General features: G+C 28.2%; 118 protein-coding genes (1 of these 118 running past the window's edge). 11 read left to right on the top strand and 107 right to left on the bottom strand.

Translation table 11 applies throughout. From position 1 onward, the window contains the following. Positions 1–41 precede the first annotated feature (41 nt). The 8 genes from Q0W06_RS02965 to eno all read right to left on the bottom strand — a co-directional run bounded on the left by Q0W06_RS02965 (position 42) and on the right by eno (position 4,527). Positions 42–284 (bottom strand): hypothetical protein, encoded by a 243-nt coding sequence (locus Q0W06_RS02965; RefSeq protein WP_297631201.1) that lies wholly within the window; start codon positions 282–284, stop codon positions 42–44. 25 nt (positions 285–309) lie between these two features. Continuing rightward, on the bottom strand, positions 310–750 hold the full coding sequence (locus tag Q0W06_RS02970) for a GNAT family N-acetyltransferase (RefSeq protein ID WP_297631204.1): 441 nt from the start codon (positions 748–750) through the stop codon (positions 310–312). A 19-nt stretch (positions 751–769) separates the two neighbouring features. Next, positions 770–1,099, bottom strand: a complete 330-nt coding sequence (locus Q0W06_RS02975) for a hypothetical protein (protein ID WP_297631206.1) — start codon at positions 1,097–1,099, stop codon at positions 770–772. Positions 1,100–1,265: 166 nt separating this feature from the next. After that, a complete protein-coding gene (locus tag Q0W06_RS02980; RefSeq protein ID WP_297631208.1) occupies positions 1,266–1,712 on the bottom strand; it encodes a GNAT family N-acetyltransferase in 447 nt (148 codons plus the stop codon). A gap of 115 nt (positions 1,713–1,827) precedes the next feature. Then, positions 1,828–2,025: a DUF378 domain-containing protein gene (locus tag Q0W06_RS02985; protein WP_297631210.1), complete on the bottom strand. Its 198-nt coding sequence runs from the start codon at positions 2,023–2,025 to the stop codon at positions 1,828–1,830. Positions 2,026–2,088: 63 nt separating this feature from the next. Further along, positions 2,089–2,457, bottom strand: coding sequence for a hypothetical protein (locus tag Q0W06_RS02990; RefSeq protein ID WP_297631213.1), 369 nt, complete (start codon positions 2,455–2,457; stop codon positions 2,089–2,091). Between the two features lie 44 nt (positions 2,458–2,501). Beyond that, positions 2,502–3,053, bottom strand: coding sequence for a phosphatase PAP2 family protein (locus tag Q0W06_RS02995; protein WP_297631216.1), 552 nt, complete (start codon positions 3,051–3,053; stop codon positions 2,502–2,504). A 181-nt stretch (positions 3,054–3,234) separates the two neighbouring features. After that, positions 3,235–4,527, bottom strand: a complete 1,293-nt coding sequence (gene eno / locus Q0W06_RS03000; RefSeq protein WP_297631219.1) for a phosphopyruvate hydratase — start codon at positions 4,525–4,527, stop codon at positions 3,235–3,237. Positions 4,528–4,765: 238 nt separating this feature from the next. On the opposite strand from eno, the gene Q0W06_RS03005 reads away from it, so the two are divergent. Together Q0W06_RS03005 and Q0W06_RS03010 are read left to right on the top strand one after the other, a co-directional pair. Then, positions 4,766–5,230, top strand: a complete 465-nt coding sequence (locus tag Q0W06_RS03005) for a hypothetical protein (RefSeq protein WP_297631222.1) — start codon at positions 4,766–4,768, stop codon at positions 5,228–5,230. Between the two features lie 38 nt (positions 5,231–5,268). Further along, the gene (locus Q0W06_RS03010; protein WP_297631225.1) at positions 5,269–5,490 is read left to right on the top strand and encodes a hypothetical protein; all 222 of its coding nucleotides are present in this window, start codon (positions 5,269–5,271) and stop codon (positions 5,488–5,490) included. A 48-nt stretch (positions 5,491–5,538) separates the two neighbouring features. On the opposite strand, the gene Q0W06_RS03015 is transcribed toward Q0W06_RS03010, so the two are convergent. The 15 genes from Q0W06_RS03015 to Q0W06_RS03085 all read right to left on the bottom strand — a co-directional run bounded on the left by Q0W06_RS03015 (position 5,539) and on the right by Q0W06_RS03085 (position 19,384). Then, positions 5,539–5,865: a hypothetical protein gene (locus Q0W06_RS03015; RefSeq protein ID WP_297631228.1), complete on the bottom strand. Its 327-nt coding sequence runs from the start codon at positions 5,863–5,865 to the stop codon at positions 5,539–5,541. A 441-nt stretch (positions 5,866–6,306) separates the two neighbouring features. Beyond that, complete coding sequence (locus Q0W06_RS03020) at positions 6,307–7,143, bottom strand: penicillin-binding transpeptidase domain-containing protein (RefSeq protein ID WP_297631231.1); 837 nt, start codon at positions 7,141–7,143, stop codon at positions 6,307–6,309. A 110-nt stretch (positions 7,144–7,253) separates the two neighbouring features. Continuing rightward, positions 7,254–7,871 (bottom strand): DUF3267 domain-containing protein, encoded by a 618-nt coding sequence (locus tag Q0W06_RS03025; protein WP_297631233.1) that lies wholly within the window; start codon positions 7,869–7,871, stop codon positions 7,254–7,256. 110 nt (positions 7,872–7,981) lie between these two features. Continuing rightward, the gene (locus Q0W06_RS03030; RefSeq protein ID WP_297631235.1) at positions 7,982–9,199 is read right to left on the bottom strand and encodes a hypothetical protein; all 1,218 of its coding nucleotides are present in this window, start codon (positions 9,197–9,199) and stop codon (positions 7,982–7,984) included. 162 nt (positions 9,200–9,361) lie between these two features. Further along, a complete protein-coding gene (locus Q0W06_RS03035; protein WP_297631237.1) occupies positions 9,362–9,934 on the bottom strand; it encodes a 4Fe-4S binding protein in 573 nt (190 codons plus the stop codon). Between the two features lie 10 nt (positions 9,935–9,944). After that, positions 9,945–10,142, bottom strand: coding sequence for a 4Fe-4S binding protein (locus Q0W06_RS03040; RefSeq protein WP_297631239.1), 198 nt, complete (start codon positions 10,140–10,142; stop codon positions 9,945–9,947). A 141-nt stretch (positions 10,143–10,283) separates the two neighbouring features. Beyond that, positions 10,284–10,934 (bottom strand): Crp/Fnr family transcriptional regulator, encoded by a 651-nt coding sequence (locus tag Q0W06_RS03045; RefSeq protein ID WP_297631241.1) that lies wholly within the window; start codon positions 10,932–10,934, stop codon positions 10,284–10,286. 278 nt (positions 10,935–11,212) lie between these two features. Beyond that, positions 11,213–12,250, bottom strand: a complete 1,038-nt coding sequence (locus Q0W06_RS03050) for a M42 family metallopeptidase (RefSeq protein WP_297631242.1) — start codon at positions 12,248–12,250, stop codon at positions 11,213–11,215. A 17-nt stretch (positions 12,251–12,267) separates the two neighbouring features. Next, complete coding sequence (locus Q0W06_RS03055; protein ID WP_297631244.1) at positions 12,268–13,317, bottom strand: M42 family peptidase; 1,050 nt, start codon at positions 13,315–13,317, stop codon at positions 12,268–12,270. 98 nt (positions 13,318–13,415) lie between these two features. Then, positions 13,416–13,943 carry a GrdB-related putative oxidoreductase gene (locus tag Q0W06_RS03060; RefSeq protein WP_297631246.1) on the bottom strand — a complete coding sequence of 176 codons (528 nt, stop codon included), beginning with the start codon at positions 13,941–13,943 and terminating at the stop codon, positions 13,416–13,418. Between the two features lie 15 nt (positions 13,944–13,958). Then, entirely contained in the window at positions 13,959–15,305 is a 1,347-nt protein-coding gene (locus tag Q0W06_RS03065; protein WP_297631248.1) for a PTS sugar transporter subunit IIC, read from the bottom strand. 356 nt (positions 15,306–15,661) lie between these two features. Then, on the bottom strand, positions 15,662–17,071 hold the full coding sequence (locus Q0W06_RS03070) for a hypothetical protein (RefSeq protein WP_297631249.1): 1,410 nt from the start codon (positions 17,069–17,071) through the stop codon (positions 15,662–15,664). Positions 17,072–17,307: 236 nt separating this feature from the next. Next, positions 17,308–17,619 (bottom strand): metalloregulator ArsR/SmtB family transcription factor, encoded by a 312-nt coding sequence (locus tag Q0W06_RS03075; RefSeq protein ID WP_297631251.1) that lies wholly within the window; start codon positions 17,617–17,619, stop codon positions 17,308–17,310. A gap of 3 nt (positions 17,620–17,622) precedes the next feature. Further along, the gene (locus Q0W06_RS03080; RefSeq protein WP_297631253.1) at positions 17,623–18,957 is read right to left on the bottom strand and encodes an MATE family efflux transporter; all 1,335 of its coding nucleotides are present in this window, start codon (positions 18,955–18,957) and stop codon (positions 17,623–17,625) included. Position 18,958: 1 nt separating this feature from the next. Beyond that, complete coding sequence (locus Q0W06_RS03085; protein WP_297631256.1) at positions 18,959–19,384, bottom strand: arsenate reductase ArsC; 426 nt, start codon at positions 19,382–19,384, stop codon at positions 18,959–18,961. Positions 19,385–19,870: 486 nt separating this feature from the next. On the opposite strand from Q0W06_RS03085, the gene Q0W06_RS03090 reads away from it, so the two are divergent. Both Q0W06_RS03090 and Q0W06_RS03095 read left to right on the top strand, forming a co-directional pair. Beyond that, positions 19,871–21,166, top strand: a complete 1,296-nt coding sequence (locus Q0W06_RS03090) for an MFS transporter (RefSeq protein ID WP_297631259.1) — start codon at positions 19,871–19,873, stop codon at positions 21,164–21,166. A gap of 95 nt (positions 21,167–21,261) precedes the next feature. Beyond that, positions 21,262–21,951, top strand: coding sequence for an MgtC/SapB family protein (locus Q0W06_RS03095; protein ID WP_297631262.1), 690 nt, complete (start codon positions 21,262–21,264; stop codon positions 21,949–21,951). Positions 21,952–22,065: 114 nt separating this feature from the next. On the opposite strand, the gene Q0W06_RS03100 is transcribed toward Q0W06_RS03095, so the two are convergent. The 5 genes from Q0W06_RS03100 to Q0W06_RS03120 form a co-directional block, all read right to left on the bottom strand. Next, the gene (locus tag Q0W06_RS03100; RefSeq protein WP_297631264.1) at positions 22,066–22,209 is read right to left on the bottom strand and encodes a hypothetical protein; all 144 of its coding nucleotides are present in this window, start codon (positions 22,207–22,209) and stop codon (positions 22,066–22,068) included. A gap of 231 nt (positions 22,210–22,440) precedes the next feature. Further along, positions 22,441–23,274 carry a metallophosphoesterase gene (locus Q0W06_RS03105; protein WP_297631267.1) on the bottom strand — a complete coding sequence of 278 codons (834 nt, stop codon included), beginning with the start codon at positions 23,272–23,274 and terminating at the stop codon, positions 22,441–22,443. Between the two features lie 167 nt (positions 23,275–23,441). Next, positions 23,442–23,780: a hypothetical protein gene (locus tag Q0W06_RS03110; RefSeq protein WP_297631270.1), complete on the bottom strand. Its 339-nt coding sequence runs from the start codon at positions 23,778–23,780 to the stop codon at positions 23,442–23,444. 173 nt (positions 23,781–23,953) lie between these two features. After that, complete coding sequence (locus Q0W06_RS03115; protein WP_297631273.1) at positions 23,954–25,354, bottom strand: MATE family efflux transporter; 1,401 nt, start codon at positions 25,352–25,354, stop codon at positions 23,954–23,956. Positions 25,355–25,576: 222 nt separating this feature from the next. After that, positions 25,577–27,163 carry a hypothetical protein gene (locus Q0W06_RS03120; protein ID WP_297631275.1) on the bottom strand — a complete coding sequence of 529 codons (1,587 nt, stop codon included), beginning with the start codon at positions 27,161–27,163 and terminating at the stop codon, positions 25,577–25,579. Positions 27,164–27,397: 234 nt separating this feature from the next. On the opposite strand from Q0W06_RS03120, the gene Q0W06_RS03125 reads away from it, so the two are divergent. Beyond that, positions 27,398–29,089 (top strand): MFS transporter, encoded by a 1,692-nt coding sequence (locus tag Q0W06_RS03125; RefSeq protein WP_297631278.1) that lies wholly within the window; start codon positions 27,398–27,400, stop codon positions 29,087–29,089. A gap of 33 nt (positions 29,090–29,122) precedes the next feature. On the opposite strand, the gene Q0W06_RS03130 is transcribed toward Q0W06_RS03125, so the two are convergent. From Q0W06_RS03130 to Q0W06_RS03150, 5 genes are all read right to left on the bottom strand, one after another. After that, complete coding sequence (locus Q0W06_RS03130) at positions 29,123–30,157, bottom strand: DUF6398 domain-containing protein (RefSeq protein ID WP_297631280.1); 1,035 nt, start codon at positions 30,155–30,157, stop codon at positions 29,123–29,125. A gap of 86 nt (positions 30,158–30,243) precedes the next feature. Continuing rightward, positions 30,244–30,777 carry a hypothetical protein gene (locus Q0W06_RS03135; RefSeq protein WP_297631282.1) on the bottom strand — a complete coding sequence of 178 codons (534 nt, stop codon included), beginning with the start codon at positions 30,775–30,777 and terminating at the stop codon, positions 30,244–30,246. 130 nt (positions 30,778–30,907) lie between these two features. Beyond that, positions 30,908–31,030 (bottom strand): hypothetical protein, encoded by a 123-nt coding sequence (locus Q0W06_RS03140; RefSeq protein WP_297631285.1) that lies wholly within the window; start codon positions 31,028–31,030, stop codon positions 30,908–30,910. Positions 31,031–31,099: 69 nt separating this feature from the next. Then, the gene (locus tag Q0W06_RS03145) at positions 31,100–31,606 is read right to left on the bottom strand and encodes a TIGR04002 family protein (protein WP_297631287.1); all 507 of its coding nucleotides are present in this window, start codon (positions 31,604–31,606) and stop codon (positions 31,100–31,102) included. Continuing rightward, positions 31,599–32,423, bottom strand: a complete 825-nt coding sequence (locus Q0W06_RS03150) for a pyridoxamine kinase (protein WP_297631290.1) — start codon at positions 32,421–32,423, stop codon at positions 31,599–31,601. The genes Q0W06_RS03145 and Q0W06_RS03150 overlap by 8 nt, the downstream gene beginning before the upstream one ends. A gap of 184 nt (positions 32,424–32,607) precedes the next feature. Here Q0W06_RS03150 and Q0W06_RS03155 point away from each other — a divergent pair, with 184 nt between their 5' ends. Then, on the top strand, positions 32,608–32,847 hold the full coding sequence (locus Q0W06_RS03155; protein WP_297631293.1) for a hypothetical protein: 240 nt from the start codon (positions 32,608–32,610) through the stop codon (positions 32,845–32,847). A 33-nt stretch (positions 32,848–32,880) separates the two neighbouring features. Here Q0W06_RS03155 and Q0W06_RS03160 read toward each other — a convergent pair whose 3' ends face one another. The 7 genes from Q0W06_RS03160 to Q0W06_RS03190 all read right to left on the bottom strand — a co-directional run bounded on the left by Q0W06_RS03160 (position 32,881) and on the right by Q0W06_RS03190 (position 41,324). After that, positions 32,881–34,605, bottom strand: coding sequence for an ABC transporter ATP-binding protein (locus Q0W06_RS03160; RefSeq protein ID WP_297631295.1), 1,725 nt, complete (start codon positions 34,603–34,605; stop codon positions 32,881–32,883). Between the two features lie 3 nt (positions 34,606–34,608). Beyond that, entirely contained in the window at positions 34,609–35,421 is an 813-nt protein-coding gene (locus tag Q0W06_RS03165) for an ABC transporter permease (protein WP_297631298.1), read from the bottom strand. Further along, positions 35,421–36,374: an ABC transporter permease gene (locus Q0W06_RS03170; RefSeq protein WP_297631301.1), complete on the bottom strand. Its 954-nt coding sequence runs from the start codon at positions 36,372–36,374 to the stop codon at positions 35,421–35,423. Before Q0W06_RS03170 ends, Q0W06_RS03165 begins: the two co-directional genes overlap by 1 nt. Positions 36,375–36,443: 69 nt before the next feature. After that, on the bottom strand, positions 36,444–38,018 hold the full coding sequence (locus Q0W06_RS03175; protein WP_297631304.1) for an ABC transporter substrate-binding protein: 1,575 nt from the start codon (positions 38,016–38,018) through the stop codon (positions 36,444–36,446). A gap of 156 nt (positions 38,019–38,174) precedes the next feature. Beyond that, entirely contained in the window at positions 38,175–40,376 is a 2,202-nt protein-coding gene (locus Q0W06_RS03180) for an AAA family ATPase (RefSeq protein WP_297631306.1), read from the bottom strand. Positions 40,377–40,380: 4 nt separating this feature from the next. Next, entirely contained in the window at positions 40,381–40,674 is a 294-nt protein-coding gene (locus tag Q0W06_RS03185) for an ATP-dependent Clp protease adaptor ClpS (RefSeq protein WP_297631308.1), read from the bottom strand. Between the two features lie 41 nt (positions 40,675–40,715). Next, positions 40,716–41,324, bottom strand: a complete 609-nt coding sequence (locus Q0W06_RS03190; RefSeq protein WP_297631309.1) for a DedA family protein — start codon at positions 41,322–41,324, stop codon at positions 40,716–40,718. 204 nt (positions 41,325–41,528) lie between these two features. Between Q0W06_RS03190 and Q0W06_RS03195 the strand changes: the two genes are divergently transcribed. Next, positions 41,529–41,903: a hypothetical protein gene (locus Q0W06_RS03195; RefSeq protein WP_297631311.1), complete on the top strand. Its 375-nt coding sequence runs from the start codon at positions 41,529–41,531 to the stop codon at positions 41,901–41,903. 82 nt (positions 41,904–41,985) lie between these two features. Here Q0W06_RS03195 and Q0W06_RS03200 read toward each other — a convergent pair whose 3' ends face one another. The 39 genes from Q0W06_RS03200 to Q0W06_RS03390 form a co-directional block, all read right to left on the bottom strand. Beyond that, on the bottom strand, positions 41,986–43,497 hold the full coding sequence (locus Q0W06_RS03200; protein WP_297631313.1) for a cobyric acid synthase: 1,512 nt from the start codon (positions 43,495–43,497) through the stop codon (positions 41,986–41,988). 168 nt (positions 43,498–43,665) lie between these two features. Next, entirely contained in the window at positions 43,666–45,096 is a 1,431-nt protein-coding gene (gene purB, locus Q0W06_RS03205; RefSeq protein WP_297631316.1) for an adenylosuccinate lyase, read from the bottom strand. Between the two features lie 185 nt (positions 45,097–45,281). Next, a complete protein-coding gene (locus Q0W06_RS03210) occupies positions 45,282–45,542 on the bottom strand; it encodes an HPr family phosphocarrier protein (RefSeq protein ID WP_297631318.1) in 261 nt (86 codons plus the stop codon). A 124-nt stretch (positions 45,543–45,666) separates the two neighbouring features. After that, a complete protein-coding gene (locus Q0W06_RS03215; RefSeq protein WP_297631321.1) occupies positions 45,667–45,927 on the bottom strand; it encodes a stage V sporulation protein S in 261 nt (86 codons plus the stop codon). Between the two features lie 355 nt (positions 45,928–46,282). Further along, positions 46,283–47,824 (bottom strand): ribonuclease Y, encoded by a 1,542-nt coding sequence (gene rny, locus Q0W06_RS03220; RefSeq protein ID WP_297631323.1) that lies wholly within the window; start codon positions 47,822–47,824, stop codon positions 46,283–46,285. A 230-nt stretch (positions 47,825–48,054) separates the two neighbouring features. Beyond that, positions 48,055–49,107, bottom strand: coding sequence for a recombinase RecA (gene recA, locus Q0W06_RS03225; protein WP_297631326.1), 1,053 nt, complete (start codon positions 49,105–49,107; stop codon positions 48,055–48,057). Between the two features lie 253 nt (positions 49,108–49,360). Beyond that, complete coding sequence (gene pgsA, locus Q0W06_RS03230) at positions 49,361–49,951, bottom strand: CDP-diacylglycerol--glycerol-3-phosphate 3-phosphatidyltransferase (protein ID WP_297631329.1); 591 nt, start codon at positions 49,949–49,951, stop codon at positions 49,361–49,363. Then, the gene (gene rimO, locus Q0W06_RS03235; protein ID WP_297631332.1) at positions 49,935–51,275 is read right to left on the bottom strand and encodes a 30S ribosomal protein S12 methylthiotransferase RimO; all 1,341 of its coding nucleotides are present in this window, start codon (positions 51,273–51,275) and stop codon (positions 49,935–49,937) included. The genes pgsA and rimO overlap by 17 nt, the downstream gene beginning before the upstream one ends. A 70-nt stretch (positions 51,276–51,345) precedes the next feature. Then, positions 51,346–53,769, bottom strand: coding sequence for a DNA translocase FtsK (locus Q0W06_RS03240; RefSeq protein ID WP_297631335.1), 2,424 nt, complete (start codon positions 53,767–53,769; stop codon positions 51,346–51,348). Positions 53,770–53,866: 97 nt separating this feature from the next. After that, on the bottom strand, positions 53,867–54,571 hold the full coding sequence (locus Q0W06_RS03245; protein WP_297631338.1) for an ATP-dependent Clp protease proteolytic subunit: 705 nt from the start codon (positions 54,569–54,571) through the stop codon (positions 53,867–53,869). A 58-nt stretch (positions 54,572–54,629) separates the two neighbouring features. Further along, a complete protein-coding gene (gene dapG, locus Q0W06_RS03250; RefSeq protein WP_297631341.1) occupies positions 54,630–55,826 on the bottom strand; it encodes an aspartate kinase in 1,197 nt (398 codons plus the stop codon). Positions 55,827–55,845: 19 nt separating this feature from the next. Further along, positions 55,846–56,136 carry a YlmC/YmxH family sporulation protein gene (locus tag Q0W06_RS03255; RefSeq protein ID WP_297631344.1) on the bottom strand — a complete coding sequence of 97 codons (291 nt, stop codon included), beginning with the start codon at positions 56,134–56,136 and terminating at the stop codon, positions 55,846–55,848. A gap of 112 nt (positions 56,137–56,248) precedes the next feature. Continuing rightward, positions 56,249–57,517 carry a pitrilysin family protein gene (locus Q0W06_RS03260; RefSeq protein ID WP_297631347.1) on the bottom strand — a complete coding sequence of 423 codons (1,269 nt, stop codon included), beginning with the start codon at positions 57,515–57,517 and terminating at the stop codon, positions 56,249–56,251. Between the two features lie 66 nt (positions 57,518–57,583). Continuing rightward, positions 57,584–59,683, bottom strand: coding sequence for a polyribonucleotide nucleotidyltransferase (locus Q0W06_RS03265; protein ID WP_297631349.1), 2,100 nt, complete (start codon positions 59,681–59,683; stop codon positions 57,584–57,586). Between the two features lie 81 nt (positions 59,684–59,764). After that, positions 59,765–60,028, bottom strand: coding sequence for a 30S ribosomal protein S15 (rpsO, locus tag Q0W06_RS03270; RefSeq protein WP_297631351.1), 264 nt, complete (start codon positions 60,026–60,028; stop codon positions 59,765–59,767). 118 nt (positions 60,029–60,146) lie between these two features. Next, positions 60,147–61,049, bottom strand: coding sequence for a bifunctional riboflavin kinase/FAD synthetase (locus tag Q0W06_RS03275; RefSeq protein ID WP_297631353.1), 903 nt, complete (start codon positions 61,047–61,049; stop codon positions 60,147–60,149). A 15-nt stretch (positions 61,050–61,064) separates the two neighbouring features. Then, a complete protein-coding gene (gene truB / locus Q0W06_RS03280) occupies positions 61,065–61,940 on the bottom strand; it encodes a tRNA pseudouridine(55) synthase TruB (protein ID WP_297631356.1) in 876 nt (291 codons plus the stop codon). Next, the gene (locus Q0W06_RS03285) at positions 61,928–62,914 is read right to left on the bottom strand and encodes a bifunctional oligoribonuclease/PAP phosphatase NrnA (RefSeq protein WP_297631358.1); all 987 of its coding nucleotides are present in this window, start codon (positions 62,912–62,914) and stop codon (positions 61,928–61,930) included. The genes truB and Q0W06_RS03285 overlap by 13 nt, the downstream gene beginning before the upstream one ends. After that, the gene (gene rbfA, locus Q0W06_RS03290; RefSeq protein ID WP_297631360.1) at positions 62,914–63,261 is read right to left on the bottom strand and encodes a 30S ribosome-binding factor RbfA; all 348 of its coding nucleotides are present in this window, start codon (positions 63,259–63,261) and stop codon (positions 62,914–62,916) included. Before rbfA ends, Q0W06_RS03285 begins: the two co-directional genes overlap by 1 nt. Positions 63,262–63,281: 20 nt before the next feature. After that, positions 63,282–65,336: a translation initiation factor IF-2 gene (gene infB / locus Q0W06_RS03295; RefSeq protein WP_297631362.1), complete on the bottom strand. Its 2,055-nt coding sequence runs from the start codon at positions 65,334–65,336 to the stop codon at positions 63,282–63,284. Between the two features lie 23 nt (positions 65,337–65,359). Next, positions 65,360–65,671 carry a ribosomal L7Ae/L30e/S12e/Gadd45 family protein gene (locus Q0W06_RS03300; RefSeq protein ID WP_297631486.1) on the bottom strand — a complete coding sequence of 104 codons (312 nt, stop codon included), beginning with the start codon at positions 65,669–65,671 and terminating at the stop codon, positions 65,360–65,362. After that, complete coding sequence (locus tag Q0W06_RS03305) at positions 65,664–65,930, bottom strand: YlxR family protein (protein ID WP_297631365.1); 267 nt, start codon at positions 65,928–65,930, stop codon at positions 65,664–65,666. Before Q0W06_RS03305 ends, Q0W06_RS03300 begins: the two co-directional genes overlap by 8 nt. A gap of 21 nt (positions 65,931–65,951) precedes the next feature. Continuing rightward, on the bottom strand, positions 65,952–67,061 hold the full coding sequence (gene nusA / locus Q0W06_RS03310) for a transcription termination factor NusA (protein WP_297631367.1): 1,110 nt from the start codon (positions 67,059–67,061) through the stop codon (positions 65,952–65,954). Between the two features lie 15 nt (positions 67,062–67,076). Beyond that, a complete protein-coding gene (gene rimP, locus Q0W06_RS03315) occupies positions 67,077–67,535 on the bottom strand; it encodes a ribosome maturation factor RimP (RefSeq protein ID WP_297631370.1) in 459 nt (152 codons plus the stop codon). Between the two features lie 247 nt (positions 67,536–67,782). After that, on the bottom strand, positions 67,783–72,135 hold the full coding sequence (locus Q0W06_RS03320) for a PolC-type DNA polymerase III (RefSeq protein ID WP_297631373.1): 4,353 nt from the start codon (positions 72,133–72,135) through the stop codon (positions 67,783–67,785). Positions 72,136–72,231: 96 nt separating this feature from the next. After that, the gene (gene ispG, locus Q0W06_RS03325; protein ID WP_297631376.1) at positions 72,232–73,281 is read right to left on the bottom strand and encodes a flavodoxin-dependent (E)-4-hydroxy-3-methylbut-2-enyl-diphosphate synthase; all 1,050 of its coding nucleotides are present in this window, start codon (positions 73,279–73,281) and stop codon (positions 72,232–72,234) included. A 10-nt stretch (positions 73,282–73,291) separates the two neighbouring features. Beyond that, entirely contained in the window at positions 73,292–74,323 is a 1,032-nt protein-coding gene (gene rseP, locus Q0W06_RS03330; protein WP_297631379.1) for an RIP metalloprotease RseP, read from the bottom strand. A 12-nt stretch (positions 74,324–74,335) separates the two neighbouring features. Then, positions 74,336–75,490 carry a 1-deoxy-D-xylulose-5-phosphate reductoisomerase gene (locus tag Q0W06_RS03335; protein ID WP_297631381.1) on the bottom strand — a complete coding sequence of 385 codons (1,155 nt, stop codon included), beginning with the start codon at positions 75,488–75,490 and terminating at the stop codon, positions 74,336–74,338. Positions 75,491–75,508: 18 nt separating this feature from the next. Further along, complete coding sequence (locus Q0W06_RS03340; protein WP_297631384.1) at positions 75,509–76,468, bottom strand: AI-2E family transporter; 960 nt, start codon at positions 76,466–76,468, stop codon at positions 75,509–75,511. A gap of 131 nt (positions 76,469–76,599) precedes the next feature. Beyond that, positions 76,600–77,400, bottom strand: a complete 801-nt coding sequence (locus Q0W06_RS03345) for a phosphatidate cytidylyltransferase (RefSeq protein ID WP_297631386.1) — start codon at positions 77,398–77,400, stop codon at positions 76,600–76,602. Positions 77,401–77,416: 16 nt separating this feature from the next. After that, on the bottom strand, positions 77,417–78,184 hold the full coding sequence (locus tag Q0W06_RS03350) for an isoprenyl transferase (RefSeq protein WP_297631389.1): 768 nt from the start codon (positions 78,182–78,184) through the stop codon (positions 77,417–77,419). A gap of 56 nt (positions 78,185–78,240) precedes the next feature. Further along, the gene (gene frr / locus Q0W06_RS03355; protein WP_297631392.1) at positions 78,241–78,798 is read right to left on the bottom strand and encodes a ribosome recycling factor; all 558 of its coding nucleotides are present in this window, start codon (positions 78,796–78,798) and stop codon (positions 78,241–78,243) included. 11 nt (positions 78,799–78,809) lie between these two features. Next, positions 78,810–79,520, bottom strand: coding sequence for a UMP kinase (gene pyrH, locus Q0W06_RS03360; RefSeq protein WP_297631395.1), 711 nt, complete (start codon positions 79,518–79,520; stop codon positions 78,810–78,812). A gap of 122 nt (positions 79,521–79,642) precedes the next feature. After that, the gene (gene tsf / locus Q0W06_RS03365; RefSeq protein WP_297631397.1) at positions 79,643–80,551 is read right to left on the bottom strand and encodes a translation elongation factor Ts; all 909 of its coding nucleotides are present in this window, start codon (positions 80,549–80,551) and stop codon (positions 79,643–79,645) included. Positions 80,552–80,641: 90 nt separating this feature from the next. Beyond that, positions 80,642–81,343: a 30S ribosomal protein S2 gene (gene rpsB, locus Q0W06_RS03370; RefSeq protein WP_297631400.1), complete on the bottom strand. Its 702-nt coding sequence runs from the start codon at positions 81,341–81,343 to the stop codon at positions 80,642–80,644. Between the two features lie 236 nt (positions 81,344–81,579). Then, positions 81,580–82,356, bottom strand: coding sequence for a GTP-sensing pleiotropic transcriptional regulator CodY (gene codY / locus Q0W06_RS03375; protein ID WP_297631403.1), 777 nt, complete (start codon positions 82,354–82,356; stop codon positions 81,580–81,582). A 166-nt stretch (positions 82,357–82,522) separates the two neighbouring features. Further along, the gene (gene topA, locus Q0W06_RS03380; protein WP_297631405.1) at positions 82,523–84,610 is read right to left on the bottom strand and encodes a type I DNA topoisomerase; all 2,088 of its coding nucleotides are present in this window, start codon (positions 84,608–84,610) and stop codon (positions 82,523–82,525) included. Positions 84,611–84,652: 42 nt separating this feature from the next. Continuing rightward, complete coding sequence (gene dprA / locus Q0W06_RS03385) at positions 84,653–85,684, bottom strand: DNA-processing protein DprA (protein WP_297631408.1); 1,032 nt, start codon at positions 85,682–85,684, stop codon at positions 84,653–84,655. A 12-nt stretch (positions 85,685–85,696) separates the two neighbouring features. Next, positions 85,697–87,217: a YifB family Mg chelatase-like AAA ATPase gene (locus tag Q0W06_RS03390; protein ID WP_297631409.1), complete on the bottom strand. Its 1,521-nt coding sequence runs from the start codon at positions 87,215–87,217 to the stop codon at positions 85,697–85,699. Between the two features lie 110 nt (positions 87,218–87,327). On the opposite strand from Q0W06_RS03390, the gene Q0W06_RS03395 reads away from it, so the two are divergent. After that, positions 87,328–87,696 carry a YraN family protein gene (locus Q0W06_RS03395; RefSeq protein WP_297631412.1) on the top strand — a complete coding sequence of 123 codons (369 nt, stop codon included), beginning with the start codon at positions 87,328–87,330 and terminating at the stop codon, positions 87,694–87,696. Positions 87,697–87,760: 64 nt separating this feature from the next. Here Q0W06_RS03395 and Q0W06_RS03400 read toward each other — a convergent pair whose 3' ends face one another. The 19 genes from Q0W06_RS03400 to pta form a co-directional block, all read right to left on the bottom strand. After that, positions 87,761–88,564, bottom strand: coding sequence for a ribonuclease HII (locus Q0W06_RS03400; protein ID WP_297631415.1), 804 nt, complete (start codon positions 88,562–88,564; stop codon positions 87,761–87,763). Between the two features lie 12 nt (positions 88,565–88,576). Beyond that, positions 88,577–89,419, bottom strand: a complete 843-nt coding sequence (gene ylqF / locus Q0W06_RS03405) for a ribosome biogenesis GTPase YlqF (protein WP_297631418.1) — start codon at positions 89,417–89,419, stop codon at positions 88,577–88,579. A gap of 74 nt (positions 89,420–89,493) precedes the next feature. Continuing rightward, a complete protein-coding gene (gene rplS, locus Q0W06_RS03410) occupies positions 89,494–89,844 on the bottom strand; it encodes a 50S ribosomal protein L19 (RefSeq protein WP_297631420.1) in 351 nt (116 codons plus the stop codon). Between the two features lie 82 nt (positions 89,845–89,926). Further along, a complete protein-coding gene (trmD, locus tag Q0W06_RS03415) occupies positions 89,927–90,667 on the bottom strand; it encodes a tRNA (guanosine(37)-N1)-methyltransferase TrmD (RefSeq protein WP_297631423.1) in 741 nt (246 codons plus the stop codon). After that, positions 90,657–91,154, bottom strand: coding sequence for a ribosome maturation factor RimM (rimM, locus tag Q0W06_RS03420; protein WP_297631427.1), 498 nt, complete (start codon positions 91,152–91,154; stop codon positions 90,657–90,659). The genes trmD and rimM overlap by 11 nt, the downstream gene beginning before the upstream one ends. A 240-nt stretch (positions 91,155–91,394) precedes the next feature. After that, a complete protein-coding gene (locus Q0W06_RS03425) occupies positions 91,395–91,622 on the bottom strand; it encodes a KH domain-containing protein (RefSeq protein WP_297631430.1) in 228 nt (75 codons plus the stop codon). A gap of 46 nt (positions 91,623–91,668) precedes the next feature. Beyond that, the gene (gene rpsP / locus Q0W06_RS03430) at positions 91,669–91,914 is read right to left on the bottom strand and encodes a 30S ribosomal protein S16 (RefSeq protein ID WP_297631433.1); all 246 of its coding nucleotides are present in this window, start codon (positions 91,912–91,914) and stop codon (positions 91,669–91,671) included. Positions 91,915–91,951: 37 nt separating this feature from the next. Then, complete coding sequence (gene ffh / locus Q0W06_RS03435; RefSeq protein WP_297631436.1) at positions 91,952–93,307, bottom strand: signal recognition particle protein; 1,356 nt, start codon at positions 93,305–93,307, stop codon at positions 91,952–91,954. A 16-nt stretch (positions 93,308–93,323) separates the two neighbouring features. Continuing rightward, positions 93,324–93,653, bottom strand: a complete 330-nt coding sequence (locus Q0W06_RS03440; protein ID WP_297631438.1) for a putative DNA-binding protein — start codon at positions 93,651–93,653, stop codon at positions 93,324–93,326. 82 nt (positions 93,654–93,735) lie between these two features. Next, entirely contained in the window at positions 93,736–94,650 is a 915-nt protein-coding gene (gene ftsY / locus Q0W06_RS03445) for a signal recognition particle-docking protein FtsY (protein WP_297631441.1), read from the bottom strand. Positions 94,651–94,656: 6 nt separating this feature from the next. After that, entirely contained in the window at positions 94,657–98,217 is a 3,561-nt protein-coding gene (smc, locus tag Q0W06_RS03450; protein ID WP_297631443.1) for a chromosome segregation protein SMC, read from the bottom strand. 166 nt (positions 98,218–98,383) lie between these two features. Next, positions 98,384–99,409 carry a radical SAM protein gene (locus Q0W06_RS03455; RefSeq protein ID WP_297631444.1) on the bottom strand — a complete coding sequence of 342 codons (1,026 nt, stop codon included), beginning with the start codon at positions 99,407–99,409 and terminating at the stop codon, positions 98,384–98,386. Further along, entirely contained in the window at positions 99,402–100,100 is a 699-nt protein-coding gene (gene rnc / locus Q0W06_RS03460) for a ribonuclease III (RefSeq protein ID WP_297631447.1), read from the bottom strand. Before rnc ends, Q0W06_RS03455 begins: the two co-directional genes overlap by 8 nt. A gap of 107 nt (positions 100,101–100,207) precedes the next feature. Next, on the bottom strand, positions 100,208–100,438 hold the full coding sequence (gene acpP, locus Q0W06_RS03465; RefSeq protein WP_297631450.1) for an acyl carrier protein: 231 nt from the start codon (positions 100,436–100,438) through the stop codon (positions 100,208–100,210). Between the two features lie 78 nt (positions 100,439–100,516). Beyond that, on the bottom strand, positions 100,517–101,518 hold the full coding sequence (gene plsX, locus Q0W06_RS03470; protein WP_297631453.1) for a phosphate acyltransferase PlsX: 1,002 nt from the start codon (positions 101,516–101,518) through the stop codon (positions 100,517–100,519). A gap of 173 nt (positions 101,519–101,691) precedes the next feature. After that, positions 101,692–101,874 (bottom strand): 50S ribosomal protein L32, encoded by a 183-nt coding sequence (gene rpmF / locus Q0W06_RS03475; RefSeq protein WP_002597493.1) that lies wholly within the window; start codon positions 101,872–101,874, stop codon positions 101,692–101,694. Positions 101,875–101,876: 2 nt separating this feature from the next. Beyond that, on the bottom strand, positions 101,877–102,386 hold the full coding sequence (locus tag Q0W06_RS03480; protein ID WP_297631457.1) for a YceD family protein: 510 nt from the start codon (positions 102,384–102,386) through the stop codon (positions 101,877–101,879). 135 nt (positions 102,387–102,521) lie between these two features. Beyond that, positions 102,522–103,715, bottom strand: a complete 1,194-nt coding sequence (locus Q0W06_RS03485) for an acetate kinase (protein ID WP_297631459.1) — start codon at positions 103,713–103,715, stop codon at positions 102,522–102,524. A gap of 66 nt (positions 103,716–103,781) precedes the next feature. After that, the gene (gene pta, locus Q0W06_RS03490; RefSeq protein WP_297631461.1) at positions 103,782–104,780 is read right to left on the bottom strand and encodes a phosphate acetyltransferase; all 999 of its coding nucleotides are present in this window, start codon (positions 104,778–104,780) and stop codon (positions 103,782–103,784) included. Positions 104,781–104,994: 214 nt separating this feature from the next. Here pta and Q0W06_RS03495 point away from each other — a divergent pair, with 214 nt between their 5' ends. Both Q0W06_RS03495 and Q0W06_RS03500 read left to right on the top strand, forming a co-directional pair. Beyond that, on the top strand, positions 104,995–106,197 hold the full coding sequence (locus tag Q0W06_RS03495) for a nucleotidyltransferase (RefSeq protein WP_297631463.1): 1,203 nt from the start codon (positions 104,995–104,997) through the stop codon (positions 106,195–106,197). 36 nt (positions 106,198–106,233) lie between these two features. Then, positions 106,234–107,412 (top strand): sporulation integral membrane protein YlbJ, encoded by a 1,179-nt coding sequence (locus Q0W06_RS03500; protein WP_297631465.1) that lies wholly within the window; start codon positions 106,234–106,236, stop codon positions 107,410–107,412. Here the strand turns inward: Q0W06_RS03500 and Q0W06_RS03505 are convergent. The 6 genes from Q0W06_RS03505 to Q0W06_RS03530 form a co-directional block, all read right to left on the bottom strand. After that, positions 107,395–107,931: an ATPase gene (locus Q0W06_RS03505; RefSeq protein WP_297631467.1), complete on the bottom strand. Its 537-nt coding sequence runs from the start codon at positions 107,929–107,931 to the stop codon at positions 107,395–107,397. The genes Q0W06_RS03500 and Q0W06_RS03505 overlap by 18 nt on opposite strands. Before the next feature lie 16 nt (positions 107,932–107,947). Beyond that, positions 107,948–108,427 carry a pantetheine-phosphate adenylyltransferase gene (gene coaD, locus Q0W06_RS03510; protein ID WP_297631469.1) on the bottom strand — a complete coding sequence of 160 codons (480 nt, stop codon included), beginning with the start codon at positions 108,425–108,427 and terminating at the stop codon, positions 107,948–107,950. A gap of 1 nt (position 108,428) precedes the next feature. Beyond that, positions 108,429–108,992: a 16S rRNA (guanine(966)-N(2))-methyltransferase RsmD gene (gene rsmD / locus Q0W06_RS03515; RefSeq protein WP_297631471.1), complete on the bottom strand. Its 564-nt coding sequence runs from the start codon at positions 108,990–108,992 to the stop codon at positions 108,429–108,431. A gap of 68 nt (positions 108,993–109,060) precedes the next feature. After that, a complete protein-coding gene (gene recG / locus Q0W06_RS03520; protein ID WP_297631473.1) occupies positions 109,061–111,091 on the bottom strand; it encodes an ATP-dependent DNA helicase RecG in 2,031 nt (676 codons plus the stop codon). 67 nt (positions 111,092–111,158) lie between these two features. Continuing rightward, a complete protein-coding gene (locus tag Q0W06_RS03525) occupies positions 111,159–112,790 on the bottom strand; it encodes a DAK2 domain-containing protein (RefSeq protein WP_297631475.1) in 1,632 nt (543 codons plus the stop codon). A gap of 11 nt (positions 112,791–112,801) precedes the next feature. Beyond that, positions 112,802–113,152, bottom strand: a complete 351-nt coding sequence (locus tag Q0W06_RS03530) for an Asp23/Gls24 family envelope stress response protein (protein WP_297631477.1) — start codon at positions 113,150–113,152, stop codon at positions 112,802–112,804. 195 nt (positions 113,153–113,347) lie between these two features. Here Q0W06_RS03530 and rpmB point away from each other — a divergent pair, with 195 nt between their 5' ends. Continuing rightward, entirely contained in the window at positions 113,348–113,539 is a 192-nt protein-coding gene (gene rpmB, locus Q0W06_RS03535; RefSeq protein ID WP_297631478.1) for a 50S ribosomal protein L28, read from the top strand. Between the two features lie 226 nt (positions 113,540–113,765). Here rpmB and Q0W06_RS03540 read toward each other — a convergent pair whose 3' ends face one another. The 3 genes in view from Q0W06_RS03540 to rsgA are tightly spaced (each overlapping or abutting the next) and all read right to left on the bottom strand, a layout consistent with a single transcriptional unit that may run on beyond the window. After that, positions 113,766–114,404: a thiamine diphosphokinase gene (locus Q0W06_RS03540; protein ID WP_297631480.1), complete on the bottom strand. Its 639-nt coding sequence runs from the start codon at positions 114,402–114,404 to the stop codon at positions 113,766–113,768. Beyond that, the gene (gene rpe, locus Q0W06_RS03545; RefSeq protein ID WP_297631482.1) at positions 114,405–115,055 is read right to left on the bottom strand and encodes a ribulose-phosphate 3-epimerase; all 651 of its coding nucleotides are present in this window, start codon (positions 115,053–115,055) and stop codon (positions 114,405–114,407) included. Beyond that, positions 115,052–115,343, bottom strand: partial view of a ribosome small subunit-dependent GTPase A gene (gene rsgA, locus Q0W06_RS03550; RefSeq protein WP_297631484.1) — the end only. The gene runs 575 nt beyond the window's last position; 292 of the gene's 867 nt are visible here — the last part of the coding sequence; its start codon lies off the right edge, out of view; its stop codon occupies positions 115,052–115,054. Before rsgA ends, rpe begins: the two co-directional genes overlap by 4 nt.

The raw sequence follows: 115,343 nt of genomic DNA on the forward strand, positions 1-115,343 counted from the left end.
AAATACTGTTTTATTTAGTTCGATTAAATCTGTCCACCTTTTTATACTAACACCATATCATACTCATCATTTATTTCAATTTTAAACCTATCAAGTATAATTTCTTCAGCTTTTGATTTTGGAGACACTTCTGATTTAAAAAATCTCTTACCATTTTTAACTTCTAATACATACTCATTATTCTTTTCTACATCTTTAATTTTTTGTGTATTGCCATACCCTATTAATATAAATATTGAAGCTATCACACCTAATGAAATCCATCTAATTCTCCTATTTCTCATAAACTTCTCCTATTTCTGTGTTTTCTCAAAAATTAAATCTAAATATTTTAACTTGTCTTTTACCCTCTATATACATTTCATTATCTTCTGGAATATTTACTATTTCTAAAAATTTTCCTCCTGCTATCTCACAAGTTCGTGATGATGCAATATTTTCCGTAACACAAGTAATAATCAAATAATTCATATCATGTTTTTTTGCTTGTTTAAATAACAATTGACAAGCTTTAGCAGCGTAATGATGTCCACGATATTGCTCATCTATTCCATATCCAATATTTCCACCAATGTATGTTTTTTCATTGTGTCCAATTCTTAAATCACAATGCCCAATAGATGTTCCATCTAACAAACAGATATCAAAATGATAAGCCGGAAAATATCTCTTTTCCGGTTCTGCTTCACAAGTTTTCGTAATCTTTAAAAATATTTCCTTTTCTTTTAAATCTTTAACATCAAAAAACATATTATCACTCCTATAATTTTTATTTTTCTAAATCCTCATTTAATTTTTCATACTTCAACCAATTCTGTGCTATAAAATAGTAAATAAATACTATAATAATTACTATTCCCGCTATCATTAATGCACCTAATATTTTATTTTCTGAGTCTCCCTCTACTAATGGTACTCCTAGAACTGAAAGTATTGCTACCATTACACCAGTTACTACTGAACTTACTATTCTTCCAGAGTTTCCTTTTATCACAAATATAGTTTTACAATTTTCACATTGTATTTTTCCTTTTTTTCTATTCATAGATTTTAATCTATCTACAAATTTAAACTTTGATTTACACTCTAAACAAGTCATCCCTGCCCCCTTACATCGTTCAAAATTACCTTTTTTTACCTTTTATATGTTTTATTATATTCTAAATTTTACATTTGAACTATTAAAACTGAAGTTTTATATAAAAAAAAGAGACCTTTAGGTCTCCAATTAAAATATTTTTTTTATTTATCTAAGGTTTATTTTATTACTTTAATTTCATATATAGTATAGGAAATTGATTACCTTGTTCATCACACTCAGATCTTTTAAACACCTCAAACCCCATATGCTCATAAAAACCCAATGCTTGCGGATTTTGCTCATTTACATCTACATAAATTACATTTAATTTTTTTATTGCATATTCCACAAGTCTTTTTCCATTACCATTTCCTCTATTTTCATTGCTTACAAATAGCATTTCAATTTTTGAATCATTTATTCCCATAAAAGCTTTTATAATATTTTGCTCATCTCTTATACATAAAAATTCATTAACATAATTTGCTCCTTCTTTTACATGAAGTTTTATAGATATTATATCTTCCTCAGTTAAAAAATCATGTGTTCCTCTCACTGAAGATTCCCATGTATCTAATATTTCTTTCATCTCTTTATCATTAATATTATTTAATTTTTCAATTTTCACCATATAATAATTCCTCCTACTAAATCAATTACTTTCTATTATACTATTAAATATTTTCCTGTACATCAAAAAGAGTATGAAATTGCTCTCATACTCTTCTCTACTTTTTTGCCTGATTTTAAGCTCTTCTTCTATTTCTTGCAAAGAATGATATTGAATATAATCCACTAATCCCTACCAATACGTATACAATGGCAGCTATCATTCCTACTCCAAATATAGCTTCAACTAAATTAAAGCCAAAGAATCCTATAAGACCCCAATTTACTGCTCCAACTATAATTAAAAGTAATGCTATAATATCTAAGCCTTTCATATTTAAAACCACCTTTCATTAAGATAGTCTTATTTTCTCTCCATTTTTAAATTTTATTCCTAATTAATATTTTAAAACTAAATCCATTAATATATTAGTATATAAAATAAAGTTTTCTTTATTCTCTTCTTCTATTGCTTTAATTAAATTTCTAGTATTTTCTTCTATTTCATTAATATATTTTTGTAAATATGCTTTGCTATTAGTATATCCTTGAACCTTTTCTAAAGATTCCTTTATATTAACTACTAAGAATTCCATTTCTTCTAATCTTTTCACCAAATTTTGAAGATTATTAATATCTTCTATTTTATTTTCTTTTATTATATTTCCTCGGAAAACATCTAATATGTTTATAATTTCTACAACTATATCCTCTAATATTACAATGTCTCTTTTCCCTAAAAGTTTTAAAACTAAATTTCTATCCATGTCCCTTTTTTCCCCTCCTTTTTATTTATTTTACTCTTATCTAACTATATATTAATTTTTTTAAATAATATCTTCGATATTTTAAAAGCAATAATACTACATACATATCCAACTAAAATTCCACCTAAAATATCTGTTGGAAAATGCACATATAAATATAGTCTTGAAAAAGCTATAAGTATTCCTAATATAAGTGCTGGTATATATAAATTTATTTTCTTTATTTTTAATTTTTCTTTTATAACTACAAATACAAATGCAAAAGATATCGATGTATGTCCTGATGGAAATGAATAATCTAGCGGTTTCTTTATTAATAATTGTATATTTGTATAATTAAAAGGCCTTATTCTTTCAAACATATTTTTTAAAAATAAATTTGTTATTATAAAACTACACATTAATGATATAGCACAAATCACGCCTATTTTTCTCGTTTTAGGATATATTAAAAGACATATAGTAAATATAATCCATATAATTCCCATATCTCCTAAGTGCGTTATAAAGCTCCAAAAGTAATTTCCTATCTCCGAAGAAAATATATTTTGTATTCCATTTAAAATTTCCAACTCAAAATGAATTAATCCTTCCATATCACTTCTCCTTTTTACCATTTTTATTAATTAAGTAGTACTAATTTTACCATCTTGCTATAAATTAGTAAATACGCATTATTTATTCTATCTTTTTAATATCTAAAAAGAAAAATATCAGATATTTTATTATAAATATCTGATATTTCTTTTAATTTATGTTTTTAATAATCTAAATTCTTTATTTTAAACTAAAGAATGCATCTCTTCCTCTGAATTCTGCAACATCTTCAAGTTCTTCTTCGATTCTTAAAAGTTGATTATATTTAGCAACTCTTTCTGATCTTCCTGGAGCTCCTGTTTTTATTTGTCCTGCATTAACTGCTACAACTAAATCTGCTATAGTAGTATCTTCAGTTTCTCCTGATCTGTGAGAAATAATTGCTGTATATCCTGCTCTATTTGCCATTTCTATAGCATTTAAAGTTTCTGTTAGTGTTCCTATTTGATTTAATTTTATAAGAATTGAATTTGCAATTCCTTTATCTATTCCCATTTTCAATCTTTGGGTATTTGTAACAAAAAGATCATCTCCAACTAACTGAATTTTCTTTCCTAATCTTTCAGTCATGATTTTCCATCCTTCATAATCTTCTTCTGCCATACCATCTTCAATTGATATAATTGGATATTTATTTACTAAGTTTTCGTAAAAGTCTACCATTTCTTTAGGTGATAGTGTTTTTCCTTCATGTTTTAATATATATTTTCCATCTTGGAAGAATTCTGATGATGCTGGGTCAAGTGCTATAAACATATCTTTTCCTGGTTCAAATCCAGCTCTTTTAATAGCTTCTATTATAACCTCTATAGCTTCTTCATTAGATTTTAAGTTTGGTGCAAATCCGCCCTCATCTCCAACTCCTGTTGAATAACCTTCTTCATTTAAAGTTTTCTTTAATGCGTGATATACAGTTGAACACATTCTTAATGCTTCACTAAAACTTTTAGCTCCAACTGGCATTATCATAAACTCTTGTAAATCAATTGAGTTATCAGCATGTTCACCACCATTTATAATGTTCATCATAGGTACAGGTAATACTTTTGCATTTACTCCACCTACATATTGATATAAAGGTAATCCTAAAAATGCTGCTGCTGCCTTTGCTACTGCTAAAGAAACACCTAAAATAGCATTTGCTCCAAGTTTTCCTTTATTTTCTGTTCCATCTATTCTTATTAATTCTTTATCTATAAATGTTTGATCTAATGCATTTAACCCTATAAGTTCATCAGCTATTATCTCATTAACATTTTTAACGGCATTTAAAACACCTTTTCCATCGTATCTATCTTTATCACCATCTCTAAGCTCAACAGCTTCATACATTCCTGTAGATGCTCCTGATGGTACTCCTGCTCTTCCCATTGTTCCATCCTCTAAGATAACTTCTACCTCAACAGTTGGAAATGCTCTTGAATCTAATATCTCTCTTGCTCTTATTTCTACTATTTCTGCAAATTGTTTCATTATTAAATCCTCCTTAAATTAACTATATCTAAATAGTTTTTCTTTTATCTATCTTTATTATACATCCTCTAATTGATAATTACAATCATTTATAACGAATAATGATTATTTTTCCAGAATATTTATTTTTTTCTTGCAATTTTTCGTTTTTAAAGCACTTAACTATACAATCTTTTATATTTTCTGTTAACTTTATTAAAAAATATGGTAAAATATACTCAAGGATGGAGGCGATTAAATGAAATTTTTATATGGTCGTTATGGAATAGATATTTTATCTGTATTCTTATTATTTGTAAGCAGTCTTTTAAATCTTACTCGCTACACCTATTATTTTGGCTTAGCTCTACTTCTTTTAATTATTTTTAGAGCTTTTTCTCGAAACAAATCTAAAAGAATAGAAGAAAATAATAAGTTTATTACTTTTGTAAATAAATTTTTAAAGAGATTTAACAAGCAACTACCTTATAATGTACCTGCTATAAACTTTGATAGTATTCCTTATATTAAACAAGCTTACAGTATTTATAAGGCTCAAAAAAATATGCGTAAAGCCCAAAAGGCTCGTGAAAAAGAAGCAAATAAAAATTTTAAAATAGTGTCTTGTCCTAAATGTGGACAAAAATTAAAATTACCAAAAGGTAAAAATAAAATAATAGTTACCTGTAAGCGTTGCGGACATGAATTTAAAATGAAAACTTAAGATTATAAAAATAACATATATTAAAGGAGATTATTGTAATGAATAATGGTCAAGGAAGATTTTTTCACTTTATAATGGAAAGAGTTACACCTGAAAATAAAGAAAAAGCAAAAGAATTATTAAATGAAAGTTTCACAAAACAAGATGAAGGAACTTTTAATCAAGAATATATGATGCGCTTTATTCCACAAATGCTTGGATTATTAAAACCAGAATGCATAGAAGAAGTTAAAAATATAATGGCTAAACATAGAGGATAAAAATAAGCATGCAAAAGGACCTAAGAAAATTTCTTAGGTCCCTTTTTATTATCTATTTATCCATTCAATAGCTTGATCTATTGAGGATGCACTATCTTTTCCATCAACTTTTGTAATAAGAAGTATATCATTTGGTTTTAAGTGTTCCATAATCTTCTCTTTCATTTCTTCAGCTTTAAGTTCACTTTTAACTAAATAACTATCTGGCATAATATTTGCCCATGCTCCAAAAGTTTTAATAGTTCCTACTACTTCATAATCGTCACGAACTTCATGTTCATGTTCGTGTTCATGCTCACGTTCGTGATCATGTCCTTCACATCCACATCCGTGTGATTCTTCTTGTAAATAAAAGTTTATAGTATATGTATTCATATTTTTCTCCTTAGCCTTTCAACGACATATTTTTATATGTTTATTATATGATAATCTATTATTAAAATCCATCTTCTATTAGAAATTTCTTTCATTTCATTAATTATTTTTCTCAAAAAAAATAAAACTAACAATTTCTTGTTAGTTTCACTTAATTTCTAAAATATAAAAAGTAATATTATTCCGTCCCCAATTATTACTTTATCTTATATTTATTAGCCCCCTATTTCTTAAATTACCTTGTTCATAATATCTTATTCTTTTCTTATTCACAACTTTTCATTTTATTTTTCTATTATTTTTTACTTTTCTTCTTTAATACTTTATTTTTCTTTGAACTCTTTTTTATTATACATTTAGTTAAAGATACTTTGAACTTCACTTTTTTCAATTTTTTTATGCTATCTATATTATATAAGTTAATATTTCTTTATATCTTAATTACTTAAAATTTCTAGCTATAATATCAAAAACTATTTCTTTTGCTATTGCACCCGAAACTTCTTTACTATCATCATCTAAAACTACAGCAAAGTATGTTTTTTTCTCATCTTTTTCAAAAAAGCCTGTAAACCAAGAATTCTTCTTACTCCCACTTCCTGTTTTTCCATATACTTTATAATTTTCTTCAGTTTTAACTAACATAAAATCTTTTACCATTTCTATATCTTTTTCTTCAAAAGAAGTTTTTTCCTCAAAGATTTTACTTAATACTTCTACATGTTCCATTGCCGAAATCTTTAAAGATGAGGATATCCAAAATGTATTATGTCCATTTTCATTCCAAGCACTAATATCTTTATTTCCATAATCTAATTCATTTAATATTTTTTGTACATACTCTTTATCTAAAGAATCTACTATCTTTTCGTAATACCAAACGCAGGACTCTCTAAAGGCTTCCTTAAAAGGAATATCTCTATTCCATTGTTCTCTCCAATGAATAGTCCCATCATACCCAAGCTTCGTATCTGGTGTTTTAACTACATCTTTAGATAACCCCATTAGTGATGTAAGTATTTTAAATGTTGAATATGGTGATATTTCCTTTTCACTTAATTCTTTATTGTAGATATTATACATATTTTCTTCTGGTGTAAAAAATACTGCACTTCCATTTATTCCTTTAAAATTTTCTTTATAGTCAACTTCTTTTTTTATAATTTCTTCTTTTACTATATCCTCATTTTTCTTTATAGCAGTTTCTTTAGTTTCTTTCCCACAAGCAACTAGAGATAAACTTACTATAAGCCCTAATACTACTAATATTCTTTTCATTTTTCCCCCTATAAACCTTCTCTTTTTTCCTTATTAACTTACCATATTATCCATATTATGTATACTATTTGTTGTAAATTTTCTTCTTCTCTACTTTTAAAAATAAATTTTTATTTTCTGTAATATGTTTCAAATCCATTATTTATTATTGTAGCACCTTTTGGAACTCTCCTTAATATAATCCATATATTCAAAGAATCAACAGATGATCCCATTGCATTTACCAAGCATAAAAATAATATAAATTTATTTAATATCCCCAATCTATTTACTAGTATCGGAAATATAATTGATAATATAATAAATGGCATAATAGAAATAATTATATATCTCCACCTTTTAATCTTTTCAGTAGTATATACAAATCCAAATCCTCTATTAATTCCCCAATATGTTTTATTTGATTTCAAAAAATTTGGTATAAAACAAGCATGAATAAATTCATGTATTATAGTAAACAGAATAATACTGCTAATGTATACTATCACTGTAAAATTTATATTTAAAGTGATTTTAAAATCACTAATAATATTTAAAAATTCTTCACTCAATGGATATATAACTATTGTAATTCCTATAAAAATAATAGTATTTATAATCATAAAAGGTATTGATAACAAAGTTGCTATTTTTAGATTAGTTGGTTCTTTTAGTTTTATCCATCCCTCAGCCATTAATATTCTTTTCGTTTCTTTATCAGCAACTGGTATTTTCTTTATATATTTCATTTTAAAGTCCCCCTCTTTAAAAATCTTAATTTTAGTCTATCATTTCTCTTTAAAATAAAACTCCTATAGCTATCGTCTAAAACTATAAGAGTTTTTATTTTCAGAAAATTTTATAGCATCCTACTATTCCAGCCATTTCTTTTTCCTAAATCATGTATATATTTATTTAAATCTTTTCTTGTCTCTTTATTATAAAATCTTTTTATATCTATTATCTTATTTCCTTTTATAGCTAATATAGCAAATATTTTTTCTTCTTCTCTTTTTATAAGTTCCGCAATAACTATTTTTTCTTTCGTCATTCTTTCTATATAGTTTAAAATCCATGTTCTATCATCTTCATCAAGATTTTCATCTATTTCTTTAAGAAGTGTACAACTATATTTATGATCTACTTGTTTTATTTTTATGTTTTTTCCACTTTCTTTTAATATACTATTATATTTTTCTTCTTTTTCTTGCATATATTTTTCAACCATTATATCGTGCTTATCTCTTAAATTTTCCATATAAGATTCAAATGTTATTCCAAGTTCCTCACTTATTTTTTTTATATCTGCTATAAACACTAATACTATATCTTTAGGTAATCCTTCATTTTTATGTATATCTTCTATATATCTTGCAAACATATCTACTTCATAATTATCATCTAGAAGTTCTTTTATTTTATTTATATAATCTATATTTAATCCAAGCTGTAATATTACTTTTTCAAAATCATATACACCTCTTGTTTCCATAAAATTTTTAGAATCTATTATTTTAGATAAACTCACTTTATTTTCAGCAAAATATTTTATTGTGTTTTTATTCATATTCCAAATTTCTGCTAAACTTTTCCCAGCTTTATTTACGCAAAGATTATTTTCAATTTTTTTCATATTACTTAAAAAATTCTCTTTTACTAAATATCCTAGTTTTTCCTCTATCATAATTTCAAATAATTTTGATGAAAATAAACAATTTAAAACTTCAAAAGAGTGCTCAACATTTGATTCATCTATAATTTCTTCCATTAAGTCTCCATAGTTTGGATTAATTTTAAGCTTAGTACAAATTATATACAAATCTTCTTTAAAAGTTTTAAAATCTGCAATATTAAACTCTTTAAAAAACTCACCCTTATTTCTATTTAAATATTCTAAATTTTCTTCTCCAATAGTATGCGTTAATATTTTTTGTCCATCTATTTCGTGAATCTTAAAAGTTAAAGATTCTTTTTTTTTCACCTTTTTATTTTCTATAAAAGATTTATATATTTTAAATCCATTATCATACCCATATGTATATTTTATTATATTTTCCTCTTTTGCATTATTATCCATCTAGTCTTCCTCCATTTACAGAGTAAATCTTCCTTTTTTTACATTAAACTTCTTAAATTATATCATATTTTTTTCTTTAATAAAGAGTAACTCCTTCCTTTTGAAATTTAATTTCTATCCTTACATACTAAAGATAGTGAAGTATAATAACCTCACTATCTTTTATAATTTGCTTTTAATTAGACATATTCCTTGTGTCATAGTCCCCATTGGACAATAAACACACCATGATTTAGGTTTATATAATACCATTGTAACAACTCCTAATATAGTTGATGTTATCATCATACTATAAAACCCAAATGCAAATTGTGCAATCCACGGAGTTACATTACTTAAATCCACAATTTTCCACGGAACTTTAAATGTCCACATAAGAGTAAGAACTTCTTTCAATTCATTTTCTCCTGCAAAAACAAGCTTAGTAATATATATCATATTTACAAACATTATTAAAAAGAATATTAAAAAGCCATATCTAAATACTTTTGTTTTTAAAAATTTAGGCATAGGTTTATTTCTTGAAAATTTTCTTCCTAAATTTTCTAATAATTGTCCTCGTCCACGGTAACTATTACAGTATGCTTTATTCTTTTTAGTAAAACTTATTATTAATGGAATAGAAAAACATAATAATCCTAACCAAGCAAATAGTATATTAAACAAACCTAATGTAAAATATATAATCGTCGCAATCCAAAGGTATTCATACCATTTCTTTTTTGTTTTTTTCATTTCTTTCCCCCTATTTTATCTCAATAGTTGATGCTGGACACATTTTAGCACATTTAGAACATCCAACACATTTATCCTTATTTATCTCTGCATAAATTCCATTAGCTACACTTATTGCTCTAACTGGACAGTTTTTTTGGCACACTCCACAAGCTACACAATATTTTGTATCAACATATGCTTTTTTACGTATTATATTTTTATTCATCTATATCCCCCTTAATATTTTCTTCATTCACTTTATGTTCTTAATTTACACTAAAATTTCATTTTTTACAGTGACAAAGTCACAAACGAGTATCCATTATATTTTTCCAAAATAAATGAGGGCTATTTAAATAGCCCTCATTTATTCTTTATTTAAATCTATAATTTCTATTCCACCTCTAAATATCCTTATCATTCCTTTATTTTCAAAATGCTTAAGCATACGAGATACTACTTCTCTTGCGGTTCCTAGATCTTTTGCTATGGCATTATGTGTTATCTTTATAGATTTAGAATTAAATTCTAATAAATATTCCTTTAATCTTTTATCAAAGCTTGTAAATAATATTTGTTCCATAAGCCACATAACTTCTGACATTCTCCATTGAGTTAAATGAAGTAAATATTTTTGGAACTCCCCATTACTCTTTTGAAAATATCCTACATATTTACTTGGAAGAACTATAATTTCTGCTTCTTCAGTCACTTCAATACTTATATTAAAATTTATATTATTAAATATACACGAAGCTGTAAAAATACAAGCATCTCCTTGCAATAATTTATATAATGTTATTTCTTTTCCTTCTGTAGAATTTAAAAAAGCCCTTAACTCACCTTTTACTACAATAACTAACCCTCTGCATTCCTTTTCAAATACACTAGGCGAATATTTTTCAGTAATAATTTCTTTATATGCATTTTCATTAAATTTTAATTTTTCCTCTTCACTTAACTTCTTATAAAAAAGAATATTTTCCTCTAAAAAAGTAATTTCTAAATTATTTAACATATTTTCACCTTATCATCTCATTTATAAATACTATTCTTCCCTTTCATTTACTTAATATTATCATATCTCTTATTATTTATAAAATCTAAAACTGACTTAAAATAAGTCCCTTAATTCCTTTTTTCTATAAAACTATTCATCCCCAAAATATTATAAGTATTACATAAACTAAAACAGATAATTTCTTATTTTCCATAAAAAAACAGCATCAAATATCTTTTAAACTTTCCTATAAATAAAGATTAGTTTAAGCTTCTTTGATGCTACTTTTTGTATTATTAAATTTTTTTTATAAATTCTACTAATAATCTAACTGTATCTACATAATCCTTTTTATGAATTATAAGTCTCGGTGAATGCATATATCTTGTTGGAATGGATATTGTCATAGCCTTTACTCCTACTCCTGTTTTATGGATATTACAGGCATCCGTTCCACCATCCATCATACAATCTATATTAAAATCTAAACTAAGTTCTCCGCAAATATCCTTCATCTTTTTAATCATTTCTTTATTTCCCATAGTTAAAGCATCTGCCATTGTTATATTTACACCTTCTCCAATACCTATACCCTTTTCTTCAAAAGGTGTATCTAGTGATTTAGTTACATCTATTGCTATTGCTAAATCTGGCTTTATTAAGTTAGTTGCTGTTCTTGCTCCTCTTATTCCAACCTCTTCTTGAACAGAACCAACTCCATAAACTTCACTATCTATTTTTTCATTTTCTAACATCTTCAATATATCAATTATAATTCCTAAACCAACTCTATCATCAAAGGCTTTTCCTAAAAAGTAATTTTTATTATTCATAACAGAGAAATCTACATCTGGAGTTATCATATCACCTATTTTAATTCCTAAATTTAAAACTTCTTCTCTATTATCTACGCCTAAATCTATATATAGATTTTTAGGTTCTATTACCTTTTCTTTTTCTTCCTTGCTCATTCCATGAGGTGCTTTTGATATAACTACACCTTTAATTTTTTCTCCACTATCTGTAGTTATTCTCATCATTTGAGCTGGCATAACATGTCCCCACCAGCCACCAATTGGAAGAAGCTTTATATATCCTTCTTCAGTTATTCCTCTAACAATAAATCCAACCTCATCCATATGAGCTGATATCATTATTTTCTTTCCATTTTCTTTTCCTTTTTTTATACCTATTATAGATCCTAAATTATCATAGATTATTTCATCTGTATATTTTTCAAAATAATCTTTAGTTACTCTGCTAACTTCTTTTTCATAACCAGATATCCCATCTGCATTACTTAATTCCTTTAATATATTTATATCAAATTCCAAAAGTTCTTCCTCCTTTCCTATCTATTTTCCATTTTAAATAGTTCTATTTTTTCTTCCTTCAAGTCTTTTAACATTTCTACTAAAGCTCTCTTTGAAGAAACATAGTCTCTCCTATCAATCATAGAACTACAGGATTTTATATTTCTAGCTGGAATACATAACTTTAACGTTGGACAACCATCCAATAATTTATGTATCCATCCACCATCACTTTCATCTAAAGAATAATAATGCTGATAACTTATATTCTTTTCTTCACAAATATTTATAAGATATTTTAAAAGAGTTTTATTTGGCATCATTGATTTATCATAAAAACTTACTAAAAGTCCTTCTCCAAGCTTTCCTTCTTCATCTTTTTCTCTAGCTTCTAAACAATCAGTTACTATGGCTAAATCTGGTTTTATTAAATTAGTTGAAGTTATGCTCCCTCTAAGTCCTACATGATTTTGAACACTACCTCCTACAAAAAGATGAAAATCTAATTCTACATTTTTAAGTTCTCTTAAAACTTCCACACCAAGAATACATCCAAATCTGTTATCCCATGCTTTAGATACTATTTTCTTTCCATTTAAAAGCATAGAAAACTCACCTTTTAAAACTATCTCACTTCCAATATCTATCTTAGAATTTAAAACTTCTTCCTTAGATTCAGCTCCAATATCTAATCCTATATTATCCTTATCCGCCTTTTTATCTTTATTTATAGGAGAAATAACCCCTTCAATTCTGTCTCCAATTTCATTAAAAACTATTGCTCTACTATTTATAGTTTCATTTATTTCAAAGCTTCCTAACGGTAAAAGTTTTATAATCCCATCTTTCTTTATTTCCTTAACTATAAAACCTATTTCATCCATATGAGCACAAATCATAACTTTTTTAGCATTTTCTTTCTTGCTTCTTTTAACTGCAAAAATAGAACCTAAATTATCAAAAATTATTTCATCACAAAAATCTTTATAATATTCACTAAGTAATTTAGAAATCCTCTCTTCATTTCCTGCTACACCAATTTCACAAGTTAAACTTTCCATTAAATCTAAAGTAACTTTATCCAACATAAAATCTCATCTCCCTTATATAATAATTGAGGCTGCATTAAATACAGCCTCACTATAAATATAGAATCTAGAACTTAAAATTCTTTTCCAATTCTAAATTACTTATAACATACTTCATTTATAAAAATATTTAAATCTGAAGTATTATCTTTTTTCTTTCTACTTAAAACACATAAGTTTTTAAGAGAATTGCTAAGTCCTATTCCACCTTTTTTAGGCATTCTTACTATATCAACTTTGTCCTTAAACATTTCTATAGTATCTTCATTCTCTTTTGACATAGCTGCAATAGCTATAGCATTTGTATTTTCATTTATTTCATTTGCTAAGACTCCACACATTCTTCCATAACCTTTATAATCATATGCTGGTCCACAAATAACTACATCTGCTCCAAGTTTTTTTATCATGCCTACAATCTTTGATTTGACTAATTCTTCATTTTTGTTAAAGAATCCATCACCACAGTAAAGACATCCAATTACTTTTGCATCAATTTCCTTGAAATTTTCTTCAAGCATACTTGCAGCTCCAATAGAAATACTTTTTCCACCTAAAGCTAAGTCTGGATTTTCCTTTCCTCCAAGTCCTGCTTGTACCTGATCAAATATCATAACTATTTTCATATGTTTTATTCCTCCCTATAGGTCATCAAATGATAATTCAAAGCTTTCTTCCTCTTCTGATTCTAAAGCTTTTTTAGCTTCTTCTTCATCTTTTAAATATTGTTTATCTAACATTTTTATAAATGGATAGTATATTAAGCATCCTAAAATTAACAATCCAATCTGCCATGCCCCTGCAAGTAAACTTCCTGTTGAAAGATAACCTGAAAAACCTATTGGTGTTGTCCATGGTAGTGGTACTCCTGTTGTATAAGGAATAATTCCCATGGTTGTAACTATAGTGGACAGGACTAAATTTATTACTGGTACACTTATAAATGGAATTATTAAAATTGGATTTAAAACTATTGGTAATCCAAAAATAATTGGTTCATTTATTCCAAAGATACCTGGAAGTACTGAAAGTTTTCCAAGTTGAGTTATTCTCTTAGATCTACAGAATAGAAGCATTACTATAATTAAAGATAGAGTACTTCCTCCTCCACCAAAATTCGTAAAGAAATTTGAAAATGGATCTGTAAAGATATTTGGAAGAGGTAATCCTGCTTGGAAAGCCTCTAAGTTTTCCATAGTTAAAACTTTACTTATAGGTGCAAAAACTGAATTTGCTACAGCTGGTCCATTTATTCCAAAGAACCAGAATACAGTACATGCTAAACTATATATTATTTGAGCTATTAAAGTATTCCCTGCTCCTTGAAGTGGAGTTTGTAACACTTTATAAATTAAATTATGAGCTGTTTCAAAAGCTGTTAAACTAATTCCTATTCTTATAAAGAAAAATAATAGCATTACTAATGCTGAAGGTACTAACGCTGCAAAAGACATAGACACAGCAGGTGGTACTCCAGCTGGCATTTTTATAGTCCAACCTTTTTTATAAACCCATATGAATAATCTTACTGAAACTATTGCTGTTACAAGTGCTAAGAAAAGTCCATTAGACCCAACATACTCAAAAGAAATTCCATTTAAAGTAGATGCTCCATCTACTCCCTCAAATCCTATTTTAGTTGGCATTAATATGAAAAATGCTACAAATGCTACACAAGCACCTTGAATTGCATCTCCGTCTAATTCTCTTGCATATGCATATCCTGTCCCTATACAAGATAAAACAGCAATTAAATTAAATGTTGCCCTAGATACATTTCCAAACCATGATGCCCAATCTGGTCCAAAAATATTTATCCAAAATTCTTCCCATCCTGGTACAGGAAAATTGGCAATAAGTAAAAATATAGATCCAACTATTATTAATGGTGTTGTTATTAAGAAACCATCACGAATAGCAATTAATACCTTGTTGCTGCTTAATTTTTCAGCTATAGGCATTAATATACGTTCCATTTTTGAAAACATAATTCTCTCCCCTCTCATTTTAAAGTTAATCTCTATACTTTTCTTAGCAATTTTCATTCCATTTTTATTATTTAATATTTTAAAAGGTTTTCTTTTATCTATCTATACATTAAGTTACTCTCTTAATACACTCCTTTACCTCTATATGTATTTTTTATACACATTTACCTTTAAAATTATTTTCTGTATTTTATTTCAACAAAATACTTCATTCCAAAATAAATGAACTTTACTTTCAGCTAATCTTTTTAAAATTCTTTAAAATACAACTAATCATTCTTTAAATATAAATTTATATACAATAAAAAAGATGGACTAGTACTAACCAATCCATCTTTTTTTTATAAACATTAATTTTAAAATCTAACTTTCCAATTATTTCTTTCAGCTAATCTTATTAAATAATCCTTCATTTCTTTTGTCATTTCTTTTTCGCCAAAATTTTTAGCTTTAACTAGTTCTTCATTCATTACTTTTAAAGTTACTAGTATTTTTTCTGGTTCCTTTTTATTTCTTATACTAGCTATAAACAAATTTTCTGTTTCCATTTTTAATATAGTATTTACTCCAAATTCTTTACCATTTTTCTCTTCTTCCTTAAAATCTTTTACAGTTCTCAATAATTTGCAATTATATTTATGACTAATTTGCTTAATATCTATATTTTTTGTTCTTCTATCTAATATCTTTCTTTTATCTTTCTCTTGCTTCACCTTATATTTTTCTAAAATATTTTTATATTCTTCTCTTAGATTTTCCATATAGGGATTAAATTCAATTCCTATATCACTACTTATAGTATATATTTCATATATTATATCAATTGCTTCATTTTGCTCTACATCTTCCTCTTCTAAAAGCTCCTGTAAATAATCTGAAAGTCTTTTTGTATCATAATAACTATTTAATAACTCTATTATTTTATTTTCCTTTGAAATCTCTATTTTTCCTTCTAGTATTAATTTTTCAAATCCAATGTATCCTATTTTTTCTATAAGTTTTTTTGTTTTTTCTAAATCCTTAACACTATACTTTTTATCCGCTGCATATTTTAATGCCTCTTTTTTGATTCCCCATATTTTTTCTAAAGATAATTCATTTCTATCTATACATAATGTTTCTTCTATTACATCAACATTATTTAATATATCTTCATCAATTAAATATGAAAACCCATCACTAATCATATATGCAAACATATGCTTTCCAAAAAGGCATTTGCAAAATCTAAATAAATCATGTAAATGGATTTGTTTTAAAAACCCCTCCATTAAATCTCCATAATTAGGTTCCATTCCTTTTCTTTCACAAATCCTAGTTAATGATATTTTGAATTCCTTTAAATCTTCCATTGTAAAATCATTAAAAAAATCTTCTTTCTCCATATTTAAAAATTCTAAATTATCATTTGCATATACCCATGTTAATTTTCTATCCTCATCAACTTGATGGATATTAAATGTTATAGATTCTTTTAGCATATTCTCAGTACTATATATACATTTTCCCTCTACAATCTCCGCATAATAAGTATGTTTATATATTTTAAACCCATTTTTATATCCATAACCATACCTAATTAATTTAGTGTCTTTTCCATCTATTATTAAAATATATTCTCGCCCACAAGGACATTCAAAAATATTTTCTATCTCTGTTTTCATTAAGCTTTCATTACACAGAGGTCTTCCACATTTACACTTCTTTTCTTTATCAAGTTTATTTTCTATAATTAATAATATTTTTTCTTTTGCTTCTCTGCTCATTTAACTTCCCCCCAAACGCTTTCTCTTTAAGTTATATATTCTTATAACAATTTTACAATATTAAAGTTAACATTTCGTTACATTAACATTACTTCTAACAATATTTAAAATTTATTATCATATAAAATTGTTTCCCTCACTTAATTTTATAATTTTAACTCTAAAATACTAACTATACTCTTCTATAAAATTTAAAATTCTTTTTATATTTTATTTCTAAAATAAAAGAACCATCTTTATAGATGATTCTCTTGGCTATAAACTCCATCTTCAGTATCTGTTATCAACTGAAGATAATATAATATATTCTTATTTAAATTTTTATTATCTAGTTTATAATGGTTCCACTTTCCTTCTTTTCTTATCTCAACTATTCCACAATCATTTAATACTTTCATATGATGTGAAAGTGTTGGTTGTGCAAAATTAAAATATTCTAAAAGTTCACAAGCACACATTTCTCCTGAAGATAATAAATCTAGTATTTTTAATCTTTTTGGTTCCGATAATGCTTTAAAAATCAAAGCATTATATTCATACTTATCCATACCTTACACCCCTAATTTCATTATATCTTTAGCGCATTTAAATTTATAAATTATAAATGCTGTACAACCTTTTAATATACTGCTTAAACTAAAACTTAACCAAATTCCATTTAAGCCAAATGGTTTCATCAAAATTAATGCAAGTGGTATTCTCATAGTTGTAAAAACTATACTTATAATTGATGGAATTTTAGGTTTTGCAATCCCTGTAAATGTTCCATTTGAAACTACTTCTATCATACTAAAAATTTGTGATATTGCGAGAATTCTAAGATAATTACTTGCCATAGTTACAGTTTCTCCACTACTTACAAAGAGTCTCGCTAATGGAATAGCAAAAAGAATGAATATAATTGTCATTCCTCCAGAATATACTCCCCCTATCTTTAATGAAGTAAAATATCCTTTATTTATTCTTTCATATTTTTTAGCACCAAAATTTTGCCCTATAAAGCTTGCAACTGCTCCATTTAATCCACCAATCACCATATATGTGACAGATTCTATTTGAAGTCCTATTTTTTGAGCTGCTATTGCATTATCTCCAAATACTGCAACTATTTTAGCTATAATAATATTAACTAACGTAAATATTATTCTTTGCATTGCCATTGGAAATCCAAGTCTTAATATTTCTTTCGATTTTTCTAAACTTACACCATATCTTCTATTAAACTTCAGCGTATTCCAATATCTTATATTAAATAATATAAACATTATTAAATTTGAAATTAACGTTGCTACTGCTGCTCCAAGCACTCCAAACTTAAAGAAATATATTAGTATCGGATCTAATACTATATTTATAATTATTCCAGTTGCACTTATTTTTAGTGAACCTACATTATTTCCAAAACTATTTAAAAGTCGTATATATACCGTATTAAAAAAAGCTAATAATAGCATTGGTGCACAAATTACAAGATATAAATACGAATCTCTTATAATTTTCAAATTTCCAAGTCCAAGAAAGTCTATAAAATTTCTCCCAAAGAAAATCAAAATCATCATATATCCAATACCAATTATTACGTTTAAAATAAGTCCATTATTTATATACTCTTTTGTTACTTCTTGCTCTTTTCTTCCTATTGCATGTGAAACCTTAATTCCTGTTCCTATTACTACAATTGAATTTATAGCATATCCAAGTCCTACAAAAAAGCTTGAAGACCCTATTACTGTTATTGCATAACTTCCAAGTCTTCCAACCCAAAGCATATCAATTAATCCATATATAAACTGAAGCAATGAACTCATCATTATAGGAATAGCAAGTTTTATAAGTGCTGACGAGATTTTTCCACTAGTTAAGTCAACTGCTTTTACTGATTTCATCTTATTCTTCAATCCTTGGAACATCTAGTTTTTTTTCTAATATTCTAAGCCTTAAATCTCTTACCTTCTCTTCTATAGCCTTTGCAATTTTTATAAATTCATCTTTACTTTTTCCTGTAGGATCCTCTAATCCCCAATCTTCTATATAATCACCTATAACTCTAGGGCAAACAACATTACATCCCATCTTTATCACTATATCAAGTTTTGGAATATCATCTAATAATTTTGATCTTTGATTTTTTTCCATATCAATATTATATATTTCTTTTATTACTTCTACTGCGTCACTATTAATATTATTCCTTTTCTCAGTCCCCGCAGAGTAACTCTCAAAAACATCACTTCCATATAAATTTCCTAACGCCTCTGCCATCTGTGATCTACATGAATTATGAACGCAAATAAATCCAACTTTTTTCTTCATATTTCCCTCCAATACATTTATATTTATCTATCTTTTAGTTTTTTCTTCCTTTAATTTCATACATTTTATTTTTTAATATATATAATCATCTATATATTATATATACGATATCATTTTATTGCAACTATTTATTTTATTTCTATTTCTCCAATTTTTCTACAACATATTTATTAAAATATTACTATTTTTTCCAAAGTACTGTTATACTTTTATTTTTTGTCCATATTTTTATTTATTTAATATATCTATATATTTAAATATACCTTTTTCTTATATTTCTCCATTTTTTCTATTAAAGAATTAATTTTTTTAAATTTTATTAACCATTTGATAAATCTATTTACTTCTTTTATTCATTAAAATATAATACAGGTATTCAATGTAAACATTTTCTTTAAATGTTTTTATAAAAGGAGGAACTGTTAAACAACACATAAAGATTTTACGGTATTATTTATAAACACAATGTTTAACAGTAATTAGATTATGGAAACAACTGAAAAAAAAACGCATGTTAGGTTTATAGTTATTGCACTGTTATTTCTAGCTGTCACAATTAACTATATGGATAGAGTAAACTTTGCAGTATCTACTCCTGCTATCCAAAAACAATTTGGATTTAGTATTGAGCAAATGGGTATGATTTCATTTGTTTGGGCTTTAGTTTATGCAATTTTCAACTTTCCAGGTGGATTAATAGTTGACAAGCTTGGTCTTAGAAAAGCAGCTTCTTTCGCACTTGGATGGTGGTCAATATTCACTATTTTAACTGCATTTGCATATAGCTTTATGTCTTGGATTCTTATTAGAGGTTTAATGGGTGCTGGTGAAGCTCCTCTTTGGCCAATAAATGCTAAAACAACAAGACCTTGGTCTCCTGAAGGAAAAGAGTCTACTGCATATACAATTCCTGCATCTGGGCAATTCATTGGACCTGCTTTTGGTTCAATTCTTTCTGGTTGGATAGTTGTAAAATTCGGCTGGGAATGGACTTTTATCATTTTTGGTATCTTAGGTCTTATTTGGGTTCCTATTTGGTATACAATGGTTAGAGATAACCCAAAAGATCATCCTTTAGTTAATGAACGAGAATTAAGATATATCCAAGGGGTTAGTAATGTCTATTCTTTTGATGAAAAACAAATTGATAAAGAAGGTGTAATTGCTTCCTTAAAATTAATTTTTAAAACTAGAAATGGTATCGGTATTTTACTTAATTACTTAACTTTTGGCTATGTTTTATTTACTTTTCTAAATTGGCTACCAAGTTTTATGTATTATACATTCCACTTAAGCATTATTAAAAGTGCAACATGGTCTAGTATTTCATATTCAGCTGGATTTTTTGGTTTTTTAGTTTCTGGACCTGTTAATGATTTTCTTGTAAGAAAATATGGACGCATCAAAGGAAGAAAGATTGGTGCTGGTATTCCTATACTTCTTACAGTTGTATTTATGTGTTTATCTATAGTTTCATCTAAGGCTGGATTAATTCCATTAACTGTTGGACTTTTTGCCGCATCAATGTTCTTTATGACATTTAGTTCAGGTGCTTGGTCTTTAAATGCTGTTGATTTATCTAGAAATAAACATGAATCTGCCTTTGTTTATGGAGTTTATAACGGAATTTTAAATTTAATGGGTGCTGCAAACTCTTTAATTCTAACTTTTATAGCTGAAAAATTAGGATTTATATCAGCTTTTGCAAGTGCAATAATCTTTTTAATTATATTCTTAATCGGTTTAATATTTATTATTAAAGACAAAAATAAAGGAATTTAATATTTATTATTAAGAAAATCAAAAGCCATCATGATTATATTTAAAAACTCATGGTGGTTTTCATTTATTATTTATAAAAAACGAGGTGATTGTTAATGTTTAATGCTCTACATATTTTTAATATACCCGAATTACAATTAGAATTTATATGTCGTTTAATTTTAGCTGCTATCTTAGGTGGTGTAATTGGTTATGAAAGAGAATCCCATTCTAAAGAAGCAGGTTTAAAAACTCATATTTTAGTTTGTGTTGGCGCTACATTAATAATGATAGTTTCTCAATATGGATTTTTTAGAGTTTTAGGAACTCATATTATTGTTGATCCAAGCAGAATTGCAGCCCAAGTAGTATCTGGTATTGGATTTATAGGTGCTGGCATAATTTTTAAAGATAATAGTTCTATAAAAGGTTTATCTACTGCTGCTGGGATTTGGTGTGTTGCAGCTGTAGGATTAGTTATTGGCTCTGGAATGTATTTCTTAGCTGTTTGTGCAACTATATTAATTTTGATTGTTTTCACAATTTTAAGTAAAGTTGGAAATCGATTTTATAATAAATATTTAGAAGTTCAAATAAAAACTAATGCTGAAGGTTATCAAAACTTCAAAGAATTTTTAGAATCTAATAATGCTGTTATCTTATCTACAAAAGTTGTATTTAGTCATAGTGAAGTAACTCTTTCTAACTTTAAGTTTAAAATTAGGACAAATACTGAAGCTAAAACAATACTTACTAAAATTGAAAACTCTATTGATATTCATTTAGAGTTCTTTGAAATAATATAATTGAATGTTCTAAAACAACTTAAAAGACTGTACTAAATAACATTAATACAGTCTTTCTAAAATCCATTCACTTTTCAATATTTACCTCATATATTTTCTGACACTTTTACTACTTTAAATTTCTTCTTCTTCAAAGATTAAACTAACTTCATCACCATATCTTCTATATGATACAACCTTCTCTTCAATGCAATTTAAAAATTTATCTAAATCCTCACTTCTTACCATATCTACTTTCATTATTAATTCCTTCCTCATAGCTAGTCCCCCTATCGATTATTCATCTTATTTTAACATATTTTTAATAAAATTCAAACTTTATTTTTAAAATTTCTGTATTTTATTTAATTTTTTCGAAAAATTTATTATTATTATTGAATTAACCATGAAAAATTTAGTCATATTTCCTTTTTTTATGATATTTTTCAAAATAAATAAAAAAATCAAATCTAAATTAAAGATTTGATTTTTTATAAAAGTATTTAATTTTTAAACTTTATATTTTTTTATTTCGTCATCTATAAGGACTGTTATTTCTGAATTATCTATATCATATGCTCCGATTATTCCACTGCTATAAACACCAAAGTCTAAGTTTATAAGTTTTCCGCCATAATCATTTTCTCTGTGCGTACTTTTTTCTATATAATCTTCAATGTAATTATCGGTTCGTTGTACTGGTGTATGACCTATTATCCCTGTATACTCTGATGGAATGCCTATTCTATCTTTTACAAATGCACTATTCCATAAATATCTATCCCAAAGAAACTTTTTAGATTCTTCAACTTTTCCAAGGATTTCTTCTATTTCTTCATTTGTATATTTTCTACCTGGATAAAATCCAACTCCCGCATGAAAAATTATATTATCATCTATTAATAACCATCTTGGACATTCTTGAAGATAATCGTAAAACTCTTTAAACAAGTCACGTCCACTCATATTATTAAATCTTTTTACTTCTAAAATAGTTTCATACGCTCCATTAGATAGCCATAACGAAAGGTCTTCATTTTCACTTACTTTACAAGTTGTCTCTATTCCATCTTTATTAGTACAAACAACTTCTCTTATATCTAGTTCGCTATTTAAATCTACTGCTTTATATGCTTTCATAAACATTTCTTCGTGATTTCCTAATATTAAATAAACATTTTTATTTGATATTACAAAATCTATAAGCTGTGAAGAACCAATTCCTCTATCTATTAAATCTCCATTTATATATAATTCATCATTTTCGTTAAAATCTACTTTTTCTAAAAACTCTGTAAATTCCTTATAGTGCCCATGTATATCACTCATTATATATCTTGACATACTTATGCCCCCAAATCTTTAAATTAGTTTTTCTCTAGTATATTATACTCCTATCTTCCTTTTCTAACAAGGAAATTAAAGTAATAACCATATTTAAAAGGTATATAATCCATTTTTTTGCATATAAAAGGCTATTACAAACCTTAGTTAGTAATAGCTTCCTTTTACTATGCTATTGCATCTTCATATTTAATATATTTAGTTTCAAATTCCATATTCGCTTCATCAAACTTCTTTATATCTATTTGTAAGACATAGTCTATTGGGTTTTCCATTACTTCCTCATTTATTTCAAAAGTTTTTCCTGATCGTAATTTCAATATTAGTTTGTTCTTTTGCTCTATTCCTTTCGTTACTATTATTATATTTGTATAGTCTCCACTTTTCACCTTACTAATTCGAGCTTTTCTTCCTATATCATTAAGATAGGCTAGTTCCACGCCCCTTACTATCCCATTAGAATCATTTTTTATTTTTACATTTAAAACATGTGGTGCTATATACATAAAAACCCTCCTTCCAAACTTTGATAACCTTTACATTAATTATAATATTATTTTTGCTTAAAATCTATAAATATTTTTATTTTTACAAAAATATTTATATTCTCATCTAAATACTTAAACTTCAAATATTTAAAAAAAGAATTATTTACAAAATAAATAATCCTTTTTTAATTTTAAATTACCATTTCATTTAAGATTTTTTCATCTACTATCAATTTTTCATTTTTAAATAATTTTTGTCTTTTATAAAAATATATGAATACTCCAATTATAAAGAACCCTTTAATGATACTTGTAATACTAATAGACCACCAAACGCCATCTATTCCTAGTATATTCGGCTTCGATAAAATATATGCTAGTGGAATTCTAAGTCCTGTTAAACTTATACTTATTATTGATGGAATATAAGTTTTTGATATACCATTAAATATGCCTGCCGTAGTTATTTCTAAACACATAAAAATTTGTGAATACCCTAAAATTTTTAAATATTCTTTTCCTTTTAAAATTGCTTCTTTTTCATTTATAAAAATTGAAAATATTTTTTCTCCAAAGAAAATTAATAAAATAGATGAAAATACTCCTATGATTCCAGCCAAAATTAATGTTCCTTTATATCCTTTTATTATTCTATCATATTTTTTCGCTCCAAAATTTTGTCCAACAAAAGTTCCTAATGCTATTGCTAACCCATCTGTCGTCATCCATGATATTGATTCAATTTGTGATCCTACTTTTTGAACTGCTATAGGAACAGGTCCAAAATTTGCAACTATCCTTCCTAAAACCATTGCAAAGAAACAAAATAATCCACTTTGTAATGCAACAGGAAGTCCTATTTTACAAATTTCTTTTATATATTTAACTTTTAATTTTTCTAAAATATTTACTCTCAAATACTTATAGTTTTCATTTATTAATACTTTAAGAAATAATAAAAAAACTACTATTTGTGCAGCAACTGTTGCTATTGCAGCTCCTACAACTCCAAATCCTTTAAAATCACCAATCCCAAATATCAATAATGGATCTAATATTATATTTAATATTAGTCCACAAGTATTCACTAAAAAAGGAATCTTACTATTTCCTAATCCATTAAATATAGATGTGAAAACAGGATTTATAAAATAAAATGGTAATCCTAAAATTATTGTAACCAAATATATCTCTGTTAATTTAATAACTTGGACATTCCCTAATTTGAAAAACCCAATTAAATTTTCTCTAAATATAAAAAGGCCCAATGAATACAATATTGACAGTATAATATTCATTTGTATTGCTGATTTTATATATTCCTTTCCTTCTCCATAATCCTTCTTCCCTACACATTGTGAAAGCTTTATTTCAGCTCCCATTTTAGATATTATAATAAATGCCATTGCAAACCATGTAAAAAAACCAGCTGTTCCAACTGCTGCAACTGCAAAGCTACCCATTTTTCCAACCCATATCATATCAATCATGCTATATGCCATTTGAATAAATGATGTTCCCATTATCGGTAAAGCTAATGTAATTAGCTTTTTTATAATTCTTCCCTCTGTTAAATCTAACCCCTTAAGCATCTCTTTCTCCCCTTAAACTGTAATTAATCTTTATCATATTATATCTTCTTTGCTCAAATGTCAATTTTTACAATTTATTTTTTATTTACTTCTCTTTATTTTTTAGCCTATTAATAATAGATAAAAAAATAAAGCCCTAAGGCCCTATTTTCTCTATGTCATTAAACAATTATATTTTTAGAAAATAATATAATTAAAATATCCGTTTATCTCTATTCTTTTTTAATATAAGCTTATTGCAGAAACTAATAGTATTAAATTTATATTCTTATTTTCTATTTTCTTTTCCTTAAGCTTTTTTAATATTTCTTTAAATACTTTATCTCTTTTATATTTTAATCCATCTAATAAGATTATTATAAATTTACTAAGAGTTATATATTCCGTTAAGTTTTTACTTTCTTTTAAAAGTGTATTCAAACTTTCTACATCTAGTTGTATAAGCTTTTCTATATTTATATCATCTTTTGCATAGTACTTTCTCATTAAGTTTAATATAATCACCGTATCCTCACTTGATACTTCCCCAATAACTTTAGAAAATAACATGACTTTTTTTATACTTCCTGATTTTTTAAATTTAGAATTTAATATTTTTACCATCTCTTGCATATAAACATCTAGTATATCTATTAAATATATTCCACCTTTATTTTCCTCTTTAAATAACTCTCCATGTAAATTATTTAGTACCTCATCTATTCCTTTAAATTTACTTTTAGGTGATTTAGTTAACTTTAATATTTCATTTTTTATTTCACTTAATATTCCACCTTCACTTAATTTACCAATTTCTTTAAATTTGCTATTTAAATATAAGTTTAGCATTATGCCTTTTTTCTTTAATAAATTTTCATCTTTAATATCCTTTAATAATATATACACTAATACTAATGTATCTTTGTTTAAACTATTTAATGCTCCATTTAAGTAATCATATTCATCTTCTATTACTTCAATATTACTAGCCTTATATAATTCTTCTTCATTATTAATTACTTTTAGAATTTTACTTACTTCTTTTAAGCTTTCTTTTACACCTTCTAATATTTCTTCTGCTTCTATATTCTCTATTATAGATCCTTCAGTTTTGAAAATTTCTCTATTACTATTGATAGTTTCTTGTATTACATCTAATAAAGGCTCTGCATTTCTTTTTTTTATTACTGCTAATGCTTCTTTATTCTTTTTTCCCTCTTCTTCTAAAACCCGTATTTCTTTTTTATATTTTATTAGTTCCTCATTTAAATTATTTATTCTTATCTCTCTATCCCTATTTGTCTTACTTAAAGTTTCTTTTAACTCATCTACTTCCCTTAATAATTCTTCTTCATTTAAAGAGTAGCTTTCCCTTGATGCTATTTCTTTAGGGGTATCTTTTGGTATTTTAAACTTTTCATTAAAATCCATTGGCAGTTTTTTCTCTATATTTTTTAAATACCATAAAATAAAATCATATGTATATTCTAAACAAGTGCTATGATTAAAATCTTTATCAATCTCATGCGCATATTTATTTCCTGCAAACCTTATATATTCAAGCTTTGCGTAAATACTCTTTGGTATCATTTCTTTTATATATATTATATTTCCTTTTAAGCTTCTCATGCTTGATTCTTCATAAGCTCCTAATCCACTTTTAGAAAATATCATTTCTTTTATTCCATATTCAATAAGTTTTCTACAATCTATAAATATCATATCTTTATTTATATCACTATTAAATACTAATTCATCATTTTTTAAATACTCATAGAATTTTTCAAGATTTGTGTTTTTTATTATTTCAAAATTTAAACTCTTATCCATACTACCCCTCCAATCTTTAAATACATTATATCATGTATTCCATCATTTCAATGTTATATAAATCTTAATTCTATTTTTTAACTTTCTTTGTATTTTTTAAACTTTGTATTAATCCAGAGTATTTCACTTGACTATAACCTTAGGTAATATTCTATAGTATAATTATAGGTATTATTCTATGAATAATTTTTATTTATAACATACAAAATATTATAATCAAAGGAGGAATTTTATATGAGTAAAAAAAGTTCTAAGGTTTTATTAATCATGTTTTTACTTGGTATTTTCATGGGATCTTTAGACACTGCAATCATTTCCCCTGCTCGTACTATTATGGGGAACACTTTACATATATCAGCAGACGCTAGTATATGGATCATAACTTTATACTCACTTATTTACGCTGTATCAATGCCAATAAGTGGAAAGCTTGCTGATAAATTTGGATTAAAAACTATGTTCACAGTAAGTATATTATTATTTGGAGTAGGTTCATTTTTATGTGGTATTTCAAATTTTTACGGAAGTTTTCACTTCTTATTAATCTCTAGAGCTATCGAAGCTATCGGTGGAGGTGGAGTTATCCCTATTGCAACAGCCTATATCGGAATGAGTTTCCCACCGGAAAAAAGAGGTATGGCTCTTGGAATGGTTGGTGGAATCAATGGTATTGCTACTTTAATTGGACCATCTCTTGGTTCTTTCATATTAGATACTTTTGGTGGAACACATTGGGATTTACTATTCTTTATAAATATCCCAATTTGTATAATGGTATTTATTGTATTATTAGCAACTAAAGTTGAAAAATTTGAATCACCTAAGAAGAAACTTGATATTACAGGTAGTGTAGTTTCTGGATTATTTATAGTTACTCTTATGCTATTTATTACAAATTTAAATTTTGTAAATTTAAAAGCAAGCTTTTTATCAACAAAATGCTTCCCTTATTTAATAGCTGCAGTAGTTCTATTCCCAATCCTTCTATTTGTAGAATCAAGAGCTGAGGATCCAGTTATAAACTTAAAATACTTTAAGAAACGTTCTTTAGTTTCTGTATTTATAATTGCATTTTTAGTTGGTGCAGGACTTATGGTAGTAGTATTCTTACCTCAATTCTGTAGTAATGTACTTAGATTAAAACTTGGTTCTGGTGGATATTTCGTAACATTAATGGCACTATTCTCTGGTTTTGCTGCACCTTTCGGTGGAAAACTTATTGATAAGTTCTCTCCAAAGCTTGTTCTTATATTTGGATTTATTTCAACTATTATAGGAACACTTTTATTAGCTTTAGTAGTTACTGCAACTTTAAATACAGTACCTCTTGTTATTGGATTAGCTTTTATGGGCCTTGGAGTTGGATTTACAATGGGAACTCCATTAAATTATGTTATTCAATCTTCTGTTCCAAAAGAAGAAATAGGATCTGCTCAATCAACTCTTTCTTTAATAAGATCTTTAGGAGTTGCATTGTCACCAAACCTTTTAGTTGGATTTATTTCAGCTGCTGGTTCAAATGTAGGAACAAACCTTATGGGTATATTACCTAAAGTACCTGGTGCTGGAGCAATGACTTCTGGACTTCATAGTTCAGCTATGGTCAATGCTTTCCAAAATGCTAATGTTACAACTATTTTTGAAACAGTAAAGAATTTTGTGTCAAACCAATTTAATGCTATTGCTCCTAAGCTTGCAGAAAGCTTACGTGGTGTTCCTCTTCATGAAAGAACAAATACCATAGTCAATATGAAAATGAACTATATGACATCTATAGACAGATTACGTTTAACAATAGAAAGCACATATCAAAAAACTATGAATGCTGGATTTTCTAAAATGTTCTTAACATTAACAATAATCGCTGTTATTGCATTTATAATAGCATTAACTTTACCAAAGAAAATATCTAGCACTGAAGAATAAAAAAAAATGAGTACCAATTGGTACTCATTTTTTTTACTTTATTTTCTTTATTGCTGTTACTATCCAATTTGCAACTTTCTTATCATTCCAAAGTGGCAAACTAAATTCCATACATAAAGTAGCTTCTTCTATACTACCTTTTTCATAATAAAGGATTTCTCCCTCACATGCTTGTTCTCCACCATATAGACATTCAATAACTTTGAAGTTATGTTTTGTTGCTTTTTTAAGCCATTTTCTTGCTCCCTGTCTATCTCCAAGTGCAAGGCTATATAGTACTCTTGCATATTTAAAGAATACAGAATCATCTTCTTTAAACTTTTCAAATAATTCTTTTACATAATCATATTCTTTAACCAATAAAGCTCTAAAAATTAGAGAATGTCTAACATTTTTAGTATCTGCTTCATTAAACTCTAAAAGTTCTTTTTCTAGTTCAAAACTTCTTCTAAAATCACCTAATGCAAAAACATAAGCTGAAAGAGTTGCTTGTACTGATAAAAAGAAATCGCCTTCAGCAGATACTCCAATATTACCATTATTATCTTTAAAATATTCGCTTCCTAAACTTTCTTTTAACATATTTAAGCAAGCTTCTATTTCTTTAGCTCCATTTTCTATGTTTTCATCTTCTAATGCTTTATTGAATTTATCTACTACTAATATTTCTTTCGAGTCATCATTCTTAACTTCTTTAGTATCTTCTTCACTAATTTTCCATTCACTATTATCTTTTTGTATATTAAGTGCTTTTCTTATTTCACGTGACTTTGTTCCTATAGTGCTTTCAGACACTGAGAAAAAATCTGCAAGTTCATCCATATGTATACCTTTTTTAGATAAGGTATCGTTTATGAAAAATATTGAATGTGCTATTCCAGCAGCCCAAGTGCCAGTTTTTCCTCTATTTAAAGCTAAGTTTTCACAATTTGCAACAGCTTCAGTTAATCTTAAAAACTTCTCATTATATAAATCATCTAAAACTTTAGTTCCAAACTCTACTAACATATCAGTAATATCTTTTACTTTAACTTCTAAATCTACGGGTATGTTTAAATCCTTAACCATTTATGCCTCCTAATGTTTTATTGGTTTAACTCTAAAATTAAACTACATTATGATATTATACCCTAAAATCTAAAATTTTTCACTAGTTAAATTAAGTAATCAATCATTCCACCTGTTCCTAAAGTTATTATCTTCCAGTCTCCTTTATTTTTTTCTAGAAGGAAAACTATCTTTTTAGTTTCATCTTTATATTTTGATCCTTTCTTATATTTATGAAGTAAATCTACACTAAATGAAGCATACTTATCCCCTGTTAATTCTATACCTTTTTTATTTCGATTTTTAACATACTTCTCACAATACTGAGAATATCCATCATTTTTAATTTCTATTATCTCTAAACTTTCTAACTCCTTTGCTCCTAAAAATATATTTGTAGCTTGCTTTTCTCCCCATCCATCTACCATATATTTTTTAATGTCCTTTTTATCCTTTTTAGACATTTCTGTTATGAAACCTCTTATTGTATTTCTAGCTGCTGCTTTTTCCGCTGTATTCAATTGTTCACTTGGAAATATTATATTTAAGGCTACATATAGTATAAGTATCATACATATGATTATTACCCCTATCAACATTGTATTTTTCTTAGTAAGATATCCTTTATATTTTTCTAACATATAATCACCTCACTAATTTATATTTCTCTTTACCCCTTTATATGATAAAAGAAGTGATGATTTTATTGCATATAATAAAAAGCCTATTAATGAATTGAATGTAATTCATTAATAGGCTTTTACTCTTACTCTAACTTTTTCTTAAAGTACCTGTTTTTTCTAAGTATGTGTTTTCATTATTATATTTCTTTTTGTAGCTTTTTACTTTTTGCTCTTCTAAATTTTCTTCGTAAGTTTTATTTTTCTTTGTCATAAGACTTCACTCCCTTCTCTATATATATTTTAAGGTAAAGTCCTTCTTTTTATTCCTTGTAAATTTTTCTTATATTACCCCTATTTTTTCTTTTAGTTTCACTCTATCTAAAGCAAATGCAACTATATAAAAAATAATTCCACTTGCAATAGGCTGGATACAATCTAAAATTATAACTGTTATTGCAACTTCAATACTACCTGTAATAATTACATTTGCTATTGTATATCCAATACTTGTTATAAAAATACATATTAAAGGTGCAATAATATTTCTTTTATTTAATATTTTATCTCCTTTATTTGTAAAGCAAATTACTAATAAGGATTTTATTATTATCGTTGGAATTATATACATAGGTGCATTTGATAATAGATCTGCAAATCCTCCTCCAATAGCTGCTGCTAACATAGCATACTTAGTTGGAAGTATTATTGCACATATATATATAACTACATCTCCTAAATGTATATATCCACCATATCCATTTGGAATGTGCATTATATATACAGTCACTATTGTTATTAATGCTGCAAAAAGTCCCACCTTTGATAATAGATTACTTTTTTTACTCACTTATCTTAACCCCTTTTAAAACTCTTTCAAAATTTATTCCTTCTTTTGTATTTGTTACTCCATGCTCTATACTATCTACAATTGCTTCTTTTATAAATTTTGTAGCTAATTCTAAAGCTTTAAATATATTTTCCCCTTTAAGCATTGTTGCCGTTAAAATAGATGTAAAAATATCTCCTGTTCCACTAAATGAATATGGATAATATTCTTCTTCTACTATGTAAAATTCATTGTTTTCCTTATCATAAGCTAAGTTTTTTATTTTATTTTCATATATTATTCCTGTTAAAACTACATATTTAGGACCTGCCTCAGCTATTTTTTTTGCTAGATTCTTACCAACACTCTCATCTACTATCACATCTAGGTCTGTATTTGTTAATATCTTAGCTTCAGTTAAATTAGGTGTTACTACATCTGCATATTTTATTAATGCCTTTATTTTTTCACACATTTCTTTTGTATAAGTAGTATAAATCTTATTGTTATCCCCCATGACTGGATCTATTACCACAAATGAGTCCTTGTGATTTTTTATAAATCCCTCTATTATCTCAATTGATTTTTCCGAACCTAAAAAACCACTATATATTCCTTTAAATTTTCTTCCCTCATTTTCCCATACATTTATGTAATCTTGCATATATGGTGTAAAATCAAAAAAGTAAAATTTTTCATAAGCAGTTTGATTTGATAAAATTGCTGTTATTATTGGATTTGCTTCAATTTCAAAATGCGAAAAAATCGGTATTGATACCATAAGTGAGCATTTCCCAACTCCTGAAATATCGTTTATAATCGCTATATTATTTTTCATAACATCCCCCTAAAGTTTTATTTTTATTTCAATATATTAGATATTAACACATTAAGGTACTTTTTTTAAAAGTACCGATACATTTTCTGTATCATTTGTTACAGAAATATTTTTTGTTTTAATATATACTATAATAAAAATAGAAAGTAAAAGAAAATTACTTTTACTTAAGGAGGTTTATTTAATGGCTTGTGGATGCGGAAATACAAATGGTGATGGGAAAAAAATCTGTGATTTAGTTAGAAGTAAAGGATTTGAGGCTATGCCTACAAAGGTTGTTCATACTATTGAATGTTCTTGTGGAAAGAGTTTTGAAATGACTACTTTAGTTCAAGATTGCCCACATTGTAAAATTACATATGCAGTTACACCTTGTAGCTCTGATAAAAGAGAAAATATCGCTTCTTGCGGTGAAAATTATTAAATAAAAAAATGGAGTTTAAAAAGCTCCATTTTTTTATTCATATAGGAAACAAAATTTTGGTTTTTCATTTTTACAAATATCTTTTCGCTCTTTGCATCTTGTATAAAATTTACATCCTTTAGGTAAATTTCTTCCTGATGGTATTTCTCCTTCTAATAACTCTCTACTTCTTCTATCTTTTGGATTTTTTACTGGTATTGAATTCATTAAAGACTTAGTGTATGGATGTTTCGGATTATTATAAATTTTTTCCCTTTCTCCTTCTTCCATTACACTACCTAAATACATAATCATTATTCTATGACTTATTTTTCTAATCCATTCTAAATCATGTGATATAAATATATAAGATGTTTTATATTCCCTTTGTATTTTCTTTAATAATTGAATTATACTATTTCTTGTTTTAATATCTAGAGATGAAATTGCTTCATCTAAAACTATAATTTCTGGCTTTAGAGATAACGCTCTTGCAATACATATTCTTTGACATTGTCCCCCTGAAAACTCTCTTGGATATTTATATAAATCTTCTTTTCTCAATCCACATATATTTAAAAGTTCTATTATTTTCTCTTCTGCTATTTTTTTTTCATAAATTTTATTTTGTATAATACCTTCAAGCATTATTTCTTTTATATTCATAGTAGGATTCAATGAACTATATGGGTCTTGAAACACCATTTGAATTTTAGATCTAAGTTTTTTTAGTTCTTTCCCTTTAACTTTTGAAAAATTTTCTTTATGTAATATTATTTCTCCACTATCACACTCTAAAAGTCTGACTATAAGCTTTCCTAATGTAGATTTTCCTGAACCTGATTCTCCCACTATACCTAAAGTTTCTCCTTTAAGTAGCTTAAAACTTATATCATCAACTGCTTTTAATCCATCTTTCTTCTTATTAAATAATCCTTTTGTTTCAAAGAATTCCTTAGTTAATTTTTTTCCTGCTAAAACTATATCTTCTTCTAAAATAGTGTTTTCTTCTATGTAGTTTTCCTTATTTATCTCTAAAAGTTCTTTTGTATATTTCTCTTTTGGATTTTCAAAAATAGAAAAAACATCTCCTGTTTCTATGACTTTACCATCTTTCATAACTACTATATAATCACATATTTCAGCACAAACCCCTAAATCATGAGTAATAATTACTACAGTCATATTTTTTTCTTTCTTTATTTTTTTTATAAGCTCTAAAATCTGTGCTTGTATAGTTACATCTAATGCGGTTGTTATCTCATCGGCAATTAATACCTCTGGATTCAATAAAAGAGATGCTCCAATTAAAATTCTTTGTCTCATTCCACCTGATAACTGATGAGGATACATTTTTAATACTTCTTCTCCATCACTTATTCCTACTTTAGTTAGCATATCTAATGCTAATTTTTTCGCTTCTATCTTATTTATACTTTTATCTTTTATTAATGCCTCAATTAATGCATCTTCTACTTTATATAAAGGATCTAATGATGAAAGTGGATCTTGAAATACTATTCCAATTTCTTTTCCTCTGATTTTTTCTTTTTCTTCTTCTGTATAATCTATTACATTCTTTCCTTTAAATAATATTTCTCCACTTTGTTTTTTATTTTGTAACAACCCTACTAAGCTCATACCTGTTACAGTTTTTCCTGACCCTGATTCACCGATTATTCCAATAATTGAATTTTCTTTAACTTTGAAATTAATATTTTTTAATATTTCTGTTTCTCCAAATGATAAAGAGTAATTTTTATATTCTATTATATCCACTTTCTATTCCTCCTTTCTTAAAATAGCTTTTCCTATAAAATTGAAACTCAATATTATCAAAATTAAAAATATACTTGGGAAAACTACTAAATATGGATATGTCATAATATTTTGCTCACCAGCATTTAACATACTTCCTAAAGATGCTATTGGTGGTTTTAAACCTAGTCCTAGGAAACTTAACATTGCTTCAGTTAAAATAGCACTTGCAGCTGTCATTGTTCCTGATACAATAATTGTATTTAATATATTTCTTATTATATATTTTCTTATTATTTTGACTGCATTTATTCCTTGAAGCTTTGCAAACTGCACATATTCCATATTCTTTATTTTCAAGACTTCTCCTCTGATCAATCTAGCTGTACCCATCCATGAAAATATAGATAAAACTAATAGAATTTCTATAAGGCTAGACTTTAGTATTACACTTAATGCTAATAATATAAAGAAGCTTGGCACACTCATTAGTATCTCTAATATTCTCATAATTATATTATCCGTTTTTCCACCTATGTATCCACTTACAGAGCCTACAATAGTTCCTAATAAAGTAGACACTACTCCTACAACAATTCCTATTAATATAGTTATTCTTGCTCCATATAATATTCTTGTTAAATAATCTCTTCCTAATGAATCTGTTCCAAAAGGATGTTTTAAAGTTGGACTTAAAAAAATATCATTCATATTTATACCATTAACCTTATAAGGTGATAAAAATGCAAATATAGAAAGAAGCGTTAAAGTAATTAGGAATATTATACTAACTAAACCTATTTTATCTTTTTTTATTTTAAGTAAAATTTCCTTCATTATTTTAGACCTCCTTTAATTCTTGGGTCTACTATAAAATATAATATATCCGAAATTAAATTTCCTAATATAAGCAATATAGAACCAAACATTGTAATTGCCATAATAGTTGGATAGTCAAATCCTGTTGCCGCATTATATGCAAGTCTTCCTACTCCTGGCCATGCAAATATTTGCTCTATAACTACAGATCCCATAACTACATTTGGTAAACTCATCCCAATTAATGTTATGACAGGAAGTATACTATTTTTTAAGACATGTTTGTAAAATACTTTTTCTTTTGACAATCCTCTTCCTAAAGATGTTTTTACATAGTCTTTTTCCATTTCTATTTCTACATATCCTTTTACATATTGAATTATTCCACCTATATCACTTAATACCATTGCTGTAACTGGCATTATCAAATGAACTATAAGCCCTAATATACTTTTATCTCCCACATCATACATTCCTATATTAGGAAGTAAATTAAGCTCTACTGTAAATATTATTATAAGTATCAATGCTATTAAAAATGATGGTGTTGCAATACTTATACTTGATAAAATATCTATTATTTTTCCTTTTTTATTTCCTTTATTTTTCCCTCCAATTATTCCTAATATTATTCCAAATAAAAATGTTAATATTATTGATATAATACTTAAGATTAAACTGGGTATTAGTCGTATCCCTATCTCATCTATAACTTTACTTCCAGAAATAAGTGAATATCCAAGATTCCCTTTTAATACATTCTTAAGCCAATAGAAATATTGAACTATTATCGGTTTATCTAACCCTAAATTATGTCTTATAATTTCTACTTGATGATAGTTCATTCCTGGTCTTTCATACATCTTAATGGGACTTCCTGGAGCCATTTTTATAATAAAGAAACAAATTATTGATATAGCAAATAACATGGGAATAATTTGTATTATTCTCTTAATTATATACTTTACCATTTTTACCTCTCCTTTCTTCTTTTGTATTAAATAAAAACTGGGTATATAACCCAGTTTTTTTTATTTTATTTAATTTTTATAAGATAATGCACCTAGATTGTTGAACATTGAAATAGGTTGTAATCCTGCTTCCTTTATACCTTCTAAATCCTTAGATACTAAAACTATATCTTCTGGATAATTCATTACATAAAGAGGTGCTTCCTCTGATAATTTTTGTTGAATTTCTGTATAAAGTTGTTTTCTTTCACTTTCTGTTTGTGCACTTTGTGCTTTTGCAAATAATTCATTTATTTCTTTATCATTGAAGTTTGAAGCATTGTTAGCTCCATCTGTAGTAAATAATATGCTGTATCCATCTGGTGTAGTTCCCATATTATAACCATTTATAGCTAAATCGTAATTTTTATTATTTGGTGTAAATATTTCTTTAAAGAACGCATTTAATTCTATTGGTTCTAATTCTACATTTATTCCTATTTGACCTAAATCTTGTTTTATTATTAAAGCTTGATTTTGAGCCCATTGGAATCCAGCTGCATATGAAAGTCTAAGAGTAATATTCTTTTCTCCTGATTCTTTCATAAGTTCTTTTGCTTTATCTACATTGTAGCTATAATTAGTTACATCATTTGTATAATATTGTGTTCCTGGTGCAAATACTGAATTTCCTTCTTGTACATATTTGCTATCTCCATATTCAGCTTTTGTTAAAGCATTCTTATTTAAAGCATAACTAATCGCTTGTCTTACTTTTAAATTTTGAAGTGCTTTATTTTCAAAGTTGAATACCACACTATTTACTAATCCTGAACTCATTGTTTCTACATTATATTTAGAAGTTACTTTTTTATTACTTAATAATTTATTTGATCCAAATGCTGCTGAAAGTTGTCCTGACTCTAAAGCTGCGTCACCTGAGTTTCCATTTGGTATTACTCTAAATACAACTTTATCTATATTTGCTTTTTTACCAAAGAAATATGGATTTTGTACAAGTGTTACTTCATTTCCAGCTTCTTCACTTTGGAACTTATATGGTCCATCTCCAACTGGATTTTTATTTTCTTCTGCTGTTTGTAAATTTGTTACATCCTTATAAATATGCTCTGGAATTGGATATAGTTGTGATAAATCTCCAACAAAACCTAATGATGGAGCCGGTAATGTAAATTGTACAGTCGTAGAATTTATTTCTTTAATTTCTACTGGTTTATTATTTATCATAAATGTTTGCATTACTAATGCATTATTTTTTGGATTCATTATTTTATTAAATGTAAATACTAAATCATTAGCTGTCAATGGTTGTCCGTCTGACCATTTTAAATTTGATTTTAATGTTACAGTATAAGTTTTACAATCTTTTGAATGTGTTACTTTCTCTGCAAGCCCATTGTAATCTATTCCTCCCTTTGAATCTAATGTATAAAGTGGTTCGTATAAAACATCTGTAACCATTAATGAACTACTTGAGTTCGCATATAATGGATTCATTGTAGGTGGTGTTGATGAAAGTGATAATACCAATGACTTATTGTCATTTTTTGAATGTGCATGTGCATTTATCGCATATCCACCTCCAATTATAATACCTAAAATAATTATTCCGCCTACTATTTTTGTAATTTTTTTTTTATTCATATCTTCCTCCGCTTTCTGCTAATCCTAGGTAATTATAATTCAAATTTATGAATTATATTTGAATAATGCATAAACTCTATATTACATAAATAAAAAAATCTTACAAATATAAAAAGCTATTAACAACCTTGCCTTTAAGGTGCTAATAGCTTTTTCTTATTCTACTATAAATTTATCTTTATAATAAAGATTTATTTCTTCTTTTTCTCCAAATAATATTCTCTCTGCTAAGTTTGGCTTTATTTCACGTTCAATAACTTTTACTATATCTCTTCCACCAAATTCTTTTATTTTAGCTTCCTTTAGAATTCCTTCTATTAAGCTATCATAACACATCACTATTTGGATATTTCTTTTTTTAGCTTTTTCTTCTAATTTAAATAGTTCTTTTTTAGCTATAAGTTTTCCTATCTCTTCATTTATTGGATTAAACTTAATTACGCTATCTAATCTATTTCTAAATTCTGGTGAAAATATCTTCTTAACTTCCTCGAATACATTCTCCCCTTTTACTTCTCTTTCTAAAAATCCTACTAAAGGCTTTCCTATCTCTCTAGCACCTGCATTAGATGTCATTACAATAATTACATTTCTAAAGCTTACACGCCTTCCCTTATTGTCTGTAAGTGTTCCATAGTCCATAACTTGAAGCATTGTATCAAAAACATCACTATGAGCCTTTTCAATTTCATCTAATAATAAAATTGCATTTGGATTTTTATAAATTGCATCAGTTAAAAGACCACCATCCTCATATCCTACATAACCTGGAGGTGTTCCTATAAGTTTAGCTGCTGAGTGTTTTTCACCATATTCACTCATATCAAATCTTAATAGCTTTAAATTCATTTCTTCACTTAATGCTTTTGCTATTTCTGTTTTTCCTACTCCTGTTTGCCCTACAAATAGGAAAGATGCTACTGGTTTGTTTTCATCTTTAAGTCCTGCTTTAGACATGTTTATTGCTCTGCAAAGCTTATCTATGGCATTATCTTGCCCAAATATTTTTTTCTTTAATAAACCTTTTAATTCTTTAACTTTAGTTAATTCATCTTTTTCAACTATTTCTTTTGGGATGCTCACAATTTTTGCAACTGTATCTTCAATTTCTTTTTTATCAATTATATGATTTAGTCCTTTCATTGCAACAAAAGCACCTGCTTCATCTATAATATCTATTGCTTTATCTGGTAAAAATCTGTCATTTATATATTTATTTGTTAAGGTTATTGCTTCTTTTAACGCTCTATCTGTATATTCTACATCATGATAACTTTCAAATTTTTCTTTTAATCCAGTTAATATAAGGAATGTTTCCTCTTCAGTTGGTTCTTTTATTTCTATAGTTTGAAATCTTCTTTGAAGAGCTTTATCCTTGTCAAAATTCTTTTTGTACTCATCATAAGTAGTTGATCCAATAAATCTAACATTTCCTTCTTGAAGATATGGCTTAAATATATTAGATGCATCTAATGAATTATTTCCTAATGCTCCTGCACCCACTATCGTATGAATTTCATCTATATATACTATTGGATTTTCATATTTTTCTACATCTTTCAATACAGATTTTATTCTCTCTTCAAAGTCTCCTCTGTATTTAGCTCCTGCTATCATTCCTCCAATATCTAATGAAAATATCTTAGAATTCTTTAATTTTTCAGGAACCTTTCCTTCATTAATTAAATTTGCAACCGCTCTAACAATTGAAGTTTTTCCAACTCCTGCTTCTCCAATATGAATAGGATTATTTTTATTTCTTCGTAATAACACTTGAATTGTTCTTTCTATTTCTTCTTCTCGTCCTATTACAGGATCTAGCTTTCCTTCTTTTGCTTTTAATGTTAGTTCTTCTGCATATTTATCTATATATCTTTTCTTTTCTTTTTTTGAATCACTATAATCTATTTCTTCTAGATTTTCTTCCTCTTCACTTTCTACATATTCATCTAAAAATGTTTCTAAAAGCTCTACTCTTTTTATTTCATTTTTTTCTAATATATATTTAGCAAATGATTCCTCTAGATTATAGAAACTTGCAATAATATGTTCAAACTTAATAGTTTCATTTCCACTACTTATAGCTATTGATGCTGCATAAGAAATCAATTTATTAAATTGATAACTTTCATTCGGATTCTCATCTTCTATAATTATAGCGTTTTCTTCTATATATTCTTCTAGTTCACTTTTTATTTCTTCAATATTTAAATTTTTTTCTTTTAATAATTTCTTTATTTTTTCATCTTCTAATATTACTAAAAGAAGCATCTCTGGTGTTATATATTCATATTTTTTTTCTTTTCCAATTAAAAACACCTTTAAAATTATATCATTAACTATTTTATCTAAATTCATAATATTAAACCTCTTCTACTGTCATTTTAAATGGGAAATCTTCTCTCTTTGCTATCTGTAATGCAAGACCTACCTTACTCATTGCAATATCATAACTATATGTCCCTGCAACCCCTTTACCTTTATTATGAACATCTCTCATTATTTTATTTGCTTCAACTTCAGGTTTTTTAAATATATCCATCAATATAAAGATAACAAACTCCATTGTCGTAAAATCATCATTATACATTATTGCATTATATTTTTTGGGTCTTTTAAATTTTATCTTCTCTATAGTTTCTATCTTCTCTTCCACTTCTAACTCCTCCTAAAATGTATATATAGTATTATACTATATCACTTCCTATTAGGTTTACTTTTTTTCTTAATAAAAAAATATATCATTGTTAGTATTAACGATATATAAGCTAGTCCATAGCATTTTAAAAGTGCATTTTCTATAGAGTCTATATTTTCACTTAAAAAATATCCAATAAGAATTAAGCTTGTATTCCATATTGTTATTCCTAAAAAAGAGTATAGGAGAAATATTGAATATTTCACTTTCTGAATTCCTGCTGCTATTGATATAAAATTTCTTGTCATAGGTATTACTCTACATACTACTAATGCTACCTTTCCATATTTTAAAAACCATTTGTCTAATTCAATAATAATATTTTTTACTCCTGTTATCCTTATATTTGATAATGAAAATATAGCCTCTCTTCCATAATAACCAATTAAATAAGCAATACTTGAACCTATTAGTGCTCCTAATATACTAAATACTATTACTTCTAAATATGAAAAAATACCAATATAAATCATAACTCCTATAAAAGGTAAAAGTAATTCACTTGCTATTGGAAATGCCGTATACTCTAGCGCTACAATTAAAAATATCCCCACTACACCTAAATTGCTAAAGAAAAGAGTTAATAGATTCAGCATTTCTTTAATCATTATTCTTCTCCACTATATTCCTTATTTTTATATTTAATAATATTCTATATTTTAATAATTATTCTTTTCTCTAATTATTATTTAAAATTAAATTTATTTTCCTTTTTTAGGAGGATTTTATATTTTTTTGAAGAATATTATATTATGTTAAGAAGTATACACTTATGAAAAACTAAAAGATAGACTTAAAGGGGTGCATTATTTATGGGAATTGATAATTTAAAAAAAATTAAAAATAGCAGTAATATTATAGAAAGAACTATTTTTAATACTCTTATAACTGAAAATTTTTCTTTAGATGATTTAATATCAGAATCTATAGAAAATTTAGGTTTCACAATAAAAAAAGATTTTTTTTCTGAAGATTTTTTACTTACATTTGTTTATTTAGATGTGTTAAAGACTCATATTTCAGGAAAAGAAAACGTTTATAATAACTACCACATAATAATTAACCACATAGAAAAAGTAGAGAAAGCTCTTGAAGAAATGTCTGGTAATTCTAATATTCAATTACTCGAGTTTAGAGAATGGCTTGGAATTTCCGATAACTTCCATAATACTTTGTTAGCATTATAAAAAATTAAGCTAGATAAAATAAAGCTAATTTTAATACTTCTTATTAGCTTATTTTTATCTAGCCTTTTATTTTATATGGAGTTTATTGTATTTGTTCCCCATTTAAAATTTTATTTAGCTTGTCTATATTTATATTTTCTTTAAAAATATCATAAAAATCTACAAATCTCTTTTCTTTATATTCACTAAAAGATTTTTCTTCTAACTTTTTATTACTTGTTACAACACCGTGTCTCGCTTTTAATATTTTTAAAAGCTTACGTCTAAATTCTTTACTTTCAAAAACTCCATGCATATATGTTCCAAATACATTTCCCTCTTTATTAGAAAATCCAATAATATTATTCATCTTGTCTATCATAAATGCTTCACATTCGCTTAGCATTTCTGTTTCACCTTCAATACTCTCATATCCATATAATGGACTTCCTGATAGCTCTTTAAGGTTATTTAGCATATTACACACATTTCCCTTTGCAATAGTCGTCTTATTAACAAATGTATATGTAGTCTTTAATGGTAATAAATCTAATCCTTTTAATTTAGTTCCCTTATTATCTATACTATATAAATCTTCAACTGTCGATCCAAGCATTTGCATTCCACCACAAATCCCCATTACAGTTTTCCCATTTTCTACAGCCTTTAATATTCCTTCTTCTAGTCCTTTTTCTTTCATGTATTCCAAATCTCTTAATGTATTTTTACTTCCTGGAACAACTATAAAATCTGCTAACTCCATTTGTTCTGCTGTTTCTATTAAAAGCATCTTAACTTCTTTTTCATCTTCAAAAGGATAAAAATCTGATACATGAGAAATTCCTGGAAATTTAACTACTCCAATTATTAAATCTCTCTTTTTATCAAATCTATATTGTTTCCCATAATCCTCTTCTGTTAATATATCTGTATTTATCTCTGGCATAACACCTAAAAATGGAATTTTCAATCTTTTCTCAAGCTTTGCAAGTCCTCTTTTTAAGTAGTCCATATCTCCATTATATCCATTTATTATTATACCCTTTATTCTTTTTCTATCTTCTTTTGTAATAAGAGATAGTGTTCCATAAATATTAGCAAAAGAATTATTATCTAGATAATCACTTACTAATACAATATCTGCATTTACATTTTTCGCAAAATTAAAGTTTAAAAACTCTTCTTCTCTATCAACGTATTCTAGGCATTCTCCTGTTCCTTCTATTAATATATACTCTTCACTTTTACTTATTTCTTCAAAACTAGAATACATAAACTCTTCGAAATCTTTTTTTACATCTTTGTAATTAAATGCTTCTGCTTTCGCATAGTCAGAACCTTTAACAAAGACCTTTGTTTTATTTTTTAAATTTTGTATTACTATTGGATTGTTATCTATTGAAGCCTCTTTATTTAAAGCATCTAATTTTAACTTTTCCATATATCCTATATACTGTTTTTCTGAAATTTCAGTTATTTTATTTGTTATTTCTAAAGGTTTAAAAGATGTTGCTTCTATATTTCTTTCTTTTAAAAGCTTTCCTATGCATATGCTTATTAAAGTTTTTCCTACTCCATCTTTTATACCAAGTATTGCTATCTTATTGTTCAACATAATCATCTCCAAAAATATATCGTTAACTCTAATTCTATCATCTATTTCAGTTATATTGAAGAATAAAATTTAAAAAATATCTTTTCTTTAATTTTATATATAAAAAAACTCTAACCTATAAATTTTAATAGGTAGAGTTTTTTAACTTTTAATTTCTAACAACCATTTTTATACAGTTATTTCACTTTCAATATTAATTGCTTCTCTATGCTTTGCAATTATTGGATTAACATATTCATCTATAAATTCAACAACTTGACTTTCTGCTCTTCCAGTAAATAGCTTTGGATCTATTATATTTAAAATTTCTTCTTTTGATAATCCAAAAGTTTTATCTTCTATAATTCTGCTAATTAAATCATTATCAAGACCTTCGCCTTTTACTCTCTTTGCAGCTTCCATTGAGTGAACTCTTATTTTTTCATGAAGTTCTTGTCTATCTCCACCTCTTTTTACAGCTTCCATCATTATGTTTTCTGTAGCCATAAATGGTAATTCACTATCTACATGTGCTCTTATTACCTTTGGATATACAACCATATTTTCTGAAATATTTATATATAGGTTTAATACTCCATCTAAGGCTAAGAATCCTTCTGCTACAGCTATTCTTTTATTAGCAGAATCATCTAATGTTCTTTCAAACCATTGTGTTGATGCTGTAATAGCTGGATTTAATGCATCTACTATTACATATCTCGCTAATGCACTCATTCTTTCACTTCTCATAGGATTTCTTTTATAAGCCATTGCTGATGAACCTATTTGATGCTTTTCAAAAGGCTCTTCCATTTCTTTCATATTTTGAAGTAATCTTAAATCATTACTAAATTTATATGCACTTTGTGAAATTTCTGAAAGCGTATTTAAAACTATAGAATCTAGTTTTCTTGGATAAGTTTGCCCTGTCACTCCATAGCTTTTATGGAATCCCATTTTTTCTGCAACTATTTTATCTAATTTTTTTACCTTTTCTTCATCACCTTCAAAAAGATTCATAAAACTAGCTTGTGTTCCTGTAGTTCCTTTAACTCCTCTTAATTTTAAAGTACTTAAAAGGAATTCTATATTTTCCATATCCATTACTAAGTCTTGCATCCATAACGTAGCTCTTTTTCCTACAGTAGTTAATTGAGCTGGTTGAAAATGAGTAAACCCTAAAGTTGGCATTTCTTTATATTCCATTGCAAACTTACTTAATCTATCTAGAACAGTTACTATTTTATCTCTGATAAGTTCTAATCCATCTCTTAATATTATTATGTCTGTATTATCCCCTACATAGCAACTAGTTGCTCCTAAATGGATTATCCCCTTAGCACTAGGACATTGTACTCCATATGCATAAACATGACTCATAACATCATGTCTAACTTCTTTCTCTTTCTTTATAGCCTCATCATAATTTATATTATCTATATTTGCTCTTAATTCTTCTAATTGTTCTTCAGTTATATTTAATCCAAGTTCCTTTTCTCCTTCTGCTAAAGCTACCCATAGCTTTCTCCACGTAGAGAATTTCATATCATCTGAAAATATGTAACTCATTTCTTTTGATGCATACCTTGTATTAAGTGGTGTATTATAAATATTTCTCATTTTATACCTCCATACGAACATATTTTATATTTCAATAACTTTTATTCGTATTATATCATATTTTTTTCAATTTATCATCTTTTTTAACAAATTAGACTTTAAATACTCTCTTCCCATTATTATTCATATATTTTCTTTTCTTTATACAAATAAAAAAAAGACCCCTTTAAAGGAGTCTTTTCTTACTAATCTTCTAAGTTTTCTATTAAGCTTGCTATTTCTTCAACTGCTAAAGCTTCATCATCTCCTGATGCCATAACGGTTACAGTTGAATTAGCAGTAACTGCTAATGATAAAACTCCTATTAAGCTTTTAACATTTGCTTTCTTACCATTGAATTCTATGCTTACATCCGATTTGAAAGATGAAGCCTTTTTAACTAATAAAGTTGCTGGTCTAGCGTGTAAACCAGTAGCATTTTTTACTAAAACCTCTTTAGATACCATGCAAATACACCTCTTTACTTAATATTGTGTTAATTACTATTAACTTTCTTAATTATAAACTTTTTTCCTTATAATTTCAACTGTTCACTTTATTTTTATTATTGCTTTTATAATATATTTTCAACTATCTTGGTTGAATGATTAATTTTATAGCTGTTCTTTCTTCACCATCTATTTCTATATCTGTAAACGCTGGTATACAGATTATATCTTTTCCAGTTGGTGCTACGAACCCTCTAGCTATTGCTATTGCTTTTACCGCTTGGTTTATTGCTCCCGCTCCTATAGCTTGTATTTCAACAGTATTCTTTTCTTTTATGATAGCAGCTAATGCTCCTGCTACTGAGTTTGGGCTTGATTTAGTTGATACTTTTAGTACTTCCATTTGTATATTCCTCCTTAGATTAATACCATTTTTCTTAATATTACCATGTAATGGTATATTATATATATTCTCCATTTTCCCCTTTTTTCCTTTTTTTTCTTTAAATAAATTAAAATTTTACCATTTTTTCAGTTAATATCATGTTACTCTTTCTTTTTATTAAAAACTTCTAACATTTACCACTAATTTTCAATGATTTATTAATATTTATTTGAAACTTTTTTAAATATTTTTTTATTTTATAGCTTATTTTTTAAAAAAATTTTTATTTTAATCAATTTCATTTGTCTTTTCAATAATTTTTTTAATATTAAAAAATTTAAAAGAGGTATATCAAAATGATATACCTCTTTTACTATTTTGCAAAATCAATGGCTCTAGTTTCTCTAATTACACTGATTTTTATTTGTCCTGGATATTCTAATTGTTCTTCAACACTCTTCACTATATTACGTGAAAGTTCTATAGCTCCTGTATCGTCAATTTGATCTGGTTTAACCATAATTCTAATCTCTCTACCAGCTTGAATGGCATATGACTTTTCTACACCTTCATATGAGTTAGCAATTTCTTCTAACTTCTCTAATCTCTTAATATATGCCTCTAATGTTTCTCTTCTTGCACCTGGTCTAGCAGCTGAAATTGCATCTGCTGCTTGAACTAGTACCGACTCTAGACACTGCATTTCCACATCTCCATGATGGGCTGAAATTGCATTCACTACAAGTGGTGATTCACCATATTTCTTAGCAAGATCTCCACCAATTAATGCATGTGGTCCTTCTTGCTCTTGATCTACAGCTTTACCTATATCATGTAGTAATCCTGCTCTTCTAGCTAGAGTAACATCTAAACCTAGTTCTGAAGCCATTAACCCAGCTAAATATGAAACTTCTATAGAATGTTTTAAAACATTTTGCCCATAACTAGTTCTATATTTTAATCTTCCTAATAGTTTTGTAATCTCTGGATGAAGTCCATGAACACATGTTTCTAGTGTTGCTTGTTCTCCTTCTTCTTTAATGTTGTTTTCAACATCTTTTTGAGCTTTAATAACCATTTCTTCGATTCTTGCTGGATGTATTCTACCATCCACTATTAACTTTTCAAGTGCCATTCTAGCAACTTCTCTCCTAATAGGATCAAAGCTTGATAAAATAACTGCTTCTGGAGTATCATCTATAATTAAGTCAACTCCTGTTAATGTTTCTAAAGTTCTAATGTTTCTTCCTTCTCTACCTATTATTCTACCCTTCATTTCATCGTTTGGTAGTGCAACAACATGAACAGTCGTTTCTGAAACATGATCTGCAGCGCATCTTTGAATAGCAGTAGTTATGATTTCACGGGCTTTTTTGTCCGCTTCTTCTTTCGCTCTACTTTCAACTTCTTTAATCATTATAGCTGCATCGTGTGATATTTCTTTTTTGATTTCTCCTAAAAGAAGTTCTCGCGCTTCTTCCCCTGAAAGGTTTGCTACTCTTTCAAGTTCTTCTCTTCTTTTTGAATAAAGAAGATTTGCGTCTTCTTCTAGTTTTTCAACGTCTATCACTCTTTTATTAAGTGTTTCTTCTCTTTTTTCTAAAAGATCGTTTTTCTTATCAAGAGATTCTTCTCTCTGAATTACTCTTCTTTCAAGTCTTTGAACTTCATTTCTTCTCTCACGAGAATCTTTTTCAAGTTCATTTCTTAGTTTATGAACCTCTTCCTTAGCTTCTAAGATAGCTTCTTTCTTAGTAGATTCCGCTTCCCTCTTAGCATTTTCAAGTTGCATTTCTGCTTCTTTTTCTAGAGTTTCAATTTTATTTTTTGATTTTGTTTGAATTGTTTTATATACTACTACTCCTAATATAAGTAGTACCAATATATATCCAATAATAATACCTGCTGCTTCCAAAACAACACCTCCTAAGCTTATTTTTTTATACTTAGCATAGTTGGTGTCATATTCATTCATGGTTATTCTTGAATATGATAAACCAGTATTTGTTATTATTGTATATTAAAATTAAAATTATGTCAAGTTGGGCGATATAGAGCAAATATCTAATATTTTTCTCTGTATTTCTTCAAATTTCTTTATATTTTATAAAAAGGAGAGATAAAAAAATCTCTCCTTTTTAATAATTATTCTTCTGTTTTTCCTGCTTTACTTACAGCAACTTCAGCTTTTGCTTCTGCCTTTGGTAAATTATATTTTTCTCTAATTGTATTTTCTATTTCTAATGCTGTTTCAGGATTTTCTTTTAAGTAAATTTTAGCATTTTCTCTTCCTTGCCCAAGTCTTATATCTCCGTATGAGAACCATGCTCCACTTTTTTGAACAATTCCTTCTTTAACTCCAACATCTACAATATTACCTTCTCTTGAAATTCCTTCATTATACATAATATCAAATTCCGCTTGTCTAAAAGGTGGTGCAACTTTATTTTTAATAACCTTAACTCTTGTTCTGTTACCCATTATAAATTCACCTTGTTTTATTGAATCAATTCTTCTTACATCTAATCTTACTGATGAATAGAATTTTAAAGCTCTTCCTCCTGGTGTAGTTTCAGGATTACCAAACATTATTCCAACTTTTTCTCTAAGCTGATTTATAAATATTGCTACACAATTTGTTTTATTTATTGTTCCTGCTAGTTTTCTTAAAGCTTGAGACATAAGTCTAGCTTGAAGTCCTACGTGAGCATCTCCCATTTCACCTTCAATTTCTGCTTTTGGTACAAGAGCTGCAACTGAATCAATAACTATTGTATCTATAGCTCCTGATCTAACTAATGCTTCTGTTATTTCTAATGCTTGCTCTCCTGTATCAGGTTGTGAAACTATTAAACTTTCAGTATCAACACCTAAATTTCTAGCATACGATGGATCTAAAGCATGTTCTGCATCAATAAATGCAACTGCTCCACCTCTTTTTTGTGTTTCAGCTACCATATGAAGTGCAACTGTAGTTTTACCTGAACTTTCTGGTCCATATATTTCAACTATTCTTCCTCTTGGTACTCCACCTATTCCTAATGCTATATCTAAATCTAAACACCCAGTTGATATTGCTTCAATGTCTAATGATGCTTTTTCACCAAGCTTCATTACAGCACCTTTACCAAATTGTTTTTCTATTTGTCCCATAGCTGCTTCTATGGCTTTTAATTTATTTACATCTATATTACTCAATTAATACACCCTCCTCGATGAATAGAACAAATGTTCTTCTTAATATTAAGTATATATTATCTTATTATTATAGTCAACAATTTTAAAATAATTTATACATATGTTTTTTACTTTTATTCCATTTTATGTATTTTTATTTTTGTAAAAATAAACTGCTAAAGCTTTATCTATATTTATAGTCACTGCTTTAGCATATTATACTTCTTAAACGTTAAAATAAGAGAGTACTTTTATTAAGTATTCTCTTATTTTTTTATTTATTAGTTGATATTACACCTTTATTTTTTCTAAAATAATCCCAGCCAGATACAACTGTTATTACTACTGCTACATACATCATTATAGTTGGTAATGATGTAAAAGTGTATTCAATTATTTTATGATTTGCTACAAGATTTGTAAGGTATTTTGATGTTCCAATATTTACTTCTATTAGAAGTAATATTATCGCAATTATTTGTATAACTGTTTTTATTTTTCCCCACCAACTAGCAGCTATTACTTTTCCTTCAGATGCAGCTATAGTTCTTAATCCCGATACAGCAAACTCTCTAGCAATTATTATTATTGCAGCCCATCCTTGAACAAGCCCTAACTCTACCAACGAAATTAATGCTGCTGTTACTAGTAATTTATCCGCTAAAGGATCCATAAACTTTCCAAAATTAGTTACTTGATTCCTACTTCTTGCAATATATCCATCTAATTTATCTGTTAAAGATGCAAGAATAAATATAAACGTTGCAATAAAAGTTCCATATGGTATTCCTTTTGCTACTATAAATACTAGGAATATTGGAACTAATATTATTCTTACCATTGTTAATTTATTCGCAAGATTCACATATACCAACTCCTATTAGATCGTATTCAGCACTTTCCTCAATTTTAACTTTTACAAAATCGCCCTTTTTAGGAGCTGTACAATCTTTTTTAAAGAACACTTCTCCATCTATATTTGGTGCCATTTCATAATTTCTTCCATAATAATATTCTCCATTATTTCCTTCGACTAGAATATCATAAATTTTACCTATTTTCAAGTTATTTATCTCTTTTGAAACCTCATTTTGAACCTCCATAAGAGCTTTTTCTCTTTGTTCTTTAACTTCTTCATCCACTTGTTCTTCCATAATAGCAGCTGGTGTTCCTTCTTCTCTTGAATAAGTAAATACTCCAACTTTTTCAAGCTTTTTATCAATTAAAAATTCTTTTAATTCGTTAAATTCTTCTTCGCCTTCATTTGGGAATCCTACAATTAGAGATGTTCTTAATGCAATACCTTCAACTCTTTCTCTTAATGTATCTATTTTTGTTAATATGTCTTTTTTAGTTGTCTTTCTTCCCATAAGCTTTAATATTTTATCACTAATATGCTGAATTGGAAGATCTAAATATTTTACTACCTTCTCATTTTCACTTATTTCAGTGATTAATTCATCATATATTTCCTCTGGATAACAATATAAAAGTCTTATCCATTTTATTTCTTCTATTTTAGCAAGTTCTTTCAATAATATATGAAGATTTTGTTTTCCATATATATCTTTTCCATACATAGTTGTATCTTGTGCTATTAGTATTATTTCTTTTGTTCCTGAATTTGCTAATGCTTTTGCTTCTTCAATAATGTTTTCCATTTGTCTACTTCTAAATTTCCCTCTTATCTTAGGAATTATACAATATGTGCAAAAATTATCGCACCCTTCTGCTATTCTTATATAAGCAGTACTTTTATCAGTAGTTAAAAGTCTTATTCCTTCATTTATGTTCTTATCTGAATAATTCACATTTGTTATGATTTCATTATTATCTATAAAATTCAGTATTAATTTATCTATTTTTTCATAGTCATTAACACCTAGCATTATATCTATTTCTGGCATTAACTCTTGCAATTCACTACCATATCTTTGAGTTAAACATCCTGTTGCTATTAGTAACTTACAATTGTGATCTTCTTTATATTTTGCCATTTCTAAAATTGTATCTATAGATTCTTGTTTTGCTTTTTCTATAAATCCACAAGTATTAACAATTATTATGTCAGCTTCCTTTGGATCATTTGTTATACTGTATGTCTGATTCATAACACCTAACATAATCTCTGAATCCACTCTATTTTTGTCACAACCTAAACTTACCATTCCTACTTTATATTTTGCCAAACCGATTTCCTCCTGTGTTTCAATTGCTTATTTTATTTTATATCTCTTTTTATTTTATGACAAGTAAATTTTATTCTATTTCTTCTAACTCTTCGCTAAAGTACTCTTCTTTTGATACAAGTACTTGTCTTGGCTTACTTCCATCTCTTCCTGATATTATTCCTCTTTCTTCCAATTCATCCATTATTCTAGAAGCTCTATTAAATCCAACTTTAAATTTTCTTTGGATGAATGAAGTTGAAGCTTGATTAAATTCAATAACTGTTTTTATAACATCACCTAAAAGTTCATCTACTTCCTCTCCATTAGAACTACTTTCTGCATTTTTAGTTTCTTTTTGAATATGTTCTAAAATATCCTCTTCATATTTTATATCAGAAATATCCTTCTTAACAAAGTTAACTAAGTTTTCTACTTCCTCTTCCGATATAAAACATCCTTGAACTCTAAGTGGCTTACTTTCTCCTACTGGATAATAAAGCATATCTCCTTTTCCTAGAAGTTTTTCTGCTCCACTACTATCTAGAATTGTTCTTGAATCAATTTGTGATGAAACTGCAAATGATATTCTAGATGGTATATTAGCTTTAATAACTCCAGTTATTACATCTACTGATGGTCTTTGTGTGGCTATTACAAGGTGCATTCCTGCCGCTCTAGCCATTTGCGCAAGTCTTCCTATATAATCTTCTACATCATTTGCACAAACCATCATAAGGTCTGCAAGTTCATCTACTATTATAACTATATAAGGAAGCTTTTCTTGTATGACCCCTTTATTAAATAATTGATTATAAGAATCTATATTTCTCGCACCTGAGTCTGCAAATAATTTATATCTTCTTGTCATTTCATTAACAGCCCAGTTTAATGCAGCTGCTGCTTTTTTAGGCTCAGTTACTACTGGTATTAAAAGATGTGGTATTCCATTATACACACTTAACTCAACTACCTTCGGATCTACCATTAATAGTTTAACCTCATCTGGAGAATACTTATACAACAAACTAACTATTAATGTATTTATACATACACTTTTTCCTGAACCTGTTGCTCCTGCTATAAGAGTATGAGGCATTTTACTTAAATCCCCTACCACACATTCTCCACCTATATCTTTACCTAATGCTATAGCAAGTTTTTTATCTGTTTTAGTAAAATCTTCACTTTCTAATACTTCTCTTAAGAATACTGGAGTTTGTGTTTTATTTGGTACTTCTATTCCTATAGCTGACTTTCCTGGTATAGGCGCTTCTATTCTCACTCCTGATGCTGCTAATCCTAAAGCTATATCATCAGCTAAATTTACAATTTTACTTACCTTTACTCCTGGACTTGGCTGAAGTTCAAATCGTGTTACTGAAGGTCCTTTAGTTACTTGATTCACTTCTGCTTCAACTCCAAAACTCATAAGAGTGCTTGTTAATTTATTTGCACTTTTTATAAGATCTTGTCTATCACTACCATTCAATTCAGTATCTTTATTTATTTTTAACAAGTCTAATGATGGTCTTATATATTCTTTCTCATCTTTAGTTTTCTTATTTTCTAATAAACTATTTTCAATGGCATTATGAATTTCTTCTTTTTCATCTCCATTTACATCTTTTCCCTTGCTTTTCTCAATCATAGGTTCATGAATTCTAGGTACAGCTTTTCTTTTTGGTTCAACAGCTTCTTTTTCTTTTGGTTTCTTTTGCTCTTCTTTTTTCTTTTCTTCAAATTCTTCATAATCATCTGGTTCTTCATTATGCAAACTAGAGTTTTGCATAAATTTTAATGTTTTTAATTTAGAATCATCAGTTTTAATTCTTTTGTTCTCTACTTCACCTTCATTAACAACATCAATAAATCCATGTTCTTCTGCAAATTTATCTTCTCTTAATTTATTTAGTGATTTGCTTTTTTCTTTTACTTTTATACCTAAATCATAAAGTGTAATATCAAAAACTAAAATGCTTCCTATCAAAACAAATGCAAAATAAATTATGTATGAGCCTATTGCACCTAATAGCTTGTACATCGGATATGACACTATATATCCTAATATACCACCATTTATTGCTCCTTTATTTGTAGCTACTTCATTAAATCCACTAGTAAAAGTAACCTCTTTTAAATCATGTATATATATAGTTGAACTTATTAAAATAAATAATATTAAATATATTGTAATCCCAATAAAATTTTTATTTATTTTTATTCTTCCTTTTCCTCTTATATATTCATATCCAAGGTATAAAATATATACAGGAATTGCATATCCACCTATACCTACTAAAAATTGAACTATACTTTGTGAAAATTTAGAAAGACTTCCTATTAAATTTGTATATATAGCCAATGATAATATTAAACCTATTGCTATAATTATAATTCCTTTTATATCCCCACTCTTATTAGAGGTATTTTTTACTTTTTCAGAACTTTTTTTAGGACTTTTTTTAGTGTTTGTGCTTGTACGTCCCTTTGTATTCACTCTCTTTTTGCTCACTTAATCACCCCACTATCATTAAATTCTACAAATTATATAAAACTCCTTTTAAAAACAAGAATAAAATCAGCCATATTCAATATAGCTGACCTTTAAGTTATTTTTCATCTATAAGGTTATTTAATTTCTCTATAGCATCTTTTAATCCACCAACTCCATCTATAAGTCCACATTCAACAGCCTGTTCTCCAATTAAAATAGTCCCCATATCATTTAATAAATCACCTGTTTGTCTTAGCAATTCATCTAGTTTTTTAGGTTTTATTTTAGATGTTCTTACTATAAATCCATTTATTCTCTCTTGCATCCTTCTAAAATATTCAAATGTTTGAGATACACCTATTATAAATCCATTCATTCTTATAGGATGAACTATCATTGTTGCCGATGGCGTTATAAATGAATATGTTGAACATGTTGCTAAAGGTACCCCTATAGAGTGACCTCCACCTATAACTATTGAAACTGTTGGTTTAGATATAGAATTTATCATTTCCGCTATTCCAAGACCTGCTTCCACATCTCCACCTACTGTATTTATTACAATTAAAACACCTTCAACATTTTCATTTTGTTCTATATCTATTATTTGTGGAATAATATGCTCATATTTCGTCGCCTTTGTTTGAGCTGGTGCAACTACATGCCCCTCTATTTGTCCTATTATAGATAAAATTCTTATCCTTTCATTTGGTTCTACTGCTCCAGTATTCCCAAGTTCTTTAATGGATTCAATTTTTTCATTTTCTATTTTATCCTCTTCAATTATCTCTGAAGTTTTCGATTCTGTCTTTTTTTTCATAAAAACACCTCCCGTACAAATTTATTTTGCACGAGAGTTATTTTTTTATTCATTTTTATTATAGTTCAAATATTTTATGTAGAGCATTTATTGCTTTTTCTACATTTTTTGTATGAATAAGACACCAAATAGTCATATGTGAATCTGCTGTTTGAAGAACTTCAATATTATTTTCAGTTAACCCTTGAACTATTTTAGCTATTACTCCAGGAATTCCTGTCATTCTACTTCCAACAATAGCAAGTTGACTACAGTTTTCTACTAATTCATATTTTAAATCTAATGTTTGTAATACTTTTTCTAATTTTTCTTTTCTATCTCCACCTATAGTGAAAACTTGTCTTTCTGGAAAAATATTTATTAAATCTAAACTTATATTATTAGCTGCTAAAAATCCCAATACATTTCTATAATTATTATTATTTTTATTTTCCTCAAACTGAATTTTTACTTGTATTCTATTATTTTGATGAGTGATTCCTGTAATAATCTTAGGATGCTTAATATCCCCATTATTATTTATAAGTGTTCCTTCACACTCACTCATAGTATTTTTAATTAAAAGTGGAACATTCCCTTTCATTGCTACTTCTATTGCTCTTGGATGAATAACTTTTGCTCCATGATCTGCAAGTTGAAATACTTCGTTATAACTTATTACATTTATAAGGGAGGCATCTTCAACTATTCTAGGATCCGCCGTCATTATTCCATCTACATCAGTGTAAATTTCTATTCTTTCAGCTTCTAATGCAACCCCTAATATTGCTCCACTAGTATCACTTCCACCTCTACCTAATGTCGTAAAGTAACCATCCTCTGTCATTCCTTGAAATCCTGTAACTACTGGAACTTTACCTTTTTCTAAAATTCTCTTAATTCTCGCTGTATCTACTTTTATATGTTCAGCTTCAGAAAATTCATTATTTGTCTGAATGCCAGCTTGACCACCTGTTAATGCCACTGCATCTATTCCTGCATTAAATAATTCATTACTCATGACAACTGAACTTATAAACTCACCACAACATGTTAAAAGATCTGTAGATTGCTTATTATATGTTTTAAATTTATCATCAAGTAAAGATAGTAATGTATCCGTAGCATAAGGCTCTCCTTTTCTTCCCATAGCTGATACTACAACAACTGGTGCAAAACCATTTTCAATAGCCTTTTTTACTTTTTCTATTACTTTTTCTCTTCTATCTTTTGTTGATACAGAAGTTCCTCCAAACTTTTGAACTACTATTTTCACATTAATTCCTCCTTAAAAATCATACCTTTGCTCTTCTTATACTTTTTTCATCCGCATCTAGTATTATTGTTTTTGCGCCAACTTTCTGTACACATGACCAATCAATTTCTAAAATTTCTCTTGAACCTCCAAAAAGATTAAACTTTGAAGATGTTGCATCTATTAAAAGATATTTTATCTTTCCCTCTTCATCAATAACTAAATCATTATTTTGAAGATAATCATATTTCTCGCCATCATTTATATTTATAAGCTCATACCTTTCTAATTCACTAAGATATTTTATATTTTTTTCTCCATGTATATACATAAGATATACCTCCCTCTAATTAATAAATATTATATATATATTTATTAATTATTTCGGAAGTATATTACAACTTATTATATATCATCTTCTATTTTTTTTCTATAAATAGACTTTAAAAATTCTTCTTAAATATAATTGAATTTAAGTCTTCAATATTTACTTTTTGACCAACATAAACAGTATTTACTGCTCCACTTCTAAAACACTCTTTAATAACAAAATTTACGTCTTCCATAGTGATCTCATCTATTTTTTCAAGAACTTCTTCTTCTGTTCTTATTTTCCCTCTAAATAATAATGATTTACCATTTGCAAACATTTTTGAACTTGTGCTTTCTTGCCCTAAAATAAATGTTCCTTTTATTTTTTCTTTATTTATCTTCAATGCTTCTTCTGTTATTCCATTTTGAACAAAATTCTCTACCGCTTCATTTATAACTTCTAATGCTTTAGTTGCAGAATTTTTATTCAATCCTAAATATACATTCATTCCACCACATTCTTTATATGAGTCCATATAAGAGTAAATAGAATAACATAAGCCTAGTTCTTCACGAACCTTTTGGAATAGTATTGATGAAGCTCCTCCACCTAATATATTATTTACTAATACTAATGCATATGATTTAGGATGATTATATTTTAATCCTCTATATGATATGTTTATATGAAGTTGTTCTATTTCTTTTTCTATAAAACCTGTTCCACTAGAAACTTCTACTTCTTCATAAACATGATTATATTCTTTTTTATTTTTCCATGTTGAAAAATATTTTCTCACTAAACTTTCTATTTCTTCATAATCAACTTTTCCACAAATTGATATAACAGAATTTTTAGGTGCATATTTTTCTTCAATATATTCTATAATATCTTCTCTAGTAAAACTTCTTACTTTTTCTTCTGTTCCTAAAATTGGATATGATAATTCTGAATCTTTATATGATATAGTTGCATGTAAATCTTCTAAAACTTCTTCTGGTGAATCAGTACTCATGTTTATTTCTTCAACTACTACACCTTTTTCTTTCTCAATTTCATCTTTATCAAATTTAGAATTTAGAATTATATCTGATAATACATCTAAGCCTTTTTCTATATGGCTTCCTAATACTTTGACAAAATAACAAGTAGACTCTTTTCCTGTAAAAGCATTTATTTGCCCACCAATATTTTCAATTTCACTAGTTATTTTATTAAATGTTCTAGTTTCTGTTCCTTTAAAAAACATATGTTCAATAAAATGTGATATTCCATTTAATCTAGGTTCTTCATTTCTTGACCCATTTTTTATCATTACTCCTACACTTACAGAATTCACGCCATCTATTTTTTCCATTACTATTTTTAGACCATTTTCTAACTCTATAATTTTATGCATAATTCTCTCCTTTTCTTTTTCTTTATGTATAAAAAAAAGGCAAATAAATTGCCCTTTTCAAACTTGCTATTTAGTTTCTTCAACATCTGGTAGTGCATCTTTTCTTGAAAGGTTCACTCTTCCTTGCCCATCAATTTCAGTTACTTTAACTAAAATCTCATCTCCTACAGAAACAACATCTTCAACTTTATTTACTCTTTCTTTTGCAAGCTTAGATATGTGTACTAACCCTTCTTTTCCAGGTAGTATTTCAACAAATGCTCCAAAAGTAGTTATCTTAGTAACTTTTCCTAAGTAAACTTCTCCAACTTCTGCCTCTTTAGTTATTCCTTCAATTATCTTAATAGCTTCATTAACTCCATCATGATTAACTGATGATACAAATACTGTTCCATCTTCTTCTATGTCGATTTTAACACCAGTATCTTCAATTATCTTATTAATTACTTTTCCTCCAGCTCCGATAACATCTCTTATCTTATCTGGATTTATTTTAATTATTGATGTCTTTGGTGCATAAGTTGAAACATCTTCTCTAGGTGCTTCTATACACTCATTTATTTTATCTAGAATTACCATTCTAGCTTTTCTTGCATTAATTATTGCTGTTTTAACTACATAATTACTTAATCCTTGTAGTTTTGTATCAACTTGAATTGAAGTTATTCCTTTTTCTGTACCTGCAACTTTAAAGTCCATGTCTCCAAAGAAATCTTCTATTCCTTGAATATCAGTTAATACTTCTTCTTCAGTTAAATCTTCTGAAGTTATAAGTCCCATAGCGATACCAGCAGCTGGTCTCTTTAATGGTACACCTGCATCTAATAATGCTAATGTAGATCCACAAACTGAAGCTTGTGAAGTTGATCCATTTGAACTTAATACTTCTGATACTAATCTAATTGAATATGGGAATTCATCCATTGAAGGGATTAAAGGTTCTAAAGCTCTTTCTGCTAAAGCTCCATGTCCTATTTCTCTTCTTCCTGGTCCTCTAAGTGGTCTTACTTCTCCTACGCTGTATGCTGGGAAGTTATAGTGATGCATATATCTTTTTGATTGTGCTTCAGCTATACCATCTAAAGTTTGAACTTCACTAACTGATCCTAATGTAGCAACAGTCATAACCTGAGTTAATCCTCTTGTAAATAATCCTGTTCCATGTGTTCTTGGTAATATACCAACTTCACAAGCAAGAGGTCTTATTTGATCAAAAGTTCTTCCATCTGGTCTTCTCTTATCATCTAAAAGCATATGTCTTACGACTTTTTTCTGCATAGTATAAAGAATTTCTTTTATGTCTCCTTCTTTACCTTCATGCTTTTCTGCAAATTCAGCATAAACTTTCTCATTTACAGCTGATATTGCTTCATTTCTCTTATCTTTATCTATTATATACATAGCTTCTTTAACCATATCGCTTGCAAAAGCTTTAACATCTTTTTCAACTTCTGGATCTACTGTATATAATTTTGGAGTTATTTTAGTTTTACCAAATTGAGCTTGAGCTTCTTTTTGGAATTTTATTATATCTTGACATGCATCAAATCCAAATTCAATAGCTTTAATCATCGTATCTTCATCGATTTCATTTCCGCCTGCTTCTATCATCATTACTTTTTCTTCTGTTGCGCAAACAGTAAGATCTAAATCAGTAACTTTTCTTTCTTCTGATGTTGGATTTAATACAAACTTTCCATCTATAAGTCCTACTTGAACTCCTGCAACTGGAATTGTATAAGAAATACTTGATAATAATAATGACAGTGATGCAGCATTTATTGCTAAAATCTCTGGTAAATTATCATTTTCTACTGAAACTACTGTACAAACTACTTGAACATCATTTCTACATCCCTTTGGGAATAATGGTCTTATAGTTCTATCTACAGCTCTTCCATGAAGAATTGCTTGATCAGTAGGTCTCCCTTCTCTTTTTACAAATCCTCCTGGAATTTTACCAACAGAATATAATCTTTCTTCATATTCAACACTTAGTGGAAAAAAGTCTATTCCTTGTCTTGGTTCTTCTGAGGCATTAACGTTTGTTAGTATAACAGTATCTCCATAGCTTATAAAAGTTGCAGCATTTGATAGCATACCAAAACCACCAAATTGAACCTTCATCTCTCTTCCAGCTATAACTGTTTTTAATTCATTCCTCATAAAGGACCTCCCTTCGCCTTTAATTACAAATTTTGCCAATTTCTTTAAAATAATAGAGCGGTTTTACCCGCTCTAAGATAATTATCTTCTTAAACCTAATTTTTTAACAACAGCTCTATATCTTTCGATATCTTGCTTAGCAACATAGTTTAAAAGACCTCTTCTTTGTCCAACCATCATTAAAAGACCTCTTCTTGAGTGGTGATCTTTTTTGTGAACTTTTAAGTGTCCTGTTAATTCATTAATTCTTTCAGTTAATAATGCTATTTGAACCTCAGCTGATCCTGTGTCCTTTTCATTTTTACCGAATTCGTTGATTATTTCTAATTTTCTTGCCTTATCCATGTGTTCTACACCTCCGTATATTATCCCCTTAGCTCCAAGTAAAAAGATGGCACCTTTTAACATAGAACTAGGTTTACCGTCTAATTATAACAAAAATAATTTTGTTTGTAAATATAATTTATTTTTTCGAATAAAATCCTCTTTTTTCCGCTATTTCTTTATCTAGTTTTAATCTTTCCATTAATTCCTCTAAAGAATTAAACTTCTTTTCTCCTCTAATTCTATCCAAAAATAATATTTTTAAACTTTCGCCATATATATCCTTGTTAAAATCTAATATATTTGTCTCTATAGTTAGTTCTGTTCCATTTACAGTTGGATTATTTCCTATGTTTGTAATCCCTTTGAAAATTTCTCCATTATAAATTACATTAGTATAATAGACACCTTTTTTCGGAATTACAAATTTAGAATCTGTTTCTAAGTTCGCAGTTGGAAACCCAATAGTTCTACCAAGTCTCTTTCCACCAACCACTATTCCTTCTAAGTCATAAGGTCTCTTTAACATACAATTAGCTAATTGTATCTCTCCATCTATAAGTAAATTTCTAATGCGAGTACTACTTACAATCTCATCATCATACATAAAAGGTTCTATAACTTTAACTTTAAAACTATATTTTTCTCCAAGTTCTTTTAAAAGTTCTATATCGCCTTTATTTTTAAAACCAAATCTGTAATTAAATCCAACAACTAATCCTAATACTTTATATTCATTTAATAACTTTTTTATAAAATCCTCTGGTGAGAGCTTCATTAAATCCTCATCAAATGTTTCTAATACTACTTTATTAATTCCTAGTTCTTTTAAAACTTCTTTTTTTTCTCTATTTCCCATAAGATACTTAAAAGTACTCTTTTTTTGTATTACTTCTCTTGGATGATTTGAAAAAGTAAATACCATACTTTTAGAATTATCTTTTTTTGCTAAATCTTTAACACATTCTATTAATTCTAAGTGCCCTCTATGCAGTCCATCAAAACTCCCTAGCGCAATATAATATCCATCTCTTTTTTCCATTTGACTACCTAAAGTTTAAGATAGAAGTTTTTCTATCTTAAATCCTTCCTCATCTTTTTTTCCAAGACCGATAAAGTTATCTTCTTCATCATAAACTCTATATAAAATATTCTTTTCAATATTTTCTGTATAAAGCCTTTTATCATAAACTTTTGCTCCATTTATAATAAGCTTTTTAAATTTATTTCGTATGACCATTTTATCATACTCTTTTAAAGCTTCTTCCATTGGAATGATATATCCTTCTATATTTTCTTCTGTTAATTCTTCTATATTTATACTTTCCTCTTCAGTAAAACTTGAAGTAGAATTTCTTCTAAGTCCTGTCATTACTGCTCCCACATTTAGCTCTTCACCAATGTCATAGCAAAGACTTCTTATGTAAGTTCCTTTAGAACATTTAACTTTCATTTTTATAAAAGGCTTATTTATTGTTATATCTTCTATATAATAAATATTTATAAGTCTTCCTTCTCTTTCAACTTCAATTCCCTTTCTTGCAAGTTCATAAAGTCTAACACCATCTTTTTTAAGTGCTGAGTACATAGGAGGAACTTGATTATATTCACCTTTAAACTTTAATATAGCTTTTAATATCTCTTCCTCGGTTAAAAAACTACTGTCTTTCTCTTCTATAACTTTTCCTTCTAAATCATAAGTATCTGTTTTCATACCTAATTTAAATTCTACAGTATAGACTTTAGGAGCTCTCATTATATAATCGATTATTTTTGTAGCTTTTCCTATACATACAGGAAGAACCCCACATGCCTCTGGATCTAGAGTACCTGTGTGGCCCACTTTACCTGTCTTTGAAAGTTTTTTTATTTTTCTCACTACATCAAAAGAAGTCATCCCTGTGTTTTTAAAAACATTTATTACGCCTTCCATGTTTCTAGCTCACTTTCAATTTTATTTAAAAGGTTTTCTTTAGCATCTTCTAAAAATACACCTTTTTGCATTACTCCAGCTGCCTTTATATGACCACCGCCACCAAAGTTTTCAGCTATTTTTCTTACATCAAATTCATTTTTCGAACGTAAACTTGCTTTTGTTCCTTCTGAAGTTTCCTTTAAAAGAATTGCAACTTCAACATCTTTTATACTTAATAAATTTCCAATTATATCTGATGTATCTTCTTGCTCACAATCATAGGATTTTAAAACATCCTCTGAAAGCCCAACTGCTACTACTTTACCATCTAAAAACAATCTTGCATGTTCAAAAGCATATCCCATAAGATTTAACTTTTTCATTTTTCTATTATCAAATAAATTTTTATAAATATCTGTATTATTTACTCCAATTGCAATAAGCTTACTTGCAATCTTATGTGTTCTTTCTGTTACATTCGAATGTCTAAATGACCCTGTATCAGTTACAATAGTCGTATATAAACATGTCCCTATATCTTTAAGAACTTCATCTTTTTTATTGAAGAGAATTGATAATTTTTCTATTAACTCAAATATTATTTCACCAGTAGATGCTGCCTTCGTATCTACATAGTTTAAATCTCCATAGTTATCATTTGAAATATGATGATCTACATTTATTAAAAAGCCTTTATAAAAAGAAAGGTCTGCAGAAATTCTTTCAAAATTTCCGCAATCCACTACAACTACTAAATCAGTATCTTTTTTAGGAGAGGTAGTGTTTCCATCTACCTCTTCTCCTAATGATAAAAATTTTAAATTGTCTGCAATAATATCTTTAGATACTATATATGCATCTTTCTTTAAATATCTTAATGCATTTAAAAGTGCTAATGCGCTTCCCATTGCATCTCCATCTGGAGATTGATGATAACTAATTCCTATTTTTTTAGAACTTAGTATCTTTTTTGCAATATCTTTTAATGACATTATTTTTTTGACCTTTCGATAAGTGCATCTATTTTCATTCCATAATCTATAGATTCATCTAGTTCAAAAATTATCTGTGGTACCGCTCTTAATTTAACTCTTCTTCCCACTTCTCTTCTTATGAAGCTACTAGCTCCTTTTAAAGCTTTTAAATTCTCTTCTTTTTCTTCTTGGCTGTTAGCAAATATACTTACATATACTTTCGCAAAACTTAAATCTCTAGTAACATCTACATCAGTTACAGAAATCATAGCTGTAAGTCTTGGGTCCTTAACTTCATTTTGAATTAGGTTGCTAACTTCTTTTTTTACTTCTTCGTTTATTCTTCCACCTCTATAGTTAGCCATTTTTTTCACCTCTTTATTAATTAAAGTTCTTTTCTTTCAACTGCTTCTATAGTATAAGACTCTATAAGGTCTCCTTCTTTCATGTCGTTAAACTTTTCTAAGCTTAAACCACATTCATATCCTGATTTAACTTCTTTTACGTCATCTTTAAATCTCTTTAATGATGATAAAGTTGTTTCGAATATTACTATTCCATCTCTTATAACTCTTACATCTGAATTTCTTACTATTTTACCATCTGTTACATAACATCCAGCAATAGTTCCAACACTTGATATTTTATAAGTTTCTCTTACTTCTGCTGTTCCTAATACAACTTCTTTATATTCAGGTTCAAGCATTCCAATCATAGCTGATTTAACATCTTCTATTGCATCATATATGATTCTATAAGTTTTAACTTCTACTCCATCTCTATCTGATGCAGCTAATGCATTACCATCTGGTCTTACATTAAATCCAATTACGATTGCGTTTGAAGCTGATGCAAGAGTAATATCAGTTTCTGTTATTGCTCCAACCCCACCATGGATAACTCTAACTTTAACATCGTCTGTTGAAAGTTTTTCAAGTGATTGTTTTATAGCTTCTACTGAACCTTGAACGTCAGCTTTTACTATTATACCAAGCTCTTTAACTGTTCCTTCTTTAATTTGGTTATATAAACCTTCAAGAGAAACTCTGTGGCTTGAAGTAAAGCTTTCATTTTTAATCTTTGCTTTTCTCTTATCAGCCATATTTCTTGCAGTTTTTTCATCTTCAACTTCATTGAATCTGTCTCCTGCTGCTGGTACTTCTGAAAGACCTAAAACTTCTACTGGAATTGATGGTCCAGCTGTTTTTATTTTCTTTCCTGTATCATCAAACATAGCTCTTACTCTTCCGTAAGTAGTTCCAACTAAAATAGAATCTCCTACATTTAATGTTCCTGTTTGAACAAGTAAACTTGCAACTGGTCCTCTACCCTTATCAAGCTTAGCTTCTATAACTGTACCATTTGCATTTCTGTTAGGGTTAGCTTTAAGTTCTAATACTTCAGCAGTTAATAATACCATTTCTAGTACATTTTCTATACCAATTCCTTGTTTAGCTGATACTGGAACACAAATTGTATCTCCACCCCAGTCTTCTGCAACTAAACCATATTCAGTTAACTCTTGTTTAACTTTATCTATGTTAGCACCATCTTTATCTATTTTATTTATTGCAACTATCATAGGTACTTCAGCTGCTTTACAGTGACTTATAGCTTCTTTAGTTTGAGGCATTATACCATCATCTGCTGCTACAACTAAAATAACGATATCTGTTATTTGAGCTCCTCTAGCTCTCATTGATGTAAATGCTTCATGTCCTGGTGTATCTAAGAATGTTATTTCTTCACCATTTAAAGTAACAGTATATGCACCGATATGTTGAGTTATTCCACCTGCTTCTGTTTCAGTAACTTTTTCTTTTCTTATTGCATCAAGAAGAGAAGTTTTACCGTGGTCAACGTGACCCATTACAGTTACAATTGGTGGTCTCTTTTCTAAAGTTTCTTCTGCATCTTCTATGATTAAGTCATCTAACTCATCATTTCGCTCTATTTTTTCTGCAATTATTTCAAATTTTTCACAAACTTTTTTAGCTGTTTCAAAATCTACTTCTTGGTTCATTCCAGCCATAACTCCACAGAACATAAGCTCTTTTATAAGTTCTGCTGATGGTTTATTAATTTTTTCTGCTAAATCTTTAACCATTATAGTTTCGCTTATTTCAACAACTTCTAAAGCATTTGCTGCTGCTAATGCTGCTGCTTCTGCTTCCATTTGCTTTCTAGTTTTCTTCTTTTTCTTATTTCCTTTGTTAACCTCTTCTGCTAACATGTCTTCGTACTCATCTACGATAGTTTTCTTTATAATGTCTTCTCCGCCTTCTTCAATAAGTTCCTTTATTAATTCTGCATCTTCTTCCTCAATAATACTCATATGATTTTTGGCTACAACATTAAATTCTTTTTTTAATAGTTCTATTAAGTCAACTGAACTTACGCCAAGTTCCTTTGCTAATTCATACACTTTAATTTTTGACATACAGTCACCCCCGTATTAATTTTCTACATATTTGCTTCCTCCTTGTAAAGACTTAATAATTTATCTGCCATATTTTTATCTTTTATGGCTAATATTTTTATTTCTTCTTTACCAATAGAAGCACCTAATTTTTCTTTACTAAAATCTTCAATATATGGTATATTTTTTTCTTCACAGTGTTTTAAAAATTTCTTTTTTGATGACTCTGAAGCATCCTTAGAAATTATAAAAAGCTTTAGTCTTACTCTGTTTCTATTTTCATCACATTTACTATAGCCTTCTATTAAATTACCTGATCTTTTTACAAGGCCTAAAAAATTAAAAAATTTATTCATCATTCATTTCTTCCCTTAGTTTATTATAAATTTCTTCACTAATTGCAACTTCTAAATTTCTGCTTAATCTTTTTGTTTTATATGCCTTGTTTAAGCATTCTTCAGACCTACATACGTAAGCTCCTCTTCCTGCTTTCTTTCCTGTCAAATCTATAGAAACTTCACCTTCTTTAGATCTTACAACTCTTATAAGTTCTTTTTTAGGTTTCATTTCTGAACAGCCAGTGCACATTCTTAAAGGTACTTTCTTAACTTTCATAAAAGCCACACCTCACCTTAACTACTCTTCAATTTCTATAGTTTCTATTATTTCTTCTACAGCCTCTGCTTTTTCTAATTGTTCTTTTTCGCTTTGGCTTTTACTTTTGATATCTATTTTCCAGTTAGTTAATTTAGCAGCTAATCTTACATTTTGACCTTCTTTTCCTATTGCTAGTGAAAGTTGGTTGTCATCTACTACAACTTTAGCTGATTTATTTTCTTCATCAACTTCAACGCTTATAACTTTAGCTGGACTTAATGAATTTGCAATAAATTCTGCTGGATCTTTGCTCCATTTTATGATATCAATCTTTTCATTCTTAAGCTCATTAACTACAGCTTGAACTCTGATTCCCTTAGGTCCTACACATGCTCCCATTGGATCTACTTCTTCATCATGTGAGAATACTGCAATTTTACTTCTTGAACCTGCTTCTCTTGATATACTCTTAATTTCTACAGTTCCATCTTGTATTTCTGGAACTTCCATTTCGAATAATCTTTTCACTAATCCTGGATGTGTTCTTGATACATGAATTTGAGGTCCTTTAGTTGTAGATTTAACTTCTACAATATAAAGTTTTAACTTTTCATTGAAAGTATATTCCTCACCTTTCATTTGCTCATTTGGTCCTATAATACCTTCGATTTTTCCTAGGTTTACAAAAACTAAACCTTTATCTTTTCTTATTATAGTTCCTGTTATTATGTCAAATTCAAGTTCTTTATATTCTTGGAATATAATACTTCTTTCTGATTCTCTTATTTTTTGAGTTACCATTTGTTTTGCATGTTGTGCTGCTACTCTTCCAAAGTTTTTTGGTGTAACTTCTAAATCTACTATATCATCAACCTCAAATTTTGGATTTAATTCTTTTGCTTCTTCTAAACTTATTTCAGTTACATCATCAAATATTTCATCAACAACAACTTTTTGTGCAAAAACTTTAACCTCACCATTTTCTTTATTTATTCTAACCTTAACGTTTTGTGCATTTGTATATTGATTTGCATAATTTTTCTTATAAGCTGCAACCATTGCATCCTCAATAGTTGAAAATAGTAATTCCTTACTTATTCCTTTTTCCTCTATGATATCCTCTAGAGCATCTATAAACTCCATATTCATCTTTCTTTCCTCCTCTTATAGTTCCCCTTGGATGTTGGCACTTTTAATTTTTTCTGTTGGAATGTCTAAAGTAACATCCCCTTCTATTATAATAATATCATTATTTACTTCTTTTAAAATTCCTGTAATATGCTTCTTTCCTTCTATAGTACCAGTAAATTTAACAAATACCTTTGCTCCTATAGCTTTTAAAAAATGTTCTTCCTTGTAAAGCCCTTTATCTATTCCTGGTGATGAAACCTCTAAATAGTATGATTTATCAATTGGGTCTTCACTGTCTAGCATATCACTTACTTTTCTTGATACTGCTTCACAATCAGTTAACTTTATACCTTCTTCACTATCGATATAAACTCTCAAATAATTTTCTCCATCTTCATGAACAAATTCAACATGATATAATTCATATCCTAACTCATCTGTTATTGGAAGAATTAGTTCTTCAATCTTTTCCATTAAAGCATCCTTTTTCATATGTTAACCTCCTTTTTAAATATTCAATTTTTATATTATTCCCAAAAAGTCCTTTTAATATTTTAATTAAAAACGCAACTATTTTATAAGTTGCGTCTAAATAGAAAGAGCGGGATTTTTTTCCCACTCCTTTCCGTAACTCTCTGCAATAATCTTTTCTCTATTAGAATATCATAAACTCCTATTTAATTCAAGTTTTATTTATTTTCGAGGAATTTGGCCATATTTTTATTCTATCCTTTTCTTTTTAGAAAAGTGATAATTGATTTGTCTCTGGAACTCCTTCTAAGCAACCATGATTACTTAAAGTTTCAATATTAGTTTTAGTAATCTTTGCTCTAAGTCTTAAATCTTCTTTTGAAATAAACTCTCCATCTTTTCTTGCTTCAACTATAGCATCTGCTGCATTGGCCCCAACTCCTTGAAGCGCACTAATAGGTGGTCTTAATACCCCATCTTCTTCAATTAAGAATTTATTTGCTGCTGATTTATAAAGATCTACTTTTGTAAAACTCATTCCTCTTTTAAACATTTCATAGCAAAGTTCTAATGATGTTGTCATTCCTTTATCCTTTACAGTAACATTATTTCCTAATGCATATAATTCTTCTAATTTTGCTTTTACTGCACTTTCTCCCCTACAGATAAGTTCTGCATCAAATTCATCTGCTCTTACTGTAAAGAATGTTGAATAATAAGCTTCCGGATAATAAACTTTATAATAGGCTATTCTAACTGCCATCATAACATAGGCAACTGCATGGCCCTTTGGAAACATATACTTTATTCTTTTACAAGATTCAATATACCAATCTGGCACATTATTCTCTTTCATTAAAACTTCATCCTCTTCACTTAACCCCTTACCTTTTCTTACTTTTTCCATTATAGTAAATGATGTTTTTGGTGGAAGTCCTCTATACATTAAATAAACCATAATATCATCTCTTGTAGAAATACAATCTTTTAGTGTAGTATATCCTTCTTTTATAAAATATTGTGCGTTATTAAGCCATACATCCGTTCCATGTGAAAGTCCTGATATTCTCACTAAGTCAGCAAATGCTTTAGGTTGTGTATCTATAAGCATTTGCCTAACAAACTTAGTTCCAAACTCAGGTAATCCATAACTTCCAACTTCTCCAAATATTTCACTACCTATTTTTTCTTTTTCTATTTCTAAAGCTTTTGCTGATGTAAAAAGACTTATTACCTTTTCATCATTTAAAGGAATTGTTTTTGGATCAAGTCCTGTTATATCTTGAAGCATTCTAAGTACCGTAGGATCATCATGTCCTAGTATATCAAGTTTTAATAATCTACCACTAATTGAATGATAATCAAAGTGAGTAGTTATAAAATCTGCCGAATTATCATCTGCTGGATATTGTATTGGTGTAAAATTATATATTTCATTATCACTAGGCACAACCATAATTCCACCTGGATGTTGTCCTGTAGTTCTTTTTATTCCTGTACACCCTATAGTCAATCTTTCTATTTCAGCACTAGAAGCTCTTATACCTTTTTCATCTAAATATTTTCTAACATATCCATAAGCTGTTTTTTCTGCAACCGTTCCTATAGTTCCCGCTTTAAATACAAACCCCTTACCAAATAGAACCTCTGTATATCTATGAATATCTGCTTGGTTATCCCCTGAGAAGTTAAGGTCAATATCTGGTTCTTTATCTCCCTCAAATCCTAAGAAGGTTTCAAAAGGAATATCATGCCCATCTTTTATATATTTAGTTCCACATTTAGGACAATTTTCATCTGGTAAATCTGCTCCTGAACTTATAGAACCATCTAAGAAGAAATGGGAATACTTGCAGTTAGGACATACATAATGTGGTGGTAATCCATTAACCTCAGTTATATCTGACATTGTTGCAACAAATGAAGATCCAACTGATCCCCTCGATCCAACTAAATAACCATCTTTTAAAGATTTAGCAACTAATTTTTGTGCTATAAGATAAAGAACAGCATATCCATTGTTTATAATAGAGTTTAATTCTTTATCTAATCTTTTTTGTATAACTTCTGGTAGCTTATCACCATAAATTTTATGAACCTTTGTTAATACCATATCTCTTATTTCATCTTCTGCTCCCTCTATTTTAGGTGGATATGTCTCATCAGGAATAGGTTTTATATCCTCTATACTTTCAGCTACTTTATTTGGATTTACTATAACTACTTCTCTAGCTTCTTCCATTCCTAAATAACTAAATTCCTTAAGCATTTCTTCTGTTGTTTTATAATAAAGTGGAGGCTGAGCATCTGCATCTTTAAATCCTTTTCCTGCCATGATTATTTTTCTAAAATCATCATCATGAGGTTCTAAAAAATGTACATCTCCCGTAGCAACAACCATTTTACCCATTTTCTTTCCTAAATTATAAATCCTTCTATTTAACTCTCTAAGTTCATCATCATCCTTAACATTCCCCTTTTCTACAAGGAATCTATTATTTCCTATAGGCTGAATTTCTAGGTAGTCATAAAACTCTGCTATCTTTTCAACTTCTTCATCACTCTTTCCTGATAATATAGCTTTAAAAACCTCACCAGCTTCACAAGCTGAACCTATAATAAGCCCATCTCTCATTTTTTGTAGCTTACTTTTTTTAGTTCTTGCACTTCTAAAAAAGTTACTAACATGAGCTTCTGATACAAGTTTATATAAATTTTTAATTCCTGCTTGTGTTTTAGCTAAAATAATTATATGTGATGTAGGTTGTTTTTTTATATCAATATTACTTAAAAATTCTTCATTTAATTTTTTTAAAGAGTCTATCTCTAATTCTTCTTTCATTTTTTTAAAACATACTAATAAAATATCACAAGTTGCCTTTGCATCATCTACAGCTCTATGGTGATTATCTAAAGAAATACCTAAATGTTTTGCAACAATGTTAAGTTTTACTTTTTTTAATTCTGGATATAAAAATCTTGCAAGCGGAACTGTATCTAAAACTGTATATTCATAATATAAATTTAGTTTTTCACAATTATGTTTGATAAAAGATGTATCAAATCCAGCATTATGCGCAACTAATACTGATCCCTTACAAAATTCTAAAAATTCCGGTAGAATTTCTTCAATAGTTTTAGCGCCCTTAACCATCTCATCTGTTATACTAGTAAGCTCTGTAATTTTATATGGAATTAATCTTTCTGGATCTACAAACTCACTAAATCTATCAATTATTTTTCCTTCTTTTATTTTAACTGCACCTATTTCAATTATTTTATCATTTTTAGGTGAAAATCCCGTAGTTTCTAAATCGAATATAACATATTCGTCATCTAAATTTTGTCCCTTTTCATCTAATGCAACTGGAACACCATCATCAACTAAATATCCTTCAACTCCATAAATAGCTTTTATTCCATTTTTCTTTGCTGCACTTTGTGCATCTGGGAAAGCTTGAACTCCTCCATGATCTGTGATTGCTATAGCTTTATGCCCCCACTTTGCAGCTCTTTCTACAAGCTTTGAAGCTGGTGTCATTCCATCCATAGTACTCATATTAGTATGAAGATGTAGTTCAACTCTTTTTTCTGTAGATCCATCCATTCTTTCTATTTTTTTCATTCTAACTATATCACGACCCATTATTACTACTTCTCTAGCATAAGTATCATAAATAGCTTCTCCTCTTACTTTGCAATAAAGCCCTTTTTTAACATTTTCTAAAACTTCTTCTTTCTCTTTTTCTTTTAAGAAACACTTTACAGTTATAGAACTAGTGTAATCTGTTACGAAGAATGTTAATATAGTCTTTCCAGTTCTTGTTTCTATTGTTTCTGTTTTAAATACTTCTCCTATTATTGCTACATATCCTGAGGTTTCATCTATTTCATCTATAGTTATAGGCTCATCTTTTATTCCTCTTCCTAAAATAGTATTTTCATCTTTAGGCTCACGTCTAAAGTTCTCTCTCTTATATCCTTCTTGTGGTTTAGCTTTTGGTTTATCTTCTTTCTTACCATCTCTTTGCTCTCCATTCGAATGACTAAGTCCTCTATTTTTAACAGCATCTTGCATTATTTTTAAATACTCTTCTTCTTTTTTCTTTTCATAAGTATTATCTTCTAATGTAGCATCATATATTATTTCAACTAATGGATTTCTTCCAAAGATATCATTTATTTTTCTAGTTATTTCTTTTCCTATATTTTTTCTTTTTGAATGTTCAACAATCATTTCACATCCATATTTTATTACTATCTTATCATTTGATATTTCTCTATCTTCTGAATATAGCATAGCTGTAGCTAATGGAACCTTTTTCCCTATTTCCATAACAATATCTAGCCAATGTTCTTTTACAATAGTTTCTAAAGGAAGTCCCTCTACATCCTTATATACTTGTAGTTCTATTTTAAATGCTTTTCCTATTCTGCTTTCTATAAGTTTCGTTATGTATGATTCTTCTTCTTCTGTTAATGATACTTTTGTTTTTAATATTACTTTTAAAACATTACTCTTCTTAAAAAATTGAAATCTCTTCAATGAAATTTCCTTATCTTCTAGTGCTTCCACTTTATTTATTTCTTTATTTATAATTTTTATAAACTCTTCTCCCACAAGTATCCCTCCTTTTTATATTTAATGGCGGAAAAAAACTAGCTTTATAGCTAGTTTTTCTCTCTCTATATATTTAAACTAATACTTTAAATATTTTTAAAGAGAATCAATTTCCTTTAATAATTCTTCCACTAAATCCTCTTCTTTTACTTTTTTTATTATTTCACCTTTTTTGAATATGATTCCTACACCTTTTCCACCAGCTATTCCAATATCTGCTTCTCTTGCTTCACCAGGACCATTTACTACGCATCCCATTACAGCCACTTTTATCTTTTTATCTGAATTTTTAAGTCGTCTTTCAACTTCCTCTGCAATTTGAATAAGTTTAATCTCTGTTCTTCCACAAGTAGGACATGAAATTAATTGTAATCCACTTTCATAAAGTTCTAAAGATCTTAAAAGTTCTTTTGCCACTTCTATTTCATCTAATGGATCTGATGTTAACGATACTCTTATTGTATCTCCAATCCCTTCTGCTAAAAGAGTTCCTATTCCGACACTTGATTTTATAGTTCCTTTAAATTTAGTACCTGATTCTGTAACTCCTAAGTGAAGTGGATAATCTACCTTTGTGCTCATTAATCTATAAGCTTCTATCATCATTTTTACATTCGATGATTTTATAGAGATTATTATATCATAAAAATCTAAATCTTCTAATATTTTAACATGTCTTAAGGCACTTTCCACTAGTCCATTTGCTGTAGGTTTTCCATCTCTTTCTAAAATATCTTTTTCTAGAGACCCTGAGTTTACTCCAATTCTTATAGGTACATTATATTCTTTTGCTTTATTTACTACTTCACGTATTCTCTCTATACTTCCTATATTTCCTGGATTTATTCTAAGTTTTGAAATCCCATTTTCTATAACTTTTAATGCTAATCTATAATCAAAATGAATATCTGCAACTATTGGTACAGGTGATTTTTTCACTATATCCTTTATAGCTTCAGCAGCTTCCATATCTGGAACTGCACATCTTACCATTTGACATCCTTCTTTTACTAGTGCATTTATTTGTTTTAATGTTTCTTCTACATTTCTAGTATCTGTATTTGTCATAGATTGAATTACTATTGGATTATCTCCTCCAATTTTTAATTTATCTATTTTTACAACCTTTGTTTTTCTTCTTTCCATAATTTACTCCTTATAAATTTATTGGAAATAATATATCTTTTAAAGTTACTACAAGCATGAGTCCCATAAGTAAGATAAAGCCTATAGTATTAATTACATTTTCTACTTTAGTTGGCACTTTTATTCTTGTAATCACTTCAAAAATATACATCAAGCATCTTCCACCATCTAAAGCTGGAATAGGTAAAAAGTTAATTACTGCTAAATTTATACTTAAAAATGCAGTTAGATTTAAAAGTGGCCATATTCCCATTTTAGCTGCTTCACCAGTCATTTTAATTATAGTAACTGGTCCTCCTACATCTTTTGTAAATGATCCCTTACCTGTTGCAAGATTTTTTATTCCAATATATGTTTGTTTTATTACGCTTAAGCTTTCATTTACCCCATGTTTTAAAGATTGAACTATACCTACATTTTTAACACTTTTAAATGTTACTCCTATTAAATATGATCCTTCTATTTCTTTTGGTTTTACCTTTATGTCTAAGTTTTCACCATTTCTATCTATTAGAAGATTTACATCATTTCCATTTGACATTAAAATTTCTGATGTTATATCTGTTGTTGCAATAACTTTAGATCCATTAATTTTTTCTATAGTATCCCCTTGTCTAATTCCTGCTTCATAAGCTGGACTATTCTTTTCTACGCTATTTATAGTTTGTGTATTATACCCAAAGTGACTTCCCATTGCCCCAAATATAACTATAGCTAAAATTATATTCATTACTACACCGGCAATCATCACTGCAATCTTTTGAAGAGGGCTTTTACTATTTAATGTACCTTCTTCATCTTTCCTCTCATTTCCTTCATTATTATCTTCGTCATATTCACCAGCCATTTGAACATATCCCCCAATCGGAAGTATTCCTAATGAATATTTTGTATCATTTTTATTTATCGAAAATAATTTAGGTCCCATCCCTATAGAAAACTCAATAACCTTAACACCATTTAATTTTGCTACTATAAAATGGCCTAGCTCATGTACTATAATTAAGGAACTAAATGCTAATATAGCAAATATTACATACAATATAGTCTCCTCCTAAAAATTATTTCTTACATACTCTTTTACATCTTTATCTAAATTAATAATATTCTCAACTGTTAATTCTTCATCTATTCTATCTTTAAAATTCTCAATGGCTCTCTCTATTATATCACCAATTTCTAAGAATTTTATTTTTTCATCTAAATATAATGCAACAGCTTCTTCATTTGCTCCATTTAATATAGTTGGCATTAATCCTCCTCTTTTTCCTGCTTTAAAGGCTAATTTTAAGCATTTAAATGTATTCATATCAGGCTTTTCAAAAGTCAAATTAACCATATTATAAAAGTCTAATCCAGTAGCTATTTCTACTTTTCTTTCCGGATAATTTAATGCATATTGTATAGGTAGTCTCATATCAGGTGATCCTAATTGAGCTATTATACTATTATCTTTATATTCTATCATTGAATGCACTATACTTTGTGGATGTACAACAACTTGAATATCCTCATAATCTACATCAAATAAAAAATGTGCTTCTATAACTTCAAGACCTTTATTCATAAGACTTGCTGAATCTATAGTTATTTTTTTCCCCATACTCCAATTTGGATGATTTAAAGCATCTTTTAAATTCACCGTTTCTAAAAACTTCTTATCCTTACCTCTAAATGGGCCTCCTGATGCAGTTAATAGAATTTTTTTAATTTCTTCTTTTTTGTTTCCTTGAAGAGCTTGAAAAATAGCACTATGTTCTGAATCAACTGGTAAAATATTAACTCCATTTTCCTTAGCTTCTCGCATTACAATTTCTCCTGCTACAACTAATGTTTCTTTATTAGCAAGAGCTATATCCTTTTTCTTTCTTATAGCTTCTAATGTTGGTCTTAATCCAATCATTCCCACTACCGATGTTACTACTGTATCTATTTCATCTAATGTTGCTATCTTTATAAGTCCATCTATTCCTGTAGATACATCTATATTTAATTTTTTCTTTTCTACATATTCTTTTATCTTTCCCGAACTTTCATTATCCATCATACAAACATATTTAGGATTAAATTCATCTATTATCTCTATCATTTTTAAAACAGATGTATTTGCTGTTATTCCTATAATCTGTATATCTTCACTTTTTCTAACTACATCGATAGTTTGAACTCCTATGGATCCTGTAGCCCCTAGTATTGATATTCTCTTCATCTATATTCCTCCATAATTTTAGTTTTCCATAATTATATCTATTAGTGTCATGCAAAATATTGGTCCTATAAAAATCCCCATAAAACCAAATATCTTAACTCCTATATAAAGTGACAATAGTGATAGCAATGGATGTATATTAAATCTATCACTAACTAATTTTGCCTCTAAAAATTCTCGAATTATCTGCACAAGAATATAAAGACAAATTAACCCAAAAGAAATTAAATAATTTTTTACAATAATATTGTATATTATTATTGGTATAAATACAATTATAGTTCCTACATATGGAAGTATATCTAAGATACCACAAATAAGTCCTAAAAATATGGCATTATCAATTCTTAAAACATTAAAGCCTATTATTATTATTAAAGTAGAAATAAAAAGTAACAAAAATTGTATTTTAAGCATATTTTTCAAATTATTCAAAATTCTAATTATTCGCTTATTTATTTTTATCGGCATTAAATTATCTAAAGTTTTTTTTATCTTTTCTTTATCACTAAAAATAAAAAATGTACAAATATTCCCTATAAAATAAGCTAAAAATCCTTCTCCTGTCGATGTTGCGCCTATTTTTATATAATTGAAATTTAAAATATTTTTCATTTTTTCAATTATATTTATATCTCCTAGTATTAATTCTATATTTTCTTCCATCTCTAAAAATATCTTCTTCAAATCTACTAAATTATCCGATATAATTTCTTTAAATGTCATATATACAGTACTCCCTAAATACAAAATACTTATAATAATTACAACATTAAGCACAAGTATCGTAATAGCTGCACATACACCTCTATAATGAATTTTTTTCTTTAAAAACTCATTTATAGGATTACCTAAAAAATAAATCACTAAAATCCATATAAAGGGAGTAAAATAATTTCTAATTACTTCTACAAATACTATTATTCCCACAATCCAACATAAAATTTCTAATATTTTATCTTTATTTAATTTACTCAAAATAAACCCCTCCATATAAGATTTATATGCTTACATAAAGAAATTTATATAAATTTTTCGTCAAAACATTTTTACACTATTTTTTCCCATCAAAAAAAGCCTTAGAAGAATTTCTTCAAAGACTTTAAATTTTATCTTACTATAAATGTTAAATAGTAGAATATTATTAAACCTGAAAATAATATACTATCAAATCTATCTAGTATTCCACCATGCCCTGGAATTAAATTACTGTAATCCTTAATTCCAACATATCTTTTTACGGAAGATGCTACTAAATCACCAAATTGGCTAAATATCCCACATAATGCACCTATTATAAAGAAATTATATATTGGCATTATATATATATTAAATCCATAAAATAAAACAACTCCATATAAGCCACAAACAATAAATGCTCCTATAGCTCCACCAATTGAACCTTCAATTGTTTTTTTAGGACTTACTTTTGGTGAAAGTTTATGTTTTCCAAAAAGTCTTCCTGAAAAATATGCTGCAGTATCTGTTACCCACGAGCCTATAAATACTATCCAAACTAAAAATGCTCCTCCATTTTTAGTACTTATTAAATATATGAAAGAAAACAAAATCCCCACATATAAAAATCCTAAAATTGTTACACCTACATCAATGAATGTATATTTTAAATTTACAACTGGTAAAATTAAAAGTATGAATGTAATAAATATTAAAGCATACATTGTCATAGTCAAATCATTTTCTGTTAAATAATATATTATAACTAAAAGATACCCTGCTAAAGCAAAAGGATTTAAGTTTTTTTGCCTTAATGCATTATAAAATTCATGTAACCCTAATAAAGATAATACAATAGTAAATCCTTCTAAATATCTTCCTTGCAAACATAAAAATAATATTATAATAGGTGCTAAAATAGCTGCTCCTAAATACCTATTATTTGATTTCACTAAAAAATCACCTCTCTTATTTTTTTATTCCCCCAAATCTTCTATCACGCTGTTGAAAATCATATATAGCTTGATGAAGATCTTTCTCCTTAAAATCTGGCCAACATATATCTGAATACCAAAATTCTGAATATGCACATTGCCAAAGTAAAAAGTTGCTTAATCTTTGTTCTCCAGAAGGTCTTATTATAATATCTGGATCTGGAATATCTTTTGTATATAAATAATTTTCAAACATTTCTTCATTAATATCTGAAATATCTATATTCCCTTCTTTTATTTCAAGAGCTAATTTTTTTATTCCTCTAATTATTTCATTTCTACCACCATAATTTAAAGCAATATTCATAGTTATTCCACTGTTATCTTTAGTTTTTTCTTTAGCTTTTTTAATTTCTTCTCTACATTCTTTAGGTAACATACTCATATCACCTAATACATTTATTTTAACCCCTTTTTTATGTAGTTCATTTATTTCTTGTCTTAAATACTGAACTAAAAGCTTCATTAATGCTCCAACCTCATCTTTAGGGCGTTTCCAATTTTCTGTTGAAAAAGCATAAAGCGTCATATATTTTATACCAATTCTATCTGCTTCTTTTAAAACTCTTCTTATAGTTTCTACACCTGCTTTATGTCCCATGGTTCTAGGCAATTTTCTTTTTTTAGCCCAGCGGCCATTCCCATCCATTATAATAGCAATATGCTTTGGTATATTATCCATATCTAAGCTTATATCTTCTTCAGTTCCACTTATTTTTTCACCTTTAAAAAATCTAATCATACCAAAACCTCCCCACATAATTATATAAAAAACCTGCTAAAAGCAGGTTTTTTAAATTAAATTGACATAATTTCTTTTTCTTTTGCTTCTATTAATGCATCTATTTCTTTTACAAACTTATCAGTAACTTTTTGAATATCGCCTTCGCTTTTTTTCACTTCATCATCTGTAAGTTCACCATCTTTTTTTAGAGCCTTTATCTTATCATTAGCATCTCTTCTTATAGATCTTAATGCTACTTTAGACTCTTCTCCTACTTTTTTAACATTTTTAACAAGACTTTTTCTTGTTTCTTCTGTTAATTCTGGAATTATAAGTCTTATTAAACTTCCATCATTTGAAGGATTTAATCCTAAATCTGATGTTAATATAGCTTTTTCAATATCTTTTAATAAACTTGGTTCCCAAGGTGATATTTGTAATACTCTTGGTTCTGGTGCCGAGACGTTTGCAACTTGTGATACAGGACACATGCTTCCATAATACTCTACTTGAACTCTATCAAGCATAGTTGGGTTAGCTCTTCCTGCTTTCATAGTTGTTAAATCAGTCTTTAAAACAGTAATTGTTTTATTCATTTTTTCTTCAGCACTCTTTAAAATACTTTTAACCATATATATCCTCCTTATTTAGAAACTAATGTTCCTATCTCTTGACCTGTAATAGCTTTTTGTATATTTCCTGGTTGATCTAAACCAAATACTAATATTGGAATTTCATTATCCATACATAAAGATATTGCAGTTGAATCCATTACTTGAAGACCTCTTTCTAATACCTCTATATAAGATAGTTTATCATATTTTACTGCATCGTCAAACTTGTTTGGATCTTTATCATAAACTCCATCAACATTTTTTGCTAAAAGAATTGCATCAGCTTCTATTTCAGCTGCTCTTAATGCTGCTGTTGTATCTGTAGTAAAGTAAGGATTTCCTGTTCCTGCCGCAAATATAACAACTCTTCCTTTTTCTAAATGTCTCATAGCTCTTCTTCTGATAAAAGGCTCTGCTATTTCTTTCATTTCTATGGCAGTTTGAACTCTTGTGTTAACACCAAGTTGTTCTAATGAATCTTGTAGTGCTAAAGCATTTATACATGTTGCCATCATTCCCATGTAGTCAGCAGTAGTTCTATCCATACCTTCTCCGCTTCTACCTCTCCAGATGTTTCCACCACCTACAACAGCACCTACTTCAATTCCTTTTTCTACTAGTAATTTTATTTCTTGTGCTATTCTTGTTGCTACACTAAAATCTATTCCAAAACCATTTTTCCCTGCTAGTGCTTCACCTGAAAGCTTAAGCATTACTCTTTTATATTTACAATCAGCCATTATATTTTCCTCCAAAATCATATAACTTTTTTTATTTTACTTTAAGTTACTCATTTAACATGCTAATACTTGCCTTTATCTTAAAAAAAGAGAACACAAAGTGTTCTCTCTATGTGGTAGAATTATTTACCCATTTGCTTAGCAACTTCTGCTGCGAAATCTTCTTCTACCTTTTCGATTCCTTCTCCTCTTTCGAATCTAGCAAATTTGCTTATTGTCATTGGAGAACCTACTTCTTTTGATTTTTCTTCTAATAATTTAGTTATTGTTTTATCTCCGTCTTTAACCCAAACTTGGTCTATTAGACAAACTTCTTTATAGTACTTTTGAATTCTTCCTGTAACCATTTTTTCAACGATTTTTTCTGGTTTTCCTTCATTTAAAGCTTGAACTCTATAAATTTCTTTTTCTTTTTCTAAAGCTTCAGTATCAACTGCATCTCTATTTAAGAATAATGGGTTAGCAGCTGCAACTTGCATACAAACTTCTCTAGCAACTTCAGCAATAACTGGGCTTTCAGTTTCACAAGCAATTTCAACTAAAACTCCAATTCTTCCACCACCGTGAATGTAGCTTTGAACAGCTCCATTTTCGATAACCATTTTTTCAAATCTTCTAACTGTCATGTGTTCACCTAACTTAGCAACTAAAGCTGTAAGTTTTTCTGAAACAGTCTTGTCATCCATTTTTTCATTTAATAATTCTTCAACTGATGATACGTTTGAATTAGCAACTAATTCAGCTAATTCAGTAGCAAATGCTACGAACTCTTCGTTAGCAGCAACGAAATCAGTTTCACAGTTTACTTCTACCATAGAAGCTTTTTTATTATCCTCTGATACGAAAGTCTTAACTATACCTTCAGCAGCAACTCTTCCTGCTTTTTTAGCTGCAGCAGCTAATCCTTTTTCTCTTAAAACTTCAGCAGCTTTTTCTAAATCTCCATCAGTTTCTGTTAAAGCTTTTTTACAGTCCATCATTCCTGCACCAGTTTTTTCTCTTAATTCTTTAACTAACTTTGCTGTAATCATTATTTAAATTCCTCCTTAATATATACGCTTTTTATATCCTTTTAGGTTAAAAGGTAAATGAATAAATTCACCTACCTCTTATATCCAAAACTATTCTTCTATTTGTTCAACTTGTCTTCCTTCAATGATAGCATCTGCCATTTTAGCAGCTATTAATTTAACAGCTCTTATAGCATCGTCATTTCCTGGAATTACGTAATCAACTTCTTCTGGATCACAGTTAGTATCTACGATAGCTACTACTGGAATTCCTAAGATTTTAGCTTCTGAAATAGCATTTTTTTCTTTTCTTGGATCAACTACGAACATAGCTCCGATGTTTGTAGAATCAAGGTTTTTAATACCACCTAAGTTTTTAACTAACTTTTCCATTTCTCCTTTAAGTTTTATAACTTCTTTCTTAGGAAGAACATCGAAAGTTCCGTCTTCTTGCATTTTTTCTAGTGCTTCTAATCTATTAATTCTAGTTCTAATAGTTTTGAAGTTTGTTAACATACCACCTAACCATCTGTTATTTACAAAGTGCATGTTTGATCTGATTGCTTCTTCTTGGATAGCTTCTTGAGCTTGTTTCTTAGTTCCAACGAAAAGAATGTCTTTTCCTGTTTCAGAAACTTCTCTTAAGAAGTTGTATGCTTCCTCTGCTTTTTTAACAGTTTTTTGTAGGTCTATGATATAGATCCCGTTTCTTTCTGTGAAGATATAAGGAGCCATTTTAGGGTTCCATCTTCTAGTTTGGTGTCCAAAGTGTACACCTGCTTCTAATAATTGTTTCATTGATATAACTGACATTTTGTTACCTCCTGGTTTTTTCCTCCACTATCTTTTTTCTCATAAGAAACCTTTAATTTAAAAGGACCATCTTATAAATTAGATAATGTGTGTATTTTATTACCTTAGTTAGTATACCATAAGCTAATAATACTATCAACAAAAACTTTGTTTAATTTTCATTATTTTTGTTTCTTCTATTAAAAATACTTTTTTCGATTTATTCTCTATAAAAAAAACAGCTTTTCAGCTGTTTTTTACTTTATTTTTTTTAATTCATCTAATAATTTATCATTTAAGACTCTTATATGAGTTCCCTTCATCCCTAATGATCTAGACTCTATAACTCCAGCACTTTCAAACTTCCTTAAAGCATTTACTATAACACTTCTTGTAATTCCTACTTTGTCTGCAATTTTCGAAGCAACTAAAAGTCCTTCATTTCCATCTAATTCATTAAAGATATGTTCAACAGCCTCTAATTCTGAATAAGAAAGTGTTCCTATAGCTAATTGAACCACAGCTTTCTTTCTTGTTTCTTCAGCTAATTCTTCTTGTTTAGCTCTAAGCATTTCCATTCCAACTATTGTTGCACTATATTCACATAGTACTAAATCTTCATCTGTAAATTCTTTTCCGAATCTTGCTAAAAGAAGTGTTCCTAGTCTTTCTCTATTTCCTATAATAGGAACTATAGTTGAAAGCTTGTCTTTCACAATACATTCTTTTTCGCCTTCAAATACACAATCTCCTTTATTAAGAAGATTAGCTAGTGTTTCATTAACATTTAGTAATTTATCATTATAATCGGTTGGAAACCTTCTTTCATCTGTTACCTTTTTCTTCATAATGTCACATTCAAATTTTTCTGAAAAGCTATATCCTATAACTTTTCCTCTTCTACTTGCAATATAAACATTACATTCTAATACATTACTAAGTAATTTACATATATCTCCAAAGGCAACTGCTTCTGTTCCTGTCTTTTGTAAAATTTTGTTTAGTTTTCTCGTTTTATCAAGTAATGATGTCATCAATACTTCCTCCTCGATGATTATGTTATCTTAGTGAGTTGTTTGAAAATTCACAATATTCTCATTCTTCATCCTAATATGAATAAAAGTATATCATAGTCAATAACCATTTTCAACAGGTTTACCTCGATTTTCGACAAAGAAGTATCGTTATTTTACATCATTTCTATTTTTCTTCTTTTTTCTGTTCTATTTCATCTTTATGTTTACATTCATTATTAGAACATTGTAGATATTCTCCGGTTTTTTTAGAGAACTTTTTAACCATAAAACTGCCACACTCTGGACATTTCTTTTCAACTGGTTCATTCCAACTTACAAAATCACACTCAGGATAATTTGCGCATCCAAAGAATTTATTTCCACGTTTACTTCTTTTAGCATAAACTTTTCCACCACATTTTGGACAAGGTGCTTCAATTTCTTCAACAATTGGTTTTGCATTCTTACAATCCGGATATCCTGGACAAGCTAAAAACTTTCCATATCTTCCACGTTTAATAATCATCATTCTACCACATTTATCACATGGTACATCACTTACTTCATCTTCAATAACTACTTTTGCAATTTCTTTTTCCGCTTTATCAATAGCTACCTTAAGAGGATCAAAGAAATCCGCAACTACATTTTCCCATTCTATAGATCCTTCCTCTATAAAATCAAGCTTTCTTTCCATTTCAGCTGTAAATTCTACATCTGCTATTTGTTTAAAATAATCACAAATTATATTATTAACTATAAATCCAAGTTCTGTTGGAATTAAGTTTTTCTTTTCTCTTACTACATACTCTCTACCTAAAAGAGTTGATATTGTTGGTACATAAGTACTTGGTCTACCAATTCCCTTTTCTTCTAGAAGCTTTACAAATGACGCTTCATTATATCTAGCTGGAGGAAGAGTAAAATGTTGTGATATATCTAAAGTATCACTTTTTAATATTTCACCTTCCTCTAATTCTGGAAGAGTTGTATTTTCTTCTTCTGAATTAGAATATTCATACACCTTCATAAATCCATCAAATTCAGTTGTTGAACCACTCGCCTTTAGCTTGTAATCTCCATTTATAATATCAATTGAATTTGTATTTAACATACATGATTCCATTTGTGACGCTATAAATCTTTTCCAAATCAATGAATATAATTTATATTGCTCTGGAGTTAAACTTCCTTTTGCAATTTCTGGTGTTATTTCCACATGTGTTGGTCTTATAGCTTCATGAGCATCTTGTATATTTTTCTTTCCTTTATAAACCCTATCTTCTTTAGGTAAATATTTTTCACCATAAGCTTCTTTAATAAAGTCTTTTGCTAATGCTTTTGCATCATCTGAAATTCTTACGGAATCGGTTCTCATATAAGTAATTAATCCAACTGTTCCATGTCCTTTCACTTCTACCCCTTCATAAAGTACTTGTGCAACTGACATAGTTTTCTTTGTCATATAATTTAATTTTTTATTTGCATCCTGTTGAAGTGTACTAGTTGTAAAAGGTGCTAAAGGTTTTCTCTCTTTTTTACCTTTTTTTATTTTTTCAATTTTAAACTCTCCATCTTTTAAATCATCTAAAATCTCTTTTGCTCTAGCTTCTTCAATCATTTCAAGCTTTTCATTTTTATATTTCGATAAGTTTACTTTAAACTTTTTTCTTTCCTTCTTTAGTAAACAATCTATTGTCCAATACTCAACTGGATTAAAGGCTTTTACCTCTTCTTCTCGTTTACATATTAAATTTAATGCAGCTGATTGAACTCTTCCCGCACTAAGACCCCATCTTACGTTTCTCCATAAAATAGGACTTATTTCGTATCCAACAAGTCTATCTAAAATTCTTCTTGCTTGCTGTGCATCAACTAATCCTTTATTGATAGTTCTAGCACTTTTTAAAGAACTTTTTACAGCTGTTTTTGTTATTTCATTAAAAACTATCCTACACTTATCTTTTTCATCTATCTTTAAAAGGTTCGCTAAATGCCATGAAATTGCTTCCCCTTCTCTATCTGGATCGGTTGCAAGATATATTTTGTCTGCTTTTTTAGCAGCTTTTCTTAAGGATTTTAAAAGTTCACCTTTTCCTCTTATTGTTATATATTGTGGTTCATAATTATTTTCTATATCTACACCTAACTTACTTTTAGGTAAATCTCTAACGTGTCCCATTGATGCTTCAACAATGTAATTCTTTCCTAAATATTTTTCTATTGTTTTCGCCTTCGCAGGTGACTCTACTATTACTAATTTTTGGCCCATAAATAAACTCCACTTTTATTGGAGTTATTCACCCCCTCAAATCTATATTATCCTAGCATAATAGTTGCCAGGTAAACTTACGATGTTATTTTTAATTTGCATTTCAAATAATACCTTATACAAAGTATTTCTGTCAACCTTTGCCTTTTCAAATATTTTATCTATATGCATAGGTTCATCTCTTATTATAGTCAAAATTTCCTCTTCTATTAGAGAGTTAACTTTCCTTATATTTTTTTCCTCAAATTTTAAGAAATCACTTAAAGATTGTCTAGAAATAATAGGTACCGCGCCTTCTTTCAAAAGCATATTGCATCCATATCCAAGTTCTGAAAATATAGATGATGGTACAACCCCAATTTCTATTCCTTTTTCTAATGCATAGTTTACTGTTATAAGTGAACCACTTTTGTAATTTGCTTCTGTAACTATAAGATATCTAGCTATTCCGCTTATTATTCTATTTCTCATTGGAAAGTTATAACTAAAAGGTGGTGTTCCTAAGAAAAATTCTGTGACTATAAGACCTCTTTTTTCTAGTTCACTAAAAAGCTTCTTATTTCCTTTTGGATATAGTACATCTATTCCACAACCTAAAACTGCAATAGTTTCTCCGCCATTTTCTAAAGCTTCTTTATGAGCTATTGAATCTATTCCCCTAGCTCCTCCACTTCCTATTACATAACCATTTAAAACAGCTTCTTTTGTTATAAACTTTGTAACTTGTTCTCCATAAGACGTGTGCTTTCTGCCACCAACTATAGATAAAATCTTTTTATTAAGTAATTCTATATTTCCTTTGTAAAAAAGATAATATGGAGGATTTTCAATGTTCTTTAGTTCCTCTGGATATTCCTTCATATTATAAACTATAATTTTATCCCCTTCATTTAAATAATTTTTTAAAATTTGAATTCTTTTAGTTAAATTTTGCAAATTATTTATATGAATAGTCCTTTTTATATTTTCAAAGTTATTATAAATATTTTCCTCATTTTTATACATCTTTAATAAATTTATTTTATCTATATTTTTTATCTCTAATGATATTAACCATAATACATAAAAATCCATCTGTCTACCCCTTTACAAAAATTCTCCATTTATATCTTTTCTAAAATTTAAAGCTTCTATTAAAAATTCATATTCTATTTTTTTACTATTTTCCATATCAGCTATTGTTAAACCTAGCTTTAATAGCTTACTATAACTTCTCATAGATAATGTATTTTCTCTAAAAAAAGTTTTCAAAAATTTTTCACTCTCTTTAGTTAAATTACAAAATTCAAAAACATCTCTTCCTTGAATTTCTGCATTGTAATTATATTTTGTATCTTTAAATCTTTCCTTTTGTTTTTCTCTAGCTCTATTTATTTTTTTTAAAATTTTATCCTTTTCTTTAATTGGTCTTCTTTCTAATTCTTCTACTTTCAACCTGGGTACATAGGTAAAAATATCTATTCTATCTCTAAGTGGTTTTGATAATCTATTTTGATATCTTCTTATTTCATTATCTGTACAAGTACATTTATTTTCTTCAGATAAATCTAATGTACTTCTTCCACAAGGACATAAATTTAATGCTCCCACTAAAATAAAATTTGCAAGCATACTTCCTTTAAAGTTCATTCTATCTATTTGAATTTTCTTTTCTTCTAAAGGACATCTTAATCCTTCTAAAATATCTTTTTTAAACTCTAAAATTTCATCTAAAAATAATACACCATTGTGTGCTAATGTGATTTCTCCCGCTTTTCCATCTCTTCCTCCTCCCATAAGCCCAATTTTAGTTATTGTATGATGTGGTGCTCTAAATGGAATATTATCTTTTTCAATTTTTTCAATCATCCCTGCTATAGAATATATCTTAAAAACTTGAAGCTTTTCTTCTTCTGTAAGCTGTGGCAATAAACTTTTAAAGGCTTTTGCAAGCATTGTTTTCCCTGCCCCTGGAGTTCCAAAGAGAATTATATTATGTCTTCCTGCCGCTGCAATTCCTAATCCTCTCTTAGCTAAAATTTGACCTACTATACCATCTATATCTACGTCCTTTTGGATTTCTCCTTTTTCTTCTTTAAACTCAAAGGGTGCTATATCTTCATATTCACTAAAGTCTATTACTTCTTTTAAATTTTCAAATAAATATATTTGCCCATTTTTTATTTTATTTATTTCACTTTTATTCTCTAAAGGACAAATAAACTTCTCTACACCTTTATCTAAACCTTCTAATATTATTGGAATACTTCCATTTACTTTTTTTATTTTCCCACTTAATGATAATTCACCAAATATAATGTACTCTTCTGTATTTATTTTTTTTATTTGTCCTGACTCTATTAATATTCCTAGTGCTATTGGTAAATCTAATAGACTACCAATTTTTCTTATGTCCGCTGGAGATAAATTTACAATTATTCGTCCTAAAGGAAATTCAAACCCCAAATTTATAATAGCAGCTCTAACTCTCTCTTTTGATTCTTTTACAGATGCATCTGGTAAACCAACAATATTAAATTGTGGCAGCCCCTTTGATATATTTACTTCAACTTCAACTATTAAACTTTCCGTCCCAAGATTCGTTCCACTTTTAATCTTAATTGCCATTATTCTCGCCTCCTCTTTTATTAGTCATTATTAACAGGAGACAAATTTTTAATCAATTTTGTTATTTTTATTAATCATTAGTCAATACTTCTAAAAAGGAGTTGATTATTTTGAAGTCTTTAAATAAAAAAATAGGAAATTACGGCGAAGATATTGCCTATACCTTTTTAAGAAATAATGGCTATACTATATTGAAAAGAAACTACAGAAATAGATTTGGTGAAATAGATTTTATTTGCTCAAAAAAAGATATTTTATCTTTTATAGAGATTAAAACTCGCTATTTCAATTCTTTTGGTTCTCCTTGTGAAAGCATTAATTATAAGAAAAGAAAAAACATTATTTTTATGTCTAAGTTTTTTCTAACTGAAAATAATATCCATAATTATTTTATTCGGTATGATATTCTAGAAGTTTTCTTAAATCTTAATTCAGATAATCATGAAATTATTTTTACTACTGATGCCTTTAGGCTTTAATTCAATTAGAACCTATATATTTCTATATATAAAAAAGAGCTGTAAAAAAACAGCTCTTTTTTGTTTAATCTAATATATTCTTTAAAAAACTCATTCTATGAATTTCTGTAGCACCTATTTCTTTTATTTTTTCTATGTGTTTAGCTGCTCCATACCCAACATTGCTTTCAAATCCATATTCAGGATATTTTTCTCCATATTTTTTCATCAAATTATCTCTATATACCTTTGCGATAATTGATGCTGCTGCAATCGTTGCACTTTTAGTATCACCCTTTATCACAGATTTATTTTCTATTTTAACACCCTTTATTAAATATCCATCAGATAATACAATATCTGGTTTCACATTTAACATATCTAAACTCTCTAAAAATATTTTATTATTACAATATCCTATTCCTAGTTCATCTATCTCTTCATTAGACTTTTCTGCTATTGCATATGAGATAGCCTTTTCTTTTATAATTACAGCTAACTCTTCTCTTTTCTTTTCATTTAATTTTTTAGAATCATTTAAATAAAATATCATATCTTCATCTAAAACTTTCAAATCCAATACAACACACGCTGAAACTATAGGTCCTGCTAACGGTCCTCTTCCTACTTCATCAACTCCAGCTAAAAAGCCTTCTTTTGCAAAAGCTCTATCAAAGTCATACATATCTTTAACTCTTATCTTTTCATCTTCAAAAGCTTTAATTTCCTTTTCAATCTTATTTCCTAATGCTATAACATTTTTTCTTTTATCTTTTAAAAAGGATTCTTTTAACACTAATTTTTCTTCTAATGTTAAATTTAAAGATTCAAAATTTGTCTTTATATCTTTAAAGCTTTTTTTATCTAAACCTTCTAACAGTTTTTCCATATTCTACTCCTCTTATGGTCGTTCTAAAGAAATATTCCCCATTTTCCCTGCTCTAAACTCATCTAAAAGCATAACTGCAAGTCTTGTATAGTTTATTTCTCCACCCTTAACAATACATCCTCTTTTTCTTCCTATTGCATTAAGAGTTTCTAACGGATCTTCATAGATTTCATCTATTTTATATCTTTCTTTTAAAAGCTCTCCATAATGTTCACTCATTCTTTCTATAAGTCTATATGAAAGATCTTCTGTATCCATTATTTCATCTTTAATAGCTCCAGTAAAAGCTAAGTTTAATGCTGTTTCATCATCTTCAAATTTCGGCCATAAAACCCCTGGTGTATCTAAAAGTTCTACTCCAATAGAAGTTTTTATCCATTGTTTGTTTTTAGTTACTCCTGGTCTATCACCTGTCTTTGCTATACTATTTCTAGCAAGCTTATTTATGAATGTAGATTTTCCAACGTTCGGTATCCCAACAACCATAACTCTAATAGTTAAGCTCTTAAGTCCTTTTTTCTTCATTCTATCTATTTTTTCTTTTAATAACTCTTCTAAAGCTGGTTTTATTTTATTTATTCCAATACCTTTTAAACAGTTAACTTCGATCGCCATAACATTATCAGATTTTAATTCTTTCATCCACGATCTAGTTACTTCTTTTTGTGATAAATCACTTTTATTTAAAAGAATAAGTCTTGGTTTATTCTCAACTAATTTATCTATATCTGGATTTGCAGAACTTCTCGCTATTCTAGCATCTCTAATTTCAATAACAGCATCTACAACTTTTAAGTTTTCTTTTATTTCTCTTTGAGTTTTTTTCATATGACCTGGAAACCAGTTAATTGCCATTTAAATCACTCTCCTATATTTAAAATTTATAGAAAAAAAAGGACTTATTAAAAGTCCTTTCAATCTATGGTTAATTATCTTGTAATTAATTCTTTAACCTTAGCTGCTTTACCAACTCTGTCTCTTAAGTAGTAAAGTTTAGCTCTTCTTACTCTACCTCTTCTAGTGATCTCAATTTTTTCGATCATTGGAGCGTTCATTGGGAAAGTTTTTTCAACACCAGTTCCAAAAGCAACTCTTCTTACTGTAAAAGTTTCTCTTAAACCACCGTTTTGTTTTTTAATAACAGTTCCTTCAAATACTTGAACTCTTTCTCTGTTACCTTCTTTAATTTTTTGGTGAACTTTTACGCTATCTCCAACATTGAAGCTTGGTAAATCAGTTCTTATTTGTTCTTGTTCTATTGCTCTTAAAATTTCATTCATTGTGTATTCCTCCTAGTAATAAATTTTGACGTTCGTTCCAAAGCTAATATTCGGAAGAGGACCGCCGGTACTAACACAAAGGTTATTTTAACATATTTTTTTTTCTATTGCAATCATTTATTTTAAGAAGCTTTTTATCTTCTTTAGATAATTGGACCTTTTCAAATAAATCATTACGTCTCTCTTTTGTTATCTCTAGAGACTTTAATCTTCTCCATTTCCTTATATTCTCATGATGTCCTGATAATAATATTTCTGGTACACTTTCTTCTTCAAATATTTCTGGTCTTGTATACTGTGGATACTCTAAAACTCCATCTGAAAATGATTCTTCCATAAAACTCTCATTTTTACCAAGTACACCATCTCTTAACCTTAAAATAGAATCAATCACTGGAATAGCTGCCATTTCTCCCCCAGTTAAGATAAAATCACCAATAGAAATTTCCATATCAATATACTTATAGCATCTTTCATCTATTCCTTCATAATGTCCACAAACAAATATTAATCCTTCTTCCTTTGATAGTTCTTTTGCCATTTCATGATTGAATGTCTTTCCTCTTGGACCTAAAAACACTACTTTAGAATTATTTTTTTCTTTTACATATCTAATTGCATCTACTATAGGCTGAGGAGCCATAACCATTCCTGCTCCTCCTCCATAAGGATAATCATCTACTTTCTTATGTCTACTCGCAGTAAAATCTCTTATATTTATAGCTTCTATGCTTAATAATTCTTTTTCTTGCGCCCTACCTATAATACTATGATTAAAAATTTGAAACATTTCTGGGAAAAGTGTCAGCACACTAATCTTCATATCGCCACTCTCTTACAGGTTTTATTACTATTTTTTCTTCATCTAAATCTATATCTAATACAATATCTATAAGTGCTGGAATTAGAAGTTCTTTTGGTTTTCTAATCCAATATACATCGTTATTTTTAGTTTCTATAATATCATATATTGCACCTAAATCTTCTCCTTCAGAATCGAATACATGCATTCCTATAAGATCTCTAACATAAAACTCATCGTCATCTAAATCTGGTTCATTTTCTCTTAGTACATATAATTCTGTACCTTTATATGTTTCAGCTTCTTCAATTGAGTTTATTCCTTCTAATTTTAATATTACTCTATCTTTTTGAAACTTAGTTCCTTCAATTTTGACTTCCTTGTCATTTATAAGTACATATCCATATCTTTTAAAATTATTGACGTCTCTAGTTTTAGCTATTACTTTTACTTCACCTTTTAATCCATGTGTATTAACTATTTTTCCTACGTTAAAAACTTCATCCATCTTATTTAAACACCTCTTTTTATTTAATCACTCTATATTTTAACCTAAATCATATGTGCTAATCAATTACTATATTGAAATTATTTATTACATTTTATTTATCTATATATACAAACTATAATTTTAGCACTTTAAATCATTGCTCTTCATAGCATCTATTTAAAGTTATTTTCAATTTACTAATTATACGAAATTATTTTCTTACATATTAAAAAAAGAGTTAGGTGTTAGCCTAACTCTTTAAATAATTTCAACTACTACTCGTTTTTCTTCTTTTATGGCAACAGCCTTTACTACAGTTCGAATAGCTTTTGCTATTCTCCCTTGCTTTCCGATAACTTTTCCCATATCTTCTGGAGCTACCTTCAGCTCAAGTATAATAGACTGCTCGCCAGCAATTTCATTAACTCTAACTTCTTCGGGTCTATCCACTAATGATTTAGCTATTAATTCAACTAATTCTTTCATATAGTGTCTGCAAATATGTACTACTTGCAGTCTTCACCTCCAATAATTATTTGCTAATTCCTGCTTGATTGAAAAGCTTTTTAACTACATCAGTTGGTTGAGCACCATCTTGTAACCATTTGTTAGCTTTTTCTTCGTTGATTTTGATTTCTTTTGGTTGAGCAACTGGATTGTAGAATCCGATTTCTTCGATGAATCTTCCATCTCTTGGGCTTCTTGAATCAGCAACAACAACTCTGTAGAAAGGAGCTTTATGAGCACCCATTCTTCTTAATCTTATTTTAACTGCCATGTCTATTTCACCTCCTTTAAAAAATTTTAAATATATTTTAACTCATGAAAGGCATCTTTCCAAATAAACCTTTTTTAGAAGATTTAGTTAGTGACTTCATTTGTTTCATATTCTTCTTCATCATTTCATAACCTTTTATAAGCTTATTAACTTCTTGAATCGTAACCCCTGAACCTTGTGCTATTCTTTTCTTTCTTGAAGATGATCCTATTATAAGTTGAGGATTTCTTCTTTCTTTAATAGTCATTGAATAAATTATTGATTTCACTTTATTCATTTGGTTCTGACTATCTTCTAAATTCAAGCCTTGTAGTTCCTTTGAGTTTACTCCTGGTACCATTTCTAAAAGTTTATTTATTGGTCCAAGTTTTTGCATTTGTTCCATTGCATTAATGTAATCTTCAAAATTCAGACCTTCAGTCATCATCTTTTTACTTAAGTCTTTTGCTTCTTTTTCATCAATTGCAGCTTCTGCTTTTTCAATAAGTGATAACACATCACCCATTCCTAAAATTCTTGATGACATTCTATCAGGATGGAAAACTTCAAAATCATTCATTTTTTCTCCAACACCGATAAACTTAATTGGTTTACCTGTGATAGATCTAATTGAAAGTGCTGCTCCACCTCTTGTATCACCATCTAATTTAGTTAAGATAACTCCTGTTAAGTCTAATTGACTATTAAAAGTTTCTGCTACATTTACAGCATCTTGACCTGTCATAGCATCTACAGTTAGTAAAATTTCTGATGGATTAACTGCTTCTTTAACATCAGCTAATTCTCCCATTAGAGCTTCATCTATATGAAGTCTACCTGCTGTATCTATAATTACTACATTATTTCCATTTTCTCTAGCATGTTTAATTCCTGCTTTAGCTATATCAACAGCTTTAACTTTGTCTCCCATTTGGAACACTGGAATATCAATACCTTTTCCAACAATCTCTAATTGCTTAATCGCTGCTGGTCTATATATATCACAAGCTACTAAAAGTGGTTTTTTATTGTTCTTTCTAAGATTTAACGCAAGCTTTCCACACATAGTTGTTTTACCTGCACCTTGAAGACCAACTAACATTATAACCGTTGGATTTGCTCCTGTAAAGTCTAATTTACTTTCAGTTCCACCCATAAGTTCAGTAAGCTCATCATTAACTATTTTAACTACTTGTTGCCCTGGAGTTAAGCTTTCTAAAACTTCACTTCCAACACATTTACTACTTACATTTTTAACAAAGCCTTTTACAACTTTAAAGTTAACATCCGCTTCTAATAATGCAAGTTTTACTTCTCTCATTGCTTCTTTTATATCTTTTTCATTAAGCTTTCCTTTTCCTTTAAGTTTTTTAAAGGTATTTTGAAGCTTTTCTGATAATCCTTCAAAAGCCATATTAAACCTCCTTGTTTTATAAATCTTCTAGTTCTTCTTTTAGCATATCATATTCTTCTTCATTTATAGAATGTTTTTTTCTAAGATTCTCTAAAAGTCTTATAATTTTCTTTTCTCGATTTAAACTCTTTTGAAGTAAGTTTAGTTTATTTTCATAGGCTAAAAGCTGCTTTTCACATCTTTTAATTAAATCATGAATTGCTTGCCTACTTGTCTTATTTATCTCAGCAATCTCTGCTAATGATAAATCTTCATTGTAGTACATTTCCATAATATTTTGTTGTTTTTCTGTTAATAACGGCAAATAATAATCCATTAAAAACGAAACTTCAAACCTATCTACCATAATAATCACCTTACCCACAAAAGAGATGATATCAAATTTTCAAGTAAGTGTCAAGTATTTTTACTTAACACTTATCTTTTTTTTAAAATAATGCTTCTACAAAACTTTCTGCATCAAATTCTTGTAGATCATCTACACCTTCACCTACACCTATATACTTTACAGGAATATCTAGAATTTGTTTTATCGAAATTACTACTCCACCTTTAGCTGTTCCATCTAACTTAGTTAATATTATACCATCTATAGGACAAGTTTCCATAAACTGTTTTGCTTGGATAACTGCATTTTGTCCAGTTGTTCCATCAAGTACAAGTAATGTTTCTTTTTTAGCTTCACTATATTCTCTGTCAATAATTCTATTTATTTTTTCTAGTTCATTCATAAGATTTTTTTTATTGTGAAGTCTTCCTGCAGTATCACAAATTAAAAGATCTGCATTCCTTGCCTTTGCAGCTGTAACAGCATCAAATACTACTGCTGCCGGATCTGCACCTTCTCCTTGTTTTACTATATCAACTCCAGCTCTTTTACTCCATATATCTAGTTGCTCTATAGCACCAGCTCTAAAAGTATCTGCTGCTGCTAACAATACTTTTTTACCTTCTTCTTTATTTTTTGCTGCAAGTTTTCCTATTGATGTTGTTTTCCCTACTCCATTAACACCAATTACTAAAAGAACTTCTTTACTAGAAGGATTTTCTTCCTCTTCTTTTGTCCCTTCAAGCATCATATCTTTAATAACTTCTTTTAATGCTGGTTTTACCATTTGAGGATCATTTATTTTCTCATCTCTTATTTTTTTTCTAAGTCTTTCTATTATCTCTACTGTTGTATCCATACCAATATCAGATATTATTAGAATTTCTTCTAACTCTTCATATAAGTCATCATCTATGGCCACCGCTAAATTTAACACTTCATTTATTTTATCAGTAAGCCCATCCCTCGTTTTTGTAAGTCCCGTTTTTAATTTATCAAAAAATTTTCCTAGCATAAAAATCTATTCCTCCTTATTTTTCATATCTACTGATACTACCTTCGACACACCTTTTTCTTCCATTGTTACACCATACATTACATCACTTACTTCCATTGTTCCTTTTCTATGAGTAATAACTATAAACTGTATATTTTCTGAAAATTTATTTAGAAATTCTGCATATCTATTTACATTAGCATCATCTAACGCTGCTTCTATTTCATCTAAAATACAAAATGGTGTTGGTTTCATCTTTAGTATACCAAAAAGCAATGCAATTGCGGATAAAACTTTTTCTCCACCTGACATTAAATTTATATTTTGAAGTTTCTTTCCCGGTGGCTCTACATTTATTTCTATTGCAGAGGTTAATTCATCCCCTTCACCTAATATAAGTTCAGCACTACCACCTTTAAATAATTCTTTAAACGTCTCATTAAAATTTTTATTTATGACTTTGAAGTTTTCTCTAAAAAGTATTCTCATTTCTTCAGTCATTTCTTCTATTACTTTTAAAAGTTCATCCTTTGATTTCTCCAAATCTCCTTCTTGCTTTGACATAAATTCATATTTTTCTTTTACATCGTCATATTCTTCTATCGCTGCTAAATTTACCATTCCTAAAGCTGAAATCTTCTTCTTTAGCCCTTGTACATTTGATTTAAATCCTTCTATATTTTCTATAGGTTCAGATATTTCTAATGCTTCTGCAAATGTTAGTTCTATTTCCTCATTCAACTTCTTATAAAGGGTTTCTTTTTCTGTATCTTTTTTTGCTTTTTGAATCTGTATCTTATTAAATTCCCCTTCATCTTTAGTTATTATATCTCGAATTTCTGATATAACTGTATCTATTTTTCTAAAATCTTCTTTTAATACAGCTCTTTTTACTTCATCATCTTTAAATTCTATTTCTAAATTAGATACTATTTCCTCATTATCAAAAATAGTATTTTCACTTTCTTTTATTTCTGCTTTAAATTTTTCTATATCCTCTATAGCTTTATTATTATTTTCTTTTAATATAGCTATTTTTTCTTTGTTTTCCGTAAATTCTCTTTCTGTTCTTTCAATTTCTCTAATTTTATTATTATGTGTCTCATCTAATGTTGCTTTAGCTATTTTAAATTCAAGTAAATCTGATTTTATATTTTCTAAATTCACTCTTTTTTCTTTCAGCTCTTCAGATACATCCTCTTCCTTTTCTTTATTTCCTTTTGATGTATCTAAGACATAGCTTAAGCTATTTTCCATTTCTATTTTATTAGATTGTATTTCTTCTAATTCAAGGTTTATTTTATTTATTTTCTTTAATGATTCATTTTTATGTTTTTCTAAATTATCTTTTACATTTAATATGTTAGAATATTCATTTTTAGATGTTGCAATCTCTACTCTTACTCCATGTATTTTATCAGTAAAATTCAATATTTCTTCATCTAAAATAGTCCTTTTCTCTTTAGATTGACCAAACTCATCATTTATTTTTTCTAATTCTACTTTTAATTTTTCTATATTTTTCTCTAAATCTTCTATCTCTCTTTTTCTACCTAGAATATTTCTAGTTTTTCCTTTTATACTTCCACCAGTTAATGCTCCACCTGAATTTAATACTTCTCCTTCAAGAGTTACAATTTTATTTTTATAATTAGTCACTTTTGCAATTTTAAAAGCCGCATCCATATCTCTAGCTATAATTGTTCTCCCTAAAGAATATTCTACAACTCTTCTATATTCCTCTTTAAAATTGACTATATCAGATGCTATACCAATAAATCCATCTACATCGACTACATTTTTATTTATAATTAATCTATTACCTTTTATAACATCTAATGGTAATAATGTTACTCTTCCGAGTCTTTCTCTCTTTAGATAATTAATAATATTTTTTGCATTAAATTCTTTTTCTACAATAAGATTAGATATAGCTCCCCCTAATGTAGTTTCAATTGCTAATTCATATTTAGGATTTATTTTTAAGATTTCTCCTAAAACTTTTACCTTACCCTCTCTTATTTCACCTTTGTCAACTCTATCCATTAGTGATTTAACTGATCTATTATATCCTTCATATTGATTTTCTAAATCCTTTAGAAGTGTTACATTCGCATTCAATTTACTAATATTTATATTAAGCCCTCTTATTTCAAGCTCTTTCTTAGAGATTAAAGTATTCATTTTTGTAAGATTATTTTTCTTTTCTATAACTTCTCCACTAAGCAATTTAAAATCTTCATCTAAAGATTTTATTTTTATACTTAAACTATTTATGCTAGATTTATTTAAATTAAAAGCATTTTCATTTTCTTTTAATTCTTCTAATAATCTTTCCTTTTCTTCTTGTTTACTTTTATATCTTTCTTTAAATCGTTCAAGATTTTTTGTAATATTAGAATTATTTTCTAATATTTTTATTTCTTCCTTTTTTAAATTTGAAATTTCTAACTCTAAATCCTGAATTCTATCTTTGCATTTTTTCCCTTTTTCTTCTAACACTTTAATTTCTTCTTCATTTTCACTTCTTAAAGTATCACTTTTTAAAATTTCCTTTTCTAGAAAATCTTTTTGTTCTCTAAAATTTTTTATTCTTTCATTTAGACTGTATTCTTCAAATTTATTTTTTTCTATATCATTTTTATAGTTTTCTATTCTTTCTTTCAAGATTTGGATATTACTTTTCAATTTAGTAATATCTTCTTTTTTCTTGAAATATTTAAATTTTTTATCTGTTGTTATTCTTTCTAATCCTTCTATCTTTTCTTCTATTTCTCTCAAGACTTTTCTTTTTTCATTTAAATGTTCTCTTTTAGAAAATAGATTTTTTTCTCCCTCTTCGAGTTCATTTATAATTTTTCTTAATTCTAAATCAATATCTTTTATACTATGTACTATTAAAGATACTTCTTTTCCTTTTAACTCCTTTGAAAGGTCTCTAAACTTCAGTGCTTTTTCCCTTTCATTTTTTAAAGGCTCAATTCGCTCTTCATAAGTACTTATTATATCTCTAATACGTACAAGATTATCTTCCGTATTTGAAAGTTTTCTTTCGGCTTCTATCTTTCTATATTTGTATTTTACAATTCCAGCTGCCTCTTCTAAAAGAGCTCTTCTATCTTCTGGCCTTCCACTTAATATAGCCTCTATTTTCCCTTGTCCTATTAAAGAATACCCTTCTTTTCCTATTCCAGTATCCATAAATAAATTAGTTATATCTTTTAATCTAGCTTTACTATTATTTATTAAATACTCTGTTTCTCCTGATCTAAATATTCTTCTTGAAATAGTTACCTCGTTATAATCTGTAGCTAAGCTTCCATCTTCATTACTCAAAGTCAATGAAACCTTTGCAAGTCCAACTTGTTTTCTATATTGAGTTCCTGCAAAAATAACATCTTCCATCTTTCCGCCTCTTAAAGTTTTAGCACTTTGTTCCCCTAAAACCCAACGTACAGCATCAGAAATATTACTTTTTCCACTCCCATTTGGCCCAACTACAGCTGTTACACCTTTTTTAAACCTTAATTCTGTTTTATCTGCAAATGATTTAAACCCTCTTATCTCTAAAGATTTTAAAAACAATAATCTTCACTCCTTCTATGCGAATAACGGTATTATCGTAACAAGAAGTATTAATACTAATCCTATCGCTAATACTATTTGTAATTTTTTTCTTGTTTTTGCTTTCATAAAATCACCTCTAAAAAACTTTTTTATTTAACAAAACGAGAGTTTCCTCTCGTTTTATTTAAATGCTTATTTTAAATTTTTCTTCTTTCGTAACGAGTATTTCTCCTCGTTTTATCTTATCATTTACAGATACTCGTATATTATATCCATTCTCTAAAAGTTTCTTAAAATAAAACTTTTTATTTGCATATAACTTACTTATATCTCTTGAATTTATATTTATACTGCCTATTTTTGTCTCTTTTAATAGTTCTTTTATTTCTTCATTTATTATTGAACTTTCAACTAATTCTCTAAATGCTGGATGAAAAGGACCATCTATTACGTCCTTGCCTTCTGTTATTGTATCTGTTGGTTGAAGTCCTACTCTTATTATATTAATGTCAGCCTCTTTAAAAAGCTTATAGATTTCTTTTGAAACATCTACAGCCTCTTCTACTGAATAAGGAGTATAATCTCCTCTTCTATACATTTCCTCCATCGGTGTATCTTTTATTACAAGTGATGGATATATTCTAATTAAGTCTGGTTTCATCTCAATTGATTTCTTAGCACTTAATATATCTTTTTCTTTTGTTGTTCCAGGAAGTCCTGGCATAAGTTGATGACCTAAAGTAATTCCATATTTTTTAATCAGTTTTGATGCTTGATATACATTAAATGCTGTGTGCCCTCTTCCTGCTGCTTTTAAAACACCATCATCTAAAGATTGTACACCTAACTCTATAATATCTACATCATATTCTAAAAGATATTTTAAAATATAATCACTTATAGCATCTGGTCTAGTTGACATTCTTATTTTTTTTACTATTCCCTTATCTTTAAATTCTTTTGCAACGCTTAAAAGTTCTCTTTGTTTTTTTTCATTTATAGCTGTAAATGTTCCCCCAAAAAACGAAACTTCTATCATAGCATCTTTATTTTCTATAGTTTCATAATACTCTTCTATTATGTTTTTAACCTTTTCACCATTTACTCTATCTTTTATTCCTGTTATCCTATCTTGATTACAAAATACACATTGATGTGGACAGCCTTCAAATGGAACAAATATAGGTATAATATAATGGTCTTTACTCATTTATTACCTCCAGATTTACTAAAGCCTTCTTAGCAGCTTTTTGTTCTGCTTCTTTCTTTGAAAAACCTTCCCCTTCGCCTTTAACTCCACCATTTATTAAAACTGTAGTGTAGAATTTTCTTCTGTGTGGTGGCCCTTCAAATTTTACTAATTCATAAGTTATATTTACTTCACCATTTTGTTGTAAATATTCTTGTAGTTTAGTCTTGAAGTCTAAAATTATTTTATTATTTATAGCTTTATCAATTATATCATGGAATTTATTTAATATAAATTCTCTAGCATACTCAAAACCTTTATCTAGATATATAGCTGCAATAACAGCTTCTATAGCATCTGCTTGAATAGAAACACGGTTTCTTCCCCCTGTTAGTTCTTCTCCTCTACTCATTCTGATATAAGCCCCTACACTTACACTTTTTGCTACCTCAAATAAAGAATTTTCACATACTATTAAACTTCTTATTTTCGTTAGTTCCCCTTCACTTTTTTCTTTATAATTTTTATAAAGATACTCTGTTACACTTAATTGAAGAACAGAATCCCCTAAAAATTCTAATCTTTCATTGTACTCTGAATCCTTATATTGATTTGCAAAGGAACTATGTGTTAATGCTACACGCAAATAACTTAGATTTGTGAAGGTCACTCCGAGCGAAGCTTCCATCTCTTTTAATTTTAATTTATTCATTTTTACACTCCTCTAAGTTTATTCTTCAATTTCCTCATTAAGGTTTAAATTCAAGAATAAACTATCATAAATTTAATCATAAAAATCCCGCATACCGCGGGATTTTCTTACTCTTCTACATGTTCTTTTACATAGTTAACTACGTCTCCAACAGTTTTGAAGTTTTCTACGTCCTCGTCTGGTATTTCCATTTCAAGTTCATCTTCTAAAGCCATTATAAGCTCAACTATATCTAAAGAGTCTGCATTTAAATCATCAATAAATGACGATTCTAATTTTACCTCTTCTTTATCAACACTTAATTTTTCTGCTATTATATCTTGTATTTTTTCAAACATCCATTTCACCTCCTAATCACTATACAATTAGATAATAGTATATATTAAAAAGCTAGTCAATATTCTAAATAATAAAAGTTAATTATTTTCACTAATTTCTTTTTTTATTTTCCCAACAACATCTGATGCATAAAAAATTCTTGTCTGCTTAATTGCATTTTTAAAAGCTTTCCCATCAGAGCTTCCATGTGCTTTTATACAGATTCCATTAACTCCAACAAAAGGTGCTCCTCCAACTTCTTTATAGTCGAATTTTACTTTTAATGAATTAAATACTGGTTTTAAAAGCATAGCTCCAACCTTTGGCATAAATGATGCACTCATGATTTGATCCTTTATAATCCCTAAAAGATTTAAAGCTGCACCCTCATACAATTTAAGAACAGTATTCCCTACAAATCCATCACATACTAAAACATCAACTTCACCTTTTGGAATTTCTCTTGGTTCAACATTCCCAATAAAGTTTATCCCCTTTTCTTCTTTTAGAAGCTTATATGTAGCTTTTGTTAGGTCATCACCCTTCTCTTCTTCTTCCCCTATATTAACTAGTCCCACTGTTGGATTCTCTTTATTAAACACACTTCCATAGTAAATTGAACCCATATTTGCAAATTGAACTAAATATTCTGGTTTGCAATCCACATTTGCTCCTGAATCTATAACCATAAAGTTTCCGTTTCTTCCTGGCATAATTGGTGCAAGTGCTGGTCTTTCAACACCTTTTATTCTTCCAACTATTAATGTACATCCAGCTAAAAAAGCTCCTGTACTACCTGCTGATATAATTCCATCACATTCACCTGATTTAACTAAATTCAACGCTTTCACTATACTTGAATCTTTTTTTCTTCTAACTGCCATAACAGGATGTTCATTTGTACTTATAACTTCAGTTGCATTTACTATCTTTATTCTTTCATCAGTACAATTCCTCTTGTTAAGCTCTTCCTTGATGCTTTCTTCTGGACCCGTTATATATACTTCGACATCATTATATTCCTTTATAGCTTCTATAACACCTTCTACAACTGCTCCTGGTGCATTATCTCCACCCATTCCATCTATTACAATTCTCATTTCTACACCTCACTTCAATTAAGCTTTATTTTCTTAATTTCATAGTTTCTAATTAAATTATAAATCAATTTTATATAATCATAAACTCTTAAATAATATTTATATTTAAAAGTTTTATATTTCATTTTAATATTTCTTTGTATATAAAGAAAAGAAAGTCAAAAGACTTTCTTTTATTCTGCTGAAGCTACTACTTCTTTACCTTTATAGAATCCACAGTTCTTGCAAACTCTGTGAGCAAGTTTCATTTCGTGACATTGTGGACATTCAACTATCCCTGGTAAGCTCGCTTTAAAAGTTTGAGCTCTTCTTGAATCTCTTTTCGCTCTATATGTTTTTCTTGCTGGATTTCCCATGCTTACACCTCCTTATTTTCTAGTAGCGCCTTAAGTCCTGCAAGTCTAACATCAACATTACTATCATCTGCACATGTACATGATGAAGTATTTAAGTTAGTCCCACACATTTGACATAAGCCCTTACAATTGCTACTACAAATTCTCTTAATAGGTAAGGTTGAAACTATTGCACTTTCAACTATTTCTGTGATACTTAATGTATCACCATCTACAACTAAAACATCATCCTCTTGGGCCTTTGCTTCATTTGTAAACCTTTCTTCTATATCAATATCTATTGGATAGATAAAGGTTTCTAAACATCTCGAACATACTAATTCTAGTACGGTTTTTATGTTTAAGTCAAGCAAAACTTCATTACTTCCTGAAATTACTTTCCCTTTCACTAAAACTTTATCAGTTGGAACTATGTCTTCGCCACTAAAAGTGAACTTTTCCATGTAGAAGTCATATTCTATTTCTTTGCTTCTTTCTTTCTTTGAAATTAAATCGCTAAATAATATTTCCATAACTCCTCGCTCCTAACCTTTAATAGATTTTAGGCATAATTTTGCCCCTTAATGTAAGTTATATTATAAACAAACACAACTTATTATATAAAGGGGCAAGACAAAAGTCAAGATTTTTCGCTTTTTTTCTATCTATTATTTTACTAATTCTAGCGTATCTCTTGCTATAACTAATTCTTCATTAGTTGGAATTGCATATACTTGTATTTTAGAATCATCTGTTGAAATCTTAGCAACTTCTCCACTTACATGGTTTCTCTCTTTATCTAAAATTATTCCAACATTCTCAAAATCTGATAATATACCTGCTCTATTTGTAAATGAATTCTCACCTACTCCTGCTGTAAATACAATAGCATCTACTCCATTCATAGCAGCAATATATGCACCAATTTGTTTTCTTATTGCGTAACGGAACATATCTAGTGCTAATTGTGCTCTATCATTTCCTCCGTTAGCTGCTTTTTCTATATCTCTAAAATCTGAGCTTACACCTGAAACACCAAGTACTCCAGATTTTTTATTAAGCATTAAATTTATTTCTTCTAATGAATATCCTAACTCATTTGCTAAATAAAGTACAACTGCTGGATCTATACTTCCACTTCTTGTTCCCATTACAAGTCCATCAAGAGGTGTAAATCCCATACTTGTATCTACACAAATTCCATTTTTCACTGCAGCTATTGATGATCCATTTCCTAAATGGCATGTTATAACTTTTAAATCTTTTAAATCTTTTTTCATGATTTTTGCAACTTCATCTGCTACATATTTATGTGATGTTCCATGGAATCCATATTTTCTTACTCCATGCTTTTCATATATCTCATATGGAAGTGCATACATATATGCCTTTCCTGGCATTGTTTGATGGAATGCTGTATCAAACACTGCTACCATCTTAACATTAGGCATTAACGCTCTACAAGCTTCCATTCCTACAATATTTGGTGGGTTATGAAGAGGTGCTAATTTAACGCATTCTTCTAAACCTTTCATAACATCTTCTGTTATAATTACTGATTTAGAATATTTTTCTCCACCATGAACTACTCTATGTCCAACTGCATTTATTTCGCTCATATCTGATATAACGCCATTAGTTTTATCTACTAAAGCACCTAAAACTAATCCAATAGCATCTTTATGATTTTTCATTTCAGTTTCGATTATATATTTGTCTTTACCTTCAACTTTTTGAGTTAAAATAGAACCTTCTATTCCTATTCTATCAACTAATCCTTGTGCTAAAGCTTTCTCATTCTCCATATCTATTAATTGATATTTTAAAGATGAACTTCCACAATTTATTACTAAAATTTTCATAATATACCTTCCCTCCATCATCACTAATACTTTGCTAAATTTAGTGTCTTATCTTTAGTTTATATTTTATTTAGATTGCGCTTGAACTGCTGTTAATGCTACAACATTAACTATATCATCTGAACTACATCCTCTTGATAAGTCATTAATTGGCTTAGCAAATCCTTGACAAACTGGTCCTATAGCTTCTGCATTAGCAAATCTTTGAACTAATTTATATCCTATATTTCCTGCTTGTAAGTCTGGGAATATTAATACATTTGCATTTCCTGCAACTTTACTATTTGGAGCCTTTTGATCTGCTACTTTTTTAACTATTGCAGCATCTAATTGTAATTCTCCATCTATTAATAAATCTGGTCTTAATTCTTTTGCTTTTTCTGTAGCTGTTCTAACTTTATCAACTAATTCATGATCTGCACTTCCCATAGTTGAGAATGAAAGCATTGCAACTTTTGGTTCTATCTTACAAAGACTTCTAGCTGTTTCTGCAGTTGCTATTGCTATTGCTGCTAATTGATCTGCTGATGGATTAGGGTTAACAGCACAATCTGAGAATAATAACATTCCTTCTTCCCCATATTTTGATCCAGGTACTAGCATTATAAAGAAACTTGATACTACTGAAACTCCTGGAGCTGTTTTAATTATTTGAAGTCCTGGTCTTAAAAGATCTCCAGTTGTATGCACTGCACCAGATACCATACCATCTGCATCATCTGCTTTTACCATCATTGTTGCAAAGTAAAGAGGATCTCTAACAATCTTCTCAGCTTTTTCTATTGTCATACCTTTATTTTTTCTTAATTCATAAAAAGCATTTATATATTCTTCTAACTTAGGTGATGTTTCTGGATCTATTATCTCTACTCCCTTTAAATCAACACCTTGTTCTTTCGAAGCTTTTAATATGCTTTCTCTCTTTCCTATTAGCATTGGAAGAGCTAACCCTTCTTCAACTATTTTTTGAGCTGCTACTACTGTTCTTTCCTCGTCACCTTCTGGAAGAACAATTTTCTTTTTATCTGCTTTTGCAGCTTCCCAAATTTTATTCATAAGTTCCATGTTCATTTCTCCTTTCAAAATAGGATAGCATCCTTACGTCTACTATATTATTATTTTAATCTAACTTAGTATATAAATTCAAGGAAAATCACTCTCATTTATAGAAGTCTTTACATTTTTAATAATACGAATTTTCTGAATAATCACTTCTAGTTATTATAACGCCCCTTTTATGCTATACTTATTTTAAAACATTACGAGAGGAGTTTTTCTTTTGAAAATTACTGGTATAGTAACCGAATACAATCCATTCCATCTAGGACACAAATTCCATTTAGAAAATGCCATAAAGCAAACAGATGCTACTCATATAATTTGTGTCATGAGCGGGAATTTTATGCAAAGAGGCATTCCATCTATGTTAGATAAATGGAATCGTGCTAAAATGGCTGTTTTAAACGGTGTTGATTTAGTAATAGAATTACCACTAATCTATTCAACTTCATCTGCTGAAAGTTTTTCATATGGTGCTATAAATATTTTGAATAATACGAATGTAGTAGATTCTTTATTTTTTGGTTCTGAATGTGGAGATATTCAAAGTTTAAAATCCATTGCATCAGTTTTATCCAATGAACCTTCAAGATATAAAGATTTACTTAAACTTGAATTAGATAAAGGACTTCCTTTTCACTCTGCACGAGTTAACAGTTTAACTAGTTATTTAAAAGATGATAATTTAAAGACTATCTTAAAAAATTCTAATAATATATTAGGCATTGAGTATATTAAAGCTATTGAAAGATTAGATAGTCCTATGAAACCTATTACTATTCGAAGAGAAGGTTCTTTTTACAATGATAAAACTTTATCTACAAGCTTTTCTTCTGCAACATCTATTCGTGAAGAATTTTTTCTAAATTCTTTAAAAAACTTAAATTCTTCATTACCACAACCATCTTTCGATTTATTAAATAGTTTAAAAAACTCTAATTATGATTTTGTAACAGAAGAAAAATTATTTCAATTTTTAAAATTTAAACTTCTAACTGAAAACATTAATTTTTCTAATATTCCTGATCTAAAAGAAGGTATAGAGAATAAAATTTTAAAAGAAATTTCTTCATCCATGTCTTTAGATGAATTAATCACGCGAGTAAAAAGTAAAAGATATACTTATACAAGAATTTCTAGAATTCTACTTTCTATATATCTTTCACTTTATGAAAAAAACATAGAAGACATACATAATTCGGCCTCTTATATACGACCACTTGCCTTTAATAAAAAGGGAACAGAAATTCTAAAAAAAATTAAAGAACATTCCCAAATAGAAATTTTCACAAAAGTACCAAAAAAAATATCAAATCCTTCTTTAGAATTTGATGTCTTAGGTACAAAAGCTTATTCTCTATTAAATACTTCTATTAGCCCTTTTGATGATTATATAAAGACACCTTTTGTCTTAATAAATTAAAGTAATATAAGTTATGGTTATTAACATATAAATAATATGATTGGAGTTGATTTTGTGATCAGTATTATTGTTTTAACCATAATCTTTTTTTTATTTTTATTTATAATTTTAAGATATTTTAAAATTCAAAAAGATATTATTTTTTGCTTTTTTATAACTATTTTGACTTGTTTGTTTTTTTATGATATGAATAGCTCTCTAGAAAGTATCAAAAAAGGAGTCCAACTTTGCTTCTCATCAATATTTCCTAGTATTTTTTCTTTTTCTTTAATATGTAATTTACTAATTTCCTTTAATGGAATTGAATTATATTCTAAATATTTAGGAAATCTTTTATGTAGACCTTTTAGAGTTAGTTTTAACTGCTCATTTATTCTTATTGCAAGTTTTTTATGTGGTTATCCTTTAGGTGCTAAATATGCTACAGATGCTTATAAACAGAATTTAATTTCCGAAAAAGAATATGTAAGAATCAGTAGCTTAGCTTCTAACGCTAGTCCTGTCTTTATGCTAGGTGTTCTAGGACTATCTATTCTTGGAAATATTCAGTATGGATATATTTTAATCTTTTCATCACTGCTTTCAATTTTTTTTATTTCACTTATACTTCCTTCACCACGTGGAAAGAATTTTAATCCTTTTGAAAAAAAAATAAAAGCAACTCCTAAATTGGGAATTGCTCTTCAAACTTCAATAGAAAACGCACTTAAAACAACCCTTTTAGTTTGTGGTTATGTAATTACTTTTTCTCTTATTATTAACATTTTAAAAAACTTAACTTTTATAAAAGACTTTTTTGTTATTATAGAAAACTCTTTCAATCTTCCAGCCTCTTCATTATATGGATTATTCTTAGGAAGTATTGAAGTTACTAACGGATGCAATTTAATCTCTCAAACTAATTTAAGTGTTCATCTCAAAGTTAGCTTCATGGCATTTTTCTGCTCCTTTGGTGGACTTTCAATAATATTTCAAACAAGTTCTTTTCTTCTTTCTAACAAAATATCTTTTTTAAAGTATTCTGTTATTAAACTTGTCCAAGGAATTATAGCCTTCATTATTGCATTCATAGCTTCAAACTTATTTATCAATAATATTCAAACCTCTATAACTATAGCTACAGTAAATCCTTATAAATATATATTTTTTATTTGTTTTCTGTTATTTTTGCCTCTTTTATTTTTAATGATTAAAAAACTACTTAAAGTTCTTTAATTCCTTCATATTTTCTTTTATTGTGGAGCATGCCCCATTTAAATTATCATCAATTTCTTTAGCTGCTTTTTCGAAACTTAATTGAAGATTTCTTATAAGCTCCACTCTCTTCTTCTCTAATTCTTTATCTAAATTCCCTAAGATTTCCTCTGAATAATTTCTTGAACCAATTCTAATTGCTTTCGCTTCTCTTTGAGCTGCTCCCACAATTTCATTTGCTCTCAATTTAGCGTCTCTTACTAAATCATGATTTTCTATATTATATCTCTTTATTTTCTCTGTCTCTTCTTTAGCACCTTGAAGTTCTCTTTTAGCTTCATTAATAATTTTTTCTTTTTGCTCCGCAACCCATTTTGCCTCTTTAAATTGCTTTGGAAAATAATTTATTATTTCATCAATAGTATCATGGATTTCTTTTTTATCTACCATTACTTTTCCACTCATAGGAACTTTAGGCGCTCTATCAACCGTATCTTGAAGAAATTCTAAAAGTTCTAATACACTTGTATGATTTTCCATTATAAATACACCTCTATTACTTATTAAATTTATCTTCTATATCTTGTCTTATAGCATCAGGAACCATAAATGAGATATCTCCACCAAATTTACTAATTCCTTTTACAATCGATGAACTTATATACGAAGTTTCACTTTCACTTATCATATATACCGTTTCAATATTTTTATTTAATCTTTTATTTATTTTTTCCATAGTATTTTCATACTCAAAATCTGTAGTATTCCTAATCCCTTTTAATACAATATCTACTTCTTTTTCTTTAAGTAAATCTACAAGCATTCCATCAAAGCTTATAACTTCAATATTCTCGATTCCTTCTACTGCTCTTAATATTAAGCTTTTTCTTTCTTCGACTTCAAATAACCCTTTTTTATCTGGATTTATTAAAATAGCAATAATTATTTTATCAAATATTTTAGAACCTCTTTTTATTATATCTAAATGTCCATTAGTAATAGGATCAAAACTTCCTGGATAAACTACCCTTTTCATCTTACTCTTCTACCTCATCATACTTATAAAAACATACAGTTGTATTTCCATATTTCTTATTTCTAACTAATACTAAATTTTTGTATCCTTCATAAATTTCTTCCATAGAATCTATTTTTGTTACTATTATCCCATCTTCATCTAACATATTATTTTCATATATTGTTTTTAATGCTTCTGGAATCATTTCTCTACAGTAAGGTGGGTCTATAAAAATAAGATTAAAAACCTTATTCTTTTTAGCTAACATTTTTAAAACCGCATAAGAATCCATATTGTAAGTAAAGCAACAATCTTTAAACTTAAGATTTTCTACATTCTTTTTTAATATTGGATATGTTTGTGGGCTCTTATCTATTAAATGTACTTCTTTTGCTCCTCTACTTGCTGCTTCTAATCCTAAACTTCCTGTTCCTGAAAATACATCTACAACTACTGCATTGGGGATATATCCTTGAATTATACTAAACATAGCCTCTTTTACTCTATCTAAAGTTGGTCTTGTTTCATATGTTTCAGGGGATAATATTTTACGCCCTCTTGCTTTTCCTGCTATTATTCTCACTTTACTTCCTCCCTAGAGTTTTATTACATAATATTTTATCATATTAGACTTTTTTATACAATTTCTACTTAGTTAAAACAAATATATTTTCCTGTATTTTCAATATTTTTTTCAATTTCTTTAACTAATTTTTTATTTTTTTCTTCTCCACTATTTACTATGATATCTGCTTCACCTTTTGCTTTCATTAATATCTTAACATCTTCATAAATATTAGCTAAAACAAATTCTTCATCACCACTTTGTCTCATTCCAAACATTTCTCCTGAACCTCTAATTTTTAAATCTTGTTCTGATATATAAAAACCATCTGTAGATTCCACTAGAATTTCCATTCTCTTCTTTGTTTTTTCACTCTTAGCCTTTGCTAATAACACACAATAAGATTCATGACTTCCTCTTCCTACTCTTCCTCTTAATTGATGCAGTTGAGCTAGCCCAAATCTTTCAGCATTTTCAACAATCATTACAGTAGCATTTGGAACATTTACTCCAACTTCTATTACTGTTGTAGAAATAATTACTTTTGTTTTTCCATCTTTAAATCTACCAATTATTTCTTCTTTTTCTTTTGGTTTCATCTTACCATGAAGATATTCAATTTCGATTCCTCTAAAAACTCCCGTACTTAATTCATCATAAATTTTTTCAACAGAGTTTAATTCTAACTTTTCATTTTCTTCAATAAGTGGACACACTATATATACTTGCCTTCCACTATCTATTTCTGCTCTAGCAAGTCTATAGCCATCATCTCTTCTATTTTCATCATAAAACCTAGTATCAATTTTCTTTCTACCCGGTGGCAATTTATCAATTATAGATACATCTAAATCTGAATATACATAAAGTGCTAATGTTCTTGGAATAGGCGTTGCTGTCATCACCAATACGTCTGCTTTTTTCCCTTTATTCATAAGCTTAGCTCTTTGTTCTACCCCGAATCTATGTTGTTCATCTGTAACTATAATTCCCAAGTTATTAAATTCTACATTGTCTTGAATTAACGCATGTGTACCTATTAAAATAACCCGCTCATCTTCTTTTATTCTCTCTTTTATTCTTTTCTTTTCCTTTTCTTTTGTACTTCCTGTTAATAATTCAATATTAACTTGGAATCCTTCAAAAATTTTTTTAGCTTCCTCATAGTGCTGATTTGCTAATATTTCTGTTGGTGCCATAAGTGCGCCTTGATATCCGTTTGTATATGCATTAAAAAGGGCTATAAGAGCTACTATAGTCTTTCCACTTCCAACATCACCTTGAACTAATCTATTCATTGGGAATGTTGAATTTTGATCTCTAAGTATACTTCTAACAACTTTAGTCTGTGCATCCGTTAACGGAAATGGCAATTTTTCTTTTAATTCTCCTAGTTCTTCTGTCCATTTATATTTGATTCCAATTTCTTTTTTTATACTACTTTTCAGTAATAATAATTTCATTGAATAGGTAAATAACTCCTGAAACTTTAATCGTTGGATAGACATCTCTAATCCTGATTTTGTTTTTGGATAATGTATTTCCCTAATAGCTCTATCCAATGAAATAAAATTATATTTTTCGATAATGTATTCAGGTAAATTTTCATTTATTTTTATTTCATCTAGTACATCTCCAATTATCTTAACTAAAAAATTATTACTTAACTCTCCTTTTAGTGAGTATTTAGGAATAATTTCACTTTCTAAAGAATGTTTAGAGCTTACAATTGGATTTACTACTTCTAATCTATTTCCTACAGCTTTATATTTTCCTAGTAAATTATATTTCTGGTTAATTATAAATTTTGATTTTATGTACGGTTGATTAAACCATTTTCCTTCAATTATGTGTCCATTATAATCAAATTCTAAAGTTGTAATTGTTTTTCTATTTTTAGTTTGAATGTTACCCTTATATCTTTTAAAAACACATGTCAGTATTTTTTTCTCACTTTCATCTATTTCCTTAAAATCCTCATTTCCATTTACAAACTCATAGTCTCTTGGAAAATATAAAAGAAGATCTAATATATTAAATATTCCTGCTCTATTTAATCTCTCTTTACTTTTAGGGCCAATTCCTTTTATAGTCTCAATATTATTATATATATCCAAGTATCTCTCACCACCGTATTCTTTTTTATATTAAATAAAAGCACCAATTAAGGTGCTTTTACATCTATTATTCTACTGACATTAATAAGTAGTATAAAGGTTGTTCCCCTTTATATAACTGAATATCACATTCTTCAAATTTTGCTTCCATTTTTTCAACAAAGTTATTAGCTTCTTCTTCTGTTACATCTTCTCCATAAAAAATAGTAATAAGCTCACTATCTTCATTTACAAGATTATCTAGAACTTTTTCTGCAACCTCTAACTTGTCTTCTCCAACTTCTCTTATCTTTCCTTCAACAAGACCAAGCATATTTCCTTCTTTTATTTCGATTCCATCCATTTCAGTATCCCTAACAGCATATGTTACAGATCCTGTTTTAATAGTTTCTAAAAGGTCATTTAGCTCTCCAACATTCTCTTCAACTTCTCCATCTTTATTAAACATGGATAAAAGAGTTATTCCTTGTTGTATGCTAGTAGTTTTTATAACTACTATATTTTTTTCTGATATTTCAGCTGCTTGTTCTGCTGCCATTATTATATTTTTATTATTTGGGAAAACAAATATATTTTCTGCATTTATTTTTTCTATGCTATCAATTATATCTTGAGTTGATGGATTCATAGTTTGCCCACCTTCAATAACAAAATCAGCTCCTAAATCTTTAAATATATTAGCTATTCCATTTCCCATAGCTACTGTTATGAAACCATATTTTTTTGCTTTTTCCATTTTCTTAGCATCTTCTCTTAATTCATTAGCCATGATTTCTCTATGTTCTTCTCTCATATTATCAATTTTTATTTTTGATAATTCTCCAAACATAACAGCTTTTTCTAAAACTTTTCCTGGATTATTAGTATGAATATGAGTTTTTATTACATCATCATATCCAACAACTATCATTGAATCACCCATTGGTTCAATTAAATCTTGGAATTCTTTAGCCTTACTTGCATCACCTAAGATTATAAATTCAGTACAATATCCAAATTTAATGCTATCTGGATCAATTCCTGCACCTGCACTGGTTTTGTCTCCTCCACCAGCACCAATCTTAATATCTTTAACTTCTGCTTGTATTCCTTCTTTTAAAGCTTCAGTCATTCCTGATAAAATTATATAAAGTCCCATTCCACCTGAATCTACAACTTTTGCCTTCTTTAAGGCTGGTAGCATTTCTGGTGTTTTATCAAGCATTACTTTTGCTTCTCTTGTTATATCTTCCATAAATGCAACAATTTCAATCTCATTTGATTTTGAAGCTGCTTCTGCAGTTGCTCTTATTACTGAAAGAATTGTTCCTTCTGTTGGTCTCATAACAGCTCTATATGCTGCTTTTGATCCTTCTTCAAATGCAATTGCTAATTCTTTATAATTAATAGTCTCTTTTCCTTCAAGACCTTTAGAAATTCCTCTTAATATTTGAGAAAGTATAACTCCTGAGTTTCCTCTAGCTCCCATTAAGGCACCTTTAGCAAGTTTCTTCGAAACTTCACTTATAGACTCTGAATTAATATTCTCTATTTCTTTAACAGCTGCTTTAAATGTCATAGACATATTCGTCCCTGTATCTCCATCTGGAACCGGGAATACATTTAAAGCATTTACAAAATCACTTTCCTCAGCTAATCTGTTGCTCCCATTTACGACCATATTATAAAAATCACGGCCATTTATTTGTTTATATTCCATTAGTTTACCTCCTAGACTCTTACCGCTTGAACATTTACTGATATAGCTGAAACCTTTAGTCCAGTGTAGTTTTCTACATTATAACGTACCTTTTGAATAATGTTATTTGCTATAACAGATATTTTCATTCCGTACTCTACCATAATAAAAAGTTCAATATTTAATTTTTCATCTTCAGTTACTGTAAGTTTTACACCTTTGCTGAAGTTCTCTATTCTTATTAATTCCCAAAGTCCTTCTGCTGCACTTTTTGAAACCATTCCTACTACTCCATAGCACTCCATTGTTGATAGTCCAACAATTTTAGCTATAACATCTTCTGAGTAATGTACTTTTCCGTTTTCTCTTGAAAATCCAACCATTACTATTCCTCCTATACTATATCATATGTATATTTTATCTTAGAAAACTATTTAATTCAAGATTTATATTAATTTATATCTAATAATCCCGATATTTTTCTAAAATCCACTTGCAAATTATATTTATATTGTGATATACTGAATTCTGTCCTATTGAAGAGAATTTTATCTTCACTAATAAGGAGGTGTTTTCAAGTGGCAAGAAGATGCGAAATTTGTAATAAAGGCGTTGTTGCAGGTGTACAATATAGTCACTCACATCGTCAATCAAAGAGAACTTGGGCTCCTAACATAAAAAAAGTTAAGGCTTTAGTTAACGGAACACCAAAAAGAGTTCACGTTTGTACTAGATGTTTAAGATCTGGTAAAGTTGAAAGAGCAATATAGTTCAAATAAAAAAAATGCTTTGCAATTTGCAAGAGCATTTTTTTTCTTTTCACATAATTTACTTATGTATTATCTATTTTTTCCTAAAAATTCTAATTATTTTCGATAAAAATTTTGGTAATTTTATAGCCATTATTTTCATATATATATCCCTCCTAGAAACTTTTTTCTATTAGTATATATATATGCAAACTTTAAAATTTATTTCTTCTTTTTTAAATTTTAATTAATCATTACTTAGTATTACTAAAAGTCTTCCTTTTTCAAAAGTAATTTGGACATCTTCATCTAAAAATTCATTACTGATTGCTCTAGGCTCTAAAAGCTTCAAATCATACTCTTCTAACTCATATTTAGCTCCCTTAATAGAAAATTTTTCTACTACTTCTGATAGAGCATGAAAAGAAAGAATTTTCCCTTCAGTCTTTTTTATTTTATCTCCACTTTTTCCCATAAACATAATATTATTATTATCTATAATTTCTAATTCAACATTGTCTTCCTCACTATTTAAAAATAATCCAATGTTTCCTAAAAAATGGTCTACCCTTGTTCCTGTTGCACCTAATAAAAATATTTTTTTTACTTCTTTCATTTCTTTTGCTATATTATATGCTAAATGAGTGTCTGTATAATCTTTATCCGAATTAAATCTTCTTACTTCCACTCCTTTTCTCTTAAAGTATTCTATAGCTTCTAAACTCCCAGAATCAAAATCTCCAACAATTAAATTTGGCTCTATTTCATATTTATAAAGTACATTACAGCCTTTATCTGCACCTATTATATAGGATACTTGATTTTTATATCTTAAAAGTAATTCTTCACTTGGTTCTGTTCCTCCAGTTACTATTAAAATATTCACTTATCTAGTCTCCCCTAATAATTCTTCAATATTCTTTAAAATATCTCCTGAATATACTGCTGATCCTGCTACTGCAACATCTACACCAGCTTCATATGCTTCCTTTATATTATTTTTCTTAATTCCCCCATCAATTTCAATGATAAGATCTTTATTGTATTTTTCCTTAAGCGCTTTTACTTCTTTTATTTTATCTAAAGAATATGAAATAAAACTTTGTCCTCCAAATCCCGGATTAACACTCATTATTAATACCATATCTATAGTTTTAACTAAGTCATTTAATACACTTACAGGAGTTCCTGGATTTAAAACTACACCAGCTTTAACACCTTTAGATTTTATATACCCTATAGTTCTATCTATATGTCTATCAGCTTCATAATGTACTGTTATTATATCTGCACCCGCTTCTATAAAATCATCTACAAAGTTTCCTGGATTTTCAATCATTAAATGTACATCAAATATCTTATCTGTATATTTTCTTAAAGCTTTTACTATAGGTGCTCCTAATGTTATATTAGGTACAAAAGAACCGTCCATAACATCTATATGAATATATTCTGCCTTCGACTTATCTAATAAGCTTATTTCCTCTCCTAATTTTGCAAAATCTGCTGATAAAATTGATGGTGCTATTTTTATCATTTATATTTCCTCCCACTCATTATTTCTTCTAATGTTCTTATATAAAAGTCATATCTAAATTTATTTATTTTTCCTTCTTGCACAGCACTTTTCACTGCACAATTTGGTTCTTTATAATGTAAACATCCTCTAAATTTACATGAATTATTATATTCATAAAAATCTGGAAAACTTTCTTTTAAATCTTCTTTTTTTATAAAGTCTACATCTAGAGTAGAAAAACCAGGTGTATCTACAATGTAGCCTCCCTGTACTTCTATAAGTTCACTATGTCTTGTTGTATGTTTT

The sequence above is a fragment of the uncultured Clostridium sp. genome (genome assembly GCF_947072515.1).
In the GTDB taxonomy this organism is placed as follows: Bacteria; Bacillota; Clostridia; order Clostridiales; family Clostridiaceae; genus Clostridium.

Excerpts from the sequence above, each read along its gene's own strand:
- Q0W06_RS02965 (WP_297631201.1), bottom strand. The coding sequence starts at position 284 with ATGAGAAATAGGAGAATTAGATGGATTTCATTAGGTGTGATAGCTTCA.
- Q0W06_RS02970 (WP_297631204.1), bottom strand. The coding sequence starts at position 750 with ATGTTTTTTGATGTTAAAGATTTAAAAGAAAAGGAAATATTTTTAAAG.
- Q0W06_RS02975 (WP_297631206.1), bottom strand. The coding sequence starts at position 1,099 with ATGACTTGTTTAGAGTGTAAATCAAAGTTTAAATTTGTAGATAGATTA.
- Q0W06_RS02980 (WP_297631208.1), bottom strand. The coding sequence starts at position 1,712 with ATGGTGAAAATTGAAAAATTAAATAATATTAATGATAAAGAGATGAAA.
- Q0W06_RS02985 (WP_297631210.1), bottom strand. The coding sequence starts at position 2,025 with ATGAAAGGCTTAGATATTATAGCATTACTTTTAATTATAGTTGGAGCA.
- Q0W06_RS02990 (WP_297631213.1), bottom strand. The coding sequence starts at position 2,457 with ATGGATAGAAATTTAGTTTTAAAACTTTTAGGGAAAAGAGACATTGTA.
- Q0W06_RS02995 (WP_297631216.1), bottom strand. The coding sequence starts at position 3,053 with ATGGAAGGATTAATTCATTTTGAGTTGGAAATTTTAAATGGAATACAA.
- eno (WP_297631219.1), bottom strand. The coding sequence starts at position 4,527 with ATGAAACAATTTGCAGAAATAGTAGAAATAAGAGCAAGAGAGATATTA.
- Q0W06_RS03005 (WP_297631222.1), top strand. The coding sequence starts at position 4,766 with ATGAAATTTTTATATGGTCGTTATGGAATAGATATTTTATCTGTATTC.
- Q0W06_RS03010 (WP_297631225.1), top strand. The coding sequence starts at position 5,269 with ATGAATAATGGTCAAGGAAGATTTTTTCACTTTATAATGGAAAGAGTT.
- Q0W06_RS03015 (WP_297631228.1), bottom strand. The coding sequence starts at position 5,865 with ATGAATACATATACTATAAACTTTTATTTACAAGAAGAATCACACGGA.
- Q0W06_RS03020 (WP_297631231.1), bottom strand. The coding sequence starts at position 7,143 with ATGAAAAGAATATTAGTAGTATTAGGGCTTATAGTAAGTTTATCTCTA.
- Q0W06_RS03025 (WP_297631233.1), bottom strand. The coding sequence starts at position 7,871 with ATGAAATATATAAAGAAAATACCAGTTGCTGATAAAGAAACGAAAAGA.
- Q0W06_RS03030 (WP_297631235.1), bottom strand. The coding sequence starts at position 9,199 with ATGGATAATAATGCAAAAGAGGAAAATATAATAAAATATACATATGGG.
- Q0W06_RS03035 (WP_297631237.1), bottom strand. The coding sequence starts at position 9,934 with ATGAAAAAAACAAAAAAGAAATGGTATGAATACCTTTGGATTGCGACG.
- Q0W06_RS03040 (WP_297631239.1), bottom strand. The coding sequence starts at position 10,142 with ATGAATAAAAATATAATACGTAAAAAAGCATATGTTGATACAAAATAT.
- Q0W06_RS03045 (WP_297631241.1), bottom strand. The coding sequence starts at position 10,934 with ATGTTAAATAATTTAGAAATTACTTTTTTAGAGGAAAATATTCTTTTT.
- Q0W06_RS03055 (WP_297631244.1), bottom strand. The coding sequence starts at position 13,317 with ATGTTGGATAAAGTTACTTTAGATTTAATGGAAAGTTTAACTTGTGAA.
- Q0W06_RS03060 (WP_297631246.1), bottom strand. The coding sequence starts at position 13,943 with ATGAAAATAGTTATGATATTTGATCAGGTACAAGCAGGACTTGGAGGA.
- Q0W06_RS03065 (WP_297631248.1), bottom strand. The coding sequence starts at position 15,305 with ATGTTTTCAAAAATGGAACGTATATTAATGCCTATAGCTGAAAAATTA.
- Q0W06_RS03070 (WP_297631249.1), bottom strand. The coding sequence starts at position 17,071 with ATGAGCAGAGAAGCAAAAGAAAAAATATTATTAATTATAGAAAATAAA.
- Q0W06_RS03075 (WP_297631251.1), bottom strand. The coding sequence starts at position 17,619 with ATGGATAAGTATGAATATAATGCTTTGATTTTTAAAGCATTATCGGAA.
- Q0W06_RS03080 (WP_297631253.1), bottom strand. The coding sequence starts at position 18,957 with ATGAAATCAGTAAAAGCAGTTGACTTAACTAGTGGAAAAATCTCGTCA.
- Q0W06_RS03085 (WP_297631256.1), bottom strand. The coding sequence starts at position 19,384 with ATGAAGAAAAAAGTTGGATTTATTTGCGTTCATAATTCATGTAGATCA.
- Q0W06_RS03090 (WP_297631259.1), top strand. The coding sequence starts at position 19,871 with ATGGAAACAACTGAAAAAAAAACGCATGTTAGGTTTATAGTTATTGCA.
- Q0W06_RS03095 (WP_297631262.1), top strand. The coding sequence starts at position 21,262 with ATGTTTAATGCTCTACATATTTTTAATATACCCGAATTACAATTAGAA.
- Q0W06_RS03100 (WP_297631264.1), bottom strand. The coding sequence starts at position 22,209 with ATGAGGAAGGAATTAATAATGAAAGTAGATATGGTAAGAAGTGAGGAT.
- Q0W06_RS03105 (WP_297631267.1), bottom strand. The coding sequence starts at position 23,274 with ATGTCAAGATATATAATGAGTGATATACATGGGCACTATAAGGAATTT.
- Q0W06_RS03110 (WP_297631270.1), bottom strand. The coding sequence starts at position 23,780 with ATGTATATAGCACCACATGTTTTAAATGTAAAAATAAAAAATGATTCT.
- Q0W06_RS03115 (WP_297631273.1), bottom strand. The coding sequence starts at position 25,354 with ATGCTTAAGGGGTTAGATTTAACAGAGGGAAGAATTATAAAAAAGCTA.
- Q0W06_RS03120 (WP_297631275.1), bottom strand. The coding sequence starts at position 27,163 with ATGGATAAGAGTTTAAATTTTGAAATAATAAAAAACACAAATCTTGAA.
- Q0W06_RS03125 (WP_297631278.1), top strand. The coding sequence starts at position 27,398 with ATGAGTAAAAAAAGTTCTAAGGTTTTATTAATCATGTTTTTACTTGGT.
- Q0W06_RS03130 (WP_297631280.1), bottom strand. The coding sequence starts at position 30,157 with ATGGTTAAGGATTTAAACATACCCGTAGATTTAGAAGTTAAAGTAAAA.
- Q0W06_RS03135 (WP_297631282.1), bottom strand. The coding sequence starts at position 30,777 with ATGTTAGAAAAATATAAAGGATATCTTACTAAGAAAAATACAATGTTG.
- Q0W06_RS03140 (WP_297631285.1), bottom strand. The coding sequence starts at position 31,030 with ATGACAAAGAAAAATAAAACTTACGAAGAAAATTTAGAAGAGCAAAAA.
- Q0W06_RS03150 (WP_297631290.1), bottom strand. The coding sequence starts at position 32,423 with ATGAAAAATAATATAGCGATTATAAACGATATTTCAGGAGTTGGGAAA.
- Q0W06_RS03155 (WP_297631293.1), top strand. The coding sequence starts at position 32,608 with ATGGCTTGTGGATGCGGAAATACAAATGGTGATGGGAAAAAAATCTGT.
- Q0W06_RS03165 (WP_297631298.1), bottom strand. The coding sequence starts at position 35,421 with ATGAAGGAAATTTTACTTAAAATAAAAAAAGATAAAATAGGTTTAGTT.
- Q0W06_RS03170 (WP_297631301.1), bottom strand. The coding sequence starts at position 36,374 with ATGGTAAAGTATATAATTAAGAGAATAATACAAATTATTCCCATGTTA.
- Q0W06_RS03175 (WP_297631304.1), bottom strand. The coding sequence starts at position 38,018 with ATGAATAAAAAAAAAATTACAAAAATAGTAGGCGGAATAATTATTTTA.
- Q0W06_RS03180 (WP_297631306.1), bottom strand. The coding sequence starts at position 40,376 with ATGAATTTAGATAAAATAGTTAATGATATAATTTTAAAGGTGTTTTTA.
- Q0W06_RS03190 (WP_297631309.1), bottom strand. The coding sequence starts at position 41,324 with ATGATTAAAGAAATGCTGAATCTATTAACTCTTTTCTTTAGCAATTTA.
- Q0W06_RS03195 (WP_297631311.1), top strand. The coding sequence starts at position 41,529 with ATGGGAATTGATAATTTAAAAAAAATTAAAAATAGCAGTAATATTATA.
- Q0W06_RS03200 (WP_297631313.1), bottom strand. The coding sequence starts at position 43,497 with ATGTTGAACAATAAGATAGCAATACTTGGTATAAAAGATGGAGTAGGA.
- purB (WP_297631316.1), bottom strand. The coding sequence starts at position 45,096 with ATGAGAAATATTTATAATACACCACTTAATACAAGGTATGCATCAAAA.
- Q0W06_RS03210 (WP_297631318.1), bottom strand. The coding sequence starts at position 45,542 with ATGGTATCTAAAGAGGTTTTAGTAAAAAATGCTACTGGTTTACACGCT.
- Q0W06_RS03215 (WP_297631321.1), bottom strand. The coding sequence starts at position 45,927 with ATGGAAGTACTAAAAGTATCAACTAAATCAAGCCCAAACTCAGTAGCA.
- Q0W06_RS03245 (WP_297631338.1), bottom strand. The coding sequence starts at position 54,571 with ATGAAAAAAAAGACAGAATCGAAAACTTCAGAGATAATTGAAGAGGAT.
- Q0W06_RS03255 (WP_297631344.1), bottom strand. The coding sequence starts at position 56,136 with ATGTATATACATGGAGAAAAAAATATAAAATATCTTAGTGAATTAGAA.
- Q0W06_RS03260 (WP_297631347.1), bottom strand. The coding sequence starts at position 57,517 with ATGCATAAAATTATAGAGTTAGAAAATGGTCTAAAAATAGTAATGGAA.
- Q0W06_RS03265 (WP_297631349.1), bottom strand. The coding sequence starts at position 59,683 with ATGAGGAATGAATTAAAAACAGTTATAGCTGGAAGAGAGATGAAGGTT.
- rpsO (WP_297631351.1), bottom strand. The coding sequence starts at position 60,028 with ATGGATAAGGCAAGAAAATTAGAAATAATCAACGAATTCGGTAAAAAT.
- Q0W06_RS03275 (WP_297631353.1), bottom strand. The coding sequence starts at position 61,049 with ATGGAAAAAAGAGATGGATATTATATTGCGCTAGGGAGTTTTGATGGA.
- truB (WP_297631356.1), bottom strand. The coding sequence starts at position 61,940 with ATGGAAGGCGTAATAAATGTTTTTAAAAACACAGGGATGACTTCTTTT.
- Q0W06_RS03285 (WP_297631358.1), bottom strand. The coding sequence starts at position 62,914 with ATGTCATTAAAAGATATTGCAAAAAAGATACTAAGTTCTAAAAAAATA.
- rbfA (WP_297631360.1), bottom strand. The coding sequence starts at position 63,261 with ATGGCTAACTATAGAGGTGGAAGAATAAACGAAGAAGTAAAAAAAGAA.
- infB (WP_297631362.1), bottom strand. The coding sequence starts at position 65,336 with ATGTCAAAAATTAAAGTGTATGAATTAGCAAAGGAACTTGGCGTAAGT.
- Q0W06_RS03300 (WP_297631486.1), bottom strand. The coding sequence starts at position 65,671 with ATGAATAAATTTTTTAATTTTTTAGGCCTTGTAAAAAGATCAGGTAAT.
- Q0W06_RS03305 (WP_297631365.1), bottom strand. The coding sequence starts at position 65,930 with ATGAAAGTTAAGAAAGTACCTTTAAGAATGTGCACTGGCTGTTCAGAA.
- nusA (WP_297631367.1), bottom strand. The coding sequence starts at position 67,061 with ATGAATATGGAGTTTATAGATGCTCTAGAGGATATCATAGAGGAAAAA.
- rimP (WP_297631370.1), bottom strand. The coding sequence starts at position 67,535 with ATGAAAAAGGATGCTTTAATGGAAAAGATTGAAGAACTAATTCTTCCA.
- ispG (WP_297631376.1), bottom strand. The coding sequence starts at position 73,281 with ATGGAAAGAAGAAAAACAAAGGTTGTAAAAATAGATAAATTAAAAATT.
- Q0W06_RS03335 (WP_297631381.1), bottom strand. The coding sequence starts at position 75,490 with ATGAAGAGAATATCAATACTAGGGGCTACAGGATCCATAGGAGTTCAA.
- Q0W06_RS03350 (WP_297631389.1), bottom strand. The coding sequence starts at position 78,184 with ATGATTAGATTTTTTAAAGGTGAAAAAATAAGTGGAACTGAAGAAGAT.
- frr (WP_297631392.1), bottom strand. The coding sequence starts at position 78,798 with ATGGTTAAAAGTATTTTAAAGAGTGCTGAAGAAAAAATGAATAAAACA.
- pyrH (WP_297631395.1), bottom strand. The coding sequence starts at position 79,520 with ATGGCTGATTGTAAATATAAAAGAGTAATGCTTAAGCTTTCAGGTGAA.
- tsf (WP_297631397.1), bottom strand. The coding sequence starts at position 80,551 with ATGATTACAGCAAAGTTAGTTAAAGAATTAAGAGAAAAAACTGGTGCA.
- rpsB (WP_297631400.1), bottom strand. The coding sequence starts at position 81,343 with ATGTCAGTTATATCAATGAAACAATTATTAGAAGCAGGTGTACACTTT.
- codY (WP_297631403.1), bottom strand. The coding sequence starts at position 82,356 with ATGACATCATTACTTGATAAAACGAGAAAACTAAACAAAATTTTACAA.
- topA (WP_297631405.1), bottom strand. The coding sequence starts at position 84,610 with ATGGGCCAAAAATTAGTAATAGTAGAGTCACCTGCGAAGGCGAAAACA.
- dprA (WP_297631408.1), bottom strand. The coding sequence starts at position 85,684 with ATGGATTTTTATGTATTATGGTTAATATCATTAGAGATAAAAAATATA.
- Q0W06_RS03390 (WP_297631409.1), bottom strand. The coding sequence starts at position 87,217 with ATGGCAATTAAGATTAAAAGTGGAACGAATCTTGGGACGGAAAGTTTA.
- Q0W06_RS03400 (WP_297631415.1), bottom strand. The coding sequence starts at position 88,564 with ATGGAAAAACTGTTAGAAGGTTTAGATAAAAAAAGCTTTAAAGATATA.
- ylqF (WP_297631418.1), bottom strand. The coding sequence starts at position 89,419 with ATGGCAATTAACTGGTTTCCAGGTCATATGAAAAAAACTCAAAGAGAA.
- rplS (WP_297631420.1), bottom strand. The coding sequence starts at position 89,844 with ATGAATGAAATTTTAAGAGCAATAGAACAAGAACAAATAAGAACTGAT.
- trmD (WP_297631423.1), bottom strand. The coding sequence starts at position 90,667 with ATGAAGATTAGTGTGCTGACACTTTTCCCAGAAATGTTTCAAATTTTT.
- rimM (WP_297631427.1), bottom strand. The coding sequence starts at position 91,154 with ATGGATGAAGTTTTTAACGTAGGAAAAATAGTTAATACACATGGATTA.
- Q0W06_RS03425 (WP_297631430.1), bottom strand. The coding sequence starts at position 91,622 with ATGAAAGAATTAGTTGAATTAATAGCTAAATCATTAGTGGATAGACCC.
- rpsP (WP_297631433.1), bottom strand. The coding sequence starts at position 91,914 with ATGGCAGTTAAAATAAGATTAAGAAGAATGGGTGCTCATAAAGCTCCT.
- ffh (WP_297631436.1), bottom strand. The coding sequence starts at position 93,307 with ATGGCTTTTGAAGGATTATCAGAAAAGCTTCAAAATACCTTTAAAAAA.
- Q0W06_RS03440 (WP_297631438.1), bottom strand. The coding sequence starts at position 93,653 with ATGGTAGATAGGTTTGAAGTTTCGTTTTTAATGGATTATTATTTGCCG.
- ftsY (WP_297631441.1), bottom strand. The coding sequence starts at position 94,650 with ATGCTAGGAAAATTTTTTGATAAATTAAAAACGGGACTTACAAAAACG.
- Q0W06_RS03455 (WP_297631444.1), bottom strand. The coding sequence starts at position 99,409 with ATGAGTAAAGACCATTATATTATACCTATATTTGTTCCATTTGAAGGC.
- rnc (WP_297631447.1), bottom strand. The coding sequence starts at position 100,100 with ATGAATAAATTAAAATTAAAAGAGATGGAAGCTTCGCTCGGAGTGACC.
- acpP (WP_297631450.1), bottom strand. The coding sequence starts at position 100,438 with ATGTTTGAAAAAATACAAGATATAATAGCAGAAAAATTAAGTGTTGAT.
- plsX (WP_297631453.1), bottom strand. The coding sequence starts at position 101,518 with ATGAGAATTGTAATAGATGGAATGGGTGGAGATAATGCACCAGGAGCA.
- rpmF (WP_002597493.1), bottom strand. The coding sequence starts at position 101,874 with ATGGGAAATCCAGCAAGAAAAACATATAGAGCGAAAAGAGATTCAAGA.
- Q0W06_RS03480 (WP_297631457.1), bottom strand. The coding sequence starts at position 102,386 with ATGGAAATATTATTTAGCGATTTAATTTCAAAGAAAGAAAGAAGCAAA.
- Q0W06_RS03485 (WP_297631459.1), bottom strand. The coding sequence starts at position 103,715 with ATGAAAATTTTAGTAATAAATTGTGGAAGTTCATCTTTAAAATATCAA.
- pta (WP_297631461.1), bottom strand. The coding sequence starts at position 104,780 with ATGGAACTTATGAATAAAATTTGGGAAGCTGCAAAAGCAGATAAAAAG.
- Q0W06_RS03500 (WP_297631465.1), top strand. The coding sequence starts at position 106,234 with ATGATTGGAGTTGATTTTGTGATCAGTATTATTGTTTTAACCATAATC.
- Q0W06_RS03505 (WP_297631467.1), bottom strand. The coding sequence starts at position 107,931 with ATGGAAAATCATACAAGTGTATTAGAACTTTTAGAATTTCTTCAAGAT.
- coaD (WP_297631469.1), bottom strand. The coding sequence starts at position 108,427 with ATGAAAAGGGTAGTTTATCCAGGAAGTTTTGATCCTATTACTAATGGA.
- Q0W06_RS03525 (WP_297631475.1), bottom strand. The coding sequence starts at position 112,790 with ATGGAATATAAACAAATAAATGGCCGTGATTTTTATAATATGGTCGTA.
- Q0W06_RS03530 (WP_297631477.1), bottom strand. The coding sequence starts at position 113,152 with ATGGTTGGATTTTCAAGAGAAAACGGAAAAGTACATTACTCAGAAGAT.
- rpe (WP_297631482.1), bottom strand. The coding sequence starts at position 115,055 with ATGATAAAAATAGCACCATCAATTTTATCAGCAGATTTTGCAAAATTA.